120 protein-coding genes, 1 tRNA gene and 2 pseudogenes (2 of these 123 only partly in view) are annotated in these 107,968 nt (G+C 67.8%); 55 read left to right on the plus strand and 68 right to left on the minus strand.

Translation table 11 applies throughout. The features are described from left to right. Positions 1-414 carry the beginning of an acyl-CoA dehydrogenase family protein gene (locus ACYQ07_RS00515; protein WP_459875879.1) on the minus strand. The gene continues 735 nt to the left of window position 1, outside the view, so only the first 414 of its 1,149 coding nucleotides appear in the window; the start codon lies at positions 412-414; its stop codon lies off the left edge, out of view. A gap of 154 nt (positions 415-568) precedes the next feature. On the opposite strand from ACYQ07_RS00515, the gene ACYQ07_RS00520 reads away from it, so the two are divergent. Continuing rightward, positions 569-1,366, plus strand: a complete 798-nt coding sequence (locus ACYQ07_RS00520) for an RIO1 family regulatory kinase/ATPase domain-containing protein (protein WP_459875882.1) — start codon at positions 569-571, stop codon at positions 1,364-1,366. Positions 1,367-1,400: 34 nt separating this feature from the next. On the opposite strand, the gene ACYQ07_RS00525 is transcribed toward ACYQ07_RS00520, so the two are convergent. From ACYQ07_RS00525 to ACYQ07_RS00545, 5 genes are read right to left on the minus strand one after another with little or no spacing between them, the layout of a single operon-like run. Further along, positions 1,401-2,144, minus strand: a complete 744-nt coding sequence (locus ACYQ07_RS00525) for an ABC transporter ATP-binding protein (protein ID WP_459875884.1) — start codon at positions 2,142-2,144, stop codon at positions 1,401-1,403. After that, a complete protein-coding gene (locus ACYQ07_RS00530) occupies positions 2,141-3,019 on the minus strand; it encodes an ABC transporter ATP-binding protein (protein WP_459875887.1) in 879 nt (292 codons plus the stop codon). Before ACYQ07_RS00530 ends, ACYQ07_RS00525 begins: the two co-directional genes overlap by 4 nt. Next, positions 3,012-4,202, minus strand: a complete 1,191-nt coding sequence (locus ACYQ07_RS00535; protein ID WP_459875890.1) for a branched-chain amino acid ABC transporter permease — start codon at positions 4,200-4,202, stop codon at positions 3,012-3,014. Before ACYQ07_RS00535 ends, ACYQ07_RS00530 begins: the two co-directional genes overlap by 8 nt. 2 nt (positions 4,203-4,204) lie before the next feature. After that, positions 4,205-5,131 carry a branched-chain amino acid ABC transporter permease gene (locus ACYQ07_RS00540; protein ID WP_459875892.1) on the minus strand — a complete coding sequence of 309 codons (927 nt, stop codon included), beginning with the start codon at positions 5,129-5,131 and terminating at the stop codon, positions 4,205-4,207. 12 nt (positions 5,132-5,143) lie between these two features. Beyond that, on the minus strand, positions 5,144-6,445 hold the full coding sequence (locus tag ACYQ07_RS00545) for an ABC transporter substrate-binding protein (RefSeq protein ID WP_459875894.1): 1,302 nt from the start codon (positions 6,443-6,445) through the stop codon (positions 5,144-5,146). Positions 6,446-6,626: 181 nt separating this feature from the next. On the opposite strand from ACYQ07_RS00545, the gene ACYQ07_RS00550 reads away from it, so the two are divergent. Beyond that, positions 6,627-7,505, plus strand: coding sequence for a proline dehydrogenase family protein (locus ACYQ07_RS00550; RefSeq protein ID WP_459875897.1), 879 nt, complete (start codon positions 6,627-6,629; stop codon positions 7,503-7,505). A gap of 34 nt (positions 7,506-7,539) precedes the next feature. Here the strand turns inward: ACYQ07_RS00550 and ACYQ07_RS00555 are convergent, their stop codons facing one another. Beyond that, positions 7,540-8,277: a helix-turn-helix domain-containing protein gene (locus tag ACYQ07_RS00555; protein ID WP_459875900.1), complete on the minus strand. Its 738-nt coding sequence runs from the start codon at positions 8,275-8,277 to the stop codon at positions 7,540-7,542. An 88-nt stretch (positions 8,278-8,365) separates the two neighbouring features. On the opposite strand from ACYQ07_RS00555, the gene ACYQ07_RS00560 reads away from it, so the two are divergent. After that, a complete protein-coding gene (locus ACYQ07_RS00560) occupies positions 8,366-9,886 on the plus strand; it encodes an aldehyde dehydrogenase family protein (protein ID WP_459875902.1) in 1,521 nt (506 codons plus the stop codon). 292 nt (positions 9,887-10,178) lie between these two features. Here ACYQ07_RS00560 and ACYQ07_RS00565 read toward each other — a convergent pair whose 3' ends face one another. Together ACYQ07_RS00565 and ACYQ07_RS00570 are read right to left on the minus strand one after the other, a co-directional pair. Further along, a complete protein-coding gene (locus ACYQ07_RS00565) occupies positions 10,179-10,838 on the minus strand; it encodes a helix-turn-helix domain-containing protein (RefSeq protein ID WP_459875906.1) in 660 nt (219 codons plus the stop codon). 124 nt (positions 10,839-10,962) lie between these two features. Then, the gene (locus tag ACYQ07_RS00570) at positions 10,963-11,145 is read right to left on the minus strand and encodes a hypothetical protein (protein WP_459875909.1); all 183 of its coding nucleotides are present in this window, start codon (positions 11,143-11,145) and stop codon (positions 10,963-10,965) included. 295 nt (positions 11,146-11,440) lie between these two features. On the opposite strand from ACYQ07_RS00570, the gene ACYQ07_RS00575 reads away from it, so the two are divergent. Together ACYQ07_RS00575 and ACYQ07_RS00580 are read left to right on the plus strand one after the other, a co-directional pair. Next, positions 11,441-13,549: a hypothetical protein gene (locus tag ACYQ07_RS00575; protein WP_459875911.1), complete on the plus strand. Its 2,109-nt coding sequence runs from the start codon at positions 11,441-11,443 to the stop codon at positions 13,547-13,549. A gap of 52 nt (positions 13,550-13,601) precedes the next feature. Further along, positions 13,602-13,751: a DUF7557 family protein gene (locus ACYQ07_RS00580; RefSeq protein ID WP_459875913.1), complete on the plus strand. Its 150-nt coding sequence runs from the start codon at positions 13,602-13,604 to the stop codon at positions 13,749-13,751. A 35-nt stretch (positions 13,752-13,786) separates the two neighbouring features. Here ACYQ07_RS00580 and ACYQ07_RS00585 read toward each other — a convergent pair whose 3' ends face one another. Next, entirely contained in the window at positions 13,787-14,260 is a 474-nt protein-coding gene (locus ACYQ07_RS00585; RefSeq protein WP_459875916.1) for a DUF5799 family protein, read from the minus strand. Positions 14,261-14,410: 150 nt separating this feature from the next. On the opposite strand from ACYQ07_RS00585, the gene ACYQ07_RS00590 reads away from it, so the two are divergent. Beyond that, positions 14,411-14,800, plus strand: coding sequence for a halocyanin domain-containing protein (locus ACYQ07_RS00590; protein ID WP_459875919.1), 390 nt, complete (start codon positions 14,411-14,413; stop codon positions 14,798-14,800). Between the two features lie 628 nt (positions 14,801-15,428). Here ACYQ07_RS00590 and ACYQ07_RS00595 read toward each other — a convergent pair. After that, the gene (locus tag ACYQ07_RS00595; RefSeq protein ID WP_459875922.1) at positions 15,429-16,106 is read right to left on the minus strand and encodes a tRNA (cytidine(56)-2'-O)-methyltransferase; all 678 of its coding nucleotides are present in this window, start codon (positions 16,104-16,106) and stop codon (positions 15,429-15,431) included. Between the two features lie 133 nt (positions 16,107-16,239). On the opposite strand from ACYQ07_RS00595, the gene ACYQ07_RS00600 reads away from it, so the two are divergent. Both ACYQ07_RS00600 and ACYQ07_RS00605 read left to right on the plus strand, forming a co-directional pair. Further along, the gene (locus ACYQ07_RS00600; RefSeq protein ID WP_459875925.1) at positions 16,240-16,638 is read left to right on the plus strand and encodes a DUF7994 family protein; all 399 of its coding nucleotides are present in this window, start codon (positions 16,240-16,242) and stop codon (positions 16,636-16,638) included. An 85-nt stretch (positions 16,639-16,723) separates the two neighbouring features. Then, positions 16,724-17,680 (plus strand): NAD-dependent epimerase/dehydratase family protein, encoded by a 957-nt coding sequence (locus ACYQ07_RS00605; protein WP_459875928.1) that lies wholly within the window; start codon positions 16,724-16,726, stop codon positions 17,678-17,680. Between the two features lie 84 nt (positions 17,681-17,764). Here the strand turns inward: ACYQ07_RS00605 and ACYQ07_RS00610 are convergent, their stop codons facing one another. Next, complete coding sequence (locus tag ACYQ07_RS00610) at positions 17,765-18,163, minus strand: BsuPI-related putative proteinase inhibitor (RefSeq protein ID WP_459875931.1); 399 nt, start codon at positions 18,161-18,163, stop codon at positions 17,765-17,767. 120 nt (positions 18,164-18,283) lie between these two features. On the opposite strand from ACYQ07_RS00610, the gene ACYQ07_RS00615 reads away from it, so the two are divergent. After that, on the plus strand, positions 18,284-18,454 hold the full coding sequence (locus tag ACYQ07_RS00615) for an FmdB family zinc ribbon protein (protein WP_459875934.1): 171 nt from the start codon (positions 18,284-18,286) through the stop codon (positions 18,452-18,454). Between the two features lie 139 nt (positions 18,455-18,593). After that, entirely contained in the window at positions 18,594-19,406 is an 813-nt protein-coding gene (locus ACYQ07_RS00620; RefSeq protein ID WP_459875937.1) for a DUF2797 domain-containing protein, read from the plus strand. A 15-nt stretch (positions 19,407-19,421) separates the two neighbouring features. On the opposite strand, the gene ACYQ07_RS00625 is transcribed toward ACYQ07_RS00620, so the two are convergent. The 6 genes from ACYQ07_RS00625 to ACYQ07_RS00645 all read right to left on the minus strand — a co-directional run bounded on the left by ACYQ07_RS00625 (position 19,422) and on the right by ACYQ07_RS00645 (position 24,936). Then, positions 19,422-20,501 (minus strand): ABC transporter permease, encoded by a 1,080-nt coding sequence (locus ACYQ07_RS00625; RefSeq protein WP_459875940.1) that lies wholly within the window; start codon positions 20,499-20,501, stop codon positions 19,422-19,424. Next, entirely contained in the window at positions 20,494-22,380 is a 1,887-nt protein-coding gene (locus tag ACYQ07_RS00630; RefSeq protein WP_459875943.1) for a PrsW family intramembrane metalloprotease, read from the minus strand. Before ACYQ07_RS00630 ends, ACYQ07_RS00625 begins: the two co-directional genes overlap by 8 nt. Further along, complete coding sequence (locus tag ACYQ07_RS00635; RefSeq protein WP_459875946.1) at positions 22,377-23,318, minus strand: ABC transporter ATP-binding protein; 942 nt, start codon at positions 23,316-23,318, stop codon at positions 22,377-22,379. The genes ACYQ07_RS00630 and ACYQ07_RS00635 overlap by 4 nt, the downstream gene beginning before the upstream one ends. Positions 23,319-23,508: 190 nt before the next feature. Next, positions 23,509-23,706 (minus strand): DUF7989 family protein, encoded by a 198-nt coding sequence (locus ACYQ07_RS15470; RefSeq protein ID WP_487247232.1) that lies wholly within the window; start codon positions 23,704-23,706, stop codon positions 23,509-23,511. A gap of 118 nt (positions 23,707-23,824) precedes the next feature. Then, positions 23,825-24,310, minus strand: a complete 486-nt coding sequence (locus ACYQ07_RS00640; protein ID WP_459875949.1) for a VOC family protein — start codon at positions 24,308-24,310, stop codon at positions 23,825-23,827. 176 nt (positions 24,311-24,486) lie between these two features. After that, a complete protein-coding gene (locus ACYQ07_RS00645; RefSeq protein WP_459875951.1) occupies positions 24,487-24,936 on the minus strand; it encodes a DoxX family protein in 450 nt (149 codons plus the stop codon). A gap of 69 nt (positions 24,937-25,005) precedes the next feature. On the opposite strand from ACYQ07_RS00645, the gene ACYQ07_RS00650 reads away from it, so the two are divergent. Next, positions 25,006-25,377: a winged helix-turn-helix transcriptional regulator gene (locus ACYQ07_RS00650; RefSeq protein ID WP_459875954.1), complete on the plus strand. Its 372-nt coding sequence runs from the start codon at positions 25,006-25,008 to the stop codon at positions 25,375-25,377. Positions 25,378-25,396: 19 nt separating this feature from the next. On the opposite strand, the gene ACYQ07_RS00655 is transcribed toward ACYQ07_RS00650, so the two are convergent. Next, positions 25,397-25,840 (minus strand): DoxX family protein, encoded by a 444-nt coding sequence (locus ACYQ07_RS00655; RefSeq protein WP_459875957.1) that lies wholly within the window; start codon positions 25,838-25,840, stop codon positions 25,397-25,399. 382 nt (positions 25,841-26,222) lie between these two features. Continuing rightward, positions 26,223-26,504 (minus strand): acylphosphatase, encoded by a 282-nt coding sequence (locus ACYQ07_RS00660; protein ID WP_459875960.1) that lies wholly within the window; start codon positions 26,502-26,504, stop codon positions 26,223-26,225. A gap of 97 nt (positions 26,505-26,601) precedes the next feature. Between ACYQ07_RS00660 and ACYQ07_RS00665 the strand changes: the two genes are divergently transcribed. The 5 genes from ACYQ07_RS00665 (at position 26,602) to ACYQ07_RS00685 (ending at position 33,545) form a co-directional block, all read left to right on the plus strand. Beyond that, positions 26,602-28,110, plus strand: coding sequence for a phosphohexomutase domain-containing protein (locus tag ACYQ07_RS00665; protein ID WP_459875963.1), 1,509 nt, complete (start codon positions 26,602-26,604; stop codon positions 28,108-28,110). A 150-nt stretch (positions 28,111-28,260) separates the two neighbouring features. After that, positions 28,261-29,409 (plus strand): BMP family ABC transporter substrate-binding protein, encoded by a 1,149-nt coding sequence (locus tag ACYQ07_RS00670; protein WP_459875966.1) that lies wholly within the window; start codon positions 28,261-28,263, stop codon positions 29,407-29,409. 128 nt (positions 29,410-29,537) lie between these two features. Then, positions 29,538-31,151: an ABC transporter ATP-binding protein gene (locus ACYQ07_RS00675; protein WP_459875969.1), complete on the plus strand. Its 1,614-nt coding sequence runs from the start codon at positions 29,538-29,540 to the stop codon at positions 31,149-31,151. After that, the gene (locus ACYQ07_RS00680; protein WP_459875972.1) at positions 31,148-32,503 is read left to right on the plus strand and encodes an ABC transporter permease; all 1,356 of its coding nucleotides are present in this window, start codon (positions 31,148-31,150) and stop codon (positions 32,501-32,503) included. The genes ACYQ07_RS00675 and ACYQ07_RS00680 overlap by 4 nt, the downstream gene beginning before the upstream one ends. Then, complete coding sequence (locus ACYQ07_RS00685; protein ID WP_459875975.1) at positions 32,496-33,545, plus strand: ABC transporter permease; 1,050 nt, start codon at positions 32,496-32,498, stop codon at positions 33,543-33,545. The genes ACYQ07_RS00680 and ACYQ07_RS00685 overlap by 8 nt, the downstream gene beginning before the upstream one ends. Positions 33,546-33,563: 18 nt before the next feature. Here ACYQ07_RS00685 and ACYQ07_RS00690 read toward each other — a convergent pair whose 3' ends face one another. Next, complete coding sequence (locus ACYQ07_RS00690) at positions 33,564-34,394, minus strand: transcriptional regulator TbsP domain-containing protein (RefSeq protein WP_459875978.1); 831 nt, start codon at positions 34,392-34,394, stop codon at positions 33,564-33,566. Positions 34,395-34,520: 126 nt separating this feature from the next. Between ACYQ07_RS00690 and ACYQ07_RS00695 the strand changes: the two genes are divergently transcribed. Further along, positions 34,521-35,528: a carbohydrate kinase family protein gene (locus tag ACYQ07_RS00695; protein ID WP_459875980.1), complete on the plus strand. Its 1,008-nt coding sequence runs from the start codon at positions 34,521-34,523 to the stop codon at positions 35,526-35,528. Position 35,529: 1 nt separating this feature from the next. Here ACYQ07_RS00695 and ACYQ07_RS00700 read toward each other — a convergent pair whose 3' ends face one another. Beyond that, positions 35,530-36,813, minus strand: a complete 1,284-nt coding sequence (locus tag ACYQ07_RS00700; protein ID WP_459875983.1) for an MFS transporter — start codon at positions 36,811-36,813, stop codon at positions 35,530-35,532. 85 nt (positions 36,814-36,898) lie between these two features. Between ACYQ07_RS00700 and ACYQ07_RS00705 the strand changes: the two genes are divergently transcribed. Continuing rightward, positions 36,899-37,699: an aldo/keto reductase gene (locus ACYQ07_RS00705; RefSeq protein WP_459875985.1), complete on the plus strand. Its 801-nt coding sequence runs from the start codon at positions 36,899-36,901 to the stop codon at positions 37,697-37,699. A 1,159-nt stretch (positions 37,700-38,858) separates the two neighbouring features. Here the strand turns inward: ACYQ07_RS00705 and ACYQ07_RS00710 are convergent. The 11 genes from ACYQ07_RS00710 to ACYQ07_RS00760 form a co-directional block, all read right to left on the minus strand. Then, positions 38,859-39,668 (minus strand): carbon-nitrogen family hydrolase, encoded by an 810-nt coding sequence (locus ACYQ07_RS00710; RefSeq protein ID WP_459875988.1) that lies wholly within the window; start codon positions 39,666-39,668, stop codon positions 38,859-38,861. Further along, the gene (locus ACYQ07_RS00715; protein ID WP_459875991.1) at positions 39,665-40,093 is read right to left on the minus strand and encodes an SRPBCC family protein; all 429 of its coding nucleotides are present in this window, start codon (positions 40,091-40,093) and stop codon (positions 39,665-39,667) included. Before ACYQ07_RS00715 ends, ACYQ07_RS00710 begins: the two co-directional genes overlap by 4 nt. Before the next feature lie 88 nt (positions 40,094-40,181). Then, positions 40,182-40,406: a DUF7123 family protein gene (locus tag ACYQ07_RS00720; RefSeq protein WP_459875994.1), complete on the minus strand. Its 225-nt coding sequence runs from the start codon at positions 40,404-40,406 to the stop codon at positions 40,182-40,184. A 39-nt stretch (positions 40,407-40,445) separates the two neighbouring features. Next, on the minus strand, positions 40,446-40,628 hold the full coding sequence (locus tag ACYQ07_RS00725; protein WP_459875997.1) for a DUF7525 family protein: 183 nt from the start codon (positions 40,626-40,628) through the stop codon (positions 40,446-40,448). A gap of 64 nt (positions 40,629-40,692) precedes the next feature. Next, a complete protein-coding gene (locus ACYQ07_RS00730) occupies positions 40,693-40,920 on the minus strand; it encodes a DUF7835 family putative zinc beta-ribbon protein (RefSeq protein ID WP_459876000.1) in 228 nt (75 codons plus the stop codon). 117 nt (positions 40,921-41,037) lie between these two features. Beyond that, positions 41,038-42,069, minus strand: a complete 1,032-nt coding sequence (locus ACYQ07_RS00735) for a PhoU domain-containing protein (RefSeq protein WP_459876003.1) — start codon at positions 42,067-42,069, stop codon at positions 41,038-41,040. A gap of 101 nt (positions 42,070-42,170) precedes the next feature. Then, positions 42,171-43,271 carry an ATP-NAD kinase family protein gene (locus tag ACYQ07_RS00740; RefSeq protein ID WP_459876006.1) on the minus strand — a complete coding sequence of 367 codons (1,101 nt, stop codon included), beginning with the start codon at positions 43,269-43,271 and terminating at the stop codon, positions 42,171-42,173. Positions 43,272-43,554: 283 nt separating this feature from the next. Beyond that, positions 43,555-44,256: a competence/damage-inducible protein A gene (locus ACYQ07_RS00745; RefSeq protein WP_459876008.1), complete on the minus strand. Its 702-nt coding sequence runs from the start codon at positions 44,254-44,256 to the stop codon at positions 43,555-43,557. A 747-nt stretch (positions 44,257-45,003) separates the two neighbouring features. Then, the gene (locus tag ACYQ07_RS00750) at positions 45,004-45,819 is read right to left on the minus strand and encodes a DUF5803 family protein (RefSeq protein WP_459876011.1); all 816 of its coding nucleotides are present in this window, start codon (positions 45,817-45,819) and stop codon (positions 45,004-45,006) included. 14 nt (positions 45,820-45,833) lie between these two features. Beyond that, a complete protein-coding gene (locus tag ACYQ07_RS00755; protein ID WP_459876014.1) occupies positions 45,834-46,586 on the minus strand; it encodes a DUF2110 family protein in 753 nt (250 codons plus the stop codon). Then, on the minus strand, positions 46,586-47,110 hold the full coding sequence (locus tag ACYQ07_RS00760; RefSeq protein ID WP_459876017.1) for a transcription factor: 525 nt from the start codon (positions 47,108-47,110) through the stop codon (positions 46,586-46,588). The genes ACYQ07_RS00755 and ACYQ07_RS00760 overlap by 1 nt, the downstream gene beginning before the upstream one ends. A 135-nt stretch (positions 47,111-47,245) precedes the next feature. On the opposite strand from ACYQ07_RS00760, the gene ACYQ07_RS00765 reads away from it, so the two are divergent. Next, a complete protein-coding gene (locus ACYQ07_RS00765; protein ID WP_459876019.1) occupies positions 47,246-48,187 on the plus strand; it encodes a hypothetical protein in 942 nt (313 codons plus the stop codon). 41 nt (positions 48,188-48,228) lie between these two features. Here the strand turns inward: ACYQ07_RS00765 and ACYQ07_RS00770 are convergent, their stop codons facing one another. Together ACYQ07_RS00770 and ACYQ07_RS00775 are read right to left on the minus strand one after the other, a co-directional pair. Continuing rightward, positions 48,229-49,287, minus strand: coding sequence for a mandelate racemase/muconate lactonizing enzyme family protein (locus ACYQ07_RS00770; protein ID WP_459876022.1), 1,059 nt, complete (start codon positions 49,285-49,287; stop codon positions 48,229-48,231). Next, positions 49,284-50,180, minus strand: a complete 897-nt coding sequence (locus tag ACYQ07_RS00775; RefSeq protein WP_459880177.1) for a 1,4-dihydroxy-2-naphthoate polyprenyltransferase — start codon at positions 50,178-50,180, stop codon at positions 49,284-49,286. Before ACYQ07_RS00775 ends, ACYQ07_RS00770 begins: the two co-directional genes overlap by 4 nt. Positions 50,181-50,649: 469 nt before the next feature. On the opposite strand from ACYQ07_RS00775, the gene ACYQ07_RS00780 reads away from it, so the two are divergent. The 3 genes from ACYQ07_RS00780 to ACYQ07_RS00790 all read left to right on the plus strand — a co-directional run bounded on the left by ACYQ07_RS00780 (position 50,650) and on the right by ACYQ07_RS00790 (position 51,969). Next, the gene (locus ACYQ07_RS00780; RefSeq protein ID WP_459876025.1) at positions 50,650-50,898 is read left to right on the plus strand and encodes an antitoxin VapB family protein; all 249 of its coding nucleotides are present in this window, start codon (positions 50,650-50,652) and stop codon (positions 50,896-50,898) included. A 22-nt stretch (positions 50,899-50,920) separates the two neighbouring features. Continuing rightward, positions 50,921-51,280 (plus strand): PIN domain-containing protein, encoded by a 360-nt coding sequence (locus tag ACYQ07_RS00785; protein ID WP_459876028.1) that lies wholly within the window; start codon positions 50,921-50,923, stop codon positions 51,278-51,280. A gap of 146 nt (positions 51,281-51,426) precedes the next feature. After that, the gene (locus ACYQ07_RS00790) at positions 51,427-51,969 is read left to right on the plus strand and encodes a carboxymuconolactone decarboxylase family protein (protein WP_459876030.1); all 543 of its coding nucleotides are present in this window, start codon (positions 51,427-51,429) and stop codon (positions 51,967-51,969) included. Between the two features lie 33 nt (positions 51,970-52,002). On the opposite strand, the gene ACYQ07_RS00795 is transcribed toward ACYQ07_RS00790, so the two are convergent. The 3 genes from ACYQ07_RS00795 to ACYQ07_RS00805 all read right to left on the minus strand — a co-directional run bounded on the left by ACYQ07_RS00795 (position 52,003) and on the right by ACYQ07_RS00805 (position 53,914). Next, entirely contained in the window at positions 52,003-52,338 is a 336-nt protein-coding gene (locus ACYQ07_RS00795; RefSeq protein ID WP_459876033.1) for a hypothetical protein, read from the minus strand. A gap of 412 nt (positions 52,339-52,750) precedes the next feature. Then, on the minus strand, positions 52,751-53,662 hold the full coding sequence (locus ACYQ07_RS00800; RefSeq protein WP_459876036.1) for a 1,4-dihydroxy-2-naphthoyl-CoA synthase: 912 nt from the start codon (positions 53,660-53,662) through the stop codon (positions 52,751-52,753). Between the two features lie 54 nt (positions 53,663-53,716). Further along, on the minus strand, positions 53,717-53,914 hold the full coding sequence (locus tag ACYQ07_RS00805; protein WP_459880303.1) for a hypothetical protein: 198 nt from the start codon (positions 53,912-53,914) through the stop codon (positions 53,717-53,719). Positions 53,915-54,015: 101 nt separating this feature from the next. Between ACYQ07_RS00805 and kynU the strand changes: the two genes are divergently transcribed. Further along, positions 54,016-55,446: a kynureninase gene (gene kynU / locus ACYQ07_RS00810; protein WP_459876039.1), complete on the plus strand. Its 1,431-nt coding sequence runs from the start codon at positions 54,016-54,018 to the stop codon at positions 55,444-55,446. Positions 55,447-55,550: 104 nt separating this feature from the next. Further along, the gene (locus tag ACYQ07_RS00815; RefSeq protein WP_459876042.1) at positions 55,551-56,756 is read left to right on the plus strand and encodes an NAD(P)/FAD-dependent oxidoreductase; all 1,206 of its coding nucleotides are present in this window, start codon (positions 55,551-55,553) and stop codon (positions 56,754-56,756) included. Here ACYQ07_RS00815 and ACYQ07_RS00820 read toward each other — a convergent pair. Beyond that, positions 56,747-57,337 carry a hypothetical protein gene (locus ACYQ07_RS00820; RefSeq protein ID WP_459876045.1) on the minus strand — a complete coding sequence of 197 codons (591 nt, stop codon included), beginning with the start codon at positions 57,335-57,337 and terminating at the stop codon, positions 56,747-56,749. The two genes, ACYQ07_RS00815 and ACYQ07_RS00820, sit on opposite strands and share 10 nt — an antisense overlap. 195 nt (positions 57,338-57,532) lie before the next feature. Between ACYQ07_RS00820 and ACYQ07_RS00825 the strand changes: the two genes are divergently transcribed. Both ACYQ07_RS00825 and ACYQ07_RS00830 read left to right on the plus strand, forming a co-directional pair. After that, a complete protein-coding gene (locus ACYQ07_RS00825) occupies positions 57,533-58,099 on the plus strand; it encodes a halocyanin domain-containing protein (protein ID WP_459876048.1) in 567 nt (188 codons plus the stop codon). Between the two features lie 549 nt (positions 58,100-58,648). Continuing rightward, a complete protein-coding gene (locus ACYQ07_RS00830) occupies positions 58,649-59,587 on the plus strand; it encodes a ring-cleaving dioxygenase (RefSeq protein WP_459876051.1) in 939 nt (312 codons plus the stop codon). Position 59,588: 1 nt separating this feature from the next. On the opposite strand, the gene ACYQ07_RS00835 is transcribed toward ACYQ07_RS00830, so the two are convergent. Next, a complete protein-coding gene (locus ACYQ07_RS00835) occupies positions 59,589-60,107 on the minus strand; it encodes a hypothetical protein (protein WP_459876054.1) in 519 nt (172 codons plus the stop codon). 156 nt (positions 60,108-60,263) lie between these two features. Beyond that, entirely contained in the window at positions 60,264-60,404 is a 141-nt protein-coding gene (locus ACYQ07_RS00840) for a hypothetical protein (RefSeq protein WP_459876056.1), read from the minus strand. A gap of 150 nt (positions 60,405-60,554) precedes the next feature. On the opposite strand from ACYQ07_RS00840, the gene ACYQ07_RS00845 reads away from it, so the two are divergent. From ACYQ07_RS00845 to ACYQ07_RS00860, 4 genes are all read left to right on the plus strand, one after another. Next, a complete protein-coding gene (locus ACYQ07_RS00845) occupies positions 60,555-61,160 on the plus strand; it encodes a metal-dependent hydrolase (protein WP_459876059.1) in 606 nt (201 codons plus the stop codon). Positions 61,161-61,226: 66 nt separating this feature from the next. Beyond that, positions 61,227-61,892, plus strand: coding sequence for a hypothetical protein (locus ACYQ07_RS00850; RefSeq protein ID WP_459876062.1), 666 nt, complete (start codon positions 61,227-61,229; stop codon positions 61,890-61,892). Continuing rightward, positions 61,889-62,521 carry a DUF2238 domain-containing protein gene (locus tag ACYQ07_RS00855; RefSeq protein ID WP_459876065.1) on the plus strand — a complete coding sequence of 211 codons (633 nt, stop codon included), beginning with the start codon at positions 61,889-61,891 and terminating at the stop codon, positions 62,519-62,521. Before ACYQ07_RS00850 ends, ACYQ07_RS00855 begins: the two co-directional genes overlap by 4 nt. Positions 62,522-62,584: 63 nt before the next feature. Next, complete coding sequence (locus ACYQ07_RS00860; protein WP_459876068.1) at positions 62,585-62,770, plus strand: hypothetical protein; 186 nt, start codon at positions 62,585-62,587, stop codon at positions 62,768-62,770. Positions 62,771-63,374: 604 nt separating this feature from the next. Here the strand turns inward: ACYQ07_RS00860 and ACYQ07_RS00865 are convergent. The 3 genes from ACYQ07_RS00865 to ACYQ07_RS00875 all read right to left on the minus strand — a co-directional run bounded on the left by ACYQ07_RS00865 (position 63,375) and on the right by ACYQ07_RS00875 (position 64,572). After that, positions 63,375-63,818 (minus strand): hypothetical protein, encoded by a 444-nt coding sequence (locus ACYQ07_RS00865; RefSeq protein ID WP_459876071.1) that lies wholly within the window; start codon positions 63,816-63,818, stop codon positions 63,375-63,377. 5 nt (positions 63,819-63,823) lie between these two features. Continuing rightward, positions 63,824-64,342 (minus strand): DUF7342 family protein, encoded by a 519-nt coding sequence (locus tag ACYQ07_RS00870; RefSeq protein WP_459876074.1) that lies wholly within the window; start codon positions 64,340-64,342, stop codon positions 63,824-63,826. A gap of 155 nt (positions 64,343-64,497) precedes the next feature. Then, a tRNA-Arg gene (locus ACYQ07_RS00875) sits at positions 64,498-64,572 on the minus strand. Positions 64,573-64,776: 204 nt separating this feature from the next. On the opposite strand from ACYQ07_RS00875, the gene ACYQ07_RS00880 reads away from it, so the two are divergent. The 3 genes from ACYQ07_RS00880 (at position 64,777) to ACYQ07_RS00890 (ending at position 66,892) form a co-directional block, all read left to right on the plus strand. Further along, positions 64,777-65,619 carry a geranylgeranylglycerol-phosphate geranylgeranyltransferase gene (locus ACYQ07_RS00880; protein WP_459876077.1) on the plus strand — a complete coding sequence of 281 codons (843 nt, stop codon included), beginning with the start codon at positions 64,777-64,779 and terminating at the stop codon, positions 65,617-65,619. Positions 65,620-65,751: 132 nt separating this feature from the next. Further along, positions 65,752-66,360 (plus strand): RAD55 family ATPase, encoded by a 609-nt coding sequence (locus ACYQ07_RS00885; RefSeq protein WP_459876080.1) that lies wholly within the window; start codon positions 65,752-65,754, stop codon positions 66,358-66,360. Positions 66,361-66,469: 109 nt separating this feature from the next. After that, positions 66,470-66,892, plus strand: a complete 423-nt coding sequence (locus ACYQ07_RS00890; RefSeq protein ID WP_459876082.1) for a CoA-binding protein — start codon at positions 66,470-66,472, stop codon at positions 66,890-66,892. Between the two features lie 27 nt (positions 66,893-66,919). Here ACYQ07_RS00890 and ACYQ07_RS00895 read toward each other — a convergent pair whose 3' ends face one another. Together ACYQ07_RS00895 and ACYQ07_RS00900 are read right to left on the minus strand one after the other, a co-directional pair. Next, positions 66,920-68,092: an MFS transporter gene (locus ACYQ07_RS00895; RefSeq protein WP_459876085.1), complete on the minus strand. Its 1,173-nt coding sequence runs from the start codon at positions 68,090-68,092 to the stop codon at positions 66,920-66,922. 138 nt (positions 68,093-68,230) lie between these two features. Further along, positions 68,231-68,935, minus strand: a complete 705-nt coding sequence (locus tag ACYQ07_RS00900) for a metallophosphoesterase family protein (RefSeq protein WP_459876088.1) — start codon at positions 68,933-68,935, stop codon at positions 68,231-68,233. A gap of 128 nt (positions 68,936-69,063) precedes the next feature. Here ACYQ07_RS00900 and ACYQ07_RS00905 point away from each other — a divergent pair, with 128 nt between their 5' ends. From ACYQ07_RS00905 to ACYQ07_RS00925, 5 genes are all read left to right on the plus strand, one after another. Then, complete coding sequence (locus ACYQ07_RS00905; RefSeq protein ID WP_459876091.1) at positions 69,064-69,732, plus strand: hypothetical protein; 669 nt, start codon at positions 69,064-69,066, stop codon at positions 69,730-69,732. Next, positions 69,732-70,424, plus strand: a complete 693-nt coding sequence (locus ACYQ07_RS00910) for a metal-dependent hydrolase (RefSeq protein WP_459876094.1) — start codon at positions 69,732-69,734, stop codon at positions 70,422-70,424. The genes ACYQ07_RS00905 and ACYQ07_RS00910 overlap by 1 nt, the downstream gene beginning before the upstream one ends. 23 nt (positions 70,425-70,447) lie before the next feature. After that, on the plus strand, positions 70,448-70,597 hold the full coding sequence (locus ACYQ07_RS00915; RefSeq protein WP_459876097.1) for a hypothetical protein: 150 nt from the start codon (positions 70,448-70,450) through the stop codon (positions 70,595-70,597). Positions 70,598-70,673: 76 nt separating this feature from the next. Next, positions 70,674-72,824 (plus strand): hydantoinase/oxoprolinase family protein, encoded by a 2,151-nt coding sequence (locus ACYQ07_RS00920; protein WP_459876100.1) that lies wholly within the window; start codon positions 70,674-70,676, stop codon positions 72,822-72,824. Beyond that, entirely contained in the window at positions 72,821-74,479 is a 1,659-nt protein-coding gene (locus ACYQ07_RS00925; RefSeq protein WP_459876102.1) for a hydantoinase B/oxoprolinase family protein, read from the plus strand. Before ACYQ07_RS00920 ends, ACYQ07_RS00925 begins: the two co-directional genes overlap by 4 nt. A 14-nt stretch (positions 74,480-74,493) precedes the next feature. Here the strand turns inward: ACYQ07_RS00925 and ACYQ07_RS00930 are convergent, their stop codons facing one another. The 4 genes and pseudogenes from ACYQ07_RS00930 to ACYQ07_RS00945 form a co-directional block, all read right to left on the minus strand. Next, a complete protein-coding gene (locus ACYQ07_RS00930; RefSeq protein WP_459876106.1) occupies positions 74,494-74,820 on the minus strand; it encodes a DUF5789 family protein in 327 nt (108 codons plus the stop codon). A 47-nt stretch (positions 74,821-74,867) separates the two neighbouring features. Continuing rightward, positions 74,868-75,290, minus strand: coding sequence for a JAB/MPN domain protein-containing protein (locus tag ACYQ07_RS00935; protein ID WP_459876109.1), 423 nt, complete (start codon positions 75,288-75,290; stop codon positions 74,868-74,870). Then, positions 75,287-75,985: a hypothetical protein gene (locus ACYQ07_RS00940; protein WP_459876112.1), complete on the minus strand. Its 699-nt coding sequence runs from the start codon at positions 75,983-75,985 to the stop codon at positions 75,287-75,289. Before ACYQ07_RS00940 ends, ACYQ07_RS00935 begins: the two co-directional genes overlap by 4 nt. 86 nt (positions 75,986-76,071) lie before the next feature. Then, positions 76,072-76,362: pseudogene (locus ACYQ07_RS00945) on the minus strand (DUF5779 family protein); the annotation flags it as partial. A gap of 188 nt (positions 76,363-76,550) precedes the next feature. Here ACYQ07_RS00945 and ACYQ07_RS00950 point away from each other — a divergent pair. Next, positions 76,551-76,706: a DUF7563 family protein gene (locus ACYQ07_RS00950; RefSeq protein WP_459876115.1), complete on the plus strand. Its 156-nt coding sequence runs from the start codon at positions 76,551-76,553 to the stop codon at positions 76,704-76,706. Positions 76,707-76,920: 214 nt separating this feature from the next. Here ACYQ07_RS00950 and ACYQ07_RS00955 read toward each other — a convergent pair whose 3' ends face one another. After that, positions 76,921-77,868, minus strand: a complete 948-nt coding sequence (locus ACYQ07_RS00955; RefSeq protein ID WP_459876118.1) for a hypothetical protein — start codon at positions 77,866-77,868, stop codon at positions 76,921-76,923. Between the two features lie 183 nt (positions 77,869-78,051). Here ACYQ07_RS00955 and ACYQ07_RS00960 point away from each other — a divergent pair, with 183 nt between their 5' ends. The 3 genes from ACYQ07_RS00960 (at position 78,052) to ACYQ07_RS00970 (ending at position 81,829) form a co-directional block, all read left to right on the plus strand. After that, positions 78,052-78,717, plus strand: coding sequence for a thioredoxin domain-containing protein (locus tag ACYQ07_RS00960; RefSeq protein WP_459876121.1), 666 nt, complete (start codon positions 78,052-78,054; stop codon positions 78,715-78,717). Positions 78,718-78,795: 78 nt separating this feature from the next. Further along, entirely contained in the window at positions 78,796-80,163 is a 1,368-nt protein-coding gene (locus ACYQ07_RS00965) for an MFS transporter (protein WP_459876124.1), read from the plus strand. A gap of 91 nt (positions 80,164-80,254) precedes the next feature. Next, positions 80,255-81,829 carry a sensor histidine kinase gene (locus ACYQ07_RS00970; RefSeq protein ID WP_459876127.1) on the plus strand — a complete coding sequence of 525 codons (1,575 nt, stop codon included), beginning with the start codon at positions 80,255-80,257 and terminating at the stop codon, positions 81,827-81,829. Between the two features lie 9 nt (positions 81,830-81,838). On the opposite strand, the gene menD is transcribed toward ACYQ07_RS00970, so the two are convergent. After that, positions 81,839-83,788 carry a 2-succinyl-5-enolpyruvyl-6-hydroxy-3-cyclohexene-1-carboxylic-acid synthase gene (gene menD, locus ACYQ07_RS00975; protein ID WP_459876130.1) on the minus strand — a complete coding sequence of 650 codons (1,950 nt, stop codon included), beginning with the start codon at positions 83,786-83,788 and terminating at the stop codon, positions 81,839-81,841. A 127-nt stretch (positions 83,789-83,915) separates the two neighbouring features. On the opposite strand from menD, the gene ACYQ07_RS00980 reads away from it, so the two are divergent. Next, on the plus strand, positions 83,916-84,599 hold the full coding sequence (locus ACYQ07_RS00980; RefSeq protein WP_459876132.1) for a nucleotide exchange factor GrpE: 684 nt from the start codon (positions 83,916-83,918) through the stop codon (positions 84,597-84,599). Between the two features lie 249 nt (positions 84,600-84,848). Here the strand turns inward: ACYQ07_RS00980 and surE are convergent, their stop codons facing one another. Next, a complete protein-coding gene (gene surE / locus ACYQ07_RS00985) occupies positions 84,849-85,667 on the minus strand; it encodes a 5'/3'-nucleotidase SurE (protein WP_459876135.1) in 819 nt (272 codons plus the stop codon). Between the two features lie 564 nt (positions 85,668-86,231). Here surE and ACYQ07_RS00990 point away from each other — a divergent pair. Beyond that, positions 86,232-86,561, plus strand: coding sequence for a DUF5798 family protein (locus ACYQ07_RS00990; RefSeq protein WP_459876138.1), 330 nt, complete (start codon positions 86,232-86,234; stop codon positions 86,559-86,561). 277 nt (positions 86,562-86,838) lie between these two features. Here ACYQ07_RS00990 and ACYQ07_RS00995 read toward each other — a convergent pair whose 3' ends face one another. Next, positions 86,839-87,408, minus strand: coding sequence for a DoxX family protein (locus ACYQ07_RS00995; protein ID WP_459876141.1), 570 nt, complete (start codon positions 87,406-87,408; stop codon positions 86,839-86,841). Between the two features lie 172 nt (positions 87,409-87,580). On the opposite strand from ACYQ07_RS00995, the gene ACYQ07_RS01000 reads away from it, so the two are divergent. The 3 genes from ACYQ07_RS01000 to ACYQ07_RS01010 all read left to right on the plus strand — a co-directional run bounded on the left by ACYQ07_RS01000 (position 87,581) and on the right by ACYQ07_RS01010 (position 89,372). After that, positions 87,581-87,988, plus strand: a complete 408-nt coding sequence (locus ACYQ07_RS01000; RefSeq protein ID WP_459876144.1) for a DUF7342 family protein — start codon at positions 87,581-87,583, stop codon at positions 87,986-87,988. Continuing rightward, positions 87,988-88,269 carry a DUF7521 family protein gene (locus tag ACYQ07_RS01005; protein WP_459880180.1) on the plus strand — a complete coding sequence of 94 codons (282 nt, stop codon included), beginning with the start codon at positions 87,988-87,990 and terminating at the stop codon, positions 88,267-88,269. The genes ACYQ07_RS01000 and ACYQ07_RS01005 overlap by 1 nt, the downstream gene beginning before the upstream one ends. A 122-nt stretch (positions 88,270-88,391) precedes the next feature. Beyond that, positions 88,392-89,372, plus strand: a complete 981-nt coding sequence (locus ACYQ07_RS01010; protein ID WP_459876146.1) for a PLP-dependent cysteine synthase family protein — start codon at positions 88,392-88,394, stop codon at positions 89,370-89,372. Between the two features lie 32 nt (positions 89,373-89,404). Here the strand turns inward: ACYQ07_RS01010 and ACYQ07_RS01015 are convergent, their stop codons facing one another. The 8 genes and pseudogenes from ACYQ07_RS01015 to ACYQ07_RS01050 form a co-directional block, all read right to left on the minus strand. Continuing rightward, positions 89,405-90,532: an AI-2E family transporter gene (locus tag ACYQ07_RS01015; RefSeq protein WP_459876149.1), complete on the minus strand. Its 1,128-nt coding sequence runs from the start codon at positions 90,530-90,532 to the stop codon at positions 89,405-89,407. Positions 90,533-90,820: 288 nt separating this feature from the next. After that, entirely contained in the window at positions 90,821-91,756 is a 936-nt protein-coding gene (gene aglJ / locus ACYQ07_RS01020; protein WP_459876152.1) for an S-layer glycoprotein N-glycosyltransferase AglJ, read from the minus strand. A 186-nt stretch (positions 91,757-91,942) separates the two neighbouring features. Further along, positions 91,943-92,188: a type II toxin-antitoxin system HicA family toxin gene (locus ACYQ07_RS01025; protein ID WP_459876155.1), complete on the minus strand. Its 246-nt coding sequence runs from the start codon at positions 92,186-92,188 to the stop codon at positions 91,943-91,945. Continuing rightward, positions 92,189-92,455: a type II toxin-antitoxin system HicB family antitoxin gene (locus ACYQ07_RS01030; protein ID WP_459876158.1), complete on the minus strand. Its 267-nt coding sequence runs from the start codon at positions 92,453-92,455 to the stop codon at positions 92,189-92,191. Between the two features lie 94 nt (positions 92,456-92,549). Continuing rightward, entirely contained in the window at positions 92,550-93,437 is an 888-nt protein-coding gene (locus ACYQ07_RS01035) for an EamA family transporter (protein ID WP_459876161.1), read from the minus strand. Between the two features lie 112 nt (positions 93,438-93,549). Continuing rightward, positions 93,550-93,717: a hypothetical protein gene (locus tag ACYQ07_RS01040; protein ID WP_459876164.1), complete on the minus strand. Its 168-nt coding sequence runs from the start codon at positions 93,715-93,717 to the stop codon at positions 93,550-93,552. Between the two features lie 143 nt (positions 93,718-93,860). After that, positions 93,861-94,241 (minus strand): annotated as a pseudogene (locus ACYQ07_RS01045) (sugar phosphate nucleotidyltransferase); the annotation flags it as partial. Beyond that, entirely contained in the window at positions 94,240-95,694 is a 1,455-nt protein-coding gene (locus ACYQ07_RS01050) for a flippase (protein ID WP_459876167.1), read from the minus strand. The pseudogene ACYQ07_RS01045 and the gene ACYQ07_RS01050, both read right to left, overlap by 2 nt. 138 nt (positions 95,695-95,832) lie before the next feature. On the opposite strand from ACYQ07_RS01050, the gene ACYQ07_RS01055 reads away from it, so the two are divergent. After that, on the plus strand, positions 95,833-96,819 hold the full coding sequence (locus ACYQ07_RS01055; protein WP_459876170.1) for a glycosyltransferase: 987 nt from the start codon (positions 95,833-95,835) through the stop codon (positions 96,817-96,819). 25 nt (positions 96,820-96,844) lie between these two features. Here the strand turns inward: ACYQ07_RS01055 and ACYQ07_RS01060 are convergent, their stop codons facing one another. After that, the gene (locus tag ACYQ07_RS01060) at positions 96,845-97,345 is read right to left on the minus strand and encodes a ParB N-terminal domain-containing protein (RefSeq protein ID WP_459876172.1); all 501 of its coding nucleotides are present in this window, start codon (positions 97,343-97,345) and stop codon (positions 96,845-96,847) included. A gap of 576 nt (positions 97,346-97,921) precedes the next feature. Here ACYQ07_RS01060 and ACYQ07_RS01065 point away from each other — a divergent pair. The 3 genes from ACYQ07_RS01065 to ACYQ07_RS01075 are packed head-to-tail and all read left to right on the plus strand — an operon-like array spanning position 97,922 to position 102,636. Continuing rightward, entirely contained in the window at positions 97,922-98,530 is a 609-nt protein-coding gene (locus ACYQ07_RS01065) for a class I SAM-dependent methyltransferase (protein WP_459880183.1), read from the plus strand. 43 nt (positions 98,531-98,573) lie between these two features. Next, complete coding sequence (locus ACYQ07_RS01070) at positions 98,574-101,681, plus strand: oligosaccharyl transferase, archaeosortase A system-associated (RefSeq protein ID WP_459876175.1); 3,108 nt, start codon at positions 98,574-98,576, stop codon at positions 101,679-101,681. Positions 101,682-101,685: 4 nt separating this feature from the next. Further along, the gene (locus ACYQ07_RS01075; protein ID WP_459876178.1) at positions 101,686-102,636 is read left to right on the plus strand and encodes a DUF368 domain-containing protein; all 951 of its coding nucleotides are present in this window, start codon (positions 101,686-101,688) and stop codon (positions 102,634-102,636) included. Positions 102,637-102,702: 66 nt separating this feature from the next. Here ACYQ07_RS01075 and ACYQ07_RS01080 read toward each other — a convergent pair whose 3' ends face one another. Continuing rightward, complete coding sequence (locus tag ACYQ07_RS01080) at positions 102,703-102,858, minus strand: rubrerythrin-like domain-containing protein (protein ID WP_459876181.1); 156 nt, start codon at positions 102,856-102,858, stop codon at positions 102,703-102,705. Positions 102,859-103,305: 447 nt separating this feature from the next. On the opposite strand from ACYQ07_RS01080, the gene ACYQ07_RS01085 reads away from it, so the two are divergent. The 3 genes from ACYQ07_RS01085 to ACYQ07_RS01095 are packed head-to-tail and all read left to right on the plus strand — an operon-like array spanning position 103,306 to position 104,273. Beyond that, positions 103,306-103,473, plus strand: coding sequence for an HEWD family protein (locus ACYQ07_RS01085; protein ID WP_459876184.1), 168 nt, complete (start codon positions 103,306-103,308; stop codon positions 103,471-103,473). Positions 103,474-103,498: 25 nt separating this feature from the next. After that, positions 103,499-103,804 (plus strand): divalent-cation tolerance protein CutA, encoded by a 306-nt coding sequence (gene cutA, locus ACYQ07_RS01090; RefSeq protein WP_459876186.1) that lies wholly within the window; start codon positions 103,499-103,501, stop codon positions 103,802-103,804. A 43-nt stretch (positions 103,805-103,847) separates the two neighbouring features. Beyond that, entirely contained in the window at positions 103,848-104,273 is a 426-nt protein-coding gene (locus ACYQ07_RS01095; RefSeq protein WP_459876189.1) for a hypothetical protein, read from the plus strand. Positions 104,274-104,319: 46 nt separating this feature from the next. Here the strand turns inward: ACYQ07_RS01095 and ACYQ07_RS01100 are convergent, their stop codons facing one another. The 3 genes from ACYQ07_RS01100 to ACYQ07_RS01110 all read right to left on the minus strand — a co-directional run bounded on the left by ACYQ07_RS01100 (position 104,320) and on the right by ACYQ07_RS01110 (position 106,560). Continuing rightward, entirely contained in the window at positions 104,320-105,012 is a 693-nt protein-coding gene (locus tag ACYQ07_RS01100; protein WP_459876191.1) for a phosphoglycolate phosphatase, read from the minus strand. An 80-nt stretch (positions 105,013-105,092) separates the two neighbouring features. Further along, the gene (locus ACYQ07_RS01105) at positions 105,093-106,259 is read right to left on the minus strand and encodes a Cdc6/Cdc18 family protein (RefSeq protein WP_459876194.1); all 1,167 of its coding nucleotides are present in this window, start codon (positions 106,257-106,259) and stop codon (positions 105,093-105,095) included. A 97-nt stretch (positions 106,260-106,356) separates the two neighbouring features. Next, complete coding sequence (locus ACYQ07_RS01110; protein WP_459876197.1) at positions 106,357-106,560, minus strand: hypothetical protein; 204 nt, start codon at positions 106,558-106,560, stop codon at positions 106,357-106,359. Between the two features lie 100 nt (positions 106,561-106,660). On the opposite strand from ACYQ07_RS01110, the gene ACYQ07_RS01115 reads away from it, so the two are divergent. After that, positions 106,661-107,095 carry a hypothetical protein gene (locus ACYQ07_RS01115; protein WP_459876200.1) on the plus strand — a complete coding sequence of 145 codons (435 nt, stop codon included), beginning with the start codon at positions 106,661-106,663 and terminating at the stop codon, positions 107,093-107,095. A 92-nt stretch (positions 107,096-107,187) separates the two neighbouring features. Here ACYQ07_RS01115 and ACYQ07_RS01120 read toward each other — a convergent pair whose 3' ends face one another. After that, positions 107,188-107,968: the 3' portion of a DUF7973 family transport facilitator gene (locus ACYQ07_RS01120; RefSeq protein ID WP_459876203.1), read on the minus strand. The gene runs 380 nt beyond the window's last position; only the last 781 of its 1,161 coding nucleotides appear in the window; its start codon lies off the right edge, out of view; it ends in the stop codon at positions 107,188-107,190.

Consider the following 107,968-nt stretch of genomic DNA (forward strand, 5'->3'; position numbering starts at 1 on the left):
GTCCATGTTCGAGGCGTCGGAGCCGCTACCCGGCTCCGTGAGCGCCCACGCGCCGATCCCGTCGCCCTCCGCGAGGGGACGGAGCCACTGCTCCTTCTGTTCGTCAGTGCCGAACATGTCGATCGGCTTGGCGCCGAGCGAGGTGTGGGCGGCATACGAGAGGCCGATACCCCCGGAGACGCGACCGAGCTCCTCGGTGACGAGCGCGTACATCAGCTGGTCGCCGCCGAGCCCGCCGTACGCCTCGTCGACTGGAACGCCCATCATGTCGAGCGCGGTGAGCTCCTCGAACACCTCGGCGGGGAACCGGTGTTCGTCCTCCACCTCCTGTGCGATGGGGCGGATCTCCTCCTCGCAGAACTCCCGGACGGTGTCCCGAATCATGCGGTGTTCCGCGGGCAGATCGAAGTCCATGGGGCAATATCTGCGAAGCCGGACTATAAACGATGCGAACGACCGTGAGGATCCTTGGAGATGGCCACGACGGGGCGCCCGCCGGCGGAGTGGTCACGGGGGAGCAATCCGCCGGCGGGACCTTTTATCCCTGACCGGGGCGTGAGAGTTCGATATGGAACTCCGCCGACTCGTGCGCGGCCGTGTCGACTGGCCCGAGCTGGAGCGAGTCGTGCGCGAGCTGACGGACCGGTACGACCGCGAGACGGCCCACGTTCGGTTTCTTGACGCCGACAACTGGCTGTCGACGCCGATGGTCATCGACGACGACCTGTTCGTGAAGGTGATCACCAAACAGAACATGCTGGTCCACACCCTCTTCACGACGGGCCGGAACCTCGGCGCGTTCTCCGCGGGGACGGAGGGCTTCTTCGAGCGGTACGAGACCCCCTACGAGATGGCCCGCCACGAGCTGGAGGCGACCCGCAAAATGCGCGAGCTCGGCGTCAACGCACCCGAGCCGATCGAGGCGCTGGAGGTCGGCGATCTCGGCGTCGTCGTGTTGGAGTACCTGCCGGAGTTCCGGCCGCTCGACGAGCTCGACCGCGACCGTGAGCAGGAACTCGCCCCCGACCTGTTTCGCAACCTCCGGATCCTCCACGACGCCGGGCTCGCGCACGGCGACCTGCGCGCCGAGAACGTCCTGATCCTCGACGGCGAGCTCTACTTCATCGACGCGACCAACGTGAACGACGACGCCCGCGAGGACGCGCGGTCGTACGACCTCGCGAGCGCGACGGCCGCGCTGGAGCCGCTGATCGGCGCATCCGCGACCGTCGACGCCGCCTTGGAGCATTACACGCCGGAAGAACTGCTGGCTGCCCGCGAGTTTCTCGACTTCGTCGCCATCCGCCCGGACCACGAGTTCGACGCCGCCGCGCTCAAAGGAGAACTGGAAAAGCGCGCGACGTGAGGCGGGATTGGCGTGGTTGGTGTGGTTGGTGGGATCAGCCGCCGAGGTACAGCTGTGACACTTCGTCGTCGTTCAACAGCTCCTCGGGCGTCCCCTCGAACCGGACGGTGCCCTGGTCGAGCACGTAGCCGCGGTCGGAGATGCCGAGCCCCTTGGTCACGTTCTGTTCGACCATCAGGATCGCCGTGTCCATGTCGTTGACCGCCTGCACGTCCTCGAAGACGTCGTCGGCGGTGTTGGGTGCGAGCCCGGCGGACGGCTCGTCGATGAGGAGCACGTCGGGCTCCATCACGAGCGCGCGGGCGAACGCCAGCACCTGGCGCTGGCCACCCGAGAGCGTCCGCGCTTTTGCCGACCGCTTCTCCTCGATGATCGGGAACCGGTCGTACAGCTCGTCGATCACCTGATCGAGACTCCCCTCGCGGGCGACGCCGCCCATTCGGAGGTTCTCCTCGATGGTCAACGAGCCGAACACGTTGTCGGTCTGGGGAACGTAGCCGATCCCCTCCCTGACGATGTCCTCGGGCGCCATGCCGCCGATGTCGCGCCCGTGGTACTCGACGGTCCCCTCCCAGGGCGTCAGCATGCCGAACGCCGTCTTGAGGACCGTGGACTTGCCGGCGCCGTTCGGGCCGACGAGACAGACGATCTCGCCGGCGTCGAGCCGCATCGAGAGGTCGTCGAGCACCTGCACCTCGCCGTAGCCGCTGTCGACGTTCGACAGCGCGAGCACGGGGTCGGACTCGTTCCGTGCCTCACCACCGGGCGCGTCGCTCATGCGCCACCTCCGAGGTACGCGTCGATGACTCTGTCGTCGCTGCGGATCTCCGACGGCGTTCCCTCGGTGAGCACGCTCCCCTGGTCGAGCACGATCACCGGGTCAGCCAGGTCCATCACGAACTCCATGTCGTGTTCGATCAGGACGAAGGTGGTGCCCGCCTCGTGAAGCCGGCGGATCTGCGATTTGAGCTTCTTCGCGAGCGTCGGGTTCACACCCGCCACGGGCTCGTCCAGCAGCAACACTTCGGGTTCCGCCAGCATCGCCCGCGCGAGCTCGACGAGCTTCATCTGCCCGCCGGAGATGTCCGTCGCGGGCTGGGTGGCGAGATGGTCGATCTCGAACTCCTCGAGGATGCGCTCGGCGTCCGCGAGGTTCGCCGACTCGCTCTCGGTGACCGTCGACGGCGAGGTGAACAGCGTGAGGAACGACTCACCGGGCTGGTTCCGGGGACCGACCAACATCGCCTCGCGGACGGTCATTCCCTCCAGCTTGCGGGGGGTTTGGAACGTCCGAATGAGGCCGTGCTCGGCCACCTCGTACGGCTCCATGCCGGTGACGTCCGTGCCGTTCACGGTTACCGTGCCGCCGTCGGGCTCGTAGAACCCGGAGATCAGGTTGAACAGCGTCGACTTGCCGGCGCCGTTCGGGCCGATGAGCCCCGTGATCGTCCCACGCTCGACCTCGAAGGTGGCATGGTCCGTCGCGGTGAGCCCGCCGAACGACTTCTGGAGGTCGTCGACCCGGAGGACGACGTCGTCTTTCCCCTCGACGGCGCCGACCTGCGGTGTCGTCGTGTCGGTTTCCGCCCGATGCTCCGTCGCCGTCGAATCGCCCTCGTTGGGGGCGTTGGTTCCGTTCGTTGCGTCACTCATTGGTGTCACCTCCGTTGCCGCCCTTCTGCTCTCTGACGCCACTCGACGGCCGATTCGGCGCGCCGTCGTCGTCGAGCGCGCTGGGCCAGATCAGCTCGCGCTGTGGCGGCAGCACGCCCTGCGGCCGGTACCGCATCACGAGCACGATCAGCAGGCCGATCAGCAGGAGTCGCAGCGGCGCCCCGTCGACGGGGAACCACGCGAAGTCGTTGAGGAACCGCGACCCCTCGCGGATCGCGACCACGACGAAACCGCCCAGCAGCGCGCCGCGGTTCGACCCGCTACCGCCGAGGATCACCGCGACCCACACGTAGAACGTCGTGATCGGGTCGAGGTCACCGGGATTGACGAAGAGGTTGAGGTGCGCGTAGAACACGCCGGCGAGCGCCATGATCATGCTCCCCAGCACGAACGTCTGCATCTTGTACGAGAACGTGTTCTTCCCCAGCGCCTTCGCGAGGTCCTCGTCGGACCGGATCGTCCGGAGCACGCGTCCCCACGGCGACCGCTGTGCCCGGCTGAGCACGAAGAAGGCCACGCCAAGGAACGCGAGCAGCAGCGAGACGTTGAGAAGCTGTCGCCAGAACTGCGTGCCGAGCACGATCGGTGACCCGGGGACGATCACGATCTCCAGTCCCGGCATCGTCTGCGGCAGCGTCCCGAGGATCGGCCACCCCTCGAAGAAGCTCGGGATCCCGCGGATCCCGGCGCTGCCGTTGGTCCACTGTCGCTCGTTGCGGAGGAACAGCCGGATCACCTCCGCGAGCCCGAGCGTCGCGATCGCCAGATAGTCGGCACGGAGCCGGAGCGTCGGGATCCCGATGGCGACGGCGACGACCGCCGCGACGACCAGCCCGACGACCAGCCCGACGAGCGGGTTGAACTCGCCGGCGATCGGGGAGTTCCCGCCCGTCATCAGCGCCGCGCCGTACGCACCGATTCCGAAGAAGGCGGCGACGCTGAAGTTGATGAGCCCGCCGAACCCCCACTGGGCGTTCAGCCCGAGCGACATCAGCGCGTACATCCCGGCGAGCCCGAACAGGAACAGGAAGTACGAGGCGCCGAGCGTGCCGGTCGCTAACGCGAGAAACAGCGCCAACACGACGAAGCCGAGCGCGACGGTGACCGTGGTCTCCGTCTCCGTGAGGTCCCCGAAGAACTCCCGGGGGTCAAATCGGGACACGGTCAAACACCCCCTCCATCGGCGGCGTCACCCGCGATCCCCTCCGGCCGAACGAGCAGAATCGCCACCATGATCAAGAAGGCGACGGCCTCGGCGTACTCGATGCCGATCGGGATCCCGACGCGCGACAACAGCGGCGTCATCTCGACGACCATCCCGATGAGGAACCCGCCGAGTACGGCGCCGTAGACGGAGCCGATGCCGCCGAGGATGACGGCGGCGAACACGACGAGCAGCAGGTTGAACCCCATGCGCGGAAGCAGCTGATTGAACAGGCCGAGGAACGCCCCGCCGGCGCCGGCGAGTCCGGCGCCGATCACCCACGACCAGAGCTTCACCCGGTCGATCCGGATGCCGCTGACGCGGGCGAGGTCCGGGTTGTCGGCCATCGCCCGCATCTTGCGTCCCAGGTCGGTGTGCTGCAGGAGTACGTGTAGGCCGATCACGAGCACGGCGGCCGAGATGATGGTCGCCAGGTCGTGGGCCGTGATCCGAATGCCGTACGGCACGAGCGCCTCGATCGGCCGGAGCGAGGCGATGTCGTACCGGAGCGCGTCGGAGCCGAACCCCATCTGAATCAGCGCCCGGTAGACAAAGGCGACGCCGATCGACGTGATCAGCAGGCCGATCGAGCCGACGTCAAGCGGGTCGTACACCAGCCGCTGTGTGAGGACCGCGACCGCCGCGGCGACGACGATGCCGACGGCGACCGCGAGGAAGAACCCGAGCGGAAGTCCGAGCACGGTGAAGCCGACGCTGCCGATCAGGCCGAACGCGATCAGCGTGGCGTACGCGCCGACGGTCATCGTGTCGCCGTGGGCGAAGTTCGCGAATCCCGCGATGCTGTAGATCAGCGACAGCCCGATGCTCGCGAGAACGATGATGCTACTGTACACGAGCCCGTTTGCGGCAAATTCGAGAACCGACATGGACGGGGGGAGCTACGACTCCCGGAACTCGATCGTCTCGTAGTCGTGGTCGCTCACCTCGAACACGGCGAGGCTCCCGCGCGGGTCACCGTTCTCGTCGAAGTCGATCGGGCCGCTGACGCCCTGGTAGTCGATGTCGTCGGCCGTACCGCCGTCGTCGAGGACGGCGTGCGCCTCCTCGTAGGTGAACACCTCCTCGCCCTCGGGGCGGGTCACGTCGCGGACGACCTCGTCGAGCGCGGCGCCGCTGAACTCGTCGGCCGCCTGGATCGACAGCGCCGCGGTGACGACGCAGTCGTAGGCGAACGCGGACCACGCGGTCGGCGACTCGCCGAACTCGGCCTCGAAGTCGTCCGCGAACGCCTGGTAGTTCTCCTGGTCTTCGGGCGCTGCCGGCTCGACCAGCTTCATGCCGTCCATGCTCCCCTCCGGGGTGTTGGCGAGGACGGTGTCGCCACGGTTGGAGTCGGCGCCGTACAGCTGCGGCTCGTAGCCGCTCTCGAACATGTTCGTCACCATCGTGGCGAACTCCTGCTGGTAGGTGATACAGAGCCACGCGTCGGTGCCGGAGCCGTTCATCTCGGAGACGAGACTGCCGTACGACGACTGCTCGCCGTCGTGTGAGCTGTCGTAGACGATCTCGCCCTCGTACGCCTCCGCGAAGGCGTCGTAGAGGCTCTCCCCGAACTCGTCGTTGATGTAGGTGACCGCCACCTCGTCGTAGCCGTCCTCGGCGATGATGTCGGCGAGCGCCGCCGACTGCGTCCGACCGCTCGGCGACATGCGGAGCAGGCCGGGGAAGTCGGTCAGCCCGAGTCCGGTGGAGTTCTGACTGAGCTGGACGGCGTCGGTCCCCTGCACGACGCTCTCGTAGATCGACAGCGAGACGCCCGAGCCGACAGCGCCGATGAGGAACGGGACGTTGTCCTGGTTGATGAGCTTCTGGGCCGCGGAGACGCCGGCCTGACTCTCGCTTTCGGAGTCCTCGACGATGATCTCGAGGTCGCGGTTGCGCACGCCGACCGCGTTGACGTCGGCGAGCGCGAGCTCGACGGCGCGCTGGTTCCGCTCTCCGAAGTCCGCCAGCGAGCCGGTTAGCGAGTCGACCATCCCGATCTCGTAGGCGTCGGCGGACTCGTCATCGTCGTCACCGTTGCCATTGCCGTCTCCCATCCCGTCGTCGCCGTCGTCACCGTTGTCGTCACCGTCGTCGTCCGTCGTACTGATACACCCGGCGAGTCCCAGTAGGCCAACCCCCCCGGTCGCCTTCAGGAGCGTTCGCCGATCCGCCATGTCCATGGTATCTCGTGACATATGCTTCCTACGACTTCCGAGAATATATGCATACGTTAAACCCTTCCCGTCCATGGTCGGATCGGCGCGATTTTCGTCTCATCCGTTGCAACACTCGCCACCCTGGTTTAATTCGACGGGTGAAGTCGGGGGATAATTGGTCGGGTGGGCATATATGTCGACGGGTCTCTCCGGTGTGTACATGCTGCCACCCATCGCGAGCAACTTCGTCGCCGGCGAGACGCCGGCGGCCGCGCTCGACCACGTCGAGACGCTCAACGCCCGAGGGGTCGCCGGGATCGTGAACCTCCTCGGTGAGCACTACACGGAGCGAGCGCCGGCGGACGCCGACGCCGAGGCGTACGTCGACCTCGTCGGGGGGATCGCCGACCGGAGCCTCGATGCGTGCGTCTCCGTCAAGGCGAGCCAGATCGGCCTCGACGTCGGCGAGGACGTGTTTCGGGAGAACCTCGCCCGGATCGTCGACGCCGCGAACGCGCCCCCCGGGAGTGCTGACGCCGACGCCGGCGATGACACGCCGGGGGTCTTCGTCTGGATCGACATGGAGGACCACGAGACGACCGACGTGACCCTCGACGAGTTCGAGCGACACACGACCGCCACCGACGGCAACGTCGGCGTCTGCGTGCAGGCGAACCTGAAGCGGACTCCCGACGACCTCGAACGGCTCGCCGACCTCCCCGGGAAGGTCCGGCTCGTGAAGGGGGCGTACGACGAGCCAGCCTCGATCGCCCACACGAAGAAGGCTCGCGTCGACGAGGCGTACCGCGACTGTCTCGCGTCCATGTTCGAGGCGTTCGACGATGGCATCGCCGTCGGCAGTCACGACCCCGAGATGGTGGCGTACGCCGGCGAGCTCCACGCCGAATACGGCACCCCCTACGAGGTACAGATGCTCACCGGCGTGCGCGAGTCCGCACAGTTCGCGCTCGCCGACGACGGCGTGACGGTGTACCAGTACGTGCCGTACGGCGACAAGTGGTTCTCCTACTTCTACCGGCGGATCCGCGAGCGGAAGTCGAACGCGCTGTTCGCGCTGCGCGCCGTGCTCGGGCGGTGATCTGGAGGAGAACGGACGCCCCCGCAAACGGGGCTCAGGGGTCGAGCAGTTTCGACTCCGCCTTCCGCAGGTGTTCGAGCAGCGTCGTCTTCGAGACGTCGAGATCGTCGGCGAGCTCCCGCGTCGAGGTGCCGCGAGGCCACTCGTAGTAGCCCGCCTCGCGGGCGTGCTCGTACACGTCACGCTGTGTCGTCGTCAGCGTGTCGAGGCGGTGCTTGCGGGCGGACCGTCCCGCATAGCCGGACGACGACATCGACTCGACGGTGACCTCGGCGCCGCTCGCCTCCTCGACGCCGTCGAGCGCGTCGCGGATCTCCGTGCGCTCCCCGACGAAACACGCCTGCCACTCCTCGCGGCCGTTCTCGATCCGCACCGGGGCGCTGTGGACGAACCCGTGTTCGAGCAGCGTCGGACACACCATGTCCGCGGGGTCGTACTCCAGGAAGAACTCCCGAACCACGTTGCCGGGGGCGTCCCTCGCGCGACCGAACCGCTCCTGCAGTTCGAGCACCTCCCCTGCGTGGTCCGACTCCCGGATCGCGTCCAACAGTGCTTCGACCTCCTCGTTCGTGTCTCCGAACGCGGTGAAGAGCCCGTTCACGGAGTTCGGCGCCTCGCCGTCCGCCTTCGGCGAGTTGTAGATCGCGTGTGCGAGCACGCCGCCGTCCGTCCGCCCCGTCGCCTCGATGGCCCAGCAGTTCGGGTGCCACAGGTCGAGCGTGAGCCGCGTCCCGGACCACTCCTCCATCGCCGCCGCATCTGATGTCCCCATTACGTCCCCCTCTACGTCACTGCATCACAAAGACTTTACCGACCATGGTCGGGTGGGTTATTTGGCCGTTCGCCGAAAACGGTGAACCATGGCAGACGCCTATCAGCACTACATCGACGGCGAGTGGGTCGACGGCGAGGGGGCGGAGACGTTCACGAGCGAGAGCCCGGCGACGGGCGAGACGCTCGGCGAGTTCCCCACGGGGACTCCCGAGGATGTCGACCGCGCGGTCGCCGCCGCCGACGAGGCGTTCGACGAGTGGCGCGAGCTGTCGCGGGTCGAGCGCGCGGAGTACCTCTGGGACGTGTACCACGAGCTTCGCGAGCGCACCGAGGAGCTCGGCGAGATCGTCTCGAAGGAGTGCGGCAAGGAGATCTCGGAGGGGAAAGCCGACGTGGTCGAGGCCGCACACATGGTCGAGTGGGCCGCGGGCGACGCGCGCCACCCGAAAGGCGACATCGTCCCCTCGGAGATCCCCTCGAAGGACGCCTACATGCGCCGGAAGCCGCGCGGCGTCACGGGCTGTATCACGCCGTGGAACTTCCCGGTCGCCATCCCGTACTGGCACATGGCGATCGCGCTGGTCGAGGGGAACACCGTCGTGTTCAAGCCCGCCGAGCAGACGCCGTGGTGCGCACAGGTCGTCGCGGAGATGTTCGCGGACGCCGGGCTCCCGGACGGCGTGTTCAACATGGTCCAAGGATTCGGCGACGCCGGCAACGCGATCGTCGAGCACGACGACGTGTCGACCGTCCTCTTTACCGGCTCCGCGGAGGTCGGCCACCACATCCAGGACAAGCTCGGCGGCGTCCCCGGCAAGCGCGTGGCGTGTGAGATGGGCGGGAAGAACGCGATCGTCGTCACCGAGAACGCGGACCTCGACATCGCCGTTCACTCCGCCGTGATGTCGAGTTTCAAGACGACAGGCCAGCGCTGCGTCTCCGCCGAGCGCCTCATCGTCCACTCGGACGTGTACGAGGAGTTCAAAGAGCGCTTCGTGGAGATCGCGAGCGATGTCGCCGTCGGCGACCCCCTCGACGAGGACACGTTCATGGGGCCACTCATCGAGGCGGAGCACTTCCAGAAGGTCCGCGACTACAACGAGCTCGCCAAGGAGGAGGATGTCAACGTGCTCGTCGACCGCACGGAGCTCGACGACGCGGAGATCCCCGACGGCCACGAGGACGGCCACTGGATCGGCCCGTTCGTCTACGAGGCCGACCCGTACGCGGACCTCCGCTGTACACACGAGGAGGTGTTCGGTCCCCACGTCGCACTCCTGGAGTACGACGGCGACATCGAGGAGGCCGTCGAGATCCAGAACGACACCGACTACGGGCTCGCCGGCGCGGTCATCAGCGAGGATTACCGGCAGATCAACTACTACCGCGACCACGCGGAGGTCGGCCTCGCGTACGGCAACCTCCCCTGTATCGGCGCGGAAGTGCAGCTCCCGTTCGGCGGCGTCAAGAAGTCCGGCAACGGCTACCCCTCCGCCCGTGAGTCGATCGAGGCCGTCACCGACCGCACGGCGTGGACGCTGAACAACTCCAAGGAGATCGAGATGGCACAGGGTCTCTCGGCTGACATCAAGACGAGCGACGAGTAGCCGCGGTCGGCGCCGGCGTGAGCCCCTTCGAGACGTGCGAGCGCGACGCTCGCGGCTGTCGGCGTGCGCCGGCGGCAGGCGGCCATAGTGGGTCGCATCGCGCCGCCGGTCTCATGGAATATTTAAGGAGCATTGATGTCGAGGCAGTACCCCTATCCGGAACCGTCCCGAAACACGGGTGCAGTCAGCACGGACGTGAGCTGTCTGCTACCGGCATTCCACACCGTTCACGTCAGAGGCACGTGTGGGGGATCTGCCCCCGCATCCACCGTCCGTTCTTCCGTTCTCGCGGTCAGGGCTCCCCGTCGTCGTCCAGCTTCAGCGTCGCGCCGATGAGCGTGCTGAGTCCCCGGCGAAGGCGCTCGTTGACCGCCTGGTCGGAGAGGTCGAGCTCCTCGGCCACGTCGACCAGCGTCGTCCGCCGCGGGATCTCGAAGTACCCCTCGTCGTAGAGGTGTTCGATGAGCGTTCGCTGCTCGTCCGTCAGATCACCCGTCCGCACCGCCGCCGGGTCGATGGGGTTGTACAGGCGGTTGACTTCGAGGTCGACACCGCGCTCCCGGCACTCGGCGTGGAACGAGGAGAGCTGTGAGGCGTCGAGAAAGCGGAGCTTGAACGCCCAGGCGTCGGCGTCGCCCGACGCCTCCTGGAGTACGACGTCGTGCGTGACGACCGCCTGCACGAACGTGTCGACGCCGGTCTCCCACTCGGCACGGTAGAGATGACGCCCGTCGAGCTCGTCGATGACGGTGAATCCGAGGAGTGCAGGGTCCTCTTTCAAGACGGCCTCGAACTCGTCGACCCCCTCGCCGATCACCCAGAAGTAGGGAATCGTTGCGCTGCCGACCGGAATCATCTTCTCGAGTTCGACGGACAAGCCGGTGGTCCGCTGCAGTGCTCTCCCGAGCACGAAATCCTCGGCGGGGACCCGGAAGTCGACGATCACGGTCACTGCGAATCACCCGGACGGCAGCCTGTGCCAGTTGCGAAACTCCACATCAACGTACGCGACCGTACACGGGGGTCGGTGGAAACCCTTTGGCTGGATACCAAGGGCATTTATCAGTATTCCCCGGTCAGTCCTCCTCATCGTACTCGACTCTCGTGATCTGGATATCCCAGTGATGCTCGCTCGATCCGCGGGTCGAGCACTTCCACGCGCCGTCGACATCGGTCCCGTTCCGATGTGCGCGCTCGATCAACCGTGTGAGCGACTCGTTGAAACTCTCGTCGTCGATCGGATCGGATTCATCAGTCATGTGTGTCTCGTCTCCACGAAATACAGGGACGAACGGACTGGCGGAACACGTGTGTGACGACGCTTCCGGACCTCGTATCTCGTGAACACTTACTTCGCTGACGACAAAGCCCTTTGGGATAATACACCTTGATATCCATGGTTTCCCTGACGACAACGCCGTTGATGGCGGGACGCGGCGCCGCAGACTCGGGGGTCGTGTCCGCCGCGGCGATACCGACGGTGCCGCCGGCGTCCGGTGAAGGCTGATGAGACGAGCGACAGCCTCATAACTGCCAACCCGCTTTCCCTGCTCCATGAACCGCACCGACCGCGTGGACCGCGTCGGGTTCACGGGGGCCGACGGCGAGCTCCGCGTGACCGACCGGATCGAAAACGAGACCCTCGTGGTCGGCGTCGACGGAACGCCGGCGCCCGAGCCGGCGCTGACCGACGTGTTCCCCTTTCCGGTGGACGGGGCAGTCTCCGTCGAGACCAGCAGCCTCACCTTCGAGAACGTGGCGAGTCTCCGGCTGCGCGACGAGCACGGGGACATGGTCGCAACCCTGATTGACCCGGCGACGTTCCCCCGCGACACCTACTGTCTGGAGGTGTCGGGAACGATGAAGCTGTACGTCCGCGTCCGCGACGCGGCGATGGACGCCGAGGGGATCAGCGGTCCGGAGCCGGCGCGGATAACGTTCGACGAGTCGACGGTCGTCACCGTCGGCGCCCGCTCACGGCACACGCGACCGGAGGCGACGATCACCGTTCCCGACGACCCGGAGTCGTTGATGGCGGCCGTCTCGGTGCTCGGCTCGTCGATCAAGGAGTTCTCCGCGGAACGCTCGTGGCCGACCCTCCGAGGGTACCCGCCCCGGTTCGAGCGCGGCGACGAGCTGCGGGTCCCGGACCGCCTCTCCGTTCCCGAGACGGGCGTTCGGATCACGGTTCCCGCGACGTATGCGGACGTCTACCGCGTGGCACCGCTGGCGTTCTACCTCGGCGCCCGCGTGGAGCCCGGCGACCCCGCGCTCCACCTCGACGGCGGCTACGTCGAACGCCTTCCCACGGAAGGGGCCGAGCTGGAGCGCCGCGTCGAGACGTTGGTGGGACAGTTCCTGCTGTTGGACTCGCTCGTGCGAATGGAGGGATACGCCCCGAGTGAGCGACGGGAGTACGGCGCGCTTGCACCACAGCTTCCCTTCTACCCGCCCACCCTCTACGACCGGTCGATTCCCGAACAGCTGTTGGAGTACCTGGAGATCGACGCCGCCAAAACCGCCCCCTACGTGCCGACGCCACCGGTCCGGGCACAGCTCCGCCCCGACCCGGCGGATATCGAGCTGCTTCCGCATCTCGTCCACGGGCTCGCTGCTATCCGGGTTGCGTGTCCCTCGTCGCCACGGACACCCACGCGAGACGCCATGCCCGGCGAGGAGACCGTCGGCGGCGTGCTCGGCGTTCCTGCGGGGATCCACGCCGTAACGGGCGGCGGTTCCGATGTCGTCACCGACCTGTCGACGGCGCCGAACCGCACCGCACTGCTGACGCCGGCGACCTACGAGAACCGGCTGGCTCGGTCCCTCCCGACGGAGGGCGAGGCCGTCGTTCACGTCCTCGTCGACGATGACGAGCGCGCGAGGGCGACCCGGCGGGCCGTCGCCACGGTTGACGCCGCGAGCGACCCGACGGTCACCGTGGTTTCGGAGCCGACCGTCGCCGACGTGGAGGCGTCGCTTTCGGATCCCGGAGTCGACGCCTGCCACGTGGCGCTGCCGGTTCAGGACGGGAGAATACGCTGCGGTGACGGCCTGTTCGACCCGTCCGGGATCGAGCTCGTCGGACCCGCGCTGGTGACGTTGGGGGCTCGGACCGACGCCGCGCTCGGCGGGACACTCGTCGACGCCGGCGCGCTACTCGCGACGTTTCTCGATGAACCGACCGAGCCGGACACGCTCCGTGCGTTCACACGTCTGCTCGGCGCCGGCGTCACCGTCGCTGAGTCGCTGCAACTGTCCGGCATTGCGCAGTCGACCCGCGTTCGGCACGTCGGCGATCCGACGCACAGAATCGCGTCGCCGAAGAGAGGTATAAAAGCGATACTGTCGTATTCGCCCACGGAGTCCGGAGAGTTCACGGCCACGATGTGGATGTCTCCCGCCGTAGATACCCAACTTGGCATGGAAATAGGGCAACTGCTGGATAGCGATGGGACAGTTATGTCCCTCGTTGGGGGAGTTGCGAACGAGCAACGCGGAACGTCCACGGCCGTCGAGGTCAGCGACTCCATCGGGGAGGCCGATGTCGTGACGCTCATTGGCAACACGCCGATCCTCGACGACGAGCTCTCGCCGGCGGAGATCGAACGGCTCGCCGAACGGGAACCCGATGTCGAGGACTCGCCAGTACGTCGACTGCGGTAGCGGAGGGGCGGTGGCCCCGACCCTTTTGACGACGGGACGCGAATGCTCGTGTATGCCACAGATCCACCTCGACGAGGAGACGGTCGAGCGGCTCGACGCGCTCCGCGTCGACGACGAGGACTACGACGAGCTGGTGACCGAGCTGATCAACATCTACGAGGCCGAGGAGCTGACGCTGTTCCACGGCGGCGACGTCGAGTAGTCGACGCCGACCATTCGGCCTCGACCGCCGCCCCGTTACTCCTGATAGGCGACCCGAACCTGCTCGAACTTGCCGACGTCCTCGAGATGCGCCTGGAGCTCGTCGGCGTACTCCTGAACGAGCTGTTCGGCCGCGGCGAGCTCCTCGTCGCTGGCGCCGGCGTCCGCCGATCCGCCGCCGCCGAGTCCAAGCGCGCCTTTTACCGAGTCGAGAAAGCCGCCCGACCCGCCGCCGCTTTGTCCGCCGGCGCCCCCCTGCCCGGCCGCACCGCCCATCGCGGCCACCTGGTCGCGAACGTTCGCCAGTTCGGGCATGATCGCCGGGAGCTTCGACGTGTCGGCGACGACCCGTGCGGCCTCGGGGTCGTCGGCGTTCTCGATCTCGAACTCGGTCGCCGTCATGATCAACCCCCACTCCTGGCTGGAGAACTGCGAGCCAGCCACGCGGTCGTTGAACTCGCGGTCCACGGTCATGCGCTCGCCGACGATGGCGTCGGTCCAGTCGCTCATACTCGTCGTTTGCCGTCCGCGCACAAAGGTCGTTCCCCTCGCGGGGATGGGTGCGGAAGCGACCCGCTCACGGGAGACGACACCTTTCGGGCGTTCCCGCCGGGCGGGAGCGAACGCGGTTCTTTAGGCTCCCGGTCGGCTACTCCGCACATGGTCAACCGTACGCGCCGCCAGGTCGTTGCGTCCGCAGGTGCGCTCTCCGTCGTCGCGCTCGCCGGCTGTTCCGACGACGACGATAACGAGGTCGTCGACTTCACCGGCGAGGACCGCGTCGACGTGGTGGTCGGTGCCGGCCCGAACGGGCTGGAGTTCGATCCCGAGGACATCCGCATCGACGCCGGCACGCTCGTTCACTGGGAGTGGACCGGCGAAGGCGGACAGCACAACGTCGTCGACATCGACGGCGCCTTCGAGTCCGAGCTCACCGCGGAGGCAGGCCACACCTTCGAGCACACCTTTGAGGACGCCGGCACCTACGAGTACGTCTGCACGCCCCACCAAACGCAGGGAATGCGCGGCACCGTCGACGTCGTCGAGTAGCGTCGGGTGCACTTTTAAATGACTCTGTTGAAATCCTATTCTTCAAATACAAAATAGTGTGAAACAGCTGGTCGATGAGACTTGCTTGTTGATCGATATCGGGAGTGGGTGTTGCACGAGGTTGTATGAGGAGTTTATAAGTGGATCATTGGTGATTTTGTTCGCCATTTATAAGCAGTGTTTGGTAGGTGAGTTGTTGGTGCAGCCCTGGTGAGGACCGCCGGCAAAGCCCCAGCCAGCTCCGGTCGAGGGCCTCGCTGCGCGCTCAAAAGGGCTCGCAGTGCTCGCCCTTTTGAGTGCTTACGTCGGCCGTCTTCCCGGAGCTGGCTGCCCCTTTGAGTCCCGCCCCGCACCGCACAGCGACCGCACCTCACGCCTCCCCAGCCTCGTCGTCGCCTGCGGCGACGACTCCCTCGCGCGCCGGCGAGCACCCGCGGGGCGCTCGCCGGGCGCGCCACCGCACCGCATCCCGTTTATAAGGAGACCACTACTGCCACTCTCGACAGTTTATATACTCTATCGCCAGCAGCGAACTGCAATACTCACTCCCGATCTCGATCACCGAACAGTCTGTCCAACCGGATCCGGGCCAGAATTTGTCACCTGCTGAGGATTTCAACAGTGCCTTTTAACTGTCAGTGTGGGGGTCGTCGCCCTCCACATCCGACTCGTCCAGTGCAGCCGACTCTCCCTCTTCACCCGCTTCGTCCGTCCCGTTCGCCTCGCTCGCCTCGACCACCTTCTTCCCCGTTTCCTGTGGCAGCACACGCCGATCCGCGTCCTCCCACTCGCGTTCCAGCTCGGCACCCTCGAACAGCCGGTCGAGGAAGACGGCGAGGCCGGCGACCTCCGAGTGCGGCTGGTTGGTGACGCCGACGTTGAAGTCGGCGCGCTCGTACAGCGACCACGGCACCTTCTCGCCGCCGACGACGACGAGGAGGTCGCGCGGGGTACTCGCCGCCGCATCGACGGGTTCGTCTCCCGCGGCGCTCGCGAGCCCGACCGCCTCCCGGATGTCGGCTTCCACGTCTTGGACGCGCTCGCCGTACATCGTGAGGTGGGCGACGACGCCGTCGAAGGTCCGGACGATCGCGTTCTGGTCCTCGCGGAGCTCGACGCTGAACGGGCCGCCGAAGCGGTCCGTGATGTCGCGGACGGTCTCGGCGGATTGGCCGGCGTTGTCGGGGAGGACCACGCGGTCGGCGCCGAGCGCGCGGGCGGTGAGCCCGACGTGGGTCGTCATGCGGTCGTCGCGTCCCGGACGGTGGCCGTACCGGAGGACGACGACCTCGCGTTCGTCGTGCATACCCGTGCTGCGTGGGGAAGCCGGGTGGACCTTTCGATGCGGCGACGGCTAGGGTTCCGGAGCGACCCGTCCAGGCGGCTCCCAGCCGCTCACCTTCCGTCCCTTTTAAGCCGACACGCTCGTCGGGTGACGTATGAAGCGACGCTGGTTCGCCGTTCTCGGCTCCGCGCTCCTGCTCGGCTATCTGGTGCTCACCGCGGTGTTCGGGTTCGATCTGTGGCGGGACCCGATCATGGTGACGCAAGGGGTGCTCGTGCTGCTTGCGGGCGCCGCGTTCTTCCTCGCTGGCTTCGGCCGGAGCGCCGCCGGCCTCTCGTGGCTCCAGCTGATCGGCGCGGGTGACCTGCTCCTCGGCATCCTGCTCGTCTCCACGTCCCTCCCCACGCTCCTCGACGACGGAGCGGAGAGTGCCGACCTCGTCGGCGCGGCGGCTGCCGTGCTCGGCGGGCTCTTTCTCGTCGCGCTCGGCGTCGCCTACCTCCGCGGCGTGTACGATACGGACGCGTTCGAACCTGGACCGCTGTTCGGATGAGTGCGGGCCCTCGTGACGGACGCGGTCGGAAGCCACGCCCACCGCGACCGCAACCGCTTTTTCCGTTGCTCCTACAGGTCGTCACATGAACCTCTCCGACGCGCGGGTGCTGGTGACCGGCGGCGCCGGGCTGGTCGGCAGCTACCTCGCCGCCGCGCTCCTCGACCGCGGCGCCGACGTGCGAGTCGCCGACGACTGCTCGAAGGGCGAGTCCGACCGCGTGCCCGAGGACGCGACGTTCGTCCGCGCGGACATGACGGACTCCGACGACGTTGCCGAGGTCGTCACGGGTGACCTCGACGCCGTCTTCCACCTCGCGGCGTACACGGACACCAACTTCGACGACGACCGGACGCTCTACGAGGAGAACACCACGATGACGTACAACGTCGTCGAGCGCATGCGGGAGGTGGGCGTCACCAACCTCGGATTCACCTCCTCGTCGGCCGTCTACGGCGAGGCGCCGCGTCCGACGCCCGAGGACTATGCTCCGCTGGAGCCGATTTCCGTCTACGGCTCCTCGAAGCTCGCCGACGAGGCGGTGTTGTCGACGTTCGCGCACTCGTACGACTTCACCGTCTGGAACGTGCGATTCGCCAACATCGTGGGCCCGTACCAGCGCGGCAACGTCGTCCCCGACTTCATCGAGAAGCTGCTCGCGGACCCCGACGAACTCGAGATTCTCGGCGACGGCCGCCAGGAGAAGTCGTACATGCACGTCTCGGAGTGCGTCGACGCCCTGCTCCACGTCGTCGAGCACGCCGAAGGCGACATGAACACCTACAACCTCGGCACGCGCACGACGACCTCCGTTACCGCCATCGCCGACATCGTGAGTGAGGAGCTCGGCGTCGAGCCCGACTACCACTACACCGGCGGCGACCGCGGCTGGACCGGCGACGTGCCGAAGATGCGCCTCTCCGTCGAGAAACTCGCCGCGCTCGGCTGGGAGCCCTCGCTGTCGAGCCACGAGTCCGTCCGGCGCGGTGCGCGCGACCTGATCGCGGAGCTGGCGCCCGACCGGCTGGACGGCGCCTCGTAGGCGCGTCGGCGCCGACGACGCTGTTCTCGCCGATCGGAGACGCTGCTACTTGGCGATCGGCCCGTCGTTTCCCGCTCGTCCCCGTCACTCACCGACTTCGACGGTCGCCGTCGCGCTCACGTCAGCGTCGGACGCCGCGAGCTCGCCCTCGACCTCGTAGGCGCCCGCCGGCGGGTTCGACCACGTGGCGATGTAGGTGGTGGACTCCCCAGGATCGAGCGTCTCGGAGCCAAGCACCTGTGTGAACATTCGGCCCTCGCCGTAGCGCCACACCGGGTCGGTGTCGGTGCCCGCGGTTCCCGCGGTGCCGTCTCCCCGTCCTCCGCCGCCCCCGTCACCGACGGCGCGCGCGACGAAGTCCGCGCGCTGGCCGGTTCGGAACGAGAGGCTGACGGGGTCGGCGCCGGCGTTCGTCACCGTCAGCGCGAGGTCGACGGCGTCGCCGTCGGCCGTCGGCGCCGCCGAGAGGGTCGCATCGAGCACGGCGGAGCGTTGCCCGGAGTCGCCTTAAAAGTGGGCGCCATGCGGGAGCTCTACGCGGATCAGCGGCGCCGATCGAGCCAAGCATTCACAAGGCTTCGACCACAAATTCGGCGTGCAACCATGAGCCTTGCCGGTACGCTTCGGCGTATCGTCGCGGGGCCGGACGAGGAGGCGGCGACGTTCGCGTACGAGTGCGTGGCCTGTGGGGCGGCGTTCGAGGAACCGCGCGACCGGATGCAGCGCATCGCGTGCCCGGACTGCGGCGGCTCGAACGTTCGAAGTGCCGAGTGACCGGGCGTCGGCGACGCCGTCATCTCAACCCGGCCACCGGGCCAACGCTTTCTTCGAGCGCCGATCGACGACAGCCGACCACGACCGCCGACGGGCCCATCGCTCACCGTTTAAGTCCTCCCGTCTCCTACGGGATGGCGTGCAGGTAGTGGGGTACGACGCGCGCGACGAGGACGGCGACGGTGGCCTCTATCTCGCGGGAGACGGCGCCGGCGAGGCGGCCGGCCGACCGGATGCGGACGCCGCCGATGTGGTCCGGCTCGACTGTTCACCCGGGACGGAGCTCGCCTTCGGGCTCGGCGAGCGTCGCTGCGCGGGGACGATTCACGAGGGCGAGCATCTGGCGTGTGACGCGACGGACGCACCATACTGTGACGCACACTCCTCGGTGTGGGTGTGTGCGCGCTGTACCGGGTCCTGTTTAAAAGACGAGATGGACTGTACGGAGCCACACGCCCTCTATCTTGCGGCATTCGCTCCGGACACGTTCAAGGTGGGCGTCACCCGCGAGTGGCGCCTCGACACCCGGCTCCGCGAGCAGGGCGCCGACCGCGCTGCCCACGTCCGCACCTACCCCAATGGGCGGGTCGTGCGGGACGTGGAGTCGGAGCTGGCAGCCAGCCCGGAGACCGGCCTGGTCGACCGCGTGCGCGTCCCGACGAAGGTCGACGGCTTCGCCGAGACGGTGGACGAGAGCGCGTGGAACGACCTGCTCGACCGGTTCGATCTCGAGGCCACCTACGAGTTCGACTACGGGCTCGACCTCGCGGAGCGCCCGATGGCCGAGACGATGGCCGCGGGCACCGTCCGCGGCTGGAAGGGCCGCGTGATGGTACTCGACCGTAACGGCACCACCTACGCGGTCGACGCCCGCGACCTCGTCGGCTACCGGCTCACGGAGGAGGTGCCGGAGCGCGACCTCCAGTCGAGTTTGGGCGCGTTCGGGACGTAACACGGAATTTCACTCCTAGCTCTCGATCCCCTCCCGGCGCACGAACTCCCGCACGCCGAGGAACGCCACGACGGCGATGACCGCGTACACTGCCACCGTGAGGTACGTGGCGGCGTCGGCGCTGTCGATGGCGAGGCGGGCGACGGCGTTGGTCGGGCCGCCGGCAAGCGCGGTGGCGCCGCCAAACAGTGCGATGACGGCGACCGAGTAGAGGAACTGCGCGGCCCGCCGGTCCGGCGACACCAGCGCGATGGCGAGCGCGACGGCGACGACGAGCAGGGTGAACGCCGTCGTCACACCGACGACGATCCCGACGTTCGAGACGGGTGTGCCGTTGAGCGACAGCAACACGAGCCACGCCAGCGCCTGTACCGGAGCAATGGCGACCGCCGCAAGCGCCTTGCCATCGACGATGTCGGCGGGCGTGATGGGGGCAACGGAGAGGAGCTCCAGCGTCCCGCGGTCCACCTCCTCGGTGACGGAGTCGACGGCGAGCGATCCGGAGATGAAGACGGGGAGGAACACCAGCAGGGGAATCAGCACCGTGTACGTGAAGGTGTAGTACGGACTCGATCCGGTTCGATCGGGGATCGCAAGCGGCGGCTGCTCTAAGAAGGCCGACCGGTCGGCGCGCTCGGCGTTCTCGTAGGCGTACAGCACCTCGCGGAGTTGGACGACGATAACGGTCGTCTCGACGTTCGAGTCCGGCGCGGTTGCCGAGACGGATATCCGACCGTCGTCGGTTCGTTGGGCGATCACCACCGCGTCGGCCATGCGGTTGTCGAACGTCGCTCGCGCGTCGCTCGGCTCCTCGTATCGGGTGACGCTGGCACCGGGCACCTCGTCGGCGGCGCGTTCCAAGTCCGCGACTGCGTCGCCGGAGCCGGCGATCTCGATCTCCGCGCCGTCGAGTCCGGCCGGGTCGTACATCGAGACGAGCCCCACCACCAGAAACGACGAGAACGGCGCGATGAACAGCTGGATCCCGATCGCCAGCAGGATCGTCTTCTCCGCGCGCAGGCCGGCAAGCTCCCGTTTCGCGATCGTGAGGCGCGGGTCGCGTCGCCGCGGTCCACGGCTGCGAGCGTCACCCATGGATGCTCACCACCACGAAGTTGTACGCCGCGTGGATCAGCGTCGCCAACACCAGCGTGGCCGCGTACACCGTCCGGTTCCGGCTGGCACCCACCGCCGCGACGACGGTGACGAAACAGTGGAGCGCCAGGGGGGCCAGAAACAGCCCGAGTGCGACCGCCGGCGAAAGTCCCTCGACGCCCGCGACGGATCCGAAGGCCGCCCGACCAACGTACAGCTCCAGCAGGCCGACCGCCTGGACGACCGCGGTCACCTTCTCCGCGAGGAAGAAGCCGAATCCGGAGGCGAGTCCGACGCCGACCGCGACCACGTCCGTGCGGGCGAAGACGCCGCGCTCGAAGCCGGCGTAGAGGTGGAGGCTCTTGGCGACCTCCTCGATGAACGCGATGGAGACGAGGAGCACGGGGATCGACAGGGTGATCGGCAGTGCGAACAGCACCGCGACAGCAAGCAGCTCCGCGACGAACACGAACGGGATCGTGCAGGCGGTGATGACCGCGACCGCGGCGAAGGGGCGGAGTCGCGCGCGGAGCGATCCTCCGTCTGCCGGAAGCGCCGAGAGCCGGACGGCGAGCGCGTCGAGGAACTTTCGCGGGAGCGGTTTCTGCGTGAACATGTCCTCCTCGCGGTAGACGCCGGCGCCGAGCGTGAACAGGAGCCCGGCGACGACCAGCGGCGGCACCGTCGAGAACAGTCCCTCGACGAGTGACATCGACTCGCCCTGCAGATCGAAGACGACGATCGTCAGCGGCGAGACGAGGGCGATGGGCGTCACGTTGGTGAACACCGCCGGAACGAACGCGTACGTCGTCAACACGACGCTGACGGTGACCGTCACGAAGGTGAGCTCCTTGAACGACCGCGCGAACATGGCGCCGACGAACGTCGCGCCCAAGAACGCGAGCGCCAGCGGGAGCACGGCGAGCACCGAGAGCGGCCCGCCGCCGACCGCGAGCGCGATGGCCGTGGTCAGCCCGACCGCCGCGACGACGTACGGCAGCGTCTTGCCGGCGACCACGTCGCCGGGCGCCAGCGGGGTGACCAACAACAGCTCCCCGCGACGGTTCACCCGCTCGTTGAGGATCGACGAGCCGTACGCCTGGATGAGGAAGTTCAGCGGTACCAGAAAGACGAACGCCAACACCAGCGAGACGAACGGGAACGGCGGGGTGATCCCGCCGGCCGACCCGACGTGGTCGGCGCCGAACGCCCCGCCGCCGATTGAGGGAACGCCAAGTGCGTCGTCTTCGCTGTCCTCGTCCGTCCCGTCACTGTCCGGGTCGCCGGCATCCGAATCACCGTCGCCAGCGTCGTCGCCCGCTTCGCCGTCTCCGTCATCATCGCCCGAATCCGGTGGCTCACCAAGCGTCACATCACCGCCGGCGCTCCGGCTCACGTACCGGAGCGTCACGTCGAGAGGGTACGCCGCGGTGGCGTTCGACTCGGCGGCCATCCGGCGTTCGTTCTCCGCGAGCACCGCGTCGCGGACGGCCGCGGCTGCTGCCTCGCCCTTCGCGGAGTCCGCCGCCCACACGACCACTCCGCCTGCGGCTCCAGCACCGCCTGCTCCGCCTCCTCCATCATCCACGATCGCGTCCGCGTTCTCCCCGAGTGTCGCGCGCTCGGCTGGAACTGGCGTCAGCGGCGCGGACTCCTCGACCGCGTCGGCGTACGGCGAGTCGTCGTCCACGCCGACGCGGTACACGTCCCGGTCCACATCGAGACCGGCGACGCCCGCGGCCAATCCGACCGCGACGGTGCCGCCGGCGAACAACAGGATCACGAGCGCGGCCAGCAGCGTTTGGCGGTCGAGCCCGCCGGCGGCCTGGCTCGTCTCCCAGCGGGCGATCCGGAGGATTCGTCGCAGTCGGTCTTTCACTCCTCTTCCTCCACCGTTCCGGTCTGTCGTCCCGGCATCGGCCGTCCGACCAGGTCGAGAAACACGTCCTCCAGCGTCGACTCGCGGGTGCGGATGTCGACGACCTCGCCGCCGGCGTCCGCGGCGGCCTCGCGCACGGATTCGACGTGGTCCATCGTCGGGACGGTCGTCCGGTAGCGGTCGCCGACGGACTCCGCGGATATCGGCTCGTCGAGGTCGGACTTGGCAGTGGAGAGCTCGACCGGCACGTCGGTGAAGACGTGGTACGTCGTCTCCCCGTGCTCCTCGCGGATGTCCGTGACGGAGCCGCGGGCGACGATTCGCCCCTCGTTCATGATGATGACCCGGTCACAGACGGATTCGACGTGGTAGAGGTTGTGCGCCGAGAAGACGACGGTTTTCCCGGCCTCTCGAAGCTCACGGGTGAATTCCAGCACGGAGTTGGTCGTCACCGGGTCGAGCCCGGAGGCGGGCTCGTCGTACACCAACACGTCGGGATCGTTGACCAGCGAGCGCGCGATGGCGACCTTGCGTTTCATTCCCTTCGACATGTCGCCGAGCCGGCGCTCGCGGTGGTCGAGCTGGAGCCGGTCGAGCGCCTCCTCGATCCGCTCGTTCGCCTCCTCGCGCGGCACGTCGTAGAGGTCCGCAAAAAAGCGGAGGTACGACAGCGGCGTCATCTCCTCATATAGCGGCGACTCCTCCGGGAGGAAGCCGAGCTGGCGGCGCATCTCCGGGTCGCCGGCGTCGAACCCCGCCACGCGAGCCTCGCCGTCGGTCGGCTCGACGAGCCCGGCGAGCACCTTCAGCGTCGTCGTCTTGCCGGCGCCGTTGGGGCCGACGATGCCGAACACCTCGCCCTCCTCGACGGCGAAGGTGCTGTCGACGACCGCCGCGAAGTCGCCGTACGTCTTCGACAATCCCCGCACCTCGATCATACGCCTTTCTCCTCAATCAACCCGGTTAAAGCTGCGGCCGCGGCTATCACCGGCGAGAACGCCGGCTGTTGGTCGCGGTGGTTGTGGCGTGTCACGCCCGCCGAGCGAGGCGATCGCGGCGCGCGCGGCGAGCACTGCGCTCGACGACTTATGAGGACTTCAAAAGGATGTGAAGATCGCAGACTGGCGGTTACTCTTCCTCTTCCTCTTCTTCTTCGCTCTCCCATCGTCGCCCTCGCGTCCAGACGGAGTCCGCTGAGGTATCGTTCGGTGCAGTGTGCGAGACGTCTTTCATGGTGCCGCGGTTCGAGTCAGCCATCTTGGCACCGAGTAGCAGTGTCCCATATATGAACGCTCCGGCAAATGAGGTAGGGATACTTAATAGCATATAAGGTCATAAGAGGTGATCGCACGTCCGGATGATGACCGGGAATCCGGGGACCTTCGCAGAAGAGACTGGCTCATTCTATTTAAACGGGTGATCAATCAGAAATCAGCACCGGCAGTCAGGGCTGTCCCTTTCCCTCCTCAAAGGGGTCGATCGTCGTGCTCCCCGGCTTGTCCTCGTCGACGGCGAATCCCGGCTCCTCCGTTGCCAGCTCGAAGACCAGGCCGTCAGGGTCGGTGAAGTAGATGCTCTTGAAGTACGTCCGGTCCTTCACCGGCGAGACCTCGACGCCGTGCTCCTGGAGGTGGTCGCGCCACTCGCGAAGCGTCTCCTCGTCGGCGACGCCGAACGCGAAGTGGTGGCCGGCGCCGGGACCGGGAGTCCCCCGAGAATCGGGATACTCGAAGTAGGTGACGGTCGTTCCGGGCTCGCCCGTCGGCGTGGACGAGAAGTAGTAGTGGAGCGTTCCCGGATCGTCGTAGTTCTGCGTCCGCTTCACCGTGTGCCAGCCGAGCACGTCCTCGTAGAACGCGACCGTCTCGTCCATGTCGGTGCAGACGTTCGTGACGTGGTGAAGCCCCGTCGTGGGTGGCGCGTCGCTCATGATGCGGGCTTCGTGAGGACGGCAGTTAGCTGTTGGCAGTTTGCAGGCGGTAAGCCCCCTTCCTCAAGGAGCGAACGGCGTCAGCCGTGAGCGAGTAGGGTGGGGTAGTTCACCTGTTGGCCGGGTGTGGCGGAAGTCGAACGCCACCGCGGTCGGCGACAGGTCCCGAAGCGGGCCTAGAGCAGGCCGAGGTTCACCGCGTACGGCCACGCGGAGCCGCCGACGGCGAGGAACGCGAGCGCGGCGCCGGCGCCGAAGACGTTCTTCAGGAATCCGGTCATCTCGCTCTGCTTCTGCTCGGGGTCGTCGATCGCCCAGAAGTCGTGCATCGTCACCGCGGAGACGAGCAGGAAGACGGCGAGCGCGCCGGCCGAGATGACCGGAGCGATCCCGGCGGCGAGTCCGAGCCCGCCGGCGACCAGCAGAAGGCCGGAGGCGATCACCGAAAAGCGGGGCGCCGGGAGGCCCTTGAACTCGGCATAGCCCGCCATGTTGTCGAGGTCGAGGAAGTGGTTCAGTCCCATGAACGCCAGCACGCCTCCGAAGAGGACGCGAGCGACGAGGAACAGTTCGCCAGCGAGCGGCGAGTCGAACTGGAGTAGTACTGCTGCAATATCTGGTGACATTGTGTAACTACGTATACGAACGACACCTATATATTGGTTCCCGGACGATCTGGTTAGTAGGTAACACCGATGTCATCACCGGAGCTCACCTCGGCGGATGTGGATGCAGATGCGGCAGGGACGCCGGGAGACGACTCCCCGTGTCCAATCGTCGACTCGTTGGAGCAGATCGGCTCACAGTGGCGGCTCATCGTCCTCCACGAACTCCAGGGCGGCGAGCGCCGCTTCAACGAGCTGAAACGGGAAACCGACGCGAACGCGCGGACGCTCTCGCGGGTCCTCGACGACCTCCAGGAGACGGGGTTCGTCGACCGACGCATGGAGGAGGACGCCCCCGTGGCGACGTACTACAGCCTCACCGAGAAGGGTGAATCGCTGGGCGGCGTCTTTTCGGAGATCGAGACGTGGGCCGACGAGTGGCTGGCCGAGTGTCAGGCGTGACGGCCGCCCGGACGCGCGTTCAGAAGAAGAGGCCAACGTCGACGGCGTACGGCCACGCCGTCCCGCCGAGCGCGACGAACGTGAGCGCTGCGCCGGCGCCGTAGACGTTTTTCAGGAAGCTCGTCATCTCGTTTTGCCGCTCCTCGGGGTCATCGACCGTCCAGAAGTCGTGCATGGTGAGTCCGGACACCAGCAGGAACACGGCTACTGCGCCGGCGGTGAACACGGGGAACACGCCGGCGACGATGCCGAGCCCGCCGACGACCAGCAGGACGCCGGAGGCAATCACTGAGAACGTCGGGAAGGGAATTCCCTTGAACTCGGCGTAGCCGGCCATCCCCTCGACGTCGAGGAAGTGGTTCAGTCCGGTGAAGGCGATAACGCCGCCGAACAGCAGTCGGGCGATCAAAAACAGCTCATTGGAGAGTTCGAGATTGAACTGCAACAGCGTCGGATCGATCATCGTGTGTTTACACACATGCCGCCGCGCCGTATAGCGTTTCCCGGACGTTCCGGTTAGCGGGTGACGCCCGGACAACTACACACGTTCACACTCCGCAGCGACGCCGTCAATGCGGAGTCCGGCGACATCGTACGGGCGGGGACCCGGCGAACCGGGCGCTCGCCGGCGTCCGTGGCGTCTATGCGTCCGCGGGGTCCGTCGGCGCCCGCTCTGGTCGACGGACGTCACGAGCAGTCGTGCGGAGTGGGCACCTTTTCGGCGCAGTCGCGGTAGAACCGGGGCTGTTTCTCGACTGCGCCACGGACCAGTCGCTCGTCGGGATCTCCACATCACCCGATTTGGCGACCGAGAACGCGGCGCCGGAGCACGCCGAACGCGACCGCTACCAGCGGACCTCGAACCCGTCCAGTCCCTCCGGCTCCTCCCGCTCGACGCTCACGTCGTCGACCTCGGCGGCCGGACTCCCCGTTTTACACCACGTGACCAGCTCCTCGACGGCGTCCGGCGGCCCCTCGAAGACGGCTTCGACGCGCCCGTCGTCGAGGTTGCGGACCCAGCCGTCGACGCCGGCCTCGCGTGCGGTGTCGCGGGTGGTCGCGCGGTAGTAGACCCCCTGTACCCGTCCGGAGACGAACACGTGTGCTCGTTGTCGCTCATCGCTCATCGTGCGGCATCGGGTTCTCGCGCCGGACCTTATAACCCGATCGCCACGGTCGCTCCGGACCGACGGGTTCTAACGACCCGCGGCCGACCGTACGCCCATGAGCCTGTTCGGAACCGCCGGCGTCCGCGGCAGCGTCGAGGACCGGGTTACGCCGGAGCTCGCGCTCGCGGTCGGCCGCGCGGTGGCGACGGACGTGCGGAACCGCCGGGACGACGACGCCGACCAGCCGCCCGACGACCAGCCACCCGAGGTCGTCGTCGCGCGCGACGGCCGGGTGAGCGGGTCGGCGATCGCCGCCGCGATGGAGGCCGGCCTCGCCTCCGGCGGCGCAAAAGTCCTGCGCGCCGGCCAGCTGCCCACGCCCGCACTGGCACACGCCTCACAGGGACGCCACGGCGTGATGCTCACCGCCTCGCACAATCCGCCGGAGGACAACGGGATCAAGCTGTTCGTCGACGGCGTCGAGTACGAGCGCGAGCTGGAACGCGCCGTCGAGGATCTGGTCGCCGAGGAGACCGACCCCGCTCCGTGGGACCGCTGGACCGACACCGAGCGCATCGACACGCTCGACGACTACCTCGGCGACGTGACGGCGTACGCCCGCGAACTGGGTGCCGATCTCGACGGACTGCGAATCGCCGTCGACTGTGGCAACGGGATGTCCGCGCCCGCGACCCCGACCGTCCTCCGCGAACTGGATGCCGAGGTCGTCACCCTCAACGGCAACGTCGACGGCCACTTCCCCGGCCGGGGGAGCAAGCCGACGCCGGAGACGCTACGTGACCTTCGGGCGTTCATCGCCGACGCCAACGAGGGCGTCGACCGACCGGGACGGCCGCCCGCGGAGGGTGCCGGCGCGGGTGCGGGGGAGGATGGCGTCGGCGAGAGTATCGCCGAGTCCCCGGAGGGGTTCGCGTTCGGCATCGGCCACGACGGCGACGCCGACCGGATCGTGATCATCGACGCCGACGGTGAGGTGGTCCACGAGGACACCGTCCTCGCGATGCTGGCCGAGCTGTACACCCGCGAGAGCGAGGCCGACGACCCCGTCGTGGTCACGACGCCGAACGCCTCCGGGCGCATCGACGAGCGCGTGCGCGAGGCCGGCGGGCGCGTCGAGCGCGTCCGGCTGGGCGCGCTCCACGAGGGGATCGCGACGGTACGGGCGGAGGCCGGCGCGAGCGACGACGACACGGAGGTCGTCTTCGCGGCCGAGCCGTGGAAGCACGTCCACCTCCGATTCGGCGGCTGGATCGACGGCGTCTGCTCGGCGGCCGTCATCGCACGGCTCGTCGCGGAATCCGGACTGGACGATCTCCGTGCGCCGATCACGGAACGCCCCTACCGGAAGGTGAGCATCCCGTGCCCCGACGAGGCGAAGTCGCCGGCGATGGCGCGGCTGGAGACGACGCTTCCCGACGCGTTCCCCGACGCGTCCGTCGACACCGACCACGGCGTCCGGCTGGAGTTCCCCGACGCGTCCTGGACGCTGGTCCGTCCTTCGGGGACGGAGGCGTACGTTCGGGTGTACGCGGAAAGCGACACGGTCGACGAGTTCGTCGCGGAGGTCCGGGCGGTCGTCGAGGACGCCGTCGCGGCGGCGTAGAACCCCACGCATCCGAGACGCCGTCGTCGTCGCGCCCACCCCCTTTTCAGCACGGCCGTTGACGTTCGATCAACCGATCGACGATTTGACGCATAGAGAACCCAAGAAGCGACGATTTTATGCCCTGTACCCCCCGTTCTACGGGTGACTATGGCTTCCGATTTCGATCGTCGTCGGTTCCTCAAGGCAACAGGTGTCGCAGGTGTCGCGGGACTCGCCGGGTGTACCGGTGGGCCGGATGACGGCGGCAATGGCGGAGATGACGACGGCGACGGCGGTGACTCCGGCGCGAACGGGGACGCAGGAGAGGAGGAAGAGGCGACCGGTGAGGCCGAGTACAACGTCGGGATGGTGTACGCGCTCGGCGGACTCGGCGACGAGTCGTTCAACGACGCCGCCCAGCGCGGGATCATCGATGCCGCGGACGACTTCGATATGGAGTTCAGCGAGTCCCAGCCCGCGGACGCCGGCGAGTTCTCGCAGTTCCAGCGCCGCTACGCCGAGTCCACGGACCCCGACTACGACCTCGTGTCGTGTATCGGGTTCGCCCAGCTCGACGCGCTCTCGGAGGTCGCTCCGGAGTTCCCCAACCAGAACTTCATGCTCGTCGACGACCAGCTCGACGAGCCGAACGTCGCGAGCTACGAGTTCAAAGACGAGGAGGGATCGTTCCTCGTCGGCGCGCTCGCCGGGCTCCTGACGGGCCAGTCGTTCAGCGCGGGCGGCGGCGAAACCCAGGCGGACTCCACGAACGTCGGCTTCGTCGGCGGCGTCGAGTCCCCGCTCATCCGCCGGTTCGAGGCCGGCTTCACCGGCGGCGCGAAGTACGTCAACGACGACATCGACGTGATCACCAGCTACGTCGGCGACTTCGCGGACCCGTCCGGCGGGCAGGAGGCCGCCCTCTCGATGTACGAGAGCGGCGCTGACGTGGTGTTCCACGCGGCCGGCGGCTCCGGCGTCGGCGTGTTCCAGGCGGCCCAGCAGGAGGAGCGGTTCGCCATCGGCGTCGACTCCGACCAGTCGCTCACCGAGCCCGACTTCGCGGACGTGATCCTCGCGTCGATGGTGAAGCAGGTGGGCGAGGCGGTGTACGAGTCGGTCGAGAACGTCGTCAACGACGACTTCCAGGGCGGCTCGCAGGTCGAGCTCGGACTGGAGGACGAGGGTGTCGCCTGCGTCTACGGCGACGAGCTCGGCTCCGAGATCCCCGAGGATGTGGTCGACGAGGTCGACGAGATCCGCGACGACATCATCGCGGGCGACATCGACGTGCCGACCGACCCCGACGAGGCCTGATCGGCACTCGACCGGGAGAACGCCTCCCGCACGAAACTCCTTTTTAGGGCCCTAGCGACCACCAGCGCCGGCGTTGCGGCGTATCCGATCCCACGTGCTTTTAGGCACCCGCACGAGACAGTTCAACGATGACACAGGGGGCAGACCCGCCCGCGGTCCACTTGGACGGCATCACCAAGCGGTTCCCGGGCGTGGTCGCGAACGACGACGTCGACCTCGCCGTCGAGAAGGGGAGCGTGCACGCCCTGCTCGGCGAAAACGGCGCGGGGAAAACGACGCTGATGAACGTGTTGTACGGGTTGTATCACCCCACCGAGGGTCAGGTCGTCATCGACGGCGTGGCTCGCGAGTTCGACTCCCCGCGAGACGCCATCGACGCCGGCATCGGCATGATCCACCAGCACTTCATGCTGGTCGAGCCGATGCAGGTGTGGGAGAACGTCGTGCTCGGCAACGAGCCGACCGAGTGGTTCGGCACGCGGATCGACGAGGCGGCTGCCCGCGAGGCCGTCGAGGAGCTCAGCTCCCGATACGGCTTCGACGTCGACCCCGACGACCGGGTGGCCGACATCTCCGTCGGCGTGCGCCAGCGCGTCGAGATCCTGAAGGCGCTGTACTGCGGCGCCGACGTGCTCATTCTCGACGAGCCGACCGCCGTGCTTACGCCACAGGAGGTCGAGGACCTCTATGGCGTCTTCGAGGAGCTCACCGCCCAGGGGAAGACGATCATCTTCATCACCCACAAGCTCGGGGAGGCGATGCACGCCGCCGACGGCGTCACCGTGCTGCGCGACGGGAAGAACGTCGGCACCGTCTCCACGGACGACGTGACCCGCGAGGAGCTCGCCGAGCTGATGGTCGGTCGCGAGGTGTTGATGGAACGGGACACGTCGACGAGCGACCCCGGGGAAGCGGTTCTCGACGTGCAGGACCTGACCGTCGAGGACGACCGCGGCGTCGAAGCCGTCAGTGACGTTTCCGCCACCGTACGCGAAGGCGAGGTGTTCGGCATCGCCGGCGTCGACGGCAACGGACAGAGTCAGCTGATCGAGGCGATAACCGGACTCCGCGATACCGCCGCCGGCGAAATGGCCTTTCGGGGCGAGTCGCTGGAGGGCGTGAGCCGGAGCGAGCGGATCGACCGCGGGATGGCGTACGTCCCCGAGGACCGCCACGCCCGCGGGCTCGTGATGCCGTACGACCTCGTGCAGAACGCCATTCTCGGCAGCCAGCACCACGAGGAGTTCGCCTCCGGCGGCCGGATCGACTGGGACGCCGCCGGCGAGCACGCCGAGCGGCTCATCGAGGCGTACGACGTGCGTCCGCCGAGCGCGGACGCGACCGCGGAGTCCTTTTCGGGCGGCAACCAGCAGAAGTTCATCGTCGGCCGGGAGTTCGAGCGCGACCCCGAGCTCGTCGTCGCCACGCACCCGACTCGGGGGGTCGACATCGGGTCGACGGAGTTCATCCACGACCGGCTCATGGAACTCCGCGACGAGGGGAAAGCCGTCCTGCTCGTCTCCTCGAAGCTCGACGAGGTGCAGTCGCTGTCGGACCGCCTCGCCGTGATGCACGAGGGGACGTTCAGCGGCGTCGTCGACCCCGCGACGGTGACCGAGGAGCAGCTCGGTCTGCTGATGGCGGGCGAGTCGCTGTCCGACGACACTGTGGAGCGGGCCCGGCTGGAGAGTGACGGGACCGCAGAGGACGACAACGGCGAGAACTCGGAGGTGTCGGCATGAGCCGAATCGCCGGCGTTCGCGCCTCCATCCGGTCGTTCCTCCGGACGCTCGTCGGACTGTCGGGCGTCGAGCGGATCCTCATCAGCGTCGCCGCGCTCGTACTCTCCATCGTGGTCGGTTTCTTTATCATTCTCGTCTCCGGGCGCATCGCGGAGTGTTCGACGGCCGCCTGGACGATGCCCGTCACTGGGCTCGGCTTCTGTTATGACCCGTTCGAGGTGTACTTCGTCCTGTTTAACGGCGCGCTCGGCGAGCCGTTTTACACCTGGGAGCCGGCCCTGCTCAACCCTGAGTGGCTGCCGTTTACGTTCACCTGGCTGGGCTTGATGCCCGGCTGGACCCCGTTTAACAGCTCGCTGGCGCTGACGATGTCGGAGACGACCCTGCTCGTGTTCACGGGTCTCTCAGTCGCCGTCGCGTTCCGTGCCGGGCTGTTCAACATCGGGACGCAGGGCCAGCTCGTCGTGGGTGCGCTGTTGACGGCCCTCGTCGTCGTCGCGCTCGCGCCCTTCTTCCCCGAGAATCGGCTTGGGGGTGCCGCGCTGATCGCGATCGGCATCGCCGCCGGCGCGCTCGGCGGCGGCTTCTGGGGCGCGATCCCCGGGGCGCTGAAGGCGTACGCGGACGCCAACGAGGTGATCACGACGATCATGCTCAACTTCATCGCCGCGAACGTCGCGTACGTCCTCGTCTTGGAGGTGTTCCGCGACGAGGGAACCTCGGTCGTCGCCACTGCGCGTATCCCCGAGCACGCCCAGATCAACCCGTGGTTCTTCCCGGGAACCGGCGACTTCGCGGAGCTCGCGCTGTTGATCGGCGTGGTCGTCGTCGTCGGGCTCTACGTCCTGCTTGAACACACCTCGTTCGGCTACGACCTCCGCGTCAGCGGCATCCAGCCGCTTGCCGCGGAGTACGGCGGCGTGGACAGCAAGCTCACCACCGTCCGGGCGATGACCCTGTCGGGGGCGCTCGGCGGCATCGGCGGCGCCCTGTGGGTGCTGATGGCCGAGGGACGCTGGATCGAGTCGGTGCCCGACCTCGGCTTCGACGGCATCGCGGTGTCGATCCTCGCCGGGAACAATCCGCTCGGGGTGATCCCCGCGGCGGGGCTGTTCGGCGTGCTCAAAGGCGGTGCCCTGGAGATCGGCTTCCAGACCGACGTCCCGACCGAACTCGTCGCGGTGCTCCGCGGGCTGATCATCCTGTTCGTCGCCATGCCGGAGTTCTTCCGGATGGTCGGCACGTACGTCGACATAGAGGAGCCGGACGCCGGCGCCGGACCGGGCGCTGGAGGGGGTCCGGGTGCGGACCCGGCTGCTGCCGCGGACGACGGAGGTGAGACCGATGCGTAATCCGATCGCGGACGTGCGAATTCCGATACTCGACGAGTTCGTCGACTCCGACTACGTTCGGTCGCTCATCGTCGCGACCGTCGGCTTCCTCGCGGCGCTCGGGCTGCTCGGACTGCTGTTCCCCGACACCGTCGTTGGGGATCTGGCTGGAATCGTCTTCTCGACGGGGACGGCTGCCTCGACCGTCCGCCTATCGGCGCCAATCGTGCTCGCCGCGCTCGGCGGAATCTTCGCCGAGAAGTCCGGCGTGATCAACATCGGGCTGGAGGGACTGCTGATCATCTCGGCGTTCACCTCCATCTACACCACCTACGTGGTCGTGGAGGCCGGCGTCCTCGTCGGGTCGAGCGCGCTCGCCGCCGGCTTCCTCGCCGGCGTGCTCGCCAGCACGCTGCTCGCGTTCGTCTTCGGTATCGTCTGTATCGAGTTCAAGGCGGACCAGATCATCGCCGGACTCGCCATCTGGCTCATCGCCCTGGGGCTCGCGCCGTTCCTCTCGACGGTGTTCTTCGGCAGCGTCAACACGCCGGGCGTCTCCAGCGTCGGCTGGCACTTCGCGGGCGTGCTCCTCGTCGTCGCCACCGTCGCCTCGTGGTGGACGCTCAACCACACCGCGTTCGGCAACCATCTGGAAGCCGCCGGCGAGAACCCGAAGGCGCTCGACACCGTCGGGGTCTCCGTCTCGAAGATCCGGCACACCGGCGTGCTCCTCTCGGGCGTCTTCTCGGGAATGGGCGGCGCAGCGCTCGCGCTCGGCGTCGGTCGGTTCGTTGGCGCCGGCGAGACGATGGTGCAGGGGAAGGGGTTCATCGCCATCGTGGCGTACCTGTTCGGCAACTACAACCCGCTCGGCGCCGTCGGCGCCGGCGTCCTCTTCGGCTCACTGGAGGCGATCCAGATCCGGCTCCAGCAGATCGGCTACGGGATCCCGAGCGCCCTCGTGGAGACGATCCCCTACGTCGTCGTCATCGTCGTGCTCGCGCTGGTCGGCCGCACCCGGCTGCCCGCGGCCGCCGGCGAGCACTACGAGACCGAGGAGTAGGGCACCACTCGCTCCGGTTTACTCCCGGAGCGTTTCGCGGGCCACAGCAACCACGTCCTCCATCGGCGCGTCCGCGAGCGCGTCGCTGGCGACGAGCCGCTGTCGCGGACGCCCGACGGGCTGGTCGACCTTCTCGGTCGTGAGGAGGCCGGCGTCGACCAGCCGGGACTTCACCTTCGAGAAGGTGGACGGGCTGCCGAGGCCGGCCTCCTCGCCCGCACGGCATAGCTCGTAGTGGAGGACTCCGTGACGGGCGCCGGCGAGGTACGGGCGTTCGCGAGCGCCCACGAGGTGGTCCGCGTCGGGGGCAGGGTTCGTGTCGAGCAGGTGCAACACGTCGTCGGCGACCGCCTCGCCACAGCGGTTGCGGAACGCCTCGTGGATCCGGCGCCGGCTCGGCGTCCGCAGCGTGAACGAGTCGGCTGCCGCCAGCGTGTCGGCGTATCGCTGGCGCAGCGTCGGGTCGTTCCCCACCCGATACCGCTCCCCGCCCGCCTCGACGACCGAAAACCCCTCCTCGCGGGTCGCGATCACGGCCGCGGGCTGGGGTCCCGCTAACGTGTGGAGTCGAATCGCGCCGGTTTCCACCGGGTCCGCGAGTCGGCTCGCCTCGTGGAAACCGTCGGTCGCCGCCTCGAAGATGGCCGGCCGCGCCAGCACCGTCAGGGTGGGACGAGCGGCGTCCGCCGTCGCATCCGTCCACCCATCGGAACCCTTCCGGCCATCCCGTATCCAGGCGTCAATGATTGCCTCAAAAAGGGACTGGCTGGGGTCGACCAATAGCGGCTCGGTTTCCGGGTCGAACTGCACCGTCTCCGTCGCCAGTTCCAGGACGGGTGCCGTCGGCATCGTTCCACAGTTCTGCCGGCAGGATATAAGTGTCGGGGACGCGTTTCCGGGGGTCCCGCCCCTGGAGCACGCCGGTCGCTCGTGACAACCCGAACCGACTTGTCGCCGCCCGCCCGACGGGTCCACATGACACGGATCCTCGTCGCCGGCGAGACGCTCGTCGACTTCATCCCCGAGACGCCCGGCCCGCTCGACGCCGTCGAGACGTTCCACCGTCGAGCCGGCGGCGCGCCGGCCAACGTCGCCGTCGGACTCTCACGGCTCGACGTGCCGCCGCGGTTCTGGACCCGCGTCGGGACGGACCCCTTCGGCGACTTTCTCGCGGACACGCTCGCGGACGCCGGCGTCCCCGCCGACCTCGTGGAGCGCGACCCGGACGCCAAGACGGGGCTCGCCTTCGTCAGCCTCGACCCTGACGCCGAGCGCGCGTTCAGCTTCCACCGCGACGGCAGCGCCGACACCCGGATGGGGATCGACGGCGTCCCCGCGGACGCCCTCGACGACGTGGAGTGGGTCCACGCCGGCGGCGTCACGCTCGCTGACGAGCCGGCGCGGAGCGGGACCCTCGACCTGTTGGAGCGCGCGGGCGAGGCCCGCGGGGCCAGCGAGGCCGGCGCCACGGTCTCGTTCGACCCCAACGCCCGCCCGGAGCTATGGGGCGAGTTCGCGTTCCCGGACGCCTGTGAGCGCGCCTTCGGCCTCGCGGACGTGGTGAAAGCGACCGCCGAGGACCTCGCGGAGGCCGGCATCGGCGGCGACGCCGTCGGCGACGAGGAGACCCCCGCGGACCATGCCGCGCTCGCGGAAGCCGTCACGAACCACGGCCCACACACCGCCCTGATCACGCGAGGGTCCAACGGGGCGCTCGCCCGCGCGGAGCCCGCCGCGCCGTGGAATCCGAGCGACGAGCCGCTCGTGGTCGAACACCGCGGGTACCGTGTCGACCCGGTCGACGCGACCGGTGCGGGCGACGCGTTCACCGCCGGCGCGCTGGCCGCGCTGTCTGGCGGCGAATCGTTGACGGAGGCGCTGGCGTTCGCGAACGCCGTCGGCGCTCGAACGACCACTGAAAAGGGCGCGATGACGGCGCTGCCGACGCGCGAGGAGGTGGAGACGTTCCAAGAGGGTCAGTAGCTCACGACCGAACCACCAACACCAGCGCCGCGGCCACCACCACGCCCGCCCCCGCGAACGCGACACTGTAGCCGGCGGCCGCGGCGACCGCGCCGCCGAGCGCGCTCCCGACGCCGGTGCCGAATCCCGCGACGGCGGTGTAGACGCCGAGCGCCTCGCCGCGAACGGCCGCTGGCGCAAGGCGGGTGACGATCCCCGTCGCGGTGACCGCGATGGCGGCCCAGGTGGCGCCGATCAGGAGGAACGCGGGCGAGAGCGCGTACAGCAGGCCACCCGTGAGGAGCACGCCGGCGGCTGCGACGGCGGGAAACAGGACGGCTCGAAGGCCGAGTGCGGTCGCCTGCACCCGTTTTGGGGTCGACTTGGAGACGAGCCGGCCGACGGGCTCGTAACAGACCGCGGAGCCGATGTTCGAGAACAGAAAGAGCACGAAGACGAGCCCGGTTGTGAACCCCACGTCGGTGAGGTACGCGGGCATCGGCCCCCAGAACACCGAGAAGCCGACCGAAAAGAGCGCGGCGGCGACGAGGTACTTGCCGAGATTCGGCCCGAACCGCTCGAACGAGCTTCGCCCGCTGCGTCGCCGGCGGCGGATCAGCCCGGTCAGCGTCCAGTAGAGGCGCCCGGGGCCGTAGGGGACGCTCCGGAGGTAGCGCCCGGCGCCCCAATTGCTCCGGTCGAGGCCGGCGAACACCCGGCGGAACCGGTCGGGGGTGGTCGTCGGACGCTCGGGGTACCGCACGCGGACGAGGACAAACGCACCCGTCGTCGAAACGGCGAGGAGGAAGAACAGCAGCTCCTGGGCGGCAACGGGGTCGAACACCCGCGGAGCGGCCGCGGTCCAGATGGTTCCCGCGACCAGTCCGGCGACCCAGCCGTACCCCTGAACGGCGTTGAGCCGCCCGATCCGGGCGTCCCACTGGGATTCGGGGGCGCCCTCCACGACGATGAGGTTGAGCACGGGGGCGGCCGCGCTAACCACGAACCAGAGTGCAGCGTTCGCGGCGAGGAGGGTCCACGGCGAGGCGAGAAACGGCGTGATGGCCAACACGCCCGCGGTCGCGCCGAGCGCGACGAGCACGAACGGACGCCGGCGGTGTGTCCGGGCCGCGAGCCGGCCCCAGAGCAGTGCGCCGGGCACGCCGGCGAAGGCGGCGGTCGAGGCCATCAGCCCGACGTGGAAGGCGTCCGCACCGAGCGAGATCGCGTAGAGCGGGATGAGCAGCGAGGCGGCGCCGACCGCCGCGTAGCCCGTCCCCCACCCGTAGAGCCAGTGGTCGCTCACGAGCCGACGGTCGACGGCCGGCGGCTTAAGGGTCGTGTCTGCCGCGGAGCGCGCCCTTTTGAGGGCGGGCGTGGAACCGCCTCCCATGCCGCTACTCGACCTTTCGCTCGGACTCGGCACGTCCGGGCTCGACGACCCCGCGGAGTGTACCGACGCCGTCCGGCGTGCGCTGGAGGCGGGGTATCGCCACGTCGACACCGCACAGATGTACGAGAACGAGTCCGCCGTCGGCGACGGGATCGCCGCCGCGAGCGTCGACCGCGAGGAGGTCGTCGTCGCCACGAAGATCCACCCGGACAATCTCGCACCTGACGACCTCCGTGAGACCGCTCACGAGAGTCTCGACCGGCTCGGACTCGACCGTGTGGACCTCCTGTACGTCCACTGGCCCACGAGCGCGTACGACGCCGCGGCGACCCTGCCCGCGTTCGACGAGCTCGTCGACGACGGCGTGACCGACCACGTCGGCGTCTCGAACTTCACGCCGGAGCTGGTGCGGGAGGCCACGGGGATCCTCGATGCGCCGATCGCCGCCCATCAGGTGGAGTGTCACCCGCGGCTTCCCCAGAACGAGTTGCTTGATCTCGCCGCGGAGCTCGACCACGACCTCGTGGCATACTCCCCGCTCGGACGCGGGAACTTGCTCGACCATCCGGTCGTCGAGGAGGCAGCCGAAATCGCGGGCGAGCACCCGGCCGTCACGCTGCTGGCGTGGTCGCTCGACCGCGGCGTGGTTCCCATTCCGAAATCCTCCGGCGACCATGTCGAGACGAACGTTCGTGCGCAGTCGGTCGACCTTCCGCCGGCGGCGACCGCCGCGCTCGACGGGCTCGCCGACGACCCGAAGCGCTACATCGACCCCGACGAGGCCGCCTGGAACCGGTAGCCGGAGCTCGGGCTCCGAACTGGACCTCTTTCTTGCGGACATCGCCGATCATCGACTGACGGCCGCCGTGCTCACAGTCGTGAGAATCGAGGGACCCATCGTGCCGACAGGTGCAGTGTCGGCAGCGGGTCGATCGTGCTCCCAATTATGGTCCCGTTGAAACGGTCCCGGGTTCGGGTGCGGTGTGGGAGCGGGTTCCCGAACCCGCGAGCCGGCGGACGACGGACGGTGGAAACGAGTGCCCGACCGGTGTCCCCCCGGGCAGGGTGACGCCGGTCAGCTTCGTCCGCGGCGTTTCCTTCGAGGCAGCGGTCCGTGATGAACGCACCGACCAAATTATTGAGGTTGATAACAGGGAATCACAGTCTGTGGGTGAGAGTCGTAGGTTAATCGACTTCGGGAGTACATGTATCAGGTGAGGGGATGTGGGGTTTATTAGTGGGGCATGGATGGTGCTGTGAGTCGTTTATAAGTGACTATTTGAGTGAGTACGGCGACAAACACCTCCAAAGCCCCAGGCGTCTCCGGTCGGGGGTTCCGGAAGACGATCCGGCTCGCGCTTTGTAAGCGCTCGCCGGCTGCGACTTCCGTCGTCCGTCTTCCCGGAGACGCCTGCCCCTTTGAGCCCCACCCCGCCCCGCACAGCACCGCAGCCTCAGCCCTCCCCAGCCTCGGCGGGCGGGCCGCCGCGGGACCACTCCGCGGCGGCCCGCCGCCTCCCTCGCGCGCGTTTCTCGCGCGCGCCGACCGCAGCCGGGGTTTAAAAGGAGAGCAGCAGAATCCTGATGGTCTTTTATAAATAGTCACCGATGACGCTGAGTGAAATACTCACTCCCGATATCACTCATCAAGGACTCCATCTAGGCCGGATCCGAGGGGGAATCCGTCACCTGTAGCAGAGTTCCACAACGCTGCCGCTTCCGGAGTGAAACGTCGATGAAACGGGAGAGGCGGGAGTGGACGACGCAGGTCGCCACAGTGGACCCCCAACTGCGTGCGAGACGCGTCGTCCGGCGGTCGGGACGGGCGCGGATTTGAGTTGCCGAACCCGACGAGAAAAGCGTCGGTCTCCGGCACGTGCAATTACACCCTCATCACGGATAAAGGTACGAGTTCCACAGTCGACAAAAACCGCGTGACACGGTGGCGTGCCGCTCGATTACAGCCGGCGGTCGCGCAACGCCGGGAACTCCTCGCGCACGCCGTCGACGCGCTCCGGATCGACGGTCGCGGTCACCGTGGTCGGCTCCTCGCCCGAGGAGGCGAGCGTCGTTCCCCACGGGTCGTACACCGTCGTACGCCCGCAGAGCGCGTCGTCGCCAAACGTGCCGCTGCCGTTGACGGTCGCCACGTACGCGAGGTTCTCGATGGCCCGCGCGCGTCCGAGCGTCCGCCAGTGCTCGACGCGGGGGTACGGCCACGCGCTCGGCACCAACACGAGCTCGGCGCCCTGCTCGGCGAGCCGGCGATACAGCTCCGGAAAGCGGAGGTCGTAGCAGGTGGTCACGCCGACGCCGATCCCGTCCAGCTCGACGACCGGCACCGTTTCGCCGGGCACCATCCGCTCGGTCTCCTCGGAGCCGTAGCCGAACAGGTGGTGTTTCCGAAACGTGAGCCGGCGCTCGCCCTCACGATCGAACAGCACGGCGGCGTTCGCCAGCCCCTCCGCCTCGGGAACCCCGATCCCGTCGGCGGCCGACGCCGCCAGATCCTCGACGATCGTCCCCGCCAGCAGGTTGACGCCCTCGTCGGCCGCGACGCCGGCGAGTCGCTCCAGCCGGGGGCCCGCGAGGCTCTCCGCGGCTCGGGCGTACGCGTCGAACGCGAAGTAGCCCACGTCGAACAGCTCCGGGAGCACGACGAGGTCGGCGCCGTCGGCGGCCGCCTCGCGGATGCGCCGCTCCGCGCGGTCGACGTTGCCCGCCACCTCGGCCCCCTCAACGCCGAGCTGGACGCAGGCCAGTTTCATCGTTCCGTCTCGAGCCACTCACGCAGCGCCGTTTCGAGGTTGTCGAGCTCCTTGGTGAAGTTGCGCTCGAAGAAGGACTCGACGCCCGGAAGACGTCCCTCGACGACAAACTCGTTTTCGAGCGTACTGCCCGTCTCCGTCGCGGTGATCGTGTGCTCGCCCGTGACGCGGAACGCCCGTGACTTGCCGAGGAACTTCACGTGGCGTGGCGGATCCCGCTCCAGGTCGTTCGTCTCGACCGGAATGGTCGAGTTCATCATCGGGATCGGCAACGCGACGTGCCACGTCGCGCGCTCGTCGTCGTGCACCTCGAAGGAGTCGACGACGCTTATCGCGCCGGCGCGGAGGCCGGCGTCCGAGATGAACGCCCACACGTCCTCGGGCGGGGCGTCGAGATCGAGCGTTCGTGAGACTCGCACGGTCATGCGACGGCGTAAGCAGGGAGGGGAATAAAAGGGACCGGGTCGGGGATGACGGGCGCGGCGGGACCGTCCGTGGGGACGGAGCGTTGTGTTACCCCTGGGTGACCCGCCAGGTCGTCGAGCGCGCCCGCCCCCACTTTTCGATCTCCACGTCATCGGACTTCTCCGCGAGCCGCGGAAGTCTGGTGCCCACCTGTTTTGCGGTGAGGCCGATGGCGTCGGCGATCGTCTTCGACCGAACGTAGCGCTCGCCGCGCGAGACGCTGTCCGTAAGGTACGCGAGGATCCGCTGTTCCTCCTCGGTGTACTCGGTCATCGGCGAACGTAGGTGTCACCGACGCTTAACGGTTTCCCGTCAGTCGAACACTTGGACGGCGACGACCGCGAGGATCGCGAAGATCATGGCGGCCGCAAAGCCCCATGCGCGGTCGAGCTGCGTCGGCGCGCCGTACATCGCGACGGCGCCGACGAGCGCCACGGCGACGAACACGAGCATCACGCCGAGTCCCTTGTCGGATTCGATGGATCCTTCGCTCATACCTCAGGGTTCGCCGGTGGCTACTTAATTGATGCGAAGCAGGGAAAAACGGTCGCCGGCGGGCTCAGGCGTTGTTCATCCGCATGCGAGACTCGGTCCCGCAGCTCGTACACGTTGCGACCCGGTACGGCTCCCGGGAGAACGCGGCGTTCTCCGAGTCGGAGCTCTCCGTGAGGATCTGCACGCTCACCTCGTGGACCTCCTTCGACTCACAGGTGGCGCACTCCTCGACGATACCGTCCTCGTCCAACCCAGACGACGCGTCACGTCCCGTCGGTTCTACCGAGGCCATACACACAATAACGCAGACTTCACTGATACCGTATCTCCCTAAGCACTTTGGGCCGTGGTGGTTCCGCATCCCACGTTCCCGGCGAACGCCGGCGCGTACGCCCGTCGACGCCGGCGGCTACGTGATCTCGACGTGCTCGGACTCCTCGTTGAGCGCGAGGTTGGCGGCGATCTCGGCGTTTCGCATGGCGTACTCCGCGGTGTGCTGGAGACTGACCAGTACCTCGCGGGTCATCAACAGCGTTTCGTTGTCGAGGTCGTCGGGCAGCTCCGAGAGGATCTCCTGTTCGCGGTCCTCCAGCGCGTGGAACAGGTCCCGGCACTCGACGGTGAGGTCGTAGTCGCGCTCGACGACCGCGCGCACGGCGAGCGCGGTGAGCTCGTCGATCTGGTCGGTGAAATCGCGGATCTCCCGCATCGTCGAGGAGTCGACGTCGAGCGTGTGGCCGTCGGCCTCCATCACGATGTCCGCGATGTCCTCGGCGTTGTCCGCGGTAAGCTCCAGGTTCTTCGCGACCGAGCGGTAGCCGATCAGCGGGAAGCCCTCCTCCAGCCCGACGGCGCGCGCGAGGTTGGGGTTCTGGTACGAGGTGAAGATCAGGCGAAGCAGCAGCACGAAGATCTTGTTCGCCTGCCGCTCGCGGTTGAGCGCGCGCTGTGCCAGGTCGGGGTTGCCGTGCGCGAGCGCCTTCACGGCCTCGCCGCGCATGGTCGACCCGGTGTTCTCCAGCCGTTCGAGGAGGTTGTCCAGCGTGAAGTCCTCGGGGTCGACGGAACACCGGATGGCGATGTCCTCCGGGGTCTCCTCGATGACGCCGAGCCCCATCAGCTGCGTCTCCGCTTTGTACACCGCGTTGATGTGGTCGCTGCCGAGCGCGCCGTCGCTCGCCACGTGGATGACGCGCCGCCCGAGCACGTACTGGGCGACGATGGCGCGTTCGAGCGCGCCGGCGTCGAGGTTGTCCGCGCTGATCACGGCCTCCGACTCCTCGGAGTTGACGGACTCGGGGAGGACGGTGAGCGTCCCCTTCCCGCCCATCCGGAGCGACACCTCGTCGCCTTTGTTCACGCCGTGTTCCTGTGCCCACTCCGCCGGTAGCGTCATCGCCAGCGTCGAGGGTCCCAGCCGTTGAACCTTCCGCGTTTCCATGTCACCGTATAACGCAGGATCCACCTTAAGGTTGACCCTATGTTCATTATACTCCTTCGCCAATATACAAGGGGAAACGAGGGTTCGCGCCGGCCGATTCCTCAGACGATCTTCATCATCCGCGTCTCGAACTTGCCGACGCGCACCTTCACCCACCCGGCGAGCTCGTCGTCGAGCGCGGGGTCGTCGGTGTCGACGCGCAGCACGCGTACGTCGTCGAGTTTCGACCGTGAGGCGACGATCTCAACGTCACACTGCCGGATGACGGCGGGTGACAGCTGTGGATTCCCCCGGCCGAAGACGAACCCCTGTCCGCCGATGGGCGAGACGACGACGACGTTCTCCTCGCCGAGCGCGTCGAGGATCTCCGACTCCGTTGCGTCCCGCACGACCACCTCGCCGTCGCGCCACACGTCGACGCCGATGGGAGAGGGCTCGAATCCGAGCGCCTCCTTCACCGCGCCGACGGTCGATCCGGGTCCGAGCACGTACGTGACGCCCGGTCGCGAGCGCGCGTCGTCCGCAACTCCCTCCGCGAGCGATTCCACCGTGCCGCCGCCGGTCTGTTTCGAGGACTGCAGCTCGTCGGCGACGGGGACGTGTGCGACCGCGCGGAGCTCCGGGTGGACCTCGCCCTCGCGGTACTCGTCCTCGTCGATGTCCATCACCTCGCGACGCTCAGTTCGCGAGAACGAGGCGACGACCTCCGCGGCGTCCTCCGGCGAGACGGCGAAGACGGACGAGTACACTTTCACGCCGGCCGGCACTCCGAGCATCGGCGTCCCCGTTCCCTCCACCGTTTCGGCCACGTCCGCGGCGGTCCCGTCGCCGCCGACGAACAGCACGACATCGACGCCGGCGTCGAGAAACGCCCGCACTGCGGTCCGGGTGTGTGCGGCCGTGGTTCCGGGATCGCCGTCGGTAGTCTCATGATCGCCGTTCTCATCCCCGAACGGGTCGACGACCGTCACGTCCTCGAACCCCGCCTCACGAACCTCCCGTTCCCCCATCGGCTCGGCGGCGACCGTAATGGTCGCCTCCGGCGCCAGCTCCTGCAGGCGGGTGAGCGCTCGCCGTGCGCGCTCCGGCGCCCGGGGCTCGGCGCCGCGCGCCAGCGCTTCCTGCACCTTCCCGTCGGTCCCTTTCAGGCCCACGCGGCCGCCCATCCCGGCGACCGGATTCACGACGACGCCTACGTGCATACGCGTCCTTCCAGCTCCTGCCTCTTAACGGGAGCGCGGCGTCGGCTCCACCGATGGCCATCGAGGACTCTCCCGACCGGGTCTCCCCATGAGACGAACGATGAACGTTTAAGCCCCACCCGGAACAAGGGCGGCGTATGATTCCGCTCGCCGTTCAGCCGGAGCCGCTTCCCATCAACGAGACCGCGCTTGCCGTGCTCCTTGTCAGCCTGCTCGTCACCGCGCTCTGGGCCGGCTACCTGCTTCGATAGTCGCCGGCGTCGTTTTCGGATCTCGGCGTCGACTACCGCGTCTTCGACGAGTCCGGAGACTCCACTCGCTCCGTGAGCCACGCCGCCGCGCGCTCCGCCTCCTCCTCGCTGCCGGCGGTGAGCTTCACTCTCACGCCGTCGCCGGGGTACGAGCCGACCGTCACGTCGAACCGCTCCTGCAGTTTCGTAAACCGGTCGAGCAGCGCGCTCTCCGGCTCCGCCGCCTCCACCGTCCGGGTGTAGGTGGGCGCACCCGAGAACTCCTCGGCGACCCCCTCGAACATTGCCTTCATCTCCGCGGGAACGCCCGGGAGCACGTACGTCGTCTCCACGACGGCGCCCGGCGCGACGCCGACCTCGTTCGGGAGGGGTCGGCAGCCGGCCGGGAGGTGGGTCGTCCGTTCGGTGAGCTCCTCGGCGCTGTAGCCGTGCTCAGCGAGCCACGCGGCCGCCTCCTCGTTGGCGACGACATCGCGACCGAAAGCGGCGGCGACCGCCTCCATCGTCACGTCGTCGTGGGTCGGGCCGAGCCCGCCGGTGACGATGACGGCGTCGTACTCCGCGTTGTACTCGTTGACCACGCGGGCGATCTCGCTGATCTCGTCCGGCACGACCGTCACCCGCCGAACCCGGACGCCTCGCTCGTCGAGGCGTCCACAGAGCCACGTCGCGTTCGTGTTCACGGTGTCACCGACGAGCAGCTCGTTGCCCACGGTGACGACTGCGGCTTCCATGCGTCCGAGAAGGAGACCGCCACTCAAAAAGTCGCTGGCGGCGGCACGACGCGGATCAACAAACGAGACTGTGTTGAAATCCGTCGTCGGTGATACGTTCTGACCAGGTTGCGTTTATAGGGAGCCCTCGATGAGCGAGATCGGGAGTGGGTGTTGCAGATCGCCGCCTGCGACAGAGTATATAAAACGTCGAGAGTGGTGGTGACGCTCTCTTTATAGATGGGGGCGCGGTGCGGTGGCGCGCCCGGCGAGCGCCCAGCGGGTGCTCGCCGGCGCGCGAGGGAGTCGTCGCCGCAGGCGACGACGAGGCTGGGGAGGCGTGAGGTGCTGTGCGGGTGCGGTGCGGGGAGGACTCAAAGGGGCAGCCGGCTCCGGGACGACGGGCGACGTAAGCACTCAAAAGGGCGAGCTGTGCGAGCCCTTTTGAGCGCGCAGCGAGCCCCTCAACCGGAGCCGGCTGGGGCTTTGGAGGCGGTCCTCATGTGCGCAGAACCACCGACTCACCGGACAAACACTACTTATAAATGAAAGACAGAAACATCCACGACCCATTTATAAACACCGCATCCGCTCATGTGACACACCTACTCCCGATCTCGTTCAACACGCAGTTTCACCGACTGCTGTCTCATCTGCTGTTCTCTCTGGAAAATAGGGTCTCAGTGGAGCCGAAAGAGAGAGTGCGGATCGGGAGAACGACGATGTGGATCGTGCGGGTCGAGACGGACCGTCAGCGTGCAGTTCCGCCTATCGGCCGCCGGGCGGCTCGTCCTCGTCGTTGCCGCCGCCGGCGCCGTCGGACTCCTCGTCCTCGTAGACGCCGAGCCCGAGCTCGCGTCGTCGCTGCCGCAGCTCCTCAAGCTGTCGACGGAAGTAGAGCGTGCCGCCGACGGCGGCGCCGAACGCCACGACGAGGATGCCGGCAAAGATGACGAGGTCGCGCTCGCGGTACGACTGCACCACGATGGAGCCGCTCGTCACCGACTGCCAGGCGATCCGGTCGCGACCGTCGACCTCCTCGACGGTGTGGGACCGCGGCGAGACGTGTCCCACGATGGGGATGTCCGTGCTGAAGCCGGGCGGCAGCGTCACCGCGTACGACCCCTCCACATAGGCGTTCATCGTGAACCGGCGGGGGGAGCCCGTGCCGGAGTACGCCACGTGTCCGCCCTCCATCTCCTCGGTGAAGCGGATCCACGTCTCGTCCGGGGTGCGGTCCACCTCGCCGCCGCGCTCGCGGAACTCGGTGCCGTTGATCACCTCGCCGTCGGGGTACTGGAACCGGAACGAGTGGAACTCCAACGGCTGATCGCCGGCGTACACCGTCCCCTCGTACAGTCGAAGCGGCTCTCCATCCGGAACGTGGTAGACGACCTTGTACGTCCCGTTGGCCGAGAGATCGAAGTCCGCGTCGTAGCTGGTGTCGAACTGGTACTCGCTATGGGGGTCGCTGTCGAGCGTCTCGTTCGCCACCTCGCCGCCGCCGGTGACGTAGCCGAGACAGCCGGCGCCGAGCGTGAGCAGGACGACACAGCAGACCGCCAGGAGGAAACGTCGGTTCACGGGGTCAGCTCACCTCAGACGACACACCGCATCTCCGCCGGGAGATACTGGCCGATAGCGGCGAGCAGGCCCGGTGGGTCCGTCCCCTCCTTGCAGATGATGCTCTGTTCGAGCAGGCCGAGGCGCTCGACGGTGATGATGTCCTGTGCGTGGCCCGCACGGTTCACCGTCGCGCGCACCTCGCCGCGAGTGGCGGAGTTGACGTTGAGCCGCCCCTCGCCACGCTGCCAGTCGTAGAGGCGGTCACGTTCGTCGTCCGACAGTCGGTGGGGAGCGTCCGCCGAGGCGTCGCCGTCGCCGGCGTCGTCGTCACCGTCGCCATCGCCGTCACCGTCGCCCTCACCGTCACCGCCGCCGTTGAACACGAACTCCATCGGGAGGTGCTGGACGAGACCGAAGCGCTCGACGACCTGTTCGGGCGAGCCGACGCCGAGGCCGAGCTCGTCGGCGGGGACGAACACGTCCTCGCCGGCGTCGAAGACGAACCCGTCTTCGTCCCACGACTCCAGCGTGCCGACGTACGTCTCGCCGGGCTCGAAGCCCTCGTCGTGGGCGACGATCTCGCCCCACGTCTCCGCAAGGACGTTGCGGGCGACCTCGGCGTCGTCGCCGGAGAGGTCCACCTGCACGAAGTCGTCGCCGCGCACGCCGACGTTCCACTCCACGTGGAGGTCGCCAACGTCGTTGTCGACGAGCGAGTACATGCCGTCGAGCGCGCGGTCGCGGGCGTCACCCTCGACGTAGCACTTGGTTGCAAGGACGACCATTAGCTGGTCACATCCACGTTGAGCTCGTCGCGCAGCTCATCGACGCGCATCTCCAGCGCCTCGCGGAGCCGCTCGTTTTCCATCGACTCGACGGGCGACCCGCACTCGGGGCACTCGAAGCCGAAGTCCATCGCCTCGCCGAACTCGAAGCGGATCGAACACACCTCACAGAGGTAGAACTCGTGGGTGCGCTCGTACTCCTCGCGGTCCTCCAACGCGTCGAGCAGGCGGTACATCTCCTCTTCGAGGTTCTCCGGGATGTTGTCGTAGTGGAACGTCCAGAGGTACGTGAGCCACCCGGAGTCCTCGTCACGAACTCGGCGGTACGACGCGAGGTCGTTCTCGTAGAGGATGAACAGCGCGCGTCGGACGTCGTTCAGCTCCAGTCCGAGCTCCTCTGCCAGCTCCTCGTCGGTGACCTCACCGTCCGGCGGTGCCGCCGCGACCGGCATCCCCGTCGGCCCCACGAGTTCGTGGAGGTACTTCTGGATGACGGGGTCGTTCAACAGATCCTCAAAAGCCATTATCCGAATTTCGGCCCGGAAGTAGGTTAAAAGCTCCGGAAGGGATACGCCGGCGCGGGCCCCACGACCGCACCTCGCTCGTCGTCTCCGCCGTCCGGCAGACCTTTAACCCGCGTGCGCCACCTGCCGTCCGTAATGCGCTGGAACGGGCAGGTGACGCCGCGAGGGGCCGCCGGGCTGATCGCGCTCGCCGTGGTGCCGGCCGTCGTCGCCGCCATCCCGCTCGTTCCGCTGTTTGCGTTTTTCGGTCCCGGCCCTGCCGTCGGCGTGCTCGCCGCCGTCCTCGTCGGGATCGGTGGCTCCGCGCTGCTCGGCCCGATCCTCGTCGAGCGCCGGATAGAGCGCCTTCCGCGGGCGAACCTCGACGAGGAGCCGGCGGCGTTCCTCGACGACAGGATCGGCGCGCTCGCGGGCGAGGTCGGCGTCGACGCGCCCGACGTGCTGGTCGTCAACGCGGACGCGGCCAACGTGGCGGTGACGGACGGCTACCGCGGCGCGACGCTCGTCGTCTCCACGCGGCTTCTCTCGCTGCCCGAGGCCGACCGTGACGCCGCGCTCCGGCACGCACTCGTCCGACTCGACGGGGGAGATGCCGCGGTGACGACCGCACTGCTTCCGGCCACTCTCCTCGTCGAAACGCTCGGGCTCCTTGCAACCCTGCTGGTCGCCCGCCGGGAGGAGCGCGGCGAGAACGACCGTCGCGTCAACCGCATCCACGGCTACGAGCCCGAGCGCAACCGGATCCCGTGGCCGGTCTACACGCTGGCTGGCGCCCTCCTCTGGGTGTGTCTTCTCCCCATCTGGGTCCCGTTCGTCATCGGCGACCGCCTCTACGTCGCGGGGAGCCGCCGTGCGGCGGATGCCGCGGTCGCCCGAGCGTCGCCGGACGATGGCGAGGGGCTCGCGAACGCCGTCGAATACGCCCGCGACGCCGCTGGCGCCGGCGACTGGCCGCCGCTGATCGACCGGCTCTCGCTGCTGTCGATGGCCGACGAAGAAACTCGCCGCGTTCGCGGCACCAGTCGGCAGGAAACCCGCATCCGACTGGCTCGGCTGCGGTCGAAGCGGCGGCTTTGAGCGGGCGAGACGCCCCCCGCTTGGCCCGAAACCGGGGCCGTTCACTCCTCGTTGACGATGCCGTCGAACCGCTCTCCCGCGAGTCCCGCCTCCGTGGGCACCTCGACGTCACCGTCCTCGACGGGACACGGATCGGGTGCCAGATCCTCGGCGAGGAGTTCCCCAGTTGCGAGCCCACAGGCGCGAACGTGGGGGATCGCGGCCGCGACGTGAACCGCGGCGGTGCGCGCGACGACCGCGTCGACGGTGGTCGTCACCACGGGCTCGACGTTCGCCTCACGGGCGCGCATCGCGGCATCGAGCGCGCGGTCCGGGCCACCCAACACCATCGGCTTCAGGATGACGAAGTCGGCAGCCTCGGCGTCGAGCACCGCGTCCAGTCCGTGTTCGGCGAGCGACTCGTCGGCGGCGATCGCCACCCGGCTCTCCTCACGGAGCCGTGCGAGTCCCGGGAGGTCGTTCGCCGGGAGCGGCTGTTCGACGTAGGCGACATCGAGGTCGGCGAGCGCGTCGAGCGCGCGCCGGGCGGTGCCGCGGTCCCACCCGCCGTTGGCGTCCGCGCGGATCTCGACTGCGGGGCCGACCGCTCGGCGGATCGCTCGAACGCGTTCGAGGTCGGCCTCCAGTGGTCTCGCGCCGATCTTCACTTTCACCGCACGGTGCCCGTCGTCGACCGCTCGGCGGGCGGTTTTTGCGTTCGCTTTCGAGCTTCCGTCGCCGATGGTGGCATTAACGGGGACTCGCTCGGCGGGTTCGGGGAGGTCGCGCTCGGCGGCGAGAGTGTGTGCGAGCGGCTCCCCCTCGGCGCGTGCCTCCGCGTCGAAAAACGCCACCGAGAGCCCGTGTCGCGCGGCGGGCGCGTCCTCCAGCCCCGCCATCGCGGCCTCGACACCCTCCCGCTCTGCGCGGTCGATCGCGGCGGTGCATGCCTCCTGAGTCTCGGTCCACCCCGGGAGGGGCGTCGCCTCGCCGATACCCGGCTTGGGGACCGGATCAGCGCCCGGATCGAGTTGGAGAACGACCCCCTCCCGGTCGAGGATCTCGGCACGGGCGGTGGAGAGCGGGCTGTCGAGCCGGAGCGAGAAGTCGCGGCGTCTCATAGCGCCAGCCCGACGGCGAAGGCGGCGGCGAACGCCGCGAGCAGTTTGCCGGCCGACTCCAGTGCCGGATTCAGCGCGTCGCCGGCGGTCTCCGTCAGAACGGTGCGGCTCAGCGTGACGGCGAGCGGCAGCGTCACCAGTGGGAGGAGCACGGCGAGGCCGTACCCCTGGAGCAGGAACCAGAACGGCGTCAGGTACGCCAGCGCGACGAGCGAGAGGAACTGGATGCGTGAGAAGCGGTATCCGAATCGGACCGCCAGCGTGCGCTTGCCGGTGGTCGCGTCCTCCTTGCGGTCACGGACGTTGTTCACGACGAGGATGTTCGTCGAGAGCGCGGCGACCGGGAGACTGGCGACGACCGCCGCGAGCGTAACTGTCCCCTCGGGGAGCCACAGCGGGAACGGGGCCGCGTGAAGCACGCTGACTGCCTGGACGTAGTAGGTGCCCGTCACGGCGATCACGCCGAAGAAGACGAAGACGAACAGGTCACCGAGCCCGTGGTACCCGAGCGGGTAGGGCCCGCCGGTGTAGGCGATGCCCGCTGCGACGGAGACGAGTCCGATCACGAGGATGGGGACGCCGCCCTCGTAGACGAGGTAGGTGCCGACGAGGATGGCCGCGAGGAAGGTGAGCCACATCGCGCGTTTCACCTCGGCCGGCTCGATGATGCCGGCGGCAACGACACGGGTGAACCCCTCGCGGTCGTCGGTGTCCGCGCCCTGGATCGCGTCGTAGTAGTCGTTCGCGAAGTTGGTCCCGATCTGGATCAGCGCCGCGCCGACGAACGCCGCGAGCGCGGGCAGCGGCGCGAACACGCCGGCGTCGATGGCGAGCCCGACGCCGACGAGGATCGGCGCGGCCGCGGCCGGAAGCGTCTGGGGACGGGCCGCCATCAGCCACGCCCGCGTTCGCGAAACCTCGGTCATTGGTGGGGGTTCGGGTGTGGCGTTCGTGAAGGTTGCGGGACCGACCGTGGCGAGGGCGACCGGAGGGAGCCCTCGATAAGCGAGCGACGAAGGCGCGAGCAGGGAGCGGGACGACGGAGGTCGCAGCCCGTGAGCGCAGCGAGCCGGACCGGCGTCCGAAACCCTCGACCGGAGCCGGCTGGGGCTTTGCAGGCGGTCCTCACGTGCGCAGAACCACCGACTCACCGGACAAACTTCTCTTATGAAGGTGTTACAGTATCGAGTGCTCGGGCCCCTATCTAAATCGAGGAGAGAGTCCCGCCCTTTATAACAGGCGTGAATCCGACGCTTCTTTTCCAATCGAAGTGTGAACCGCCTCGGGGTCAACCCACGGGGTGATTCACGGTACGGAAGCCCCGGGGAAACCTTGATGCAGTCTCGTATACGACGTATACATATGAGTACGAAGAGCGTCCGACTCGATGAAGATGTCTACGAGCGCATTAAAAACGAGAAGCGTCCGGACGAGACGTTTTCAGAAGCTATCGACCGCCTCACCGGGGGCGCGTCGCTGCTCGACCTCGTCGGGATCCTCTCCGACGAGGAAGCGGCGGAGTTCCGAGCAGCGATTGACGAGACCGACGAGGATGCCGTCGACGAGATTGATGAGGTAGTCGAACGGTTCGAGGACAGCCGTGATTCTTGATTCCTCGTTTTTGATCGACTTGATGAATGCCGACGAGGACGCAATAACGGTCGCAACCGAGCTCGAGTCTACGGACGAACCCCAGCGCGTTCCCGCACAGGTCGTCTACGAACTGTACGTTGGCGTGGGATACACCGAACGGACTCACGAGGAGGTCGGACAGATTCAATCCGTGCTCAATTCTCGGCCGATCGTTCCTCTCACCGACGAAATCGCGCGCCACGCCGGCCGTATCGACGGACAGCTCCGCCGCGAAGGTGACCGAGTAGGACAGGGTGATCTCAAGATCGCGGCGACTGCGCTCCGATATGATGAGCCGGTCGTCACGGGGAATCCCGAAGACTTCAGCCGAATCTCCGAGCTGATCGTTCGAGACTACTGAAAACGCCGAGCGCGAGGTGTCGGTTTCATACTCCGACGGGTTCAGCGAACCCGCTCCCCGCCACGAGCGCGACGGCACCGCCACCGAACCCGGCGAACGCTACCGAGCCCCATACGCCTAACCCGCCTCGTGTCCACTTCCGCGACATGGCACGCGTACCCTACGTCGACGCGGACGATGTCCCGGACGAGTACGAGGATCTGCTGGAATCCTCGCTGCAGGGCAAACCGCTCCATGTCTACCAGTCGCTCGGCAACAATCCGGCGGTGCTCGCGGGGATGCGTGGCTTCCTCTCGTCACTGTGGAGCGACAGCGGGCTCTCCGACCGCGAGCGCGAGCTCGTGATCCTCGCGGCCACCTCGGAGATCGGCAACCGCTACGAGTGGCACCAGCACGTCAACATCGCGCGCGGCGTCGACATCGCCGACGAGACGATCGCCGCGATCGGCGCGGACGACCTCGCGGTGCTCGACGACGACGAGCGCACCCTCGTGGAGTACGCCCGCGCAGTGGTCAACGAGGAGGTCGACGCCGTCGCACACGACGAGATCGCGGCGCTGTACGACGACGACGCGATCGTCGGGATCGCGGCGACCGCGCAGGGGTACGCCGCGCTCGGCGGCATGATCACGGCGTTCGACTTGGAACTGGAGGAGGGCACCGAGTTCCACGGCTGGGACCCGCGGTAGACGACCGCGCGGTTAGCGGTCCACGGGTTTTGCTTAGTCGCCTTCGCGCTCCTGCGGGTCGACCTCGTCTCCATCCGGCGGCTTCTCGGCGGCGAGTCGTCCCGGTTCGGTGTCGCCCCCGTGGCCCTTCACGACGGACTCGTCGAGCGGGGACCGTTGGAAGTCGGCGCCCGCGGACGCTATCTCCTCTCCGCCATCCACGGTCGCGATCATGTAGGCGTGACCGGCGGCGAGCGCGCCGCAGGCGAGGCTCAACGCTCCTCCTGCCAGCATCCCGGCCGTTCCAGCTCCGAGAGCGGCGTAGCCGGCGTACACCGCGATCGGCATCCAGAACAGGAACGCCAGCGTGTGGAGGGTCCGTCGGCGCATGTGCCGGCTTTTCGGCGGGATCGGATAGGCGTTTCGCCGGTCACGAGCGCCGGCGGCTTATAAGCGGTTAGTGCGGTGAGAACGCCGCGAACACCTCCAAAGCCCCAGCCGGCTCCTCAAAAGTGGTTGGTGAGGTGAGTGTGGCGACGACTGCGGAGAACACGACCGCCAAAGCCCCAGCCGGCTCCTTTGAGTCCCACCCCGCACAGCACCGCAACCGCACGGCACCGCAACCGCACCTCACGCCTCCCCAGCCTCGGCGGAGAGCGCGCCGGCGGACCGCACCGCAACGCCGGCGCGCTCCCGCCTCCCTCGCGCGCCGGCTCGCGCCAGCGGGCGCTCGCCGGGCGCGCCACCGCGACGTGGTGGGTGACGGGTATCGTCTCTCCGCCTTCTCAGTGTCGTCGTCGCTTCAGTAGTGCCAGGGGTACTCCTCGAAGTTCGGCTCGCGCTTTTCGAGGAAGGCGTCGCGGCCTTCCTGGGCCTCCTCGGTCATGTAGGCGAGGCGGGTGGCCTCGCCGGCGAACACCTGCTGGCCGACCATGCCGTCGTCGGTCATGTTGAACGCGTACTTCAGCATGCGCATGGCGGTCGGGGACTTGCTGGTCATCTCGTCGGCCCACTCCAGCGCGACTTCCTCTAACTCCTCGTGGGGGATCGCCTCGTTCGCCATTCCCATGTCGACGGCCTCCTCGGCGGAGTAGGTCTTGCCGCGGAAGAACACCTCACGCGCCTTCTTCTGGCCGATCTGCTTGGCGAGGTACGCGGAGCCGAAGCCGCCGTCGAAGGAGGCGACGTCGGGGTCCGTCTGGAGGAATTTCGCGTGCTCCTCGCTGGCGAGCGTGAGGTCACAGACGACGTGCAGCGAGTGGCCGCCGCCGACCGCCCAACCCGGGACGACGGCGACGACGGGCTTCGGCATGAACCGGATCAGGCGCTGGACCTCCAGAATGTGGAGGCGGCCGGCGCGCGCCTCGCGCACGAGCTCGTCGTCCTCCTTGCCCGCCTCGTCGTCGTCGCGATACTCGTAGCCGGAGCCGCCCCGGACGGACTGGTCGCCGCCGGCACAGAACGCCCACCCGCCGTCCTTTTCGGACGGGCCGTTGCCCGTGAGCAGGACGCAGCCCACGTCCGCCTGCTTGCGTGCGTGGTCGAGCGCGGCGTACAGCTCGTCGACGGTGCCCGGCCGGAACGCGTTGCGGACCTCGGGGCGGTCGAACGCGATCCGCACGGCCGGGAGGTCGACGGCGCGGTGGTACGTCACGTCGTCGAACTCGTCGGTGACCGGCTCCCACCGGTCGGGATCGAAGATCTCAGAGACCATGGCCGCCGTTTCGGCCGTCGTTCGCTTAAAAGGAGCCGGAACGCGCTCGCTCCCCTACTCCGACTGCTCGGCCGACTGCTCCGCGGACGACTCCTCGGACGCCTCCGCGACCTCTTTTAAGTGGGTGACGTGCGTGTCGAGGACCGACAGCGTGGCGTCGGCGTCGACGTAGCCCTGGTCGTACTCCGACATCGCCTTCTCGTAGTCGGCGAGAAACGTCTCGACGGCTTCTCGAAGCTCGGGATCGCTCATGGCTGAACGTGGTTGCGCCAGCGCCTTATAAGCACCCGCCGGCCCTTTTGGGCCGCCACCCGCTCCGCAACGGCTTAGTCGCCGGCGGCGTCCGTCTCCGTATGCACGGAGACGACGGGGACCCCTACGCCCCGGCTCGGACGTTCGGCGTGGGCGACCCGGTTGACCCGGCCGACGCCGATGATGCCGACGCCGGCGACCCGACCGACGCCGCCGAAACGGCGGCACGGCTCGACGCCGCCGACCCGCTGGAATCCTTCGCGGACCGCTTTCACGTTTCCGAGGACGTGCTGTACATGGACGGCAACTCGCTCGGCCCGGCGTGTGACGCCGCGCTCGCGAGCCTCGACCGGGTCGTCGACGAGTGGCGCGACCTGCTGATCGAGGGCTGGACGGGCGCGGATCCCCCGTGGTTCGAGGTCGGCGAACGACTGGGCGCCGACCTCGCACCGCTCGTCGGTGCCGCGCCGGCGGAGGTCGCCGTCGGCAACTCCATCACGGTGAACATCCACACGCTCGTCGGCACCTTCCTCGACGAACTCCGCGCGGGGAACGGCCCCGACCGTGAGGGCCACCCCGCGGCCGACGGCACGTGGGACACGGAGACGGCGCCCGCCGTGCTCGTGAACGAGCTGGACTTTCCCTCGGACCACTACGCGATCCGGTCACAGCTTCGCGCTCGCGGCATCGACCCGGACGAGAAGCTTCGACTAGTCGAGAGTCGAGACGGGCGGACGATCGACCCCGCCGACGTGGAGGCCGCGCTCGCGGAGCACGACGACGTGGGCATCGTCTGGATGCCCACCGCGCTGTACCGCTCCGGGCAGCTGTTCGACGTGGCGCGGATCACGGAGGCGGCACACGCGGCGGGCGCCTATGCGGGGTTCGACGCCGCCCACACCGCCGGCGTGGTTCCCCACGAGTTCGCCGACCGGGGAGTCGACTTCGCCACCTGGTGCACCTACAAGCACCTCAACGCGGGACCGGGAGCGCTCGCCGCGCTCTACGTCGCCGAGTGCCACCACGGGCTCACGCCCGCGCTGACGGGGTGGTGGGGCCACGAGAAGGCGACCCAGTTCGAGATGAACGCCACGTATACGCCGGCCGATGACGCGGGCGCGTGGCAGATCGGCACCCCGCCCTTGCTGGCGGCCGCCCCCATCGAGGGCGCGACCGAGACCATTCACGAGGCGGGCGTCGACCGAATCCGCGCGAAGTCGCTTGCGCTCACGGACTTCCTGATCGCCCTCGTGGACGAGCGGCTCCCCGACATGTCGGTCGGTACTCCGCGGGAGCACGACGCCCGGGGCGGCCACGTCGCGCTCGAACACCCGGAAGCGAACCGGCTGAGCCTGGCGCTCACCGATCGTGGGATCGTCGTCGACTTCCGACCGCCGAACGTCGTCCGGATCTGCCCCGCACCGCTGTACACCTCCTTCGCGGACGTGCTGGACGCCGTCGACACGATCGAGCAGGTGCTGGAGACGGACGCCCATCTGCGCTACGACGCTCCGGATGACGGCGTGACCTGAGGGCGCCGTGCGCGACTGTTGGCAACGCGCTGGCAGCGTACTGGCGACGCGCTGGCGACGAACGGCAAGTACCTCTTTGGGCGTGGCGCCTCTCCGCCCAGTCAATGCACGTCGTCGTGCTCGGGGGCGGCTACGCCGGCCTCGTCACCGCCACGAAACTGGAGGAGCGACTTCCGGAGGACGCCGACCTCACCGTCATCGACGAGACGGGCGACCACCTGATCCAACACGAGCTTCATCGGGCGATCCGTCGCCCGGAGTTCGTCGACGAGATCAGCCTCCCGCTCGCTGAGCTACTCGACGACGCGACGGTGCGAGAGGCAACGGTCAGCTCCGTCGACCGTGAGGAGCGCGTTGTCGAGCTGGAGAGCGGCGTCGAGCTCCCGTACGACGCCGCCGTCGTCGCACTGGGTGCGGAGACGGACTACCACGGGGTACCGGGTGCTCGCGAGCACGGGACGCCGCTGAAGCGGCTCCCGCACGCCGCGCGGATCCGCCGGACGTTCCGCGAGGTGGCGGCCGCGGGCGGTGGCCGCGTGGTCGTCGTCGGTGCCGGACTGTCGGGCGTCCAGACTGCCGGCGAGCTCGCCCAGTTTGCGCGCGAGGAGGGCGTCGCCGACCACGTTTCCGTCGTGCTGCTGGAGGCGGGTGACCGGATCGTCCCGGGGTTCCCCGAGGAGTTCCGTGCGGCGACCCGCGAGGAGCTCGCGCGGCTGGACGTGGAGATCCGGGCGGAGACGCCAGTGACGCGAGTGGGCCCCGAGGAAGTCGTGCTGGAGGAGGAAGGGGAGGGAGAGGACGACGAGGGCACGCTCCCGTACGACCAGCTCGTGTGGACGGGCGGGGTGCGCGGTCCGGAAGCGCTCGGCGGGGAGCGCGAGCCGGTGGACGCCACGTTCGCGGTCGACGACCGGACGTTCGTCGTGGGGGACGCGGCGCGGGTGCAGGACGCCACGGACGCCGAGGTCCCGGCGAGCGCGCAGGCCGCGGTTCGGGCTGCGCCGACGGTCGCGGCGAACGTCCGTGAGACACTGGCGGCCGCCGAGGCGGACCGCGAGCCCGAGTTCGAGACGTGGACGTTCGAGACGCCGGGCTGGCTCATCTCCGTGGGCGATGGGGCCGTCGCTCAGCTCGGGCCGACCACCTTCACGGGCGCGAGCGCGAACCTGATCAAAAGTGCCGTCGGGATCACCTATCTCGCCGACCACGGCTCGCTGTCGGACGCACTCGACGTGCTGCGTGAGGAGGTGGCCGCCGAGCGCTCGCTACTCGACGACGTGCGCGAGGCAGTCGAGGAGGGTCAGTCGTAGGAGACGAGCTCGTCGTCCACCTTCCGGAGGCTCTCGGCCAGCCGCGAGTTCGGCGGGACGGCGTCGAGAAACGCCGGCGACCCGAACGGGGCGTCAGCGTTGACGGACAGAAAGCTCAGATCCGACGGCCCGCCGTCGAGGCCGATGAGGAACGCGACCTTGCGGACCGCGGGCACGTCGTCGACGCTTGCCGCAACGTCGACGGAGCCGTACAGCGAGGCGTGGGTGGCGACGTGGTGGACGCAGGTCGGCGTGGGCGCGAACAACAGCAGGAAGTGGACGCCGGGCTCGGTACGTCCGAGTTTCCGACGGATCGCGTGCGCATTATCATCGTAGAAGTAGCGTTCCATCCGGCGGAACTGTCTGAGGACGGCGTTTGCCCCCGTGGCGCGGCGGACGGCGGCGTCGCCTTTCAGCTCCACCACACGGTCGACGCGCTCCGGCGTCTTCGTCCGGACGTACACGTCCGCGACGCCTCGGCTCGACCCGGCCTCATACGGCTCCTCAAGGCGGATCTCGGCGTCGTCGTGGACGACATCGTAGTGGTCGACGACTCGCGTCGCGAGCTCGTCCTCCCGCATTCGACGAACTCTTGCCGGGGGCGGGGTTAAACGCGCCGCTTCCTGACGGGAACTGGAGATGCTCGCCTGACCACGTCACTTATATACTCTCAAACATGCGAATTTGAGTATTTCGGCAGTTTCACAGGTGTGAGAAACCCGAATTCGCTACTGGCATCACGGGGTTTGTATACGTGCGCCACCAAGGTTCAGCTGATGTCCCAAAAGCTCTCGCGACGGCAGTACGCGGCCGGAACCGGATCGGTGCTTACGCTCGGCGTGCTCGCGGGCTGTGCGGACGACGACGCCGAACCCGACGCGAACGGCGGCGCCGGCGGTGATGGCGACGACGGGGACGATGACGGAAACGGAATGAACGGCGACGAGAACGGCGACGAGAACGGTGGTGACGTGCCGTCCGAGATCGACGAATACCTCGCGGACGCGCGGCTGTACGAGGGCTCCATCGAGGACCACACCGGCGAAGACGAGGTCGAAGTACTCGTCGGCGGCGGTCCCGACGGACTCGCGTTCGATCCGCCGGCGATCCGGATCGACGCCGGCACCACCGTCCGCTGGGAGTGGACCGGCGAGGGCGGCCAACACAACGTCGAATCGGACGAGGAGTCCGCGTCCGACTTCAGCAGCGGCGACGCGGTCGACGACCCCGACGAGACGTTCGAGCAGTCGTTCGACGACGACGGTATCCAGCTGTACGCGTGTACTCCACACATCGGCGTCGGGATGCTCGGCGCGATCGACGTCGTCGACGCCGACGAGTAGACCGGCGCCCGCGATCGGTGACGGCGTGGGGTTCAGGTGACCCACGGCATCGTCGTCGGTCGTCCGTTCTCCGCGTATATTTTCAATGAACAGGAGTGCGGAATTGGCCGTGTATTATATCCCCGCTCCCCCACTTCATGAACCTGCAACACGAGACATCCTCGTCCAGTGGGTGTTGACGGTTGCGGCATTCCAGCGTTTGCCCCCTCGGGGGTGAACGTTAGGAACATACCGTGAGTCACACATGCTAGCGACTGCCGACGCGATCGTCGTCGCCACGTCCCGGATTCCGCGGATCACGGGTGGATCTGCAGTTGGCTCGCCCGTGGACACCATGGGCAGTCGGAATGCCGCGCCCCCAATGGGGAGATTCCGTCCGACGGCCGGCGTTCCCGGGAATGCGGGTCTTTCGTCGCTCCGCGGCGGGGTGCTCGGTTCCCGCTCTCATCGCCGTCGGCTTTCGGGTCACAATTATCGAGTAACCCCGGCGTCACCCGGTCGCGTTCGGGTTCGCGCGGGCATAAGTGGCTGGCGTGTCTCCATACGTGTATGAGCAGCCACCTTGCCACGCCAGGACTCCACCACGTCACCGCCATCGCCAGCGACCCGAGCGAGAACCACGCGTTCTACACCGAAACGCTGGGGCTCCGTCTCGTCAAGCGCAGCGTCAACCAGGACGATGTGGGCGTCTACCACCTGTTTTACGCCGACCACGCCGGCAACCCCGGGACGAGCATGACGTTTTTCCCGTACGTCGGCGCCCGGCAGGGACAGGTCGGGACGGGGCAGGCCTCAACGGTGTCGTTCACGATTCCCGCCGAGAGCGTCGACTACTGGACGGACCGGCTCGCGGCCGAGGGCGTCGACGCGGAGATGTTCGAGCGGTTCGGGGATACCGTGATTCGGTTCGCGGACCCCGACGGCCTCCCGCTCGAACTCGTCGCCCGCGAGGACGCGCCCGCCGGCGATCCCCCTGAAGGACCCGTTCCGGAGGGGCACGCGATTCGCGGGTTCTTCGCCGTCGAGCTCTCGCTGGGCGCGCCCGGTCCAACCGTCGACCTGCTTGAGGCGATGGGGTACGCGGAGACGGACCGGGACGACGACGAGGGCCGTATCCGGTACGCGACCGACGGCGAGCTCGGCTTCGTCGTCGACGTGCTCGCCGACCCGAACGCTCCTCGCGGGGTTCCGGGTGCAGGGACGGTCCACCACGTCGCCTACCGCGTGACGACCGACGAACAGGAGTCGTGGCGGGGCCTCCTACAGGAGCACGGGCTTCGCCCGACCGAGGTGATCGACCGCAAGTGGTTCCGCTCCGTCTACGCCCGAACGAACGGCGGCGTTCTCTTCGAGTTCGCCACGCAGGAACCGGGGTACGACGTGGACGAGCCCTTGGAAACCCTCGGCGAGAAGCTGGTGCTGCCGGAGTGGCTGGAGGGACGCCGCGAGGAGATCGAAGCCGACCTGCCGCCGCTGTCGACGGAGTGACCTAGCGGAGACAGGACCAGCGCACGTCGACGATCCGGTCGTCAGCGCTGGTGACGGTCGGGCGCTGGAGATGGTCGTTGGCGTTGGCGCCGGCGTCCGCAAGTCGGGTGAGCGCGTCCTCGATCGAGCGCTCGGAGCGCTCGACGGCCGCGCTCCGGTCGTAGGGGGCATCCCGCGGCGCGTCCGCGGAGTTGGTGACGCGGATCGCGTTCGTGAGCTCGCTGCCGATGGCGTACGGCGGCTGGTGGAAGTTCCAGTCCCCGACGGAGAGGTGGAGCCACGCGTCGCCGTTGATCGCGTGGTACTCGCCGACGACCGCCGACGGGTCGTGTGCGACCACGCGGGCGATCACCTCGCTTTTGAGGCGGTAGAGGGCGTTCTTCCGTGCGGAACAGACGTTGCTCCGGGTGGCGTCGCCGCGATCGTAGGCGTCGGTCGCCTCGTCCGAGAGCTGCTTTGCGACCTTGTTGACGACGTACAGCGATTCGAGCAGGTCGTCCGTCGGTTCGAGTGGGTCCACGGTGGCTCCTCGCGGCGGGGCCGCGACTGACCCCCTCTCGGGGACTCGCGCCGATAGGCGTTTCGCCACGGAGGGATGCCGGCGGGCGCTGCCGGGTCTCCGTCCGGTCCCCACCGGGGCGCTCGCCGACGACCGCTCCCGGTCCTGACCGAGGACCTACCCCTCAACAGGGGTGACGTTCTTCGCGTCCCGGTGTTGCTCCGCCTGCAACGAAAGGTAGGTGAAGTAGCACATGGCAGCCATGATGGCGAACAGTGCGACGACCACGACGCCGACGACGAACGAAACGGGGTACATCAGTGGTCGAACGAACGCCACCCACGACTCTCAATCTCGCTCGGGATTATCCGGTCTTTTAAACATCACCACACCACGTTTCCGGTGGGATTCGGGGACGCGACAACGCCTTAAGCGTCCGTCACCTCCTTTCTGTAGAGGCGATATAACGTGATGCTCCCCACCCACGCGGTCGTCGGGCTCCTGCTTGGGCTGCCGTTGGCGGCGCTCAATCCGGAGCTGGCGCCCGTGGCGCTGTGGGCGGCGCTGCTCGGCGGCGTCGTCCCGGACCTCGACCTGTACGCCGGCCACCGCCGGACGCTCCACTACCCGACGGGATACGCCCTCGCGGCGCTACCCGCGGGTGTCGCGGCGCTGTTGGCGCCGAGCTCCGCCGTCGCGCTCGCCGCGATCGCGTTCCTGCTCGGCGCGACCGCCCACTGCCGGATGGACCGGTACGGCGGCGGGCTGGAGCTCCGGCCGTGGGAGGGCACCTCCGAGCGTGCCGTCTACGACCACGTGCTGGGGCGCTGGCGTCGCCCCAAACGCTGGGTGCGCTACGACGGCTCCCCGGGGGACCTGCTGCTGTGTGGAGTCGCGGCCGCGCCGCTGCTCCTCCTGCTCGACGGCCTGCTGTGGGTCGTCGTCGCCGGCGCGCTCGGCGTCGCGATCCTCTACGTCACCCTTCGGCGGTGGCTCGCGGCGCTCGCGCCGACCGTGTTCGGGGCGCTTCCGGAGCCGGTCCGCGAGCACGTCCCCGAGCGCTACGTCGAGTAATCCTCCGTTAACCGTCCCGCGACCGGTGCCGCCCACTTTTAAGCGTGAGCCCCACATCCGACCTGTATGAGCAACGACGATCCGCCGGCGGACGGCGGCGTAGACGGTGGCGAGGACGACGACGTGCTCGCACGGCTGTTTCGTGACGGCAAGACCAACGCGATCATCGCGTGGGTGCTGGTCGCGGTGTTGCCGCTCGTCGCGATCGAGAGCTTCCTCGACGCCGACTGGCTCTGGCTCGGCTTCGTGGCGGCCGCGACCGCCGTCGTACTGGTCCCGCCGGTCGCCCACCGCAATCCGCGGATGATGCTCCCGTGGGAGCTGCTGGTGTTGGCGCTCGCGCCGATCCTCGTCCGGGCGCTCGCCGGCGGCGAGCTCGGCACGTTCGGCTACTACCTCTCCGTCGCGGGGCTGGCGTTGCTGGTGACCGTCCAGCTGCACATGTTCACGGACATCCAGCTCACCCACTGGTTCGCCGTCTTCTTCGTCGTGCTGACGACGATGGCGTCCGTCGCCGCCTGGTCGGTCGTCCGCTGGAACGCCGACCGCCACCTCGGGACCGAGTTCCTCATGGGGCCCGGCGTCTCTCAGGACGCCGCCAACGCCGCGCTCATGGTAGAGTTCTTCTGGGTCACCCTCGCGGGCCTCTTCGCCGGCCTGCTGTTCGACGCCTACTTCCGGCGTCGAGGACGCGCCCTTCGCCGTCACCTCCGACGGGTGGTGCGCCGATGAGCCGACTGCTTCCCCGGCCTGACGAGCGGACGCAACGCCGGCTCACCCGCGGGATGCAGATCGTGCTTGCGGCCATCGTCGCCTACGGGCTCGTCGCCGGCGAGCCCAAGGCGATCACGAACGGCTCCGTCGCGTTGTTGATCACGTTCGCGCCGGCGATATTCGAGCGCAACTACGAGGTGCCGCTCGACCCCTGGCTCGGGCTCTGGATCACGCTTGCCGTCTTCCTCCACACGATGGGGTCCGCCGGGCTGTACGCGCAGATCGGCTGGTGGGACCACCTCACGCACGCGATGTCGGCGTCGCTGGTCGCCGCCATCGGCTACACGTTCGCGCGCGCCGTCGACCTCCACCACGACGAGATCCACCTCCCCCCGCGGTTCGCGTTCGTCTGGATCGTCATCGTGGTGATGGCGTTCGGCGTCATCTGGGAGCTGTTCGAGTTCGGGCTCGACCTCCTCGCCGAGGAGACCGGGATCCAGATGCCGCTGGCGCAGTTCGGCATCGACGACACCGTCCGTGACATGATGTTCAACACGCTCGGCGCCGTGCTCGTCGGGCTGTTCGCGCAGGTGCACCTCTCCGGCGTCGCGGAACACCTCGTCGACGAGCTGCTCGGCGGCGACTGACCGGCCGAACGAGTTTCGTCGCCGCCGGAAGCGTTACCCCGCTTCCGGGCAACCATCTTCGTGATGTCCGAAGAGAAAAAGGACCGATTCAAGCGTATCGACTCGGCGATCGACCGCGTCCGCGAGGAGGTCGACGAGCTCGCAGACGAAGGGAAGGAAGCCGGCGGCAAGGCCTCGAAGGAGGCCCGCGAGGCGATCGACTCGCTCGAAGCGAAGATCGAGAAGCTGCGCAAACGCGACGAGAAGTAGAGCGGTTCGGTCGCCGTGCGCACCCTCACGCACATTGCGGAGGATGTCGCGCGGGAGTGCGGACGCCGCCGGATTTTTGTCAGCGTGACGCCCACTACATCGAACAGTGCTGCGAGCAGCTAGTCAGGGGGGTGCCCATTGCGCTGATCGTCGAAGGTGGAAACATGTACGGGACCACGCGGTGGGGACTGGCGTACTTGTCTGAGGACCTCGATGCCGGGCATCCCCTCGATGGAGTGTTGACGAATACCTAAAGAATGATTGAGAAATCCCTCGTTAGTAGATCCGTTAACATCAACCATTATACCGAATTGAGAGAGAAATTTCTGAACACATATGAAATTCCTGAGAATACAGAACCCATTAAATATTATTTTGGCAGTATCGTGAAATCAAAAATCCCATTGATGCGGGTGGGTCATGGACAGATAGTAGTGAATCCAACTCACAAAATCAATTTCAGTTACTTTTGACACTTTCGCTCGGCCGCTTCCTTCACGCTAAGGTTGACACCCTTGTCTATTCGCCCATTATATCTCATTAGTTGTCACCCAACTGATTTTGATTACAAATGAAACCTTCGTAAGCCATTATTTTGATGATCTCAGTCATTGCTAAGACGATTACCAAGTCGGTCCATAATTTCCCAGAGCAGCGGAATTGGCTGATGATTTTCAAAAGAAACAGCCTCATACCTGTATTTTTCTTCGTCCGATAAGCGCTGTTGAAAGTGTCCCCATCCATCCACATGAGGGTTCGGCTCGTGATGCCACCCGCAGTCGAATCCTGAGGAGTCGCTATAGTGAAATGCGAACTCTGGGTTCGCGTCGGCAGCCTCTCCTGCGTACCAACGAATTGTCAGGGTTGCCTCCGCAACGTCTCTGTCGAGAATGGAAGGAGAGAGCGTGACAATTACACGGGTAAATTGTCCAGATGGTTCCCCGCTGGCGTGTTTGACGGCAGGATGCCGCTTCACAGTTTGACGAAGTTCAAGCAGGACTGTGTGCGATGCTCGTCCGGGTTCGTAGCCGCCGTCGAATGCGAACATCCGCGTTAGGCTGTGGCAGGAGTACTACCAGCGTAATCTGAGTAGTGCTTGATCGCATCCTCGACGAGTCGAAGACGGTACGCAACGATATCCCAATCATTTGCAGTTCGACGCATTTCGTGGGTCTTTGCGGCAGAATTAGCGTGTGCTGCCTTCTCCCGAAGGGCGCTTGGAGAATCAGAATCATACTGGGCTTGCCACTCCTCCACTTGCTCTTGGAGGTCGCCTCGCAACTGGAGGAGACCGTCGCGGTCGCGACCGTCAAGGAGGTCACGAAGGGCCTGCATACGTGTGTAAAGCGGGTCTGGCGCGTAATGGGTTGCACTACCTTCCGTGATGGTCTGGAGTACGTTCATCTCGACGAGACGTTGGAGATGACCGCGTGCAGTGTTCCCCGCAACATGAGCCTGATTTGCAATCCAATCTGCTGACCGAGGCTCAGAAACCGTCATGGCAACAGAACGAACGCGGTCGAACGCACTCTGGTGTTCTTTCCAGCGTTCGGCTCCTCGTGAATCACTCATAGGTGCAGGTAGTATTTCAGACACAATAATTCTACCGCAGGTACAAACTATTGAAATAGATGGCAGTAGAAGATACGCATCGATAATTGCTAGCTCTGCGCGCGAGATATTGCAGGGGATAAGAGTGACTTTGGCAGTAGTTTTATGGGGCAGAATGAGCGCTGGAGGATTTGAACCCCCGGCAACTTGGTCCGAAGCCAAGCACTCTATCCAGACTGAGCTAAGCGCCCGTGTTCCGTCGTAACCCGTTCGCCCGCTTAAGTCCCGCGGTTCAGGACGACGGGTGCAGGGGTCTCACGCACTCGGTGTGGCCGCCGCGGGCGTGTGTTGAGGCGCCCGCCGGCGGGCGCTGAGGGCCGTTCGCCGGCGCCCGTCCCGGCGGTCCTCCGCTGACTCCGCGCCTTTTAACGCCCTCGGCTGAGAAGGGGTCGTGTATGTCGGTCACTCGCCGTGCCCGCGGTCTGCTGGAGCTCACCCGACCCGGCAACGCGGTCGCGGCGGGCGTGTTGACCTTCACCGGCGCGTACGTCGCCGGCGGCGCCTTCGAGACCCCGCTGTTGGTCGCGGCTGCGGTGCTCGCAACGGGGCTCGCGGTCGGCGCGGGCAACGCAGTCAACGACTACTTCGACCGCGAGATCGACGCCGTCAACCAGCCCGACCGGCCGATCCCGCGGGGCGCGGTGTCCGCGCGCGGCGCGCTCGCGTTCAGCCTCGTGTTGTTCGCCGGCGCCGTGGTCTGTGCCCTCGTTCTCCCGACGACCGCGATCGCCATCGCCGTGGTGAACCTGCTGCTGTTGGTCGCGTACACGAAGCTGTTTAAAGGCCTGCTCGGGCTCGGCAACGTCGTCGTCGGCTTCCTCACGGGCTCGACGTTCCTGTTCGGCGGCGCGGCCGTCGGCGAGCCGCTCGGCGCCGCCGCGCTCGCCGTCCTCGCGGCGGTCGCGACGTTCACCCGCGAGGTGATCAAGGACGTCGAGGACCTCGCCGGGGACCGCGAGGAGGGACTGCGGACCCTGCCGATCGCGTTCGGCGAGCGAACGGCGACGACCGTCGGGCTCGCCGCGCTGGCGCTCGCGGTTGGCGCGAGCGTCGTCCCGTACCTCGACGGCACCTTCGGCGTCGCGTATCTCGCCGTGGTCGTCCCCGCGAATCTGGTGATGCTCCGGGCGGCGGTGCTCGCGTACGACGATCCGGCGACCGGGCAACGCCAGCTCAAATCAGGAATGTTGCTCGCCGTCGGGGCGTTCATCGCCGGGCGAACGGTGGCAATATGGTGAGAAACGCTCGCATGGCCGATCAAAAAGAATATTATCCGGAGACGGCATCTTTCCATCAGTTGATGGACACCGGTCGGACCGCCCGCTCTCTGAACCAGCGTCCGCCGCCGGCCGCCGCAGCGAGGCACACCCATGTATGACCTTGCTCCCCACCTCGACGCCGAGGTGGAGCCGGGAACGAACCTCCTGTTGACGGGGCCGCCCCTGACGGGCAAGCGCAAACTCGCGCTCGACATCCTCGCCGACGGGACGACCGGCGGGGACGGGTCGATCATCGTCACCACCAAGGACAGCGCCGAGCGCGTGCTCAAGGACTACAAAAAGCGCGTCGACTACGAGGGAAAACCCGTCGCCGTCGTCGACTGCGTCACCCGCCAGCAGGGCGTCGGCGACGTGCGCGACGACGACCGGATCAAGTACACCTCTTCCCCAGTGGACATGACCGGGATCGGGATCAAGCTCTCGGAGTTCCTCCAGGCGTTCTACCGCGACCGCGGTATCGAGCGCAACCGGATCATGGTCCACTCGCTGTCCACCCTCCTCATGTACGCGGACCTGCAGACCGTCTTTCGGTTCCTCCACGTGTTCACGGGCCGCATCCAGAGCGTCGAGGGGCTCGGACTGTTCTGCATCGACTCGACCGCCCACGATGATCAGACGATGAACACCCTGAAACAGCTGTTCGACGGCATCGTCACACTCTCGGAGGACGGCGACGTCTCCGTCCGGCTCGCCGAGTAGCGCTCGCCGAGTAGCGCTCGCCGGCGCTCTGCCCGACCCACCGTCCCCTCCCGCCGCCCAGTTCACTCCCCGTATTGCCTTTTAAGTCGCTACGCGACCATTCGTGACCATGCCAGTCACCGACGATGCCGCCCTCCGTGAGCTGCTCGACGCCGACACGATCGCCGTGGTCGGCTGCTCGACGACGCCCGGAAAAGCCGCCCACGACGTGCCGGCGTACCTCCAGCGACAGGGCTACCGGGTGATCCCGGTGAACCCCTTCGCGGACGAGGTGCTCGGCGAACCCGCATACGGCTCGCTCGCGGACGTGGAGGAGTCCGTCGACCTCGTCGACGTGTTCCGCCCGAGCGAGGAGGTGCCGGAGATCCTCGATGCGGTGCGCGAGCGGCACGCCTCTCGCGGGGACGCCGGCGACGTCTGGCTCCAGCTCGGAATTGCCCACGACGAGGTGACGGCCGCCGCAGAATCCGACGGGCTCCGCGTCGTGCAGGATCGTTGTATCAAGGTCGAACATCGACGCCTGCTCGGATAGGGTCCTCACCGCCGACTCACGCCGGTCTCAGTACCCCGTCCCGAGCGCGGCGTTCACGGCGAGCGCGAGGAACGCGGCCGCAAACAGTCCCGCGAGGATCGCGAAGGAGACGCCCCAGCCCGCGAGGTCGGCTGCAAGCCCGACGCCGAGCGAGCCCGTGGCACCCACGACGGTGTAGACGGTGCGGACGAGTCCGAAGCCGGCACCGCGCTCGGCGTCGCCCAGCACGTCCATGAACCGCGGGTCGATCGCCGAGAAGAAGCTGGACCCGAATCCGCCGAGCAGCACGCCAAGGACGATCCCTGCCCAGCCGGGCACGAGCACGAGCGCGGCGACGCCGGCCGCACCGGCGGCCATCGCGGCGCCGATGGCGGCGTCACGCCCGAGCCCGTCCGAGAGCCGGCCGATGACGACCTGTGCCACCGCGCGCATCACGAAGAACGCCGAGAAGACGCCGCCGGCAACCGCCGTCGAGACCCCGTGGAACTCCACGAGGAACGTGGGCAGGAACGACATCAACCCCTGCACGACGTAGGTGCCGACGGTGGCGACGAACAGCGGCAGGAGGATCTCGGGCCGCGAGAGGAGTTCGACGAGCGGCGCGAGCGCCAGCCGGTCGCGCATCGGCTGGTCGGGGCGCCGCGGCGGCGTCGGACGCACGCGCCAGACGAACAGCAGGAAGATGGGGACGCCGACGAGCGCGCTGGTGGCGACGGCGGGTCGCCAGCCGTAGGTGACCCCCACCCACGCGGCGGCGACGGGGGCGATGAGGCCGGCGAGGGGGCCGCCGACGGAGTGGAGCCCGACGGCGGTGCCGAGGTCGTCGAACGTCCGCGAGAGCAGCGTCGTCGCCACGGCGTAGTGGAGCCCCGCGACCAGCCCGAGCAGGACCGCCACGCCGACGAACGCCGGGTAGGCGGGCGCGAACGCGAGGAGCACGCTGGCGACGGTCGTCCCGCCGACGGCGATCAGAATGATGGGCCGCTCACCGAACCGGTCGGCGAGGATGCCCGAGGGGAACTGCGAGACGCCGTACGCCAGCCACATGCCCGAGAGCGCGACGCCGATCGCCGTGTTCGACACCTGAAAGTCCTCGACGATCAACGGCACCACCGGGCTGATCGCCATCCGCGCGAAGTAGGTGACGAAGAAGGCGAGCATACACAGCACCAGCACTGTGTGCCGATACTGCCAGTTCACCTGCCGACCCCTCCGGAAACCGGCTGCGACGGGGACGGCGAACTCGTTCGCATCGGTCGTCGTTCACCGCCGGAGGGAAAGTAGCCGACGGTAGCGGCGGCTTTCGGTGGTGCCGTCACCACGTGAGGACTGCCCTGATCACTCACCGTGCCGCAGGCGCTTGCCGGTCCGTTCGGGCAGTCCGGCGGCCTCGACGGCCTCCACGACGTGCTCCACGTCGTACTCGACTCGACGAAGGTCGACGGCGTCCTCGTGTGTGCCCCCGCCCTCGGCATCGCCTTCCGACTCCGTCGGCGTGTCGAGCACGGCGTAGGCCGCACGCGGGTCGCCATCGCGCGGCTGCCCGACGCTGCCCGGGTTGACCACGAGGTGCCCCTCGGCTCTCTCGGCACCCTGCACGTGGGTGTGGCCCAGAACCAGCCCCTCGCCGTCGTCGAGATAGCGGGCCATATTCGGGAACTCGCCGGGGTAGACGTAGGCGTCCTCGCGTGTCGGGTGTGAGTGGACGAGCCGGTAGCGGCCGCCGGCGACGCTCGTCTCCGTCGGGAGTTGACGGAGCCACTCCAGCGCCTCCGACGAAAGGTTGCGCTTGGCGTACGCCAACCCGGCTTCGGCCATCCGGTTGGCGGCGTACCGCTCCGGCGTTTCGACCACGCGGTCGTGGTTCCCCTGCACGACGGCGTCCGCCTCCTCTCGAATCAGGCGGACGCACTCGACCGGCCAGGGGTTGTACCCCACCACGTCGCCGACACACGCCAGCGCGTCGACCGGTGGCATGTCGTCGAGCACCGCCTCCAGCGCCGGCAGATTCGCGTGGATGTCCGACACCAACCCGATTCGCATGATTTCGGACTCTCGGTCACGGCCCAAAGGGCTTCCGACGGCGTTCGCTGCCGCCGGCCCTGCCCCCGCCGACCGGGGCGGCCCGCAACCGACGGTGTGTTTATTTCCGGTGAGCGGATCCCCTCCATATGGCACCGACGTTGGTGAACGCCGCGCTCGGCGCGCTCGTTGCGGCCGCCCTCCTCGGGTTCGCCTTCGACCGCCGGTCGCTCGCGGTCGTGGTGGGCGCCGCCGTGTTCCCGAGCCTCGACGCGGTCGCCGGCCTCGTCGTGTTCGGCGCCACCAACGCCCTGTTTCACACCGTCTGGATCCCGCTCGCGATCGGGGGGCTCCTCTACTACGACACCGCCGTTCGCCCCTCCGAGAACTCCTGGCTCCGCCGTCGACACGGCGCCTATGGCGTCAGGGTGGGGTGGGTCGCGCTGGCGAGTCTCCTCGTCGCCGGCATCGCCCCGGACCTGTTCGGACGCGCCGGCGTCAACCTGCTGTACCCCTTCCACGACGCCTACTACCTCGTCCGGGGGCGACTGCTACTGTCGACACGGGAGGGGCTCGTCCAGACCGTCGTCTCCCTCCCGCATCTCGGTGCCGACAGTCCGGGCGTCCTCCCCTTACAGAGTCCCGGCACGACCGAGTCGTACACCATTCCGACCGCCGTGAACCCGGACGGGCGACCCGGGCTGGGTGGCGGCGACCGCGCCCACGAACTCTCCCTCCTCCGAACCGGCTGGCAGGCGGTCGTCGTCGCCGCCGCGGCCGCCGTGGTGGCGGTCCGCCGCTGGGAGGGTGATCTGTAATGCCCTCGACCGTGGTCCACGCCGGATTCGCGCTCCTGCTCGCCGCCGCGCTCCTGAAGGGGAGCTACGGCCGACGCGCGCTCGCCGTCGTGCTCGTCGTGATGGCGATCCCCGAAGCCGACACCCTGCTCGGGCTCGTGATGCCCGGCGCCCACCGGACGGTGGGCCACAACTTCGTGCTCCCCGCCGCCGCCGGCCTCCTGCTGTACTACGACACCCGCATCCGCGACGCCTCCCTGCTCCGCGAGTGGGTCGACGACTGGGGCGTGCGAGTGGCGTGGGTGGCGCTGTTCGCCCACTTGTTCGCGCACGTCTTCCTCGACTGGGCGCATCTCGATGGCGTCAACGCCCTCTGGCCGCTCCACGACGAGTTCTTCCGGCTGGAGGGGGAGCTGTACGTCTCCTCACGGGAGGGGCTCGTCCAGACGTTCGTCGACATCCAGCTCGACGAGGAGACGGGGCAACGCTCCGTCGACGCCGGCTCGACGGGCACCACGGAGACGGTCCACGTCAACAACCCCGTGGAGCCCGACGGCAGGCGAGATCCGGGGTCGACGGAGCCCGTCGACCGCCGCTTCCCGCTGGCCGAAGCCGGATGGCAGCTCTATCTCGTCGTCGCCGGCGTGTTCGTCGTCGCGGCGCGGGCGCTGCAGGGCGACGACGCCTCGCTCAGTGAGAAGACGGAGGTGTAAGCGGCCTGCACCGGCCTGTCCTCGTGGCAGTGGTCGTCGGCGCAAGCTACCCGGTCGCCGGCGTCGCGGGTGCCGCCGCGGTCGTCGGCGCGGTTGCCGGCGCCGCGGCTGAGAGACGATACGTGCGCAGCGACCCCGACTCGACCCGTGGAACGCCCCAGCTGGGGCGATGATGGCCGGCAGGGAGTGAGCACACCACGCTTCTCGTCGCCTTTATTCGCCGTCCCTCCGTTGGGATAGCCGAGAGACGTGGCTCCCGACACCGACCCGGCCCGACGGGCCGACACGACTGACTCGTCCGGCGCGATCCGCCTCGGCGTCGACGTGGGCGGGACGTTCACCGACGCCGCCCTCCTCGTCGACGGCGAGCTCGTCACTGCGAAGGTGCCGACGACCGCCGACGGGAGCGTCGGCGTCCTCGACGCGGTCCGGAAAGTGTGTGCGAGCGCCGGCGTCGACCCCGCCGACGTGGACGGGTTCACCCACGCAACCACCGTCTCGGTCAACGCCCTGCTGGAGCGGGCCGGCGCGCGCACTGCACTCGTCACCACCGAGGGATTCCGCGACGTGCTGGAGATCGGCCGACAGGACCGCCCCGCGCTGTACGACCTCGACGCCGAGAAGCCCGACCCGCTCGTCCCCCGGCGCCGACGGTTCGAGCTTCCCGAGCGAGCGACGACCGAGGGAGTCGAGACGCCGGTCGACCCGGAGGACGTGCGAGCGGTCGCTGAGCAGATCCGGGAGACAGACGCCGAGAGCGTCGCCGTCTGTCTGCTGCACGCCTACGCGCACCCCGAGAACGAGGCACGGGCGACGGATGTGCTTCGCGAGGAGCTCGACGTACCCGTCGTCGCCTCCCACGAGACGCTCCCGGAGTTCCGGGAGTACGAGCGCACCGCCACCACCGTCGCGGACGCCTACCTCACCCCCGGAGTCGACGGCTACCTCGGACGGCTGGTCGACCGCGCCGCGGACGCCGGCCTCCCCGTTCCGCGAGTGATGGCGTCGAACGGCGGCGTGATGGAGGCGAACGCGATCCGCGATAACGCCGTCGCCACGGTGCTGTCCGGCCCGGCCGCTGGCGTGGTAGGCGCCGCGGCGGCCGCGGGCCCGGACGCGGAGGCGGGCGTCGTCACCTTCGACATGGGCGGCACCTCCAGCGACGTGAGTCTGGTCAGCGGGGGCGAGGCCGCCAGAACCGCCGAGACCGAGATCGACGGCATCCCGATCCGGACGCCGACCGTCGACGTGGTGACCGTGGGCGCCGGTGGCGGCTCGATCGCGTGGGTCGATTCGGGCGGCGCACTCCGCGTCGGCCCCGAGTCCGCCGGCGCGGACCCCGGCCCTGCCTGCTACGGACAGGGTGGGACTCGCCCGACCGTCACCGACGCCGCCGTCGTCCTGGGCTACGTCGGCGACGACGCCGCGCTCGGCGGGGAGATCGGCCTCGACGCGGACGCAGCGTGGGAGACCCTCGCCGACCTCGCTGACGAGGCGGGGCTGGCGGACGCCACGGACGCCGCGCTGGGGGTTCACCGCGTCGCCGTCGCCCGAATGGCCCGCGCGATCCGGAGCGTTACCGTCGAGCGCGGCCACGACCCGCGGGAGTTCGGGCTGGTCGCGTTCGGCGGCGCGGGCCCGATGCACGCCGCCGCGCTCGCCGACGACCTCGACATCGAGCGCGTGCTGGTTCCCGGTCCAGCGGGCGTCTGCTCCGCATACGGGCTCCTGGCTGCCGACGAGAGCCACGACGTTGCCCGGACGGAGCGGTTCGCCCTCGACGACGTGGACCACGAGGTTGTCGAGAAGCGCTTCGAGAAACTGGAGGACCGGGCACTCGCGAACGTCTCGGATCCCGACGCGGCTCGCGTCGAGCGCGCGGTCGACTGTCGCTTCGAGGGACAGAGCTTCGAGCTGACCGTGCCCGCGAGCGACCCCTTCGACCCGGATACGCTCGGGGAGGCGTTCGTGGCGGCCCACGAGGAGGCGTACGGCTACGCGCTCGATACAGGAGTGGAGGCCGTGACGCTCCGGGTGACGGCGACCGTCGAGCGCGAGACGCCGCCGCCGGGCGGGGACGCAATGGGGGACGCCGGTGACAGTGATGGCGACGGCGCCGGTGACGCCGACGGCGACGGCGACGGTGTCGGCGGGACACGGATCGGCAGCCGCCCCGCGACCTTCCCCGAGGCGGGACGCGTGGACACCGCGGTCCACGACGGCGCGCGACTCGGCGCCGGCGCGACCCTCGACGGCCCTGCCGTCATCGAGCGCACCGAGGACACCACCGTGGTGCCGCCCGGCTGGACCGCCCGAATGCGCGAGAGCGGGACGCTGGAACTGCGGTTCGGGGACGGTGAACGTGAGGATGCCGACGAAGCAGAGGAGGTGCAGCAATGAGCGATCCCGACATCGACCCCATCACGCTCGAAGTGCTCCGGAATCGTCTGGAAGGCGTTGCCGAGGAGATGGGCCGCGTGCTCATCCGCGGCGCCACCTCCCCCAACATCAAGGAGCGGCGCGACTGCTCGACGGCGCTGTTCGACGCCGACGGGCGGATGGTCGCGCAGGCCGAGCACATCCCGGTCCACCTCGGGGCGATGCCCGAGGCGGTCGACGCGGTCCGCGACCGGGACCCCGAACCCGGCGACGTGTTCGTGCTCAACGACCCGTTCACGGGCGGGACCCACCTGCCGGACGTGACGCTCGTCTCGCCGATCGCCCCCGATGGCCGGATCCTCGGATACGCGGTTTCCCGGGCTCACCACGCCGACGTGGGTGGGATGACGCCGGGGAGCATGCCGGCGGGCGCCCGCGAGATCTACCAGGAGGGGCTGCGGATCCCGCCCACTCGACTCGTTCGGGCCGGCGAGCGCGACGAGGACGTGTTCGACCTCCTGCTCGCGAACGTTCGGAACCCGGGAGAGCGCCGGGCCGACCTCCGCGCACAGCTCGCGGCCAACGAACGAGCCGCCGACCGGATCGCGGAGCTGGTCGACGAGCGCGGACGCGAGTCCCTTTTGAGGGGCTTCGACGCCGTCATCGACTACGCCGAGCGCCGGGTGCGCGACGAGCTGTCCGCGCTCCCGGACGGCACCTACGAGGCGACCGACTGGCTGGAGGGCGACGGCGTGACCGACGAGGACGTGCCGATCCGCGTGGCGGCGACGGTCGACGACGACGAGCTCCGCGTCGACTTCACGGGAACGGCCGACCAGCTCGCGGGCAACTGCAACGCCCCGCTCGCCGTCGCGCGGAGCGCGGTGTACTTCGTCGTGCGCTGTCTCACCGACCCGGAGATCCCGCCGAACCACGGGTGTTACGCGCCCGTGACGGTGTCCGCACCCGACGGGTGCCTCCTCAACCCGAATCCCCCGGCGGCAGTCGTCGGCGGCAACGTCGAGACGAGCCAGCGGGTGACCGACGTGACCTTCGCCGCGCTCGCCGGCGCCGCACCGGATCGGGTGCCGGCGGGCTCACAGGGGACGATGAACAACCTCATCATCGGCAATCGTGGCGGGGTGGAGACCGGGGGCGATGGCGGCGACGGGGGCGATGGAGCCCCGTCGTTCGCCTACTACGAGACGATCGGCGGCGGGTTCGGCGGCCGAGCGTCGGCCGACGGGATGGACGGGGTCCAGGTCGGGATGACGAACACGCTCAACACGCCGGTGGAAGCGATCGAGGCCGCGTACCCCTCACGAGTCGAGCGGTACGCGCTCCGGCCGAATACGGGCGGGGACGGCGCTCACCGTGGTGGACTCGGGCTGGAGCGAATCGTCCGACTTCGCGCGCCAGCAACCGTCTCGCTGCTCACGGAGCGCCGTCGCCACGCGCCAAAAGGGGTTGCCGGCGGCGCGAACGGCGCGCTCGGCGAGAACCTGATCGACGGCGAGCCCGTCGGCGCGAAAACCACCGTCGAGGTCGAGGCGGGGTCGACGGTTACCGTCCGGACGCCCGGCGGCGGCGGACACGGCGATCCTGAGGAGCGGGAGCCCGTGGCTCGCGAGGAGGACCGAGCGGACGGGAAGGTGACTGACGACGCCGACCGCTGATCCCGCGGCGGAGTTTAAAAGGGGAGCGCGTCGCGAAGGTCGTCGAGGAAGCCGCCGCCCTGCTGGCGCGCCTCGTCGAAGACGGGGTACACCGCGTTCAGAAACTCCGTCTCGTTCTCGAACCGGCGGCTCGGCGCCCGGTCGACGACCTCCGAGAGCGCAAGCGTCCGCCCCGAGGCGTCGTAGGGGATCTCCGGGTCGCCGAGCTCACGGGTGATCTCCTCGCCCGTCGCGGGGAACGACACGTCCGCCTCCTCGATCCGGGCGTCGAGCGCGGCGATGCCGAACTCGATCGTCTCCGGCTCGGAGGATCCGCCGCCGCCGGGTGGGCGTGCTGCCATTGCCAGCCGTTACTGGCTCGGTCCCCTTTAAACCGCTGTCTGTGAGCTCACTCCGGCACCGACTCCTCGGGCGGCGCGGCGTCGACCACTCGGATCTCGACGCGATCGCCCGACCGGTCGAAGCCGGCGACAGTGCCCTCGTCGTACGGCGGCACCGCCACGAGCACGACGGCGGCGAGGTCGTCCGCCTCGCTCACGCCGAGTTCGCCGTCCGGGTGTGAGATGAACCGGGCTTTGCCGCGGCCGGCGGGGGTGCCGAGGTCGACGCCGAAGACGGCGTTGATCGACCCGCCCACGTCGGGCAGCGTGAAGTGCGTGAGCACGGGCGTCTCGGGGTCCCAGCCGGCGCCCGGAAGCTCGTCGAACTCGCCGGCGGGCGTCGCGGACAGCTCGATGCTGACCGCCGACGGGTGGCGGTCCTCGGCGTGTTCGAGCAGCACCGTCAACAGGTCGCGAGTGACGTGGATCACAGTCCGAGGAACGACTTTGCGGTGCTTGCGTAGAGGCCGGGCGCCTTCCGCCGGGCGTTCGCCAGCGCGTCGTCGATCGCCTCGCCCGCACGCTCGTGGACGCCGACGCCGTGGCCGACGAGGACGCGCTCGGGGTCGTAGCCGGAAAGGGCCCGTCGTGGGGGCGTCAGCCGCAACATCGGGTGGACGCCGAGGCGCTCACGGTCGCCGCGGAAGTAGGAGGCGGTGCCGAGCGACTCGGGAACGACGAGCGTCTCGCCGTCGAACAGTCCGACTTCCTGCCACGGCGGAAGCGAGGAGTTGCGGACGCGGATCGCCTCGAAGCCGGTGTCGGCCAGCCGGCTGCCGAAGCGTTCGACGGGCGCATCAAGGTCGCTCGCGACGCCAGTCATCCACTCGGGGATGTGGACCGACACGTCGTGGCGCGTGGCGACGGCGGCCGCATCCCGCTTGTGGCGGTCGAGCATGACCACGACGCCGGCGACCTCGCCGAACTCCGCGAGCAGATCGTCCAGCGCGGGGGCGTCAACGGGGTCGAGCACCCACACGTCGTCCGTCTCCGACTCCTCGTTGTGGACCGCGAGCGCGTGGCTGGCGCGCTCCATCCCCTCGTTCGGGTACGCGACCCACCCGACGCCGCCGTCGAACCGGTCGATCTCGTGGAGGTCGGGATCGCCGGGAGCCTTCATTGTCATAGCCGAATAGTGGGGCGCACGACGGTTAAATGGACGCTCGGCGGCGCAGCGGGTGGGGTACAAAAGGGGCGGGCCGGCGGGCGCTACTCGTCGAGCCGCTCGGTGTCGATCCGCTGTCCCGGGGGTGTGACCACGAGGAAGCCCCGGAAGTGCATCAGCTCGCCACCCATGTCCTTCACCTCGCGGGCGAACCCGGCTGCCAGCTCGTTGAGGTCGCCCTCGATCGACAACACCAGGGTGTTGCCGTAGTCGACGTTGCGCACCCACTCGTCCGGCTCCGTCGACCCGTCAAGAACGCCGAGTACGACATCGCCGCCGGCGAACGCCTCGTCGATCTGATCCTCGGCGTCCCGCAGGTCGAGGTCCCAGTCGCTCATACCCGACCCTCGCCGTACGCCGTCAAAAGGGTTCGGTACAGCAGATGCCGCCGACGAACCCCATGCCCCGCTCGTCGGAATAACGCGATATTTGACGGTATCCGGTGGTGTTCGGCGGAGATGAACGAATCCCGAGGATCATCGTCGGCCCAAAACACTACTAAACATGAACACGTACTGCAGGGTACATGCCGGAATGTAGGAACTGCAGTTCGTTCGTCACGGAGCGGTACGTTCGAGTGTTCGCGCCGCCGGGCTACGAGGACGTGCGCGTCTGTCCGAGCTGTGAGGACAAGGTTCGCGACGGTGCCGGCGTTCGCGAGGCTCGGTCGAAGCGCGTATAGCGACGACGCGTTCGCGGGCGACGCATGAACGACCCGCGAACGACGGCGAGACTGCAAGACGGCGAGAGGGCCTCCCGTTCCCTGTCCGACCCCTATCCGCCGATTCCGGAGCAGATGCGGTGGACATCCACCCCGTCCCATCCCGTTTCGTTCACTCCGCCTCGCTCCCGCCGTCCCCCCGGGCTTCTCACGCTTCTCCGTCGTTCCCCCGAGGTCAGCGCTGCACACGTGCCAGCACGTCGATGTTGTGTGTCCCGTAGGTCAGCCGTTCGTCAGCCACGGCCTCGTGTCGGTCCGCCGCCCATTCCTCGATGGCCGTCGCGTCCAGCCGGTCCGCGGGGGCGGTGCCGCCGAGCGTCGGCGAGAGCGACTCGCGGGCGCCGGCGGCGATGTCGTCGATCCGATGGTGCAGCATGTACGCCTCGTCGGCGGGGTACGGCGGCGTCACCAGCCGGGCGGCACCACCGGCGGCGAGCACGTCGGCGCCCGATCCGGGAAGTGCGGTGAACAGCGCCCGGCCGGTGTGGGTGCCGCCGGGGCGTCCCGGCTCGTTGCGCCCGGCGTGGTAGGCGTCGAGCACCGCCTGCTCCCGGTCGGGATTCGGCGTCGGCCGGAAAAACGTCTCGCCGTCGTACGTCAACGGGAAGTACGCCAGCCCGTCGGGCACGCAGTCCAGTAGGGTGGGAAGCCCCTCCGAGAGCGCCACCATGCCGAGGAGCCCGCGGGCGACGAGCAGGTCCCACTCGCGGTCCGTCGCCTCCGCGACCGCCAGTCCGTCCGCCGCCGAAAACGTCGCCGTTACCTGTTTGCCGCGCTCCTCGTCGACGAGGTGGAGCGGATCGCCCGGCTCGGTGGCCGGCGTGTCGACTGAAAACCCCTGTGCCGGTGCCCAGTCGGCGACGGACTCGAGGGCTGCCTCCACCGCCTCCCGCCGGAGGTCGTAGCCGTCGTACACCACCCGGTCGGGGAGCACGTCCATCGACAGCAGTCGCTGCAGCGTGGCGCCGGTTTCACACCCCACCTCGAACACCCGAACCGGCTCGGCGCGCTCCGCGAGCGCCTCGCGGAGCCGGCCGAGCGTGGGGCGATGGAGCGCGCGGGCGTCCACGGTGCGTTTCGCCTCGGCGTACCGCCTGACCGTGTACTCGTCGGGGTGGGACACGCCCCTGCTACGATCCGATACGGAAAAGGCGTTGTTGCCGATGTCGCCGACCCTTCGGCGCCGGACGGCCCGAATCGGCGGACGACGGCGGCCGGCGGCCGCGGCGATGCTCGACGCTGCCGGAACACCCCGTCTCGCTGCCGTTCTCGGTGTCGTTAAGTGTGCCACGGGCCTACCGTCGCCATGAACATCACGCGACGAGCGGTGCTCGCGGGCGTCGGCACCGCCGGCGCCGTCGGACTGGCGGGCTGTAGCGACGAGGACGCACCGGACCACGACGTTCCGAACTACGACTGTTCGGACACGGCAGCCCCCGACCGGAGCGACGAGGTTCCGCGTTCCGTCATCGGCGACCCCGACGCGGGCGTGACCGTCGCCGTCTTCGAGGACTTCGGCTGTCCCGCCTGCCGCGACTACAAGCTCAACCACTTCCCGACCGTTCGCGAGGAGTTCGTCGACACCGGCGAGGTGCGCTACGAGCACTGGGATCTCCCGATCCCCACAAGCGAGGAGTGGTCGTTTGCCGTCGCCAATGCCGGCCGCGGCGTCGCGGACCGCGAGGGGAGCGAGGCGTTCTTCGAGTACGCCCGCGTCGCCTACGAGCTCGACGCCGCCGAGGGGTACTCGGAAAACGGCATCGGCTACGCCGCCGAGCAGGCGGGAGACGACCCCTGTCTCGCGATGGCGAACGCCGAGATGGGCACCTACGACGACCTGTTGCAGTCGGACCGTCAGGAGGGGAACGCCCGCGGCGTGGAGGGGACGCCCGGCATCATCGTCGACGGCGAGCACGTCTCGGGATACGACGCGGACGACGTGGTTGCCGCCATCGAGGCGGCACTCGAGTAGCGGCGATTCGGCGGTGCGGCGCCGAGAAACGTCCCGGGAGCGCGGCGCTTTTCACCCTTGGAGACGGCGGTTCGCACGATGACGACGACCCACGACGAGGACCGCCGCCGGCTCGCCGCGGTGGTGCTCGCCGTGCTCGTCTCGCAGGTGTTGTTGTACCCCGGCGTCGACGACCTGGTCGTCGCGCTCGGATCCCCGGGTGGCATCGATGCGGGGATGTGGTTTCTCGTCGCCGAGTTCTCGGCGTTCGTCGCCTTCGCCGCCGTGTGGGGCGCGCTCTCCGACGCGCTCGGCCGCCGCGTCCCGCTGGTCGTTCTCGGCGCGTTCGGCGGTGCGGCGTCGTACCTCCTGTTGACCGCGCTTCCCGGTCTCGGGGTCGGCTTCGAGGTCGCGCTCCTCGTCCGGCTGGTCGGCGGCGCGCTCACCATCGCCGCCTTCTCGCTGTCGATCACGATGCTGATGGACCTCTCCGGCGGTCACGGACGGAACATGGGCGCGGCCGGCATCGCCATCGGGCTCGGCGCCGCCGTCGGCTCCACCACGGGCGGCGTGCTCGCCGACCTCGACCCCTTTTACCCCGTTTACGCCGCCGCAGTCGTCCTCGTGAGTGCCGGGCTGTTGGCGGCGACCGTTCCGGACCGAGCCGGCAAGGTTGTCGGCACGGACGCTTCCGGGCCGGCCGTTGCAGCCGACCCTCGGCCGGACCCCGGGGCCGCGCCGGCGACCCCCGCGTCGCCCGGCACGCCGGCGAGCGAGGGACCGATCCTCGCCGGAAAGCGCGGGTCAGCTGGCGCCGACGCTCGTCCCGAGGTCGGCTTCCGCGACGTGCTCGCGCGGACGCGGTCGACGCCGGCGCTGTTCGTCCCCTTCGCGTTCGGCTTCATCGACCGGCTCACCGCCGGCTTCTTCTCGCTCGTCGGGATCTACTACTTCCGCGACGTGTTCGAGCTGTCGGCGACCGGCGCCGGCGCCACGCTGGCGCTGTTTTTCGTCCCGTTTGCGCTGTTGCAGTACCCGTTCGGGTCCCTCTCCGACCGCATCGGCCGGTTTTATCCGGTCGTCGGCGGGTCGCTCGCGTACGGCGCCGTCGTGATCGGGGTCGGCATCGCGCCCACCTACGCGGTCGCCGCGGGAATGATGGTCCTCGTCGGGGTGTGTGGCGCGCTGGTGGCGCCGGCGACGATGGCGCTGGTCACGGACCTGGTCGACGTGGAGGCGCGCGGCGCCGCGATGGGCGCGTTCAACGTGTTCGGCTCGCTCGGCTTTCTCACCGGCTTTCTGGTCGGCGGCGGGATGGCCGAGACGTTCGGATACGTTCCGGCGTTTCTGGTCGTCGGCGGACTGGAGCTGCTCATCGCGCTGCTGCTGTTCCCGGTGGTGAAGACGATCGCCCCCCACATCGGGTCGCATGCGGGCGAACAGCCGTCACGACCCGGCGACACCTGAAAGGCGGAGTGTGACCCGAAATGCGCTGTGTGACCGATCGGTGCAGTAGCCGGCCCGAACGCCTTTTTGTTCGTCTTTTGAACGATCGTGTATGGCTCCCGAACGTGTGGTCAGAGTCGCCGGCGTCGCCTCGCTCGGACTGCTCGCGGCGCTACTGCTCTACGTGCCCACGCACGAGGCGTGGGCATCGGTCGGTAACGGGGGTATCGGTCTCTCGCTGGTTCTCATCGGCGTCATTCCCGTCGCCGTCGCCGTCGCCCTCATCGGGACCGCCGGCTACCTGTGGAGACGGGACGTGCTGACGCGCCACATCACGGCTGCGGCGATGTGGGCGTGGGGCGCCGTCGCCTTCTCCTGGCTGATGCACGAGTACGTCTCCGTCGCCCAGACGATCGGCGGCGGCGCGGTGGACCATCAGGTGAACATGACGACGACGGTGGCGACGTGGTCGGTGATCGGGCTCGCAGTCGGCCTTGCCCGCTCGTTCCGCACGGAACAGCAGGAGGAGATCGCTGCCGAGCGGGACCGCTTCTCCTCGCTGTTCGAGAATACGAGCGACGCGGTGCTGGAGGTCACCACTGAGCGTTCGACCCGTGGCGCGGACGACGACGATGCTCGCGTGGAGGACGACGGCGCTCGTACGGACGGCGGCCTCAACCTCCGCGTCCTCGACGTGAACAGCACGTACGACCTCACGTTCGAGCGCGAGCCCGAAACCGTCCTCCGTGAGGCCGTCCCCGCCGAGGACGGCGACTACGAGTACGAAACGCTCTGCCGACGCGTCGCGCGCGGCGACCGGTACGGAGCGGAGATTCACGTGCGGACGACCCCCAGACAGGGCGACGACCGGTGTTTCATGCTCCGCACCGTCGACACCGCCGCGGACCGGTCGTTCATCACCCTGACCGACATCACCGACCAGAAGGAGCGGCAGCAGCTCCTCGAGGAGCGTGAACGCGAACTCGAGCGCATGAAGTCGGAGCGCGAGGCGGAACTGGAGGAGCGGACGACCCAACTGGAGTTCCTCCACAGCCTGCTGCGTCACGACGTGCAGAACGGGATGATGGTGATCAACTCCCGCGCGGAGTTCCTCGCCGACCGGGTCGACGACGACGTCGCCGAATACGCCGAGACGATCGCCGGGCGCAGCGACGACATCGCGGGCAAGATCGACCGCATGCGCGCGGCGATCGCCGCGATCACCGGGGAGGGTGCCCAAAAAGAGGTGGTCGACCTCTCGTCCGTCCTCAACGACCGGGTGGCGGCGCTGGTCACCTCCGAGCCGGACGTGGAAGTCGAGACCGCCGTCGACGAGGGGCTGCGGATCCGCGCGAACGACCTCATCGACGACGTGTTCGAGAACGTGTTGCGGAACGCGATCAACCACAACGACGCCGACCATCCCCGAATGCGGATATCGGCCGGACGCGAAAACGGCACCGTCCGCGTCAGGATCGCCGACAACGGTCCGGGTATCTCGCCCGAGAAGCGTGACGCGGTGTTCCGGCGCGGCGTGACGAGCGCCGCCGAGGGGCACGGCGGGTCCGGCTTCGGTCTCTTCTTCGTCGACACGATGGTCGACGCCTACGACGGCGTCGTCCGCATCGAGGACGCCGAGGAGGGCGGCGCCGCGTTCATCTTCGAGTTCCCCGCCGCGGAGGAGTAGTCCCCCCTCCTACTCCCCGGCCTCGCCGTGAACTGCCCGCTCGACTGCCGTTCGGAGCCGGCCTCGCGTCCGGTGGCTGGCTTCGCCGTCCGTTCGTACCTCGATCAGGTGTGAGCCGTCGGCCTGCTGCGCCTTGTGGAGCGCGTCGGCGAGTTCGCCGGTGAGTTCGTCGGCGGGTTCCTCGGCGAGTTCATCGTCGAGCGTGTCGTGGGGGTCGCCGGGCTCGCTGGGCTCCCCCTCCGGTCGCGCGTCGATCCGTGTGTACGCCAGCCCGTGCAGCTCCGCCATCGGCTCGAACTCGATGCCGTGCGGGGTGCGGAACTGCTCGGTGAACGGCGGCTCGAAGTTCTCGATGGGGAGCTCGTGGAAGATGCCGCCGCCGTCGTTGTTGATCAGGACGACCGTCGCCTCCACGTCACACCGTCGGAGCGCGAGCAGGCCGTTCGTGTCGTGGTAGAGGGCGAGATCTCCCGTCACGAGCGTGAGGTCGTCGGTCGTCGCGGCGCCGGCGCCGAGCGCGGACGACACGATGCCGTCGATGCCGGAGACGCCGCGGTTGCCGAGCGCGGTGACGTTCGTCGTGGACGGGCCGACGAAGCGGTCGAGGTCGCGCACGGGCATCGAGTTGGAGACGAACAGCGTCGCCGGGTCCGGAAGCGCGTCGGCGACGACGCGGAGCACGTCGCCCTCGTGGAACTCGACGTGGGTGTCGGCCGGCGTCTCCGGTGTATCCTCCGGCGTCTCCGGTGTATCCTCCGGCGTCTCCCTCTCCCGCGCGTGGACCGCCTCGGCGGCACGGTCCGCCTCCTCCCACTGCGCCCGCCAGTTGGGGTCGCCACCGGAGCGCACGAGCCGCGAGAGGCGGGCACAGAGGCGGTTCGGCTCGGCGACCACGAGATCGGTCGCCGTGAACTCCGCCTCCCGCCAGCGCCCCGCCGGGTCGACCACGTACTGGTCGGCGTCGGTCGCGGCGAGGTACTTCCGGAGCGGCTTGGACGTTGGTGAGCCGCCCAGCCGGAGCACGACCTCGGGGTCGTCCCAGTCGCCGGCCGGGATGTCGGTGTCGTCGCCGGCTCCATCCTCACCGCCGGCGAGCCCCGGCGAGAGGTACGCGTCGTACGCGCCGATAATCGGCGCCACGCGGGTGTGGCCGCCGTACCGGACACCCGAGAGCGGATCGGCGAGCACCGGATAGCCGGTGGCGTGCGCCAGCGCGGTCACGGCCTCCGGGTCGAGTCCGGGCGGGTCCGCGGGACCGGCGACGATCAGCCCGCGGTCCGCGGAGAGCGCTTCACCCAGCTCGCGGAGGCCCTCCTCGCTCGGCTCGGGAGTGCCCGGCGTCACGTCGACGTAGGGGCCCTCTCGACCCAGCTCCGCGGCGTCCGGAAGGTCGTCGGGTACGTCACCCGGCACTGGCGTCGGCTCCAGCGGCTTCGCGAACGGGACGTTGAGATGGACCGGGCCGGGGTCGCTCCCCTCCGCGGTGGCGACGGCGCGCGCGACCGTGGTCCGGAGCGAGCGAAGCGCGCGGTCGGCCGCGGCCGGCTCGGGCAGGTCCTTGTACGCCCGGACGGCGTCGCCGTACAGCTTCTCCTGGTCGGCGGTCTGGTTCGCCCCCGAATCCCGGAGCTCCGGCGGGCGGTCGGCGGTGAGCGCGAGCAGGGGGACCCGCCCGCGGTCGGCCTCCATCACGGCCGGGTGGTAGTTTGCGGCGGCGGTTCCCGAGGTGCAGATCAGCGGCGCCACCTGTCCGGTACGACGGGCGCGTCCGAGCGCGAAGAAGGCGGCCGAGCGCTCGTCCAGCTGCGAGAAGACGTGGAGATCCTCGTGGCGCGCGGCGGCGACGGTCAGCGGCGTGGAGCGACTGCCCGGCGAGGCGACGACGCTGTCGACGCCGGCGGCGACGAGCTCGTCGATGAGCGCCCTCGCCCACAGCGTGTTCCGATTCGGCGCGGTCATTGGCCGTCGTTGGCGGTGGTGGCTTAAATACGGTCGTGGGTTATGACGGGTGCGGACCGGGCCCCGGTCCGCCCCGGTCCGAGACGGTTCTGCAACGCTTATCCCCGACGACCGACTTCGTTCGTGTATGAGCGACGACGACGCCGTCGACATCGACGTGGAGACGCCGGAGGAGTCCGACGCGGACGCCGCGTCGTCCGACACCGCCGAGCGCGCGGCGGCCGCGACCGCCGCCGCGGAGGCCGAGGCGACGGGCGGGAGTACGGCTGAAGCGGACGCGGACAGTGAGAGTGGCAGTGAGACCCCCGAGCTCGCCGACCGCGTTGCCGACCACGACGAGGAGCTAGCCGAGGAGGTCGCCGAGCTGGAGACCGAACTCGCCGAGAAACGCGAGGAGGTCGAAACGCTGACGAGCAAGCTCGCGCGGGTCCGCGCCGACTTCTCGAACTACAAGGAGCGCGCCAAGCGCAAGCAGGACGAGATCCGCGAGCGCGCCTCCGAGAAGCTCGTCGAGCGCCTCGCCCCCGTGCGCAACGACCTGCTGCGCGCGCTCGACCAGGAGGAGGGCAGCGACATCCGCCCCGGCGTGGAGTCCACGCTGGAGAAGTTCGACGACGTGCTCACCGAGGAGGGCGTCGAGACGATCCACCCGGAGCCCGGCGACGAGGTCGACCCCAACCGCCACCAGGTGATGCTCCGCGTCGACAGCGACCAGCCGGAGGGCACCGTCGACGAGGTGTACGAGCCCGGCTACGAGATGGGTGACCGTGTCGTCACCGAGGCGCAGGTGACGGTCTCGAAGGGCGAGTAGTCCACCGCCACCAGCAGACGACCCGGCGTGCGCTACTGTGGACGGCGCACGCCGGCGGTGGCTGTGCGGGCGCGGCGGCTGTGCGGTTTCTGTTGCGGTTGGTCAGGCGTGTCGTACCGCGAGGGCGACGAGTGGCGCCGAAGGCGCCCGGGTCGTCACTCGCGGCCCCTTCTTGGTGGAGATTTTTGGCCGGGGGGTTGAGCGGAACCGGCTGAGCCGGTTCCGCTCAACCCCCCGGTTAAAAAGGTCCTAGTACGTCTCAGCGAGCCCGTCGAGCGCCTCGTGGCGTTCGGTGGTGTGCGGCGCGGTGAGCGGCGAGACGGACACCTCGCCGTCGACGATGGCGCGGCGGTCCGTGCCCACCGGATCCGGAATGGCGCCCTCGCGCATCCGGTCCCAGATCCGGTCGTGGAGCACGACCTCGCGGTCTCCGTTGCGCTCGGCGTCCATGTCGTACCAGGTGGAGGGTTCCGTGATCCGCATCGGTGCCTCTGCCGGAATCGCGTCGTCACCGTCGCCGTCCGCGCCCACCGGCGGCTCGCCCGCGATGGGGGCGTTGACGTTGAGGTAGTCGGCGCGGTCGAAGACGCCGGCGTCGACCGCGTGGTCGACGAGATACTTCGTGGCGCGTGTCGCGTGGGCGTACTCGTCGGCCGACAGCTCGCGTTTCCACCAGTCGTCGCCGCCCGGGACGTACAGCGAGGCGGCGATCGCCGGCACCTCGAAGAAGGCGGCCTCGACGGCGGCCGAGACGGTCCCGGACCGACCGAGCACGTACGCGCCGAGGTTCGCGCCCTTGTTGCAGCCGGCGACGACCGCGTCCGCGTCCGGGACGAGCTCGCCGAGTCCGGCGACGACGCAGTCCGCGGGGGTGCCGTCGACGGCGTAGCCCAGCTCGTGCTCGTGGACATCCACGTCGTGCGAGAGCGACCGGCCGACGGAGGACTGGTCGGCCGCCGGCGCCACCGCGACGACCTCGTAGTCGGCGGCGAGCGCGTCGTACAGCGCCCGGAAGCCGACGGTGTCGATGCCGTCGTCGTTCGTCAACAGGATCCGCTCGACGCTCATACAAGCCGTGTGGGTGGTCACCTCAAAAGCACACCGGGAAGCGACCAGTGAGTGATGTCGGGAGTGAGTGTTGTACGTGGTTGGGGGTGGCGTTTATAATTAGGGCGTTGGTGGACTTGGTTTCTCTTTATAAGTCGTGTTCGTTCGGTGAGGTGCTGGTTTTGCGCTGGTGAGGACCGCCGGCAAAGCCCCAGCCGGCTCCGGTCGAGGGTTCCGGAAGACGGTCCGGCTCGCGCCTTATCAGGCGCTCGCGGGCTGCGACTTCCGTCGTCCCGGAGCCGGCTGCCCCTTTGAGTCCCACCCGACCGCAACCGCTCAGCACCTCATACCTCCCCAGCCTCGCCGCTCGCTTCGCTCGCGGCGTCCCTCGCGCGCCGACGAGCTCCCAGTGGGCGCTCGCCGGGCGCGCCACCGCACCGCATCTCGTTTATAAGGAGATCGTCACCGCCACTCTCGACGGTTTATATACTCTACCGCCGGTGACGATTTGCAACACCTACTCCCACTATCGCTCACGCCGACGGCGAAGGAAACACGTAGGTGGCCGCGTGAGAACAGTTACACATGGGACTCGGCGGAACGGCCAAGAAGATCCAGACGGTGGCCGACAAGGCGGAGCAGATGTACCAGAAGCTGAACGAGCTGCGCGACGAGGTCGAGGAGACCCAAACGACGGTGAAGGACACCTCCACGCGCGTGAAGGGCCTCGAAAACGAGATGGCCGAGCAGCGCGCGGTCCTCGATGCGGTCGCCGAGGAGGTCGGCGTCGACCTCGACGCCGTCAGCACCGAGGCGCACATCGCGGAGGCGGAGGCAGCCGGCGAGGACGACGAGGCAGCCGGCGACGACGAGCCGGCCGACCGGGACGACGGCGAGCTCGACGACGGCGAGTAGTGCGAGCGCTCGCTGGCGCGGCAGTGTGACGGCACGGTATCTCGACAGCTCGCCGAATAGCGGGATCGAAAAAACCGCAGCGTGACCGGCTCCGCGTCCCCGGAGACCGGTTGGAAACGACCGGTGATGGGAGAAGCCCCCAATGGCGGTCCCTCGCCGGTCGTGGCCTCGTCACGGGTAGTGACACCTGACGTGACCAGCCGGGATTTTTATGGAAGTAGTCAACTGTTCTCACAGAATTGTCGCAGATCCGCACGCCGAAAATCGCCGGCGGCGGTTAGCCGAGGACGTACTCGAGGACTGGGTACTTCTCGATGAGGGGTTCGCCGTCGACCTCGTAGTTCTCGATGTACGTGTCGAGCCCGAGGATGCGGCCGGCGCCGAACGCGGCGACCGCGAGGAACACGAGCATGTACGCGAAGTCACCGTTGATGAAGCCGTGGGCGATATCCCAGTTGGCGACGTAGAACATCGCCATCATCAGCGCGCCGAAGAACGCTGCGAGGCGCACGAACGCGCCGACCAGCAGCCCGAGGCCGATCGCGATCTGACCGAACGGCACGGCGACGTCGACGACCGCCATCATCGTCGGGTTGCCGGCCATCCAGAGGAACTGGTCGACGAACGGCCCGCCGTTCGCGGGCACGGCGTTCGCAAGGAAGCCGTACGCGCTGAACTCGCCCCCGAGGAGCTTGTCGAGGCCCGCATACAGGAACGCGAAGCCCATCATGAGCCGCAGCGAGAGGACGAACCACGCCGAGAGGCTGTGGGCCTTCCCGCGAACCGTGAAGCCGCCGATCGTGCTCTCGAACGTGTTGGTGTCGGATTGGAGTTGGTTGGTTGCCATCTGTGTCACCTTACAGTTGAACGAACGCTTTCGGGTTGCATATATACCAGCTGTGATTCTCTACCCCGGAGAAACAGGCGCTAGGGTGCTCTAATCCGTCATCCGTGCAGTTGCCGGCACTCCCGAGTCCGTCCGCGGAACGTTTAGGTGGCCGCCGGGCGCTTCGGGGAGTATGTTCGAGGACCGACCGGGGACGGACCCCGCTCCCGACCCCGAAGTCGTCTTCGCCGCGCTCGACGACCCCGCGTGCCGCGACATCGTCGTCGCGCTCGACGAGCCGATGACCGCCAAGGAGGTGTCGGACCGCGCCGACGTGCCGCTCTCGACGGCGTACAAGAAACTCGACCGGCTGGAGTCCGCATCGATGCTGGAAGAGCACACGCAGATCGACGCCGGCGGCCACCACCGGTCGCAGTATGTGGTGGCGTTCGACCGGCTCCTCGTCGGACTCGAGGAGGAGGAGGAGGAGGAGGCGACGGCGGACGAGCGCCGGTCGTTCGACGTGGTCGTCGAGCGGTCGATCCCGGAGCCCGACGACCGGCTGGTGGAGATGTGGTCCGCGGTACGGAGGGAAACGTGATCGACCCGCTCGGGGCGACCGCGGTCGTCGCGTTCAAAACGCTCACCCTCGTGCTCGGCGGGGTGATCACCTTCTTCGCCTACCGGGCGTACCGCAACACCGGCGCACGTCCCATCGGCGCGCTCGCGATCGGATTCGGCATCGTCACGCTCGGCGCGCTCCTCGCCGGACTCGGTCACCAGGCGTTCGGGTTCGACACCGACGCCGTGCTGGTCATCGAGAGCGCGCTTACGACGGTCGGATTCGCGGTCATCCTCTACTCGCTGTACGTCGACCGCTGAGCCGCGACCCGGAACGCGCGGCGGTGGTTGTCAGCGCGGCCAGCCCACAAGCACGTCCCCGATACCCCCCGCGCGTCCCGGGGATGGAAACACACAAAACCCGAGGTAACATTTGCCATCACATGACCACCCACCGGGAACCCCTTTCGTCCGTCCTCGAGACGATCGGGGAGACCCCGCTCGTTCGCGTTCACGACTCGCCGGACTCGGTGCCGGTGTACGCTAAACTCGAGTCGTTCAACCCGGGTGCGAGCATTAAGGACCGTATCGGCCGGTACATGCTCGAGCGGATGTTGGAGCGCGGCGACGTCGACCCCGGCGGCACGATCATCGAGCCGACCGCCGGCAACACGGGGATCGGCATCGCAGTCGCCGCCGGCCGCCTCGACCTGGAGGCCGTCTTCGTCGTCCCCGAGCGCTTCTCGCTCGAGAAACAGCAGCTCATGCGCGCGCTCGGCGCCGAGGTGATCAACACGCCCACCGAGGAGGGGATGGGATACGCTATCGACCGCGCCCACGAGCTCGCCGACGAGCTCGACAACGCGGCGGTCCCCCAGCAGTTCTCGAACCCGCTCAACGCGGAGGCCCACTACGAGACCACCGGTCCCGAGGTCCACGAGGCGCTCGACGGCGAGGTGGGCGCCGTCGTCGCCGGCTGTGGTACCGGCGGCACGCTGATGGGGATGGGCGAGTACCTCCGCGAGCAGCACCCGGACACCCACATCGCCGCGGTCGAGCCCGCGGGCTCGGCGTACCGCGAGTTCCTCGGCGAGGACCCGGAGCACGGCGAGTACAAGACGGAGGGGATCGGGACCCACGACATCGAGACGAACGTCCTCTTCGACCCCGAGCTCGTCGACGAGATCTACTCCATCCCGGACGAGGAGACCCACGCCGAGATGCAGCGACTCGCCGCGGAGGAGGGACATCTCGTCGCCTCCTCGTCGGCCGCAAACGCGCTCGCCGCAAAGCGGGTCGCCGAGGGGATCCGCGACGGCGAGATCGACGCACCGTACGACTCCGTCGTCACCGTCTTTGCCGACTCCTCGGAGCGCTACCTCTCGAAGGGCGTCTACGGCGACTTCGAGGAGTGGGAGGGGTAGGCCGGCGGTCGCGGTTGACGGCCCCCGTTCAGTTAGTCGTCAGCGAACTCCTCCAGCCGCTGCTGTCCGGGTGGCACGGCGTCTTTCGGTGGTTTCGGCTCTGCACCGAGCAGCCGAGGGAGTGCGGTGTACGCGAACGTCAGCGCCAGCACGAGGATGATCGGCGCCAGGAACAGCCCGTGGAAGCCGAACACCACGGGACCGAAGATGTACGCCAACATCAGGAGGCCGACGTGGGTCACCTTCCCGCTGAAGTACGGCCGGAGCACGAGGTCGGGGATCGTGTCCACGATAACGACGGCGACGACGAGGAACCCGAGAATGTACGCTAACGCCTGTGGCTCGACCGCCAAGCCGTTCGCCAGCAGCGCGGGGGCCGCGGCGGCGCCCGCCAGCGGGAGGTAGACGATCTTCATCCCGACGACGGGAATCAGACTGGCGACACCGGTAAGCGCGCCGGCGAGCGCGGGATACGGCACCTGCACGGCGGCGGGTGCCACGAGGTTGTACCCCATATACGTCACCACGGCGATGATCGAGATGGCGATCACGTTGAGCAGGTTGCCGAACAGCACTGCCTCCAGTTCGTCGTCAGCGGCCTCCAGGTACTCGCGGACGATCGCGTCGTCGTCGAACGCCACCAGCCAGTCGTGGGCGCGCGATCCGTCGATCAGCAGGTAGTAGGTGACGACGACCGTGATCAGCAGGTTGAGCAGGAAGCCGGTAAGCGTCTCCGTCAGGAAGGCGGCGTGCTCGATCGTAAACTCGATGAAGGGGTCGAAGCTCCCCGAGCGGTACATTTCGGCCAGGCCGTCGAGCGTCGGCTCCGGGAGTTCGCCGGCGTCATCCAGCCAGTCGACGTTCTCGGCGGCAGCCGCGACCACGTCGTACTGCTGGACGAACTGGCGCACTTCGATCACCATGAGAACGACCGTATAGCTGATCAGCCCGATGAGGGGGACGCCGACGAACGAGAGCGCCAGACCCGCCCGGACCCGGGACGGAAGTCGGAGCCGCTCCAGCCCGTGGTAGAACCGCCGCGTCGAGTAATAGAGGAACACTGCCATCGTGAGCGCGGCGACGAACCGGTACGCGACGTATGCCGTGATGAGGCCGACGGCGAGGCCGAAGAGGGTGACTACGAACCGTTTCTCGTCCATGCTCCGTTCCAGTTCTCCCCGGCTTATAAAGCCCGGCGGCGAGCGCCTCGACGCCTACGAGGTAGCCGACGCCATCGCGCTCGCCGACGCGTTCGCGACGATGACCGCGAGCGGTGCCGAAGAGAGTGATGAGAGGGAGGAGTCGGCGGGGATGTGTCCGGTCGTCGTTGACCGTGCTGGCGTCAGATCGTCGACCGGGAGACCGTCGAGCGTGCCGGCGGCGTGTGCGAGGGTCTCTCCTGATAGCCTCGGGACCGGAGCGTCCCGTTCAGCCGCGCTCAAACGCGCTCAGTCGCTCCGGTCGCCCCGGTCGCTCACCCGCTCGCGGTGGCTGAGCTGCTCGCGATGGAGCGTGAGGATCATGTCCGCGAGGACGCCGAAGATGAGCAGCTGGATCCCGAGGATGGTGGCTCCGACGGCGCCGACTGCGACGATCTCGTGGCCGACGCCGGCGACGATCCACCGGTAGAGCACGTAAGCGGTCATCACGAGGCCGGCGGCCGTCGAGAGGGCGCCGACGCTCCCGAAGTAGAACAGCGGGTTGTTCGTCTTCGCCTTGCGGTAGAGTTCGAGGAAGATGACGCCGCCGTCACGCACGGGATTGAGGTTGGTGGCGGAGCCGTCCGGACGCGGGAGGTAGGTGATGGGAACGACCGTCACCCCAACCCGATTCTTGACGCACTCGACGGCCATCTCCGTCTCGATGCCGAAGCCGTCGGCGGTGAGGTTCATCCGGAGGAACGACTCCCGGGTGAACGCGCGGTATCCCGAGAGGATGTCCCGGTAGTGGTGTCCGTGAATGACGCGGAACGCGGCGTTGATGACCCGGTTTCCGACTTGGTTGAGCGTCGTCATCGCCCCCGGGCGCATGTCCGCGAAGCGGTTGCCGATCACGTGTTCGGCGTCGCTCGAGAGGAGGGGGTCGAGCATGGCGTCGGCGTCGTCCGCGTCGTAGGTCGCGTCGGCGTCGACCATCAGGACGTACGGCGCCTCGACGTGATCGCGCACCGCCTCCCGCACCGCCTGACCCTTGCCGCGACCGGACTGGCGGACGACGCGCGCGCCGGCCTCGCGGGCCGCCTCACGCGTGCCGTCCGTGGAGCCGCCGTCGACCACCAGCAGGTTGTCGAACCCCGCTTCCCGGTAGTCCGCGACGACGGTGCCGACCGTCGCGGCCTCGTCCATGGTCGGCAGGAGGACGCAGATGTCGTCGTACTCGCTCATTGACGGGTGGTGACGGGGGAGTCGCTAAACTCTGTCCCTCCGCGGTCGGCGGCGAGTGTGGGGGTGTGGGGACTGCGGCGAGAGCGCAGTCACATCGGCGCTGTTGAACCCGTCTCGTTCAGACGGACGCTTGCCTGAAACAGTCGGCCGATAGGGACTGCAAAGACACCGGTGCCGCCGTCTGTGCTATCTATGGTCGTCAATCCACTCACACCACTCTTGGAAGTCGTCAGCCCCGCATTGGTCGGCTATCGAGTGAAGCGTCCCGATCCGAACCTCCGTATGAAGCGGAACATCGACATTTCGCACCTCGCCGGTGTCCGTATTTTCATAGCGGAGACGGACGTGACTACCACGGTGTGACTGTGGAACGTACCCAAAATCAGTTAGTACTGCGATTATTTCTTGACCCGAAAACGTCTGCCGAACCATCTACCGCAAGAAGTCAGGAAGTTCCTTTTCGTTAGCATCGGAGCTCACACCGATCTCCTGTAAAAAATCGTCGGGGTCTTCGATAGGATCGCCGTCACCGGATTCAAGCGTGAGCACCTCTGCAAGCTGTGTGAGTGCCTCAGATCGGGTGTTTCCGCCACGGGCGAGTCCCGTTTCGAGATCGCGAGCAGTGATGGTCCCGTCGTCTTCACGGATAAACTCGATCCCGTCGGGATCGTCCTCATCTCGACGAGTCGCGCTTGCCATACCTGTTCTACGTGACCCGCTCTGAATAAGTGTTCGGCTGTACGGACCGGAAACGGGCCCGGGTGTGTCCCACGTAGCGGCCCCAACGACGCCGTCACATCGCGATGAGCGTCACGCCGGCGACCGCCAACACCGCTGCGACGAGCCGCACCCGGAAGTAGCGCTCGCCGAGCAGGAGCCCGCCGAGGATCACCGCGACGACCGCCTGCACGTTTATCACCGGCGACGCGATGCTCGCCGGGAGGAGCGCGAACGCCAGCGTCGTCACGTGTTCGCCCGTCGCCACCAGCGCGCCCGCGAACAGGAACTTGGGGAGGTCGGCACGCACCCGGGCCGCGTCGGGGTGATTCCGCAGCGCGCTCGGGAGGAGAACGACGGCGACCCCCGCCAACAGCAGGGGCACCCACAGCCGCTCGGGAATCGCCAGCTCCTGCAGCGCCACGCGTTTGCCCACGTCGCTGACGGCATACAACATTGCGCTCACGAGTGCGAGCTGTGCGGGCCGGGAGTTGGCCGCCTTGCGGAACGGCTCCAGAAAGCCGCCGGGCTCGTAGTTCGCGACGTAGACGGCGAGCGTGGCGACGACGACGCCGACCACCTGGATGGGGGAGAGGAGCTGCCCGAGGAGGAGCACCTCCAGCGGGAGCACGAACATGGGGACCACCTTGTTGATCGGCGTCACGTACGACACCTCCCCGTTCGCGATCGCCGTCAGAAAGAGCACGAACGCGCCCGCGGTCGCCACGACCGTCACCGCCGTGATCGCCAGCTCCGCGAGCCCGAAGGCCGCGAGCGCGGCGCCGGCGGCGTCCTCGCCCGTCGGGCCGGTCGCGACGACCGGCAGGTACCACGCGATCGCCGTCGCGTTGATGAGGACGGTGAGCGTCGCCGGCGGGTAGCCGTCGAAGAGGCGCTTGAGAAGGAAGATGTAGACGCCCCACACGAGGGCCGCGACGACCGCGAACCCGAGGCCTGCCTCCATTGGCAAGACGGACGCCGGCGGCCGCGAAAGGGCGTTCGATCGCGGCGGATGTTAGGGCGGAATCGGTGGTGGCCAAACGCGGCACCGAGAAACGTCCTGGTGGGTGGAGACGTTACTGGTCTTCTCGGAGGTCACGAACGGCCTCGACGGCGTCGAGATCCACGTCGAGCGCGAGACCGGCTAGGGCGTCGCCGAACGGCCTCGACTCGTCGTCAGTCGGATCCACAGACGTGAACTCGGCGAAGTCGTCGGTGATTTCGACGGCGTCGGTTTCGCCCATATCGATGGGATTCAACTCCGAGGCACCGTCTGACTCATCGCTCACCATACGCGAAGGTATGGCGTCACATCTGATAAAACCCGAGATCGGGTGGCACTCGCGAGCTGTCGGTGTCACCCGCGCCTCGTCGCCGGCGCGGCGGCCTAGCGCTCCGCGGTCGCGCCGTCGTCGGCCTCTGCCGCCTCCTCGTCGTCCTCGCCGTCGCTCTCCTTCGCGTCTTCGCCGTCGTCGCTCTCCTCACCCTCCAGCTCCGCCAGGCGCTCGGCGGCGCGCTCGCGGTCCTCCGGGAACCCCACGTCGATCCACCGGGTGACTGCGTCACCCGAGGTCCCGCTCGCAAGCCCGCGGGACCGCCACCCGTCCAGCTGGATCGCGTCGATGGTCCGGCCGGACTGGATGAGCAGGTCGATCGCGTCCGGGAGCTCGTACTCGCCGCGGTCGGAGGGCTGCACCAGGTGGCAGGCATGGAAGATCGCCGGCGAGAACGTGTAAAAGCCCGTCATCACAAGGTTACTCGGCAGATCACCGACCGAGAACGTCTACCGGGAGATTGCGCATGGCCGTCTTCCGGAACCGAGCGGAGATGACGAGCAGCACGAGGAAGTAGGTCGCGGCACCGAGCCCGACCAGCAGAGCCACGAACATCTCGTTGAAGACAGCTATCATCGTTCCCTCGCTCAAGGCCCTGGCGGAGTACACCACGCCACCCATGACGAGCGCGGCGGCAACCTGACGCCCCACGTCGCCCACGGGTGCGGTAAAGTCGACGAGTCGGGTGAGTGCAGCGTACGACAGTATGGCGCCGACGAACGTGGAGGCGACGCTCGCGATTGCGGCGCCGACGAGTCCGAGTGTGGGGATCAACGCGAGGTTTAGCCCCGCGTTCGTGACGATGAAGACGATGTTGATCCGGAACGAGAGGTCGGGTCGGTCGACGGCGTTGAGCGCGTTCGACAGCTGCTTCTGGTAGGCGTACAGCAACACCGCGAAAATCAGCAATCCGAGGATCGTCGTCCCCTCGGCAAACTCGGGGCCGTACACCAGCATGATCCGGTCCGCGAGGAGCACGCCGCCGACGAGTCCCGGGATCGCGACGAGGCCGGCGAACGCCAACGAGTCCTCGACGAGCCCGCTGGCGGCGTCGAGGCCATCTTGGGATTTTTGGCTGATCTCCGGGAACAGCGTGTCGCGAATCGCGGTGGCAAAGAGGTTGAGGAACTTCGCGAGGCTCCAGACGACGACGTACACGCCGATCAGCGCCTCACCGACGAACACCCCGAGCACGAGCACGTCCACGTCGTTGAACGTCCGAGACTGGAGGTTGCCGAGCCACGAGAACTTCGCGTAGTCGTAGACGCTCCGAAAGTGGCGACGGCGCGGGCGACGGAGGGACGTCGAGACGCACGCAACCCCTATGACCCCGATCAGGATCCCGCCGGCGGCGTAGCCGACGAGCATTCCGAGAAGGCCGAAGCCGGCGAGGACGAGGGTGATCTGGACCAGGCTTCGGGTGCCGAACTTCACCGGATCGAGGAGTCCGGCGATGTGGACCTTGTGCTCCCCTTCCAGCGTCTTCAGCGTCACCTTGTAGAACAGCCGGATGAACAGCAGCGCCACCACGAACCACACCACCGACACGGCGACGTACGCGTCGAACGCGCCGACGTACGCCTCGACGTACGGCTGCGCGAGCACGACGCCCGCCGAGATGACGAGGCCGAACGCGACCGCCGTGAGGAGCCCGGCGGCGAGATGCTCGCCGCGCTCCTCGCCCTCGCTTAGGCGCTTGGTGACGGCCGTGCCGACCCCCATCGTCCCGCCGAGCTGGAGCCACGCGACCAGCGTCAGGACGAGCCCGTAGATGCCGAGGACCTCCGCGCCGACGACGCGCGCGAAGAAGATGGTCGCGAGAAAGGCGAGGACTGAGCCGACGACTTTCGACGCGAAGACGATAATGGAGGTTTGGCCTGGGCGCATCGATCGTATCTGACCTGTGTGACCTGTCGTGATATATCTCACCCACTTTCGACGGTGGATTCATGCTGCGATAGCTGGTCGTATACGCGTAACCAGTCGAAACGGTAATTGCTAGAAAGGTCGAGTATCCAATAACGAATGGACCAACGTTCTGATGCCGATAAGACGGTCCGCCCGCTCCCATCGTCACCAACGATCTCGGTCGTGATCACCACGTACGACGAGCACATCTACCACCACTTCGCGGAGTGTGTCAGAAGCGTGCTCGCTCAGATGTACGACGATTTCGAGGTCGTGATCGTCACGGAAACGGAACACGCCCAAACGCACGTTGAGGAGGACTTCGCTGATCGGGTTGAAATCACCCACGTGCACACAGAGGAATCCCAAAATCTAGCATCTGCCCGGAATATCGGTGCCGACCACGCCGAAGGCGACGTGTACGCGTTCATCGATGATGATGCCGCTGCTGATCCCGATTGGTTAAGCGAGATCGCTGATGGATACGTTGAGAACGATGCACTCGCTGTAGGCGGGAAGCTCGAAGCCGACTGGCCGGACGGCAAACCTGCGTACCTTCCCCCCGAATTCTATTGGCTGGTGGGAGTCACACATGAGGGGTTCCGGGAAACGGAAGGTCCCGTTCGAAACACCTTCGGTGCGAACATCACGTTCAGGGCCGACGTGTTCGATTCACTCGGGGGATTCGACACACAATTCGGCAAGGACCACGGGCACAATTTGCAGGGTGAAGAAACGGAATTGTGTGCACGGTTATCGAGAGAGTATAGAGAGCAGTTGTACTACAAACCGAATGCCGTGGTCACTCACAAGGTGTATCCGTGGCAACTAAGATGGTCATGGCTCTGCAACCGGGCCTACTGGCAAGGGTACACGAAGCGGCTGCTACAATTGACGGTTCCTGAAAGTACAGGTGAAGAGTCTCAGTACCTCTCTCATCTCTTCAAACGGGCAATTCCGAGTTACATCAAGAATACTGTCAACACTCGAAGTACAGAACCCCTGTTAAGAGGTGTTTCATGTATGGCGTTAGTTTTGTTCGTCGGATCGGGATTTCTTCATCTCTCATTCCGAAGATTCATTGCAAAATCGAGTGCGACTTGATCTGACGTTTGTCACTCTACTTCAGTCATAGATCCTGCAGGTCAGGATGATCCTTTGTAACCGGACGTTCTACTATCGAATCCCGGTACTCCATCCACATCTCGTGTCTAACATGTATCACTGCAGGGATTGAATCAATTTCCAATAATTTCGCGACGATTAGTCTATGTTTCCCGTCTGCAAGGAGGAGGTCTCCATTTCTCCCCACGTCTACTGCCACTTCGTCAAGTTCGCGCGGATAGAGCGAACTTGTCCGTCCTTTTCCGGTTGACAGTTCCTTTTGAGGAAGATATCCATCGTCCAATATTGTATTATATAGCTTATCAAATTCAGTGAGTGATTCAAATACATCATCAGAATCAGAGAATGATTTCGTACCCCATCTGTTGTGCTCCACACGTTCGACTAATTCTTGTATCTCGTTGATATTTTCCCAGGCATCTCCGTTCTTAAAATGTTTTTTTGCAGCTATATAAAGGAAATGTTCTTCAATTTGGTCGCATTCTTTATCCCAGTCACCATCCATCACCTTTCCAAAATATAAGCGACGATTGAGATATGGTTTGCTTCGACCAGTTATATATTCTATATTTGTTGGATCAATACGGACGGATTTGAAAGGGCATGGAGGATGATTATAATCGAGAACATCTCTCGAAGCCCGCCATCTATAATAGTTAAATCGAAGATCGGTTGATAAGAGTTGATCTACCTTGTAGCAGAGCGCTACGACAATCGTCTCTAATCCACCTCGAACAACGTGGTATACCCCCCCATCATGGAGTTCCAAAACGATCTGTCGAATTTGCTTATGTATGAATCCCATATCAATTGTAGCGTTTGTACGATGGTGCGTAGTACATTTTATTTTTCTCATCCATCATCAACCACTCGCCAAGAATGTCCTTGAGGTACCATAGACCTCGACAAAACACAGTACTATCAAGGTGGACCCAAAGTGCGAGTTATGCGGGAGGCCGAGCTTATCGAAAGAATCAACGAGGAGGTGTCCGACGAAGACCGTGCTCGTGAATCAACCCTCCAGTCAGTAGAGGAAGTAGCTACTTTGTTATCGCCTCTTCAGAAACAAAACCTAGAGAAGATGGCAGCGCTTGGTATTGGTCATGGTGCGTTGCCAGCCTCGATAGCGCGAGCATATGATATTATTAACATTCATGGAATTGACGTTGACGACGAGTGTCGGCAGGTAGCATCAGAGCACGGAATTTCTACCTACGATGTAGATGTTGAAGTGGAAACACTTCCGTTTGAGAATGGTGAAATAGACCTTGTCGTCTCCTTCGGCCTCCTCGAACACCTCACGTGGTACGACAACGTGCTGTCCGAGACGAACCGCGTGCTCCGCGACGGCGGCTACGCGCTGTTCGCGATGCCGAACATGGCCGGCTGGACCAACCGTCTCTCGCTGCTCACGGGTCACCAGCCCCGAAACGTCGAGTTCTCGCGGGAGAAGGCGTTCGGCATCCTCGACGCGTACGGGACGAGCTCGACGGTCGGGCACGTCCACACACCCACCGTCGGAGCGTTCAGGGAGTTCCTGGAGCATCACGGGTTCGAAGTCGTCGACACCGTCGGGCTCCACCCCTACCAGCGTGGCCGTCTCGTCGCGCTCGTCGACCGCGCGGTCTCCTGGCGTCCCTCGCTCTGCCGGCGGTTCGCCGTGCTCGCTCGATTGCCCGTCGACGAGTAGGGCATCATAAGGCTTATGCGCGTTTTCCCTATCGTTCAAGGCAATGAGCGAAAACGGCGCACCTCCCGACGACGGAGGTGATTCGATTCTCGACGCCTTCGAGAATTACTACCACATACCCGCCCTCCTCGGCGCAGTAGTGTTCATGTTCTGGACGCGCGTCCAGTCCTGGGACAACTTCGTCGTGGACGGCGAGGTGTTGTTCCGTGGAAACGACCCGTGGTACCACTACCGCGAGACGATGTACCTTCTCGAAAACTGGCCGTGGACGATGGAGTACGAGGTCTGGTCCGGGTTCCCGTACGGCCGCTGGACCGGCCACTTCGGGACCCTCTGGGACCACATGACGGCACTCCTCATCTTCGTCACCTCGCCGATCACGGGTGGTGGCGAGCACGGCGCGATGCTCACCATGTTGTTCATGTCGCCCATCGTCGGCGTCCTCGTCGCGGTCCCCACGTACTTCATCGCCCGGCGCTTCGTCGACCGCTTCGCCGCCGTCATGGCGGTCGTCGTGCTCGCGCTCATCCCGGGGACGTTCTTCAGCTACACCCTCGTGGGGTTCAACGACCACCACGCGGGTGAGGTTCTCTTCCAGACGCTCGCCGTCCTCGCGTTCCTCGTCGCCTTCGCGGTCGCCGAGCGCGAGAAACCCGTCTGGGAGCTCGTCGTCGACCAGGACTGGGAGGCCCTCAAAAAGCCCACGGCGTATGCGGCCGCTGCCGGATTCGTGCTTGCACTCTATCTCTGGACGTGGCAGCCCGGCGTGATGATGGTCGGGTTCACGGGGATCTTCCTGGCGATCAAGATCACGAGCGACGTGTATCACGGGAAAAGTCCGGAGCCGGTCGCGTTCGTTGGTGCGATTTCCTTGGGGCTTGCAGGGCTGTTGATGCTGATCCCGCTTGAGGAGCTCACGATCCGGGTGACTGGATACTCCCTGTTACAGGTGATCCTCCCCCTCGCGGTCGCCCTCGGCTGCGTCTTCCTCGCCTGGCTCGCCCGCGAGTGGGAGTCGCGCGAGCTCGACGCCGACCTCTACCCGCCGGCGGTCGGCGGGCTGATCCTCGTGTCGATGGCGGTCGTCTGGGCCGCGCTCCCCTCCCTCTGGTCCACCGTCACCAGCAACCTCCTCAACACGGTCGGCTTCTCCGCACGGGACACAACCCGTACCATCGGCGAGGCCGCCCCGCCCCTGATGCGCCAGGGCTTCGCGGACTTCGTGATCTCCCAGTACGGGCTGGCGTTCGTCCTCGCGCTCGCCGCCGTCTTCTGGATCGTCGCGCGCCCCCTCATCCGCAGCGAGGAGACGAACCACACGCTGTACGTCGTCGCCGCGCTCGCGGTCGTCGGCTCGGTGTACGCCGCGCCCGGCCTCTACGGGACGATCGGCGGCCTCGCCGGCGTCGGCTGGCAGGTCGTCGGGCTCGTCATCGCGACGGCGTTCCTCGTCGGCGCGACGTTCCTCGCGAAGTACGACACCGAAGAGCTCTACTTCGTCGTGTGGGCCGTCTTCATCGGGAGCGCGGCGTTCACCCAGGTGCGGTTCAACTACTACCTCGCCGTCATCGTCGCGATCGCGTCGGCGTACTTCCTCCAGCTCGCCATCGACCGGCTCGACCTCGCGCGCTCGCTCGACGAGCTCCGCGACCTGGAGGGCTGGCAGGTGATGGCGGGCGCGACCGTCTTCCTCGTGCTCCTCGCCCCGCTCGTCTTCATGGCCGGTCCCGTCTGGGCGGTCGGCGCCGCGACGGGTCCCGGCGACGTCACCGAGTGGGACGAGAGCCTCCAGTGGATGAACGACGAGACGCCGCATCCGGGCGAGCTCGAGGGCCACGACAACGCGATGGAGCACTACGGCACCTACGAGCGACCCGAGGACGACGACTTCGACTACCCTGAAGGCGCCTACGGCGTCCAATCGTGGTGGGACTACGGCCACTGGATCACCACCCGCGGCGAGCGGATCCCGAACGCCAACCCGTTCCAGCAGAACGCGGGTGAGGCGGCCAACTACCTGCTCGCGCCCGACGAGGACACCGCTGCCGGCGTGCTCGACCGACAGAGCACGGAGGGCGGTGACACCCGCTACGTGATGGTCGACTGGCAGATGGTGACGCCGGGCTCGAAGTTCGGCGCACCCGTCACGTTCTACGACGATGCGGAGGTCGAACAGGACGACTTCGTCTGGCAGCTGTTCCAGGCGGGCGAACAGGGCGTCCAGCCGGTGTCGCAGGTCCACACCCAGCGCTACTACGAGAGCCAGATGGTGCGCCTGTACGAGTTCTACGGCAGCGCCGCCGACCCCGAGCCGGTCGTCGTCACCTACGACGACGAGCAGTTCACGGACCAGCGCACGGGCGAAGCGGTCGACCTGCGCACGACGCCCTCGGCTGACGAACCCGCCGTACAGCGGTTCGACACGATGGCGGAGGCCGAGGCGTACGTCGAGGAGACGCCGGGCGCGCAGATCGGCGGCGTCGGCGACAACCCCGAGGAGCGCGTCGACGCGCTCGAAAACTACCGGCTCGTCCACGCCACCGAGGCGCCCGGGCAGGGGCCGTTCGCCCAGCAGCTCCAGGGACTCGCACAGCTCGGCGTCGACGTCGAGTCGGTGCTCCAGACGGACATGCTGGAGGCGTTCTCCGACGACTTCGTGAAGACGTTCGAGCGGGTTCCCGGCACGAGCGCGACGGGCACCGGCGCGGACGCCGGCGACGAGGTCGAAGCGACCGTCGAGATGGAGAAGCCCAACGGCGAGACGTTCGAGTACACCCAGTACGCGGAGGCGGACGCGAACGGCGAGTTCGAGCTCCACCTTCCGTACGCGACGACCGGCTACGACGAGTTCGGTCCAGACGAGGGGTACACCAACACGAGCGTCCGCGCGACGGGCGCCTACGAGGTGACCACCGAGGACGGCCTGCTCGTCGGCGAGCTCGACGTGAGCGAGGCGCAGGTCGTCGGCGAGGACGAGACGACCGCCACGGTCGAACTCGAGCCCGCGGCGGAAGCCGAGGACGAGGACGCCGAAACCAACGGGGCCGAGGAGGACAGCGAGGAGGACGGAGAGGGGGGTAGCGAGACCGGCTCGCTCTCGGCCGACGGCACGCTCGATGCCGCGGCATCGCTCGCCGAGGCCGGCTCGTAACGCGATGGTCGACGTCCGGACGTGGCTCGCGGTGTATCTGAAGGGGCTGGCGATGGGCTGTGCGGACGCCGTCCCCGGCGTCTCGGGCGGCACCATCGCGCTGATCGTCGGCATCTACGAGCGGCTGATCGCCGCGCTCACCGCCATCGACCCGGACCGGATCCGGCGGACGGTCGCCGGCGTTCGCCCGGCCAACCTCCCGGACGCCCGCGCTGCGCTGCTGGAGATGGACGCCCCCTTCCTGCTCGCGCTCGGCGCGGGCATCGCCACGGCGGTCGTCGCCGTGTTGCGCGCCGTCGACCACCTGCTGACGACCGTGCCGGTGGCGACGTTCGGCTTCTTCTTCGGGCTGATCGCGGCCTCCGCGGTCGTGTTGTACGTCGTCGTCGACCTCTCTACCCGCGGCCGGAAGGCCGCGGCGGTCGCCGGCTTTCTGGCGGCGTTTCTCACCTCGGGATACGCCTCGACGGCGCTCGGCAACGAGCTGCCCGTCGTCTTCGTCGCGGGCGCCGTCGCGGTGAGCGCGATGATCCTCCCCGGGATCTCGGGCTCGCTGCTGCTCATCATCCTCGGACAGTACGACTTCATGTCGGCCGCGCTTTCGACGTTCGTCGATTCGCTCGGCACAGCCCTCCTCTCGGGCGGGGCGGAGACGGGTGCCGTCTGGGAGGCGGCGCCGCCGGTCGTCGTCTTCATCGCCGGCGCGTTCGTCGGACTGTTCACGGTCGCGCACGCGGTCCGGCGCGCGCTCGAAGCCTACCGGATGGCGACGCTGGCGTTCCTCGTGAGTCTCATCGTCGGCGCGCTGCGGGCGCCCGTCGTCGAGGTGTCGCTGGCGCTCTCCGAACGCGGCGAGACGTGGGGGTCGGCGTTCCCGCGCTTCGCGGCCGCGGCGCTCGTCGGCGCGCTCGCCGTCGTCGTGCTCGACCGGTACGCGGGCACCATCGACTACTGAGCGTCAAGACGCGCCGGACGGACGGAAGAACGCGGAACGAGGTTACCAGGAAGGGCCGCCGGAGGCTCACTCGCGCGCGACGGCGATGTTGCGAACCTCGCCGGCGCACTCCGGGCAGTCCGCGAGCCGCTCGACGCCGCTCTCGCGATGGCCGCAGTCAAGACACTCGAAGTAGCCGTTCGACGGACTGTACGGGTCGATCTCGTTGTGGGTCGGGGTCATGCTAACTACTCCCACACGCGAAGGGAAAAACGCTTCCCTGAATATATTATTGTCATATGAATGCCCTTATATTGGACTTCGGCAGTTTTCCTCCGGATCGCTCGGTGATTGGGCAACATCGTCCGGCGAGGGGCGCCCACACGCCACTCGAACGATGACGGTCACCGGGAGACTGCCGTTCCGCATGGACGCGAACTTCCGGATTCGCCGTGCACGGCGACCCCCTCGATGCGGACGCCATCGACGCGACGAGCGACGAGTGGTACGACACTGACGGACTCCGGGCGTCGATGGGCGCGGCCCGACACGCGATGGCGGTCGCCGAGCACCGGGCACCGGACGGAGGACGGCAAACGACCGAACACCGTCGGGAACGGATCGGGTCCCAACGACGCGAACGCCGCCTCCGCCGTCACCCTTTTTTAGGCGCGTCGCCCTCTGTGGGATATGAGCATCACGATCACCCCGCCGACCGAGCGCACCTGCGAACGCTGTGGCCGCGCGGAGCAGTGGGACGACGACGCCGAGGCGTGGCGGGTCGCCGACGACGCCGGCGACGTCTACTGCATCCACGAGTGGGACGTCAACGGCACGTTCGTCCCCTTCGAGGAGTAGTCCGACTGTCCCCAGCGATCCCCCAATGCCAACCGCCCTTATCACCGCACCGCCGGACGCCGCCAGTGAGCTCGCCGAGTTGCTCGTCGAGCGCCGGCTGGCCGCCTGTGTCAACACCCTCGAATGCGACTCCGTCTACCGCTGGGAGGGCGAGGTCGTGAGCGACGACGAGCGGATCCTCCTCGCGAAGACGACTGCCGACGCCTACGCCGACCTCGTCGCCGCCGTCGAGGACACTCACCCCTACGACGTGCCCTGCATCGAGCGCTTCGACGAGACCGACATTCTCCCGGCGTTCGCGGAGTGGCGCGCCGAGAACGTCGACGCCTGACCGTCGGCCACTCCTTTAACTTGCCTCGGCGACAGGTCCGATCATGTCGCGTGAGGGGCCCGGCTATCTCGTCAATCTCGCCACGATCTCTCTGGCGCTGATGGCCGGACTAGTCGTTGTGGGTGTGTTCTACGAGGCGGTGCTACCGACCGTCGGCGCCGCCGTCGCCGGCGGTCTCGGCTTCGTCGCCGGCACCCTCGCCGCGTTTGGCGTGCTCCTCGGCTACTACGCCCTCTTTCTCGCGGACTGGGCGCCGCTCGGGTCGCCAGCCCGGCTGGCGTTCGTGACGGTGACGGTCAGGCTCCTGATCGTCGGCTTCATCGCGGCCGCCCTGCTGTCGCCGCCGGACCCGACGACACAGCTTCGCTGGATCGGGATCTGGGCCGTCATCTCCCTCCTCGGTGCATACGTGTACGTCTACCTGGTCCGCGGCGGTGATCCTCCCGAATCCGAATCGGCAGCCGAGTAGCAGCCACCTACTTCGGATCGACCCAGCCAACGGGGGGTCCCGATGTTCAGACAGTGTTCGCGGGGTCCTCCCCCGCAAGCAGCGCGTCGAGCACCGACGCAGTTCCGTCCATGTACTCCCGTTCGAGCACGTGGTCGGCGGCTTCCTTCGCCGCCGCATCCGCATTCGACACCGCGTACGACTCGCCGGCGGTCTCGAAGGTGGAGACGTCGTTCTCGCTGTCGCCGATGGCGACGAACGCGTCCGGCTCGACGCGGAGCTCCTCGGCGACGATCTCCAGCCCGGCGCCTTTGTTGACACCCGGCGACTTGAGGTGGAAGGCGTAGCCGGTGTCGACGACCTCGACGCCGGCGGCCTCGGCGATCTCCCGAAGCAGCGCCTCGTCGGCGTCCATCGACACCGCCACCTCCGTCTCGCGCCACCGGTTCACCGTGCTGCGCGTTCCCCAGCCGAGGTCGCCGCCCCTCTCGACGAACGTCTCGGCGACCGCCCAGCAGGCGTCGGGGTCGCCCGCCAGCGTCGTGTCGCCGTCGGCGTACACCACGCCGCCGTTCTCGGCGATCACGACCTCGGGAAGCCCCAGAAAGTGGGCGAGCGCGACGGGGTAGGGGAACGCCTTCCCGGTTGCCAGCACGACCGGCGCGTCCCAGTTCGGCAGCAGCTCGAACACGCGACTGTCGATCCGGTGGTCGGGCGTCGTCAGCGTCCCGTCGATGTCGAGGACCAGCGGCGGCACCATATCGGGGCCAAGTCGGGCCGGGGCAAATTGTCTTCCGCTCGACCGGAGGAGGACTCGCAGGGGTCTCCCTGATCCCCTGTTCAACGGTCACGCTCGAACAACTCGCGGAACGCCAGCGTGGGGAACCGGGGAACGAGCCGGCTCGGCGGCCGCCCCTTTCCGTCGGTCTTCTCGACGGTCACGCGGTCGAGCAGCCCCTGATCGGCCAGCTCGTACAGCACCCGTCGCACGGTTGACGCCGAGAGATCCACCCGATGGTCGGCGGCGATCGCCTCCGTCGCGGCTTTCACCGACGCGCGGTCCTCCTCGGACAGCGACACCAGCACGTACAGCAGCCGTCGGCGACTCTCCGGCAGCGCGAGCACGCGACCCAGCGGCACGCAGGGCTTCGGCACGGCGTCGATGCCGGCGTCGAGGTCGTCGGGACGCACGGTCGCGGAGCCGTCGCGCTCGGCACACACCGCCGCGCCGAACGTCGCCGCGAGCGCGTCGTGAGCGTCCCCGTCGGCCCACTCGGCGATCTCGCGAACCTGGTCGTGCGTGAGCGCTTCGCGGGCGAGCCCGTTGGAGGCCCGGGCGGCGACCAGCTCCACCAGCGCATGCCGCCGATAGCGCTCGAACGACACCGTTCGCTCCGGGTCCCACGCCAGCTCCTCGGGCGGGTCCCGACCGAGACACACCGGGACGATCCGGTCGCTCGCGTCGGCCAGCCACTCGACGACGGTCGCCGCGTCCGGCGTCGACGGTTCGCCCACGTGGTCGACGGCGACCACCGCGTCGCCGGCATCACGAACCGCGTCGGCGAGCGACGTTTGGAGCTCGTCGGTGCCCACGCCGTGGTCCGGCACCGGCCCCTCACGGAGTCCCGCCAGCGCGTCGTGATACACGCGGAATCGCGTGGGAGCGGTCCGTGCGTCGACGTGGACGAACGCGGGAAGGGTCGGATCCGCCGCCCGTGTCGTCGTCCGGATCGCCTGCCGCCGGTGGCCGCCGTGCTCCGCAAGCTGGTCGAACAGCGCGGAGACGACGGCGCTTTTCCCGCCACCCTTGGGGCCGTGAATGTAGCACGTCGGCGGGAGCGACCCCGCGAACGCCGGATCGAGCGCGTCCAGTAGGCGCTCGACGTGGGGACCGCGTCCCGTCGGCTCGGGCGGATGAACGACCGGGGAGACGGCGTCGAGGTCGGTGACGACGCTGCTGTCGCCGCCGAACCCGAGGCGTCTCTCGATGCGGTCGTCGATGTTCACGCTCCCGCCTCCGTGGTACGGGGATAAAGGTGCCACGGAGCCTGTTCCGCGACAGTTCTCCCGAACATCGTTGTGTGTGCCCCTCTCGTTGCCGATCCTACCAGTGGTCCGGCTTCACGCGATCGATGATCAGTGTGGTGATACTGAAGACGATACCGCTGATGAGGCCGGCGACGGCGCCGACGGCGACCCGGACCCCGAGCGGTCCTGCGGTCGTCACCGCCGCCAGCACCCCCACGATCACGACGACGACCAACAGATTCCGCACATCGCGACGCTCCAGCCCGAGTTGCTCTCTCATGTCCCATCCAGGAGTTCGTCCCGTTTAAAGACCCCCCGCTGCCACCGCCGGCGCTCAGTCCATGGAAACCTATACCACGCTCGAACCGCCACGCTTCCGTATGTCCGCCGACTCCCCGGGTGAGTCTCCGGGATCGACATCGCGTGAATCGTCGACCGTGGCGCTTTCGCGCGTCGACAATCGGAGCAAAGCAGTCGCGGTGGTCGCGACGCTGCTGGCGTTCGGCGCCGGCCACGTCGCAGTCGGCGAGGTGCAGTTCGTCTCCATCGCCGCGGTCGCCGTCGGGATCGGCGCCCGATTCGGCTCGCTGTGGCTCGGGGTCCGACTCGTCGAGGCTGCCGACCCGACCGCGCTGCGGACGCACGACACCGCCGGCGGCTATCACCACGGGGCGGCCGGGGTCGGGCTGTTCGCCACTGGCGTCGTCGCGCTCGTCGCACGATGGCTGTCCGCGGAGCCGGCGACCGCTGGGAGCGTCGCCGCCGTCACCGCGGTTGTCGGCTACCTCGTCGTCTCGCGGCTGCTCCCGGCCTGAACGTGAGTCGCCGTCGCAGCCTGTTGCGTGCGTCATGTATGGAAAAATCGGTGAGTGTGTTTGCTAAAAAACGAAATCGGTGGGTCGGGCGTCTACAGCCCCGTTCCGGGGATCCAGACGGCCCACTCCAGGAGTCCGGCGACGACCAGCAGCCCGAGCGCGAGCGACCAGACGATGATGGCCGCGGCGGGCGGGTCCCAGTGGGTGTCACCGTGCGCGTAGAACACGCGCTGGCTCGCCTCGCCGACGAGCGCGGCGAACACGCCGAAGACGGCGCCGAACAGCAGCGCGCCGCCGGCGCCGAACACCAGCGGTGCGGAGGGGTCGACGCCGGTTAGCTCCACGATGCCACCCTCCCACACCGCAAGGAACGCAGTTGCGCCGCCCAGCGTCATGTGGTGAGTAACCGGGATCTTCTCGACGCCGAGGTTGAGGAAGATCAGCGACGCTGCGCTGAATCCGAACCCGGCGAACACGGCGATGTTCCCGTGGCCAGCCGCGACCATGTTGTGGGTGATGACGGCGGCGGCGAGCCCGGCGAAGAAGCCGATCGCGGCGACGTGTGTCCACTTGTACATGTTCGGAAGCCACGGCTCGACGGCGAGGCGGTCGGAACCGTCCATGTCGCCGTCGCCGACGACCGACGTTCCCTCCCCGCGGTGCTCGCCGCGCTCGAACGGCCCCATGTCGAAGTAGCCGTTCGCCTTCTCGCTGACATCACCGACGATGCTGTAGCCGAAGACGGCACGCACAACGAACGCGCTGACGATGATGGACACCGGAATGGGGTCCACCGGGAGCGCGAGCTGGCGGGAGATCTGCTCGATGAGGACGCCGAAGAGACCGAACGCCGCACCCACCGCGAGGATGTCC

It is taken from the genome of Halorubrum gandharaense (assembly GCF_054654575.1).

Bases quoted from the DNA above. Each gene is read 5' to 3' on its own strand.
- ACYQ07_RS00520 (WP_459875882.1), top strand. From the start codon at position 569: ATGGAACTCCGCCGACTCGTGCGCGGCCGTGTCGACTGGCCCGAGCTG.
- ACYQ07_RS00525 (WP_459875884.1), bottom strand. From the start codon at position 2,144: ATGAGCGACGCGCCCGGTGGTGAGGCACGGAACGAGTCCGACCCCGTG.
- ACYQ07_RS00530 (WP_459875887.1), bottom strand. From the start codon at position 3,019: ATGAGTGACGCAACGAACGGAACCAACGCCCCCAACGAGGGCGATTCG.
- ACYQ07_RS00540 (WP_459875892.1), bottom strand. From the start codon at position 5,131: ATGTCGGTTCTCGAATTTGCCGCAAACGGGCTCGTGTACAGTAGCATC.
- ACYQ07_RS00545 (WP_459875894.1), bottom strand. From the start codon at position 6,445: ATGTCACGAGATACCATGGACATGGCGGATCGGCGAACGCTCCTGAAG.
- ACYQ07_RS00550 (WP_459875897.1), top strand. From the start codon at position 6,627: ATGCTGCCACCCATCGCGAGCAACTTCGTCGCCGGCGAGACGCCGGCG.
- ACYQ07_RS00555 (WP_459875900.1), bottom strand. From the start codon at position 8,277: ATGGGGACATCAGATGCGGCGGCGATGGAGGAGTGGTCCGGGACGCGG.
- ACYQ07_RS00560 (WP_459875902.1), top strand. From the start codon at position 8,366: ATGGCAGACGCCTATCAGCACTACATCGACGGCGAGTGGGTCGACGGC.
- ACYQ07_RS00570 (WP_459875909.1), bottom strand. From the start codon at position 11,145: ATGACTGATGAATCCGATCCGATCGACGACGAGAGTTTCAACGAGTCG.
- ACYQ07_RS00575 (WP_459875911.1), top strand. From the start codon at position 11,441: ATGAACCGCACCGACCGCGTGGACCGCGTCGGGTTCACGGGGGCCGAC.
- ACYQ07_RS00580 (WP_459875913.1), top strand. From the start codon at position 13,602: ATGCCACAGATCCACCTCGACGAGGAGACGGTCGAGCGGCTCGACGCG.
- ACYQ07_RS00585 (WP_459875916.1), bottom strand. From the start codon at position 14,260: ATGAGCGACTGGACCGACGCCATCGTCGGCGAGCGCATGACCGTGGAC.
- ACYQ07_RS00590 (WP_459875919.1), top strand. From the start codon at position 14,411: ATGGTCAACCGTACGCGCCGCCAGGTCGTTGCGTCCGCAGGTGCGCTC.
- ACYQ07_RS00595 (WP_459875922.1), bottom strand. From the start codon at position 16,106: ATGCACGACGAACGCGAGGTCGTCGTCCTCCGGTACGGCCACCGTCCG.
- ACYQ07_RS00600 (WP_459875925.1), top strand. From the start codon at position 16,240: ATGAAGCGACGCTGGTTCGCCGTTCTCGGCTCCGCGCTCCTGCTCGGC.
- ACYQ07_RS00605 (WP_459875928.1), top strand. From the start codon at position 16,724: ATGAACCTCTCCGACGCGCGGGTGCTGGTGACCGGCGGCGCCGGGCTG.
- ACYQ07_RS00615 (WP_459875934.1), top strand. From the start codon at position 18,284: ATGAGCCTTGCCGGTACGCTTCGGCGTATCGTCGCGGGGCCGGACGAG.
- ACYQ07_RS00625 (WP_459875940.1), bottom strand. From the start codon at position 20,501: ATGGGTGACGCTCGCAGCCGTGGACCGCGGCGACGCGACCCGCGCCTC.
- ACYQ07_RS00635 (WP_459875946.1), bottom strand. From the start codon at position 23,318: ATGATCGAGGTGCGGGGATTGTCGAAGACGTACGGCGACTTCGCGGCG.
- ACYQ07_RS15470 (WP_487247232.1), bottom strand. From the start codon at position 23,706: ATGCTATTAAGTATCCCTACCTCATTTGCCGGAGCGTTCATATATGGG.
- ACYQ07_RS00640 (WP_459875949.1), bottom strand. From the start codon at position 24,310: ATGAGCGACGCGCCACCCACGACGGGGCTTCACCACGTCACGAACGTC.
- ACYQ07_RS00645 (WP_459875951.1), bottom strand. From the start codon at position 24,936: ATGTCACCAGATATTGCAGCAGTACTACTCCAGTTCGACTCGCCGCTC.
- ACYQ07_RS00650 (WP_459875954.1), top strand. From the start codon at position 25,006: ATGTCATCACCGGAGCTCACCTCGGCGGATGTGGATGCAGATGCGGCA.
- ACYQ07_RS00655 (WP_459875957.1), bottom strand. From the start codon at position 25,840: ATGATCGATCCGACGCTGTTGCAGTTCAATCTCGAACTCTCCAATGAG.
- ACYQ07_RS00660 (WP_459875960.1), bottom strand. From the start codon at position 26,504: ATGAGCGATGAGCGACAACGAGCACACGTGTTCGTCTCCGGACGGGTA.
- ACYQ07_RS00665 (WP_459875963.1), top strand. From the start codon at position 26,602: ATGAGCCTGTTCGGAACCGCCGGCGTCCGCGGCAGCGTCGAGGACCGG.
- ACYQ07_RS00670 (WP_459875966.1), top strand. From the start codon at position 28,261: ATGGCTTCCGATTTCGATCGTCGTCGGTTCCTCAAGGCAACAGGTGTC.
- ACYQ07_RS00675 (WP_459875969.1), top strand. From the start codon at position 29,538: ATGACACAGGGGGCAGACCCGCCCGCGGTCCACTTGGACGGCATCACC.
- ACYQ07_RS00680 (WP_459875972.1), top strand. From the start codon at position 31,148: ATGAGCCGAATCGCCGGCGTTCGCGCCTCCATCCGGTCGTTCCTCCGG.
- ACYQ07_RS00685 (WP_459875975.1), top strand. From the start codon at position 32,496: ATGCGTAATCCGATCGCGGACGTGCGAATTCCGATACTCGACGAGTTC.
- ACYQ07_RS00690 (WP_459875978.1), bottom strand. From the start codon at position 34,394: ATGCCGACGGCACCCGTCCTGGAACTGGCGACGGAGACGGTGCAGTTC.
- ACYQ07_RS00695 (WP_459875980.1), top strand. From the start codon at position 34,521: ATGACACGGATCCTCGTCGCCGGCGAGACGCTCGTCGACTTCATCCCC.
- ACYQ07_RS00705 (WP_459875985.1), top strand. From the start codon at position 36,899: ATGCCGCTACTCGACCTTTCGCTCGGACTCGGCACGTCCGGGCTCGAC.
- ACYQ07_RS00710 (WP_459875988.1), bottom strand. From the start codon at position 39,668: ATGAAACTGGCCTGCGTCCAGCTCGGCGTTGAGGGGGCCGAGGTGGCG.
- ACYQ07_RS00715 (WP_459875991.1), bottom strand. From the start codon at position 40,093: ATGACCGTGCGAGTCTCACGAACGCTCGATCTCGACGCCCCGCCCGAG.
- ACYQ07_RS00720 (WP_459875994.1), bottom strand. From the start codon at position 40,406: ATGACCGAGTACACCGAGGAGGAACAGCGGATCCTCGCGTACCTTACG.
- ACYQ07_RS00725 (WP_459875997.1), bottom strand. From the start codon at position 40,628: ATGAGCGAAGGATCCATCGAATCCGACAAGGGACTCGGCGTGATGCTC.
- ACYQ07_RS00730 (WP_459876000.1), bottom strand. From the start codon at position 40,920: ATGGCCTCGGTAGAACCGACGGGACGTGACGCGTCGTCTGGGTTGGAC.
- ACYQ07_RS00735 (WP_459876003.1), bottom strand. From the start codon at position 42,069: ATGGAAACGCGGAAGGTTCAACGGCTGGGACCCTCGACGCTGGCGATG.
- ACYQ07_RS00740 (WP_459876006.1), bottom strand. From the start codon at position 43,271: ATGCACGTAGGCGTCGTCGTGAATCCGGTCGCCGGGATGGGCGGCCGC.
- ACYQ07_RS00745 (WP_459876008.1), bottom strand. From the start codon at position 44,256: ATGGAAGCCGCAGTCGTCACCGTGGGCAACGAGCTGCTCGTCGGTGAC.
- ACYQ07_RS00755 (WP_459876014.1), bottom strand. From the start codon at position 46,586: ATGGTCGTCCTTGCAACCAAGTGCTACGTCGAGGGTGACGCCCGCGAC.
- ACYQ07_RS00760 (WP_459876017.1), bottom strand. From the start codon at position 47,110: ATGGCTTTTGAGGATCTGTTGAACGACCCCGTCATCCAGAAGTACCTC.
- ACYQ07_RS00765 (WP_459876019.1), top strand. From the start codon at position 47,246: ATGCGCTGGAACGGGCAGGTGACGCCGCGAGGGGCCGCCGGGCTGATC.
- ACYQ07_RS00770 (WP_459876022.1), bottom strand. From the start codon at position 49,287: ATGAGACGCCGCGACTTCTCGCTCCGGCTCGACAGCCCGCTCTCCACC.
- ACYQ07_RS00775 (WP_459880177.1), bottom strand. From the start codon at position 50,180: ATGGCGGCCCGTCCCCAGACGCTTCCGGCCGCGGCCGCGCCGATCCTC.
- ACYQ07_RS00780 (WP_459876025.1), top strand. From the start codon at position 50,650: ATGAGTACGAAGAGCGTCCGACTCGATGAAGATGTCTACGAGCGCATT.
- ACYQ07_RS00785 (WP_459876028.1), top strand. From the start codon at position 50,921: ATGAATGCCGACGAGGACGCAATAACGGTCGCAACCGAGCTCGAGTCT.
- ACYQ07_RS00790 (WP_459876030.1), top strand. From the start codon at position 51,427: ATGGCACGCGTACCCTACGTCGACGCGGACGATGTCCCGGACGAGTAC.
- ACYQ07_RS00795 (WP_459876033.1), bottom strand. From the start codon at position 52,338: ATGCGCCGACGGACCCTCCACACGCTGGCGTTCCTGTTCTGGATGCCG.
- ACYQ07_RS00800 (WP_459876036.1), bottom strand. From the start codon at position 53,662: ATGGTCTCTGAGATCTTCGATCCCGACCGGTGGGAGCCGGTCACCGAC.
- ACYQ07_RS00805 (WP_459880303.1), bottom strand. From the start codon at position 53,914: ATGAGCGATCCCGAGCTTCGAGAAGCCGTCGAGACGTTTCTCGCCGAC.
- kynU (WP_459876039.1), top strand. From the start codon at position 54,016: ATGCACGGAGACGACGGGGACCCCTACGCCCCGGCTCGGACGTTCGGC.
- ACYQ07_RS00815 (WP_459876042.1), top strand. From the start codon at position 55,551: ATGCACGTCGTCGTGCTCGGGGGCGGCTACGCCGGCCTCGTCACCGCC.
- ACYQ07_RS00820 (WP_459876045.1), bottom strand. From the start codon at position 57,337: ATGCGGGAGGACGAGCTCGCGACGCGAGTCGTCGACCACTACGATGTC.
- ACYQ07_RS00825 (WP_459876048.1), top strand. From the start codon at position 57,533: ATGTCCCAAAAGCTCTCGCGACGGCAGTACGCGGCCGGAACCGGATCG.
- ACYQ07_RS00830 (WP_459876051.1), top strand. From the start codon at position 58,649: ATGAGCAGCCACCTTGCCACGCCAGGACTCCACCACGTCACCGCCATC.
- ACYQ07_RS00840 (WP_459876056.1), bottom strand. From the start codon at position 60,404: ATGTACCCCGTTTCGTTCGTCGTCGGCGTCGTGGTCGTCGCACTGTTC.
- ACYQ07_RS00850 (WP_459876062.1), top strand. From the start codon at position 61,227: ATGAGCAACGACGATCCGCCGGCGGACGGCGGCGTAGACGGTGGCGAG.
- ACYQ07_RS00855 (WP_459876065.1), top strand. From the start codon at position 61,889: ATGAGCCGACTGCTTCCCCGGCCTGACGAGCGGACGCAACGCCGGCTC.
- ACYQ07_RS00860 (WP_459876068.1), top strand. From the start codon at position 62,585: ATGTCCGAAGAGAAAAAGGACCGATTCAAGCGTATCGACTCGGCGATC.
- ACYQ07_RS00865 (WP_459876071.1), bottom strand. From the start codon at position 63,818: ATGTTCGCATTCGACGGCGGCTACGAACCCGGACGAGCATCGCACACA.
- ACYQ07_RS00870 (WP_459876074.1), bottom strand. From the start codon at position 64,342: ATGAGTGATTCACGAGGAGCCGAACGCTGGAAAGAACACCAGAGTGCG.
- ACYQ07_RS00880 (WP_459876077.1), top strand. From the start codon at position 64,777: ATGTCGGTCACTCGCCGTGCCCGCGGTCTGCTGGAGCTCACCCGACCC.
- ACYQ07_RS00885 (WP_459876080.1), top strand. From the start codon at position 65,752: ATGTATGACCTTGCTCCCCACCTCGACGCCGAGGTGGAGCCGGGAACG.
- ACYQ07_RS00890 (WP_459876082.1), top strand. From the start codon at position 66,470: ATGCCAGTCACCGACGATGCCGCCCTCCGTGAGCTGCTCGACGCCGAC.
- ACYQ07_RS00900 (WP_459876088.1), bottom strand. From the start codon at position 68,935: ATGCGAATCGGGTTGGTGTCGGACATCCACGCGAATCTGCCGGCGCTG.
- ACYQ07_RS00905 (WP_459876091.1), top strand. From the start codon at position 69,064: ATGGCACCGACGTTGGTGAACGCCGCGCTCGGCGCGCTCGTTGCGGCC.
- ACYQ07_RS00910 (WP_459876094.1), top strand. From the start codon at position 69,732: ATGCCCTCGACCGTGGTCCACGCCGGATTCGCGCTCCTGCTCGCCGCC.
- ACYQ07_RS00925 (WP_459876102.1), top strand. From the start codon at position 72,821: ATGAGCGATCCCGACATCGACCCCATCACGCTCGAAGTGCTCCGGAAT.
- ACYQ07_RS00930 (WP_459876106.1), bottom strand. From the start codon at position 74,820: ATGGCAGCACGCCCACCCGGCGGCGGCGGATCCTCCGAGCCGGAGACG.
- ACYQ07_RS00940 (WP_459876112.1), bottom strand. From the start codon at position 75,985: ATGACAATGAAGGCTCCCGGCGATCCCGACCTCCACGAGATCGACCGG.
- ACYQ07_RS00950 (WP_459876115.1), top strand. From the start codon at position 76,551: ATGCCGGAATGTAGGAACTGCAGTTCGTTCGTCACGGAGCGGTACGTT.
- ACYQ07_RS00960 (WP_459876121.1), top strand. From the start codon at position 78,052: ATGAACATCACGCGACGAGCGGTGCTCGCGGGCGTCGGCACCGCCGGC.
- ACYQ07_RS00965 (WP_459876124.1), top strand. From the start codon at position 78,796: ATGACGACGACCCACGACGAGGACCGCCGCCGGCTCGCCGCGGTGGTG.
- ACYQ07_RS00970 (WP_459876127.1), top strand. From the start codon at position 80,255: ATGGCTCCCGAACGTGTGGTCAGAGTCGCCGGCGTCGCCTCGCTCGGA.
- menD (WP_459876130.1), bottom strand. From the start codon at position 83,788: ATGACCGCGCCGAATCGGAACACGCTGTGGGCGAGGGCGCTCATCGAC.
- ACYQ07_RS00980 (WP_459876132.1), top strand. From the start codon at position 83,916: ATGAGCGACGACGACGCCGTCGACATCGACGTGGAGACGCCGGAGGAG.
- surE (WP_459876135.1), bottom strand. From the start codon at position 85,667: ATGAGCGTCGAGCGGATCCTGTTGACGAACGACGACGGCATCGACACC.
- ACYQ07_RS00990 (WP_459876138.1), top strand. From the start codon at position 86,232: ATGGGACTCGGCGGAACGGCCAAGAAGATCCAGACGGTGGCCGACAAG.
- ACYQ07_RS00995 (WP_459876141.1), bottom strand. From the start codon at position 87,408: ATGGCAACCAACCAACTCCAATCCGACACCAACACGTTCGAGAGCACG.
- ACYQ07_RS01000 (WP_459876144.1), top strand. From the start codon at position 87,581: ATGTTCGAGGACCGACCGGGGACGGACCCCGCTCCCGACCCCGAAGTC.
- ACYQ07_RS01010 (WP_459876146.1), top strand. From the start codon at position 88,392: ATGACCACCCACCGGGAACCCCTTTCGTCCGTCCTCGAGACGATCGGG.
- ACYQ07_RS01015 (WP_459876149.1), bottom strand. From the start codon at position 90,532: ATGGACGAGAAACGGTTCGTAGTCACCCTCTTCGGCCTCGCCGTCGGC.
- aglJ (WP_459876152.1), bottom strand. From the start codon at position 91,756: ATGAGCGAGTACGACGACATCTGCGTCCTCCTGCCGACCATGGACGAG.
- ACYQ07_RS01025 (WP_459876155.1), bottom strand. From the start codon at position 92,188: ATGGTTCGGCAGACGTTTTCGGGTCAAGAAATAATCGCAGTACTAACT.
- ACYQ07_RS01030 (WP_459876158.1), bottom strand. From the start codon at position 92,455: ATGGCAAGCGCGACTCGTCGAGATGAGGACGATCCCGACGGGATCGAG.
- ACYQ07_RS01035 (WP_459876161.1), bottom strand. From the start codon at position 93,437: ATGGAGGCAGGCCTCGGGTTCGCGGTCGTCGCGGCCCTCGTGTGGGGC.
- ACYQ07_RS01040 (WP_459876164.1), bottom strand. From the start codon at position 93,717: ATGGGCGAAACCGACGCCGTCGAAATCACCGACGACTTCGCCGAGTTC.
- ACYQ07_RS01050 (WP_459876167.1), bottom strand. From the start codon at position 95,694: ATGCGCCCAGGCCAAACCTCCATTATCGTCTTCGCGTCGAAAGTCGTC.
- ACYQ07_RS01055 (WP_459876170.1), top strand. From the start codon at position 95,833: ATGGACCAACGTTCTGATGCCGATAAGACGGTCCGCCCGCTCCCATCG.
- ACYQ07_RS01060 (WP_459876172.1), bottom strand. From the start codon at position 97,345: ATGGATGGTGACTGGGATAAAGAATGCGACCAAATTGAAGAACATTTC.
- ACYQ07_RS01065 (WP_459880183.1), top strand. From the start codon at position 97,922: ATGGCAGCGCTTGGTATTGGTCATGGTGCGTTGCCAGCCTCGATAGCG.
- ACYQ07_RS01070 (WP_459876175.1), top strand. From the start codon at position 98,574: ATGAGCGAAAACGGCGCACCTCCCGACGACGGAGGTGATTCGATTCTC.
- ACYQ07_RS01075 (WP_459876178.1), top strand. From the start codon at position 101,686: ATGGTCGACGTCCGGACGTGGCTCGCGGTGTATCTGAAGGGGCTGGCG.
- ACYQ07_RS01080 (WP_459876181.1), bottom strand. From the start codon at position 102,858: ATGACCCCGACCCACAACGAGATCGACCCGTACAGTCCGTCGAACGGC.
- ACYQ07_RS01085 (WP_459876184.1), top strand. From the start codon at position 103,306: ATGAGCATCACGATCACCCCGCCGACCGAGCGCACCTGCGAACGCTGT.
- cutA (WP_459876186.1), top strand. From the start codon at position 103,499: ATGCCAACCGCCCTTATCACCGCACCGCCGGACGCCGCCAGTGAGCTC.
- ACYQ07_RS01095 (WP_459876189.1), top strand. From the start codon at position 103,848: ATGTCGCGTGAGGGGCCCGGCTATCTCGTCAATCTCGCCACGATCTCT.
- ACYQ07_RS01100 (WP_459876191.1), bottom strand. From the start codon at position 105,012: ATGGTGCCGCCGCTGGTCCTCGACATCGACGGGACGCTGACGACGCCC.
- ACYQ07_RS01110 (WP_459876197.1), bottom strand. From the start codon at position 106,560: ATGAGAGAGCAACTCGGGCTGGAGCGTCGCGATGTGCGGAATCTGTTG.
- ACYQ07_RS01115 (WP_459876200.1), top strand. From the start codon at position 106,661: ATGTCCGCCGACTCCCCGGGTGAGTCTCCGGGATCGACATCGCGTGAA.